The organism is Streptomyces sp. NPDC040610 (genome assembly GCF_055594065.1).
Window position 1 is genome coordinate 1,289,339 of the sequence record NZ_JBVIXA010000001.1, and the last position, 114,819, is coordinate 1,404,157.

Consider the following 114,819-nt stretch of genomic DNA (forward strand, 5'->3'; position numbering starts at 1 on the left):
CAAGACGTACCGCCGACCTCCCACCCGCTGCCGCTGACGAACGTCATGCGCGCGGACGAGGTCCGTCCGTCGCTCACCCCCGAGCAGGCGCTCTCCGGAGCCCCGGCACAGGAGCAGCAGCGTTTCAAGGTGCCGCAGATCCTGGGGGAGGACTAAGAAGTCATGACGGACAGCAACATCATCAAGCTCACCGCGGCCGACATCGCCGCGAAGATCGCCGCCGGTGAACTCACCGCCGTCGAGGTCACCGAGGCCCACCTGGCCCGCATCGAGGCCGTCGACGAGAAGGTGCACGCCTTCCTGCACGTCGACCGCGAGGGCGCGCTCGCGCAGGCCCGCGCCGTGGACGCCAAGCGCGCGCGGGGCGAGAAGCTCGGCCCGCTCGCCGGCGTCCCGATCGCGCTCAAGGACATCTTCACCACCGAGGGCGTTCCGACGACCGTCGGTTCGAAGATCCTCGAAGGCTGGATCCCGCCGTACGACGCCACCGTCACCAAGCGGCTCAAGGCCGCCGACGTCGTCATCCTCGGCAAGACCAACATGGACGAGTTCGCCATGGGGTCCTCGACGGAGAACAGCGCGTACGGGCCGACGGGCAACCCGTGGGACCTCACCCGCATCCCCGGCGGCTCCGGCGGCGGCTCCTCCGCGTCCCTCGCGGCGTACGAGGCCCCGCTCGCCATCGGCACCGACACCGGCGGCTCCATCCGCCAGCCCGCGGCCGTCACCGGCACGGTCGGCGTCAAGCCGACCTACGGCGGCGTCTCCCGCTACGGCATGGTGGCGTTCTCGTCCTCCCTGGACCAGGGCGGCCCCTGCGCCCGCACGGTCCTGGACGCGGCCCTGCTGCACGAGGTCATCGCCGGGCACGACCCGCTGGACTCCACGTCCATCGACGCCCCGGTCCCCGCGGTCGTCGAGGCCGCCCGCAACGGCTCGGTCCAGGGCATGCGCGTCGGCGTCGTGAAGCAGTTCCGCGGCGAGCACTACCAGGCCGGGGTGATGCAGCGCTTCGACGAGTCCGTCGAGCTGCTCAAGTCCCTCGGCGCCGAGGTCGTCGAGCTGGACTGCCCGTCCTTCGACCTGGGCCTGTCGGCGTACTACCTGATCGCGCCGTCCGAGTGCTCCTCGAACCTGGCCCGCTTCGACGCCATGCGCTACGGCCTGCGCGTCGGTGACGACGGCACGAAGTCCGCCGAGGAGGTCACCGCGCTCACCCGCGAGGCCGGCTTCGGCGACGAGGTCAAGCGCCGGGTGATGCTCGGTACGTACGCGCTCAGCTCCGGCTACTACGACGCGTACTACGGCAGCGCCCAGAAGGTCCGCACGCTCATCACGCGCGACTTCGAGAAGGCCTTCGAGCAGGTCGACGTGATCGTCTCGCCGACCACGCCCACCACCGCCTTCCCGATCGGCGAGCGCGCCGACGACCCGATGGCGATGTACCTGGCCGACCTCTGCACCATCCCGACCAACCTGGCGGGCAACGCCGCCATGTCGCTGCCCTGCGGCCTCGCGCCGGAGGACGGTCTGCCCGTCGGACTGCAGATCATCGCCCCCGCCCTGAAGGACGACCGTCTCTACAAGGTGGGCGCAGCCGTCGAGGCCGCCTTCGTGGAAAAGTGGGGCCACCCGCTCCTTGAGGAGGCACCGTCGCTGTGAGCAACAAGTCATCGAGCAAACTGGCCAAGGCCAAGGGCTTCAAGAAGTCCAAGACCGGCACGTATCTGTCCATCGGTACCACCGCGTTCGGCGCGCTCAGCACGCTCAAGCAGGTCAAGAAGGCCCGTGCCGAGCACGACACGCTGGGGCTCGTCGACGCGGTCGTCTCCGCCGCCGCCATCGTCACGGGCATCGCCATCCTGGTGCGTGAGCTGAAGCGCATCGGCGACGACGACGTTCTGCTCGGCTGAGAGGGAAGTTCCAACACCGTGACTGCCACGACCACCCCCGAGCTGGTGTCGTACGAGGACGCGCTCGCGACGTACGACCCGGTCATGGGCCTTGAGGTCCATGTCGAGCTCGGCACGAAGACCAAGATGTTCTGCGGCTGCTCCACGGAGCTGAAGCAGGACGCCAACACGCAGACCTGCCCCACCTGTCTCGGCCTGCCCGGCGCGCTGCCGGTCGTCAACGAGATCGGTGTGGAGTCCGCCATCAAGATCGGCCTCGCGCTGCACTGCGAGATCGCCGAGTGGTGCCGCTTCGCCCGGAAGAACTACTTCTATCCGGACATGCCGAAGAACTTCCAGACCTCCCAGTACGACGAGCCGATCGCCTTCAACGGCTATCTGGACGTCCAGCTGGAGGACGGCGAGGTCTTCCGCGTGGAGATCGAGCGCGCCCACATGGAGGAGGACACCGGCAAGTCGACGCACGTCGGCGGCGCCACCGGCCGTATCCACGGCGCCTCGCACTCCCTGCTCGACTACAACCGCGCGGGCATCCCGCTCATCGAGATCGTCACCAAGCCGATCGAGGGTGCGGGGGAGCGTGCTCCCGAGGTCGCCAAGGCGTACGTCGCCGAGCTGCGCGAGCTCATCAAGGCCCTCGGCGTCTCCGAGGCCCGCATGGAGCAGGGCCAGATGCGCTGCGACGTGAACCTCTCGCTGCGCCCGCACGGCCAGGAGAAGTTCGGCACCCGCTCCGAGACGAAGAACGTCAACTCGCTGCGCTCCGTGGAGCGGGCCGCCCGCTTCGAGATCCAGCGCCACGCCGCCGTCCTCGGCGCGGGCGGGACGATCATCCAGGAGACCCGGCACTTCCACGAGGAAGACGGTTCGACCACGTCGGGCCGGGTGAAGGAAGAGGCGGAGGACTACCGCTACTTCCCGGAGCCCGACCTGGTGCCGGTCGCCCCGTCCCGCGAGTGGGTCGAGGCCCTGCGCGCCGAACTGCCCGAGCTGCCGCTGGCCCAGCGCAACCGGCTGCGCGAGGAGTGGGGCGTCTCCGCCCACGACATGCAGTCGATCCTCAACGCCGGTGCCATCGGCCCGATCGTCGCCACGATCAACGCGGGCGCGGACGCCGTCTCCGCCCGCAAGTGGTGGATGGGCGAGCTGGCCCGCAACGCCAACGAGCAGGGCGTGGACCTCGGTTCGCTGCCGATCACCCCGGAGCACGTGGCGCGGGTCTCCGCGCTCGTCACCGCCGGTGAGCTGAACGACAAGCTGGCCCGCCAGGTCATCGACGGCGTCCTCAAGGGCGAGGGCACGCCCGACGAGGTCGTCGACAAGCGCGGCCTGAAGGTCGTCTCCGACGAGGGCGCGCTGACGGCGGCCGTCGAGGAGGCCATCGCCGGCAACCCGGCCATCGCGGACAAGATCCGCGGCGGCAAGGTGGCGGCGGTCGGCGCCCTCGTCGGCGCGGTCATGAAGGCCACCCGGGGTCAGGCCGACGCGGCCCGCGTCAAGGAGCTGATCCTGCAGCAGTTGGGCGTCGAGGGCTGACGCCGACTCGTTCCCGTTCGCGAAGGGGCGCCGCACCGATCGGGTGCGGCGCCCCTTCGCGTGGCTGCGACGTTCACATCGACTTCGGTCATCGGTCTTCCATGGGCCACCAGGAGTCACTACCGTCCCAGCTCAGCAGACCAATGGATCAAAGGACAACCATTGGGTGTCGACTGGAGGTTGGGCGTGGCAGCGGAGATATCGCGCAGACGGCTGATGGCTGTGGGCGGTGGTGCCCTGGGCGCCGCCACCGTGGGTTCGTTCCTGCCGCCGTCCCTCCAGCAGGCGCTCGCCAAGGAGCCGCCGAAGGGCGGGCTCGGCGCCATCGAGCACGTGGTGATCCTGATGCAGGAGAACCGCTCCTTCGACCACTACTTCGGGACGCTGCGCGGTGTACGCGGCTTCTCCGACCGCAACGCGATCCAACTGCCCGGCGGCAGGAGCGTGTTCGAGCAGCCCGGCCCGCTGCGCTCCGTCCTGCCCTTCCCGGTCCGCGAGGCCGCGGCCGCCCAGCAGAAGGACCTCCAGTACATCGGCGCCCTCGACCACTCCTGGAGCGGCGGCGCCAAGGCCTGGCACGACGGCTGGATGGACGGCTGGATCACGGCCAAGACCGCGGCCACGATGGCGTACTACACGCGCGAGGACATCCCGCTGCACTACGAGCTCGCCGACACCTTCACGGTCTGCGACGCCTACCACTCCTCCATCCACACCTCCACCAGCCCCAACCGCAACCACCTGTGGAGCGGGAAGACGGGCTTCGAGGCGAACGGCAGACGCGCGGTCGAGAACGACGCGTACGACGAGGGCACGCACCCCGGCTACGACTGGGGGACGTACGCGGAGCGCCTGGAGAGGGCCGGGGTCAGCTGGCAGACGTACACCGAGTGGGAGAACTTCACCGACAACCAGATCGAGTTCTTCACCACCTTCAAGGCCATCGCGCGCAAGGTCCTCGCCAAGACCGGCGACACCTTCATGGAGGCGTTCTACGCCAAGGTGCGGGACGCCAAGGACGAGCCGGCGCGGGCCAAGCTGCTCGCCGCGCTCGACGAGGGCGTCAAGACGCTCAGCAAGCGGGAGCGGTCCCTGTTCGAGCGGGGCCTGCGGCGGGTGCCCACCGGCACGCTGGCCGACCGGTTCGCCAAGGACGTGGCGCGCGGCAAGCTGGCCAGGGTGAACTATCTGGTGCCGTCCGCCCTGGACTCCGAGCACCCCTCGGTCTCCTCGCCGGTGCACAGCGCCACCATCGTCTACAAGGTCCTGGACGCCCTTGCCTCGCATCCCGAGGTGTGGCGGCGTACCGCCGTCTTCATCAACTACGACGAGAACGACGGCTTCTTCGACCATGTGCCGCCGCCCGTGCCGGGCGGGGACTCCGCCGAGGAGCGGGAGGAGCGCTGGGAGGGGCGGCCGACCGGGCTCGGGGCGCGGGTGCCGATGCTCGTGGTGTCGCCCTGGACCGTCGGCGGCTACGTCTGCTCCGAGGTCTTCGACCACACTTCCGTCGTGCGCTTCCTGGAGAAGTGGACGGGTGTGCGAGAGCCCAATATCGGCCACTGGCGCCGGAAGGTCACCGGCGATCTCACCAGTGCCTTCGACTTCCACCGCGGCCACCGCCAGCCCGAGGTCGAACAGCCCGGCACCATCCCGGTGTTCAGCGGCCGCTGGCAGCCGAAGCCGCCGGAGAAGCAGTCGATGCCCGTGCAGGAGCCGGGCGCCCGCCGCGCCCGCCCGCTGCCGTACCAGCCGGACGCCGACCTGAAGCGCACCAAGGACGGCACCCTGAAGGTGCGGCTGCGCAACGGCGGGCGGCGCGCCGCGCACTTCGCGCTGTACCCGTACGCGGGCGAGTTCCCCGTTCCGCAGCACCAGGACGTGGCGCACGACGGCTCCTGGATCCTGCCCGAGCAGAGTGACGCGTATCACTTCACCGTCACCGGGCCGAACGGATTCCGTCGCGAATTCGTAGGACAGAGGGAAGGCGTGGCCGCCCTCTCCTCGGCGATCACCCGGCGCGAGATCCACCTCACGCTGGCCAACCGGGGCAAGGGGCACCTCGTCTTCACGGTCAAGCCGATCGGATACGTGGAGGAAGCGGACGTCCGTCGGCGCACCCGCACGGTACGGATCAAGGCAGGAAGCAGTCGCACCATCGCCTGGCAGACGGGCGACGAGCGCGGCTGGTACGACATCGAGGTCACCGCCGAGGGCGACAAGGGCTTCCGGCGGCGCCTGATGGGACACATCGAGAACGGTCGCGCCAGCGTCTCGGGCTGATCCGCGTATCGGGGGTCCCAGCGGGCATCGAGGCCTTCGATGCCCGCTGGGACCCCCCTTGTGATCTTGTGAGTAAGGCCACGAAAGGGACCAAGGATCTCCGAGGGCTGTCAGAGTGTCTGCGCATGGGTCATCTCGCCGCATAAGCGATGATCATGATCCATTTCCCCGCTCATGTCGCTCATGTGTTCTTTACGGGTCACTCCGACGCTTCCCGGCTGCTCCCGCTGAAGATCCAGGAATCACTCAGGGAGCCAGTCCGTGGCAGCACTCGCCCGGTGGTGCGTCCGGCACCGCCTAGTCGCCGTACTGCTCTGGCTCCTCGCACTCGGCGGCACGGCCGCCGCTGCCGCCGCCGTCGGCTCCGCGTACTCGAACAACTACGAAGTGCCCGGCACCGAGTCCGACCGCGCCACCAAGCTCCTCGGCAAGGGCTTCCCCGACCTCGGCGGCGACAGCGACACCGTCGTCTGGCACACCCCCGCGGACCAGAAGGTCCGCTCCGCCGCCGTCGAGCAGACGATGACTGAGACCCTCGACAGGATCGCGGACCTGCCCGGCGTCGCCTCCGTCACCAGCCCGTACGCCGACCGGGGCGCCGCCCAGGTCAGCGCGGACGGCCGCACGGCGTACGCCACCGTCACCTTCCGCGAGCAGATCGACTCCGTCGACCGGGCGCAGGCCCAGGCCGTCGTCGACACCGCCAAGGCCGCCGAGAGCGACGGCCTCGACATCGAACTCGGCGGCGGCGCCATCGGCCTCACCGAGTCCAAGAGCGCCAAGACTGCCGAGATCGTCGGCGTGGCCGTCGCCGCCGTCGTGCTCTTCCTGGCCTTCGGCTCGCTGGCCGCCTCACTGCTCCCCATCGCCACGGCGGTCGTCTCCGTCGGCACGGCGTACGCGGGCATCGTGCTGCTCGGCCACTTCATGACCGTCGCCGACTTCGCGCCGATGCTCGGCACCCTCATCGGGCTCGGCGTCGGCATCGACTACGCCCTGTTCATCGTGACCAGGCACCGCAAGGGCCTCAAACGCGGCCTGCCCGTCGCCGAGGCCGCCGAACGGGCCGTCGCCACCACCGGCCGCGCCGTCGTCTTCGCGGGCGCCACCGTCTGCATCGCCCTGCTCGGCATGCTGATCCTGCGCCTGAGCTTCCTCAACGGCGTCGCCATCGCCGCGTCGCTCACCGTGATCCTGACCGTGGCCGCCTCGGTGACGCTGCTCCCTGCGCTGCTGTCCTTCATCGGCCCCCGCGCCCTCAGCCGCCGCGAGCGGCGCAGGCTGGCCGAGCGCGGGCCCGAGCCGGAGGTGCCGACGGGGCTCGCCGCCCGCTGGTCGGCGTTCGTGGAGCGGCACCCCAAGCTGCTCGGCGGCGTCGCCGTGGCCGTGATCGCGCTGCTCGCCATCCCCACCCTCTCCCTGCACCTGGGCACCTCCGACCAGGGCAACAACCCCTCGTCGGCCACCACCCGGCAGGCCTACGACCTCCTCGCCGACGGCTTCGGCCCCGGCGTGAACGGCCCCCTCACCCTCGTCACCGAGGTCAACGGCGCCGCCGACCGGCTCGCCCTGGACAACCTCGACAGCACGCTGAAGTCCACGCCGGGCGTCGCCTCCGTGAGCCCCGTGACCTACGACGACGGCGGCAGCGCGGCCTTCCTCACCGTCGTGCCGGACTCCGCTCCCCAGTCCCAGCAGACCAGCGACCTGGTCGACCGGCTCCGCTCCGACGTGTTGCCGAGGGCTCAGACCGACACCTCCCTCGACGTGCACGTCGGCGGCGTGACGGCCGGGTACGACGACTTCGCGGAGATCATCGTCGGCAAGCTCCCGCTGTTCGTGGGCGTCGTGATCGGCCTCGGCTGCGTCCTGCTCCTGCTCGCCTTCCGCTCGGTCGGCATCCCGCTCAAGGCCGCCGTGATGAACGTGGCGGCGGTGGCGGCGGCGTTCGGCGTCGTGGTGGCGGTGTTCCAGTGGGGCTGGGGGAGCGAGCTGATGGGCCTCGGCCGGGCCGGGCCGATCGAGCCCTTCCTGCCCGTGATCATGGTCTCGGTCCTCTTCGGCCTCTCCATGGACTACCAGGTGTTCCTGGTCAGCAGGATGTACGAGGAGTGGCTTGAGACCGGCGACAACCGCGTCGCCGTCCGGGTGGGCCTCGCCGAGACCAGCCGCGTGATCAACTCCGCGGCCGTGATCATGATTTCGGTCTTCCTGGCGTTCGTGCTCAGCGGGGACCGGGTGATCGCGATGTTCGGCATCGCGCTCGCCGCGGCCGTCGCGCTCGACGCGTTCGTGCTGCGGACGCTCCTGGTGCCCGCCCTGATGCACATGCTCGGCGGCGCCAACTGGTGGCTGCCCGAGCGCCTCGACCGCTGGCTGCCCCGGATCAGTATTGAGGTGCCCGATTCCCGCGTGCGTGCGACGATCCCCGGACAGCGTGCGACGGAGGACGCTCCGCTCGCGCTGGAGGACGTGACGGCTGAGCGGCACGGGGGCGTGCGGTAGGCGCGCGGGCGTGCCAGGACGGTGAGGAGCGGGATGTTCGCGATATCCGTGGGCGAAGGGGCCGAGCTGCGGCCGATCGAGCCGTGGCAGGCCGAGGAACTGCTCGCCCATGTGGAGCGGGCACGTGAGTACGCGGGCCCCTGGGTCCCGTTCACCGTCAGGGTCACCGACGTGGAGTCGGCGCGGGCCCACCTCCAGCACTTCGCCGAGCGGCAGGCCGCCGACACCGGGCGCTTCTACGGCATCTGGCTCGACGGGACGCTCGTCGGCGGCGTCCTCTTCCGGATCTTCGACACCGCCGTCGAGTCGTGCGAGGTCGGCGTGTGGCTGGAGCCGTCGGCGGCCGGGCGCGGGCTGATCACCAACGCGGCCCGGGTCATCATCGACTGGGCCGTGGACCAGCGCGGCATGCACCGCGTGGAGTGGCTGGTGTCCTCCCTCAACGAACGCAGCAAGAAGGCGGCGCGGCGGCTCGGCTTCGTGTGCGACGGGGTGTTGCGGGAGAGCTTCCCCTGGCAGGGGATCCGGCACGACATGGAGATGTGGTCGGTCCTTGCGCCGGAGTGGCGGGAGGCGCGGGCGGCTCGGGAGGCGGCGGAGGCTGCGGAGGCCCAGGGCTAGGGCGGGGCTCCGGCCGGTGTCGCCGAGGGCTGTGTTGCGGATCGTGGTGGCCGAGCAGGTTGTGTCGGCGATCGCCTGGCAGGAGCAGCCGAAGCGCAGGAGTTGCAGCATTTTGTCGAAGATGAACCGGTCGCTGATGCGCGGGCGGTGGCAGCCCAGCGGATGGTCCGGGTGGTACTCCGGCCGCTCGGGCAGCAGGGACGCCAATTGGTCCCGGAGCGGTTCGGTCAGCCATGATGGCAGCACAGGCACAGGTCTCCCCAATGAGTGATGTGCATCGTGGTCACGGCTCCGGGCAGGAGAACTACTCGCGCTGCTCGGCTCGTAGAGCGACAGCAGACCCTCGACGTCACCGGCCTACAGGTAGTCCATGAACAAGGGCCCCACCTGCTGAGCGTGTCTCGGCACGGCGCCGGGCGATGAGACCGACCTGCTTGTCGCCCCGGTCGGCCGCGGCAAGCAGGTCTGGCTGGGGTGCGTATCAACGCGGGAGGGTCGGGCCTAGGCCTCGCACTGTCACGCGGCGGGGCGTCCCGCGGGTGATCGGGGACGAAGTCGATTTTCAGGCCGCGCAGATGGTCAGGCTGCTGGTGCGAATGTCGTGATTGCGTCGACGAGGTCGGCCGGAGCTTCCAGCGGGATCAGGTGACCCGTGTTCGGAATCACCGTGAAATCGGCTCCGGAGAGGTAGGGCACCAGGTTGTTGACGAGCACGTCGACGGGCTCGACATGGTCGTTCTCCCCGGCGACGACGAGGGCGGGGACGCTGATCATGCGGGTGTGCTCGCAGACGTCCTCCGCGATGCCGCGCAGCGGCCACTCCGTGCGGGCGGCGTCGGTGCCGGCCCGCGAGTCGGCCGCGATCTGCGACTTGATCGATTCAGGCAGCTCGGTCGCGGTGAGGATGTGATCCCGTGCGCCGGCGACGGACTCGTCGGAGTCGTAGGCGTGGGAAAGGCCTTCCCGGTACTCGGGAGTGATCCCTGCGGCGGGCTTCGCCGGACCGGAACCGACGAGGATGATCCCCCGGAGGCCGACGGGCCGGGTCGCCGCGATGAGCTGCGCGACCTTTCCACCCATGGAATGTCCGACGAGGACGTAGTCGGTGACGCCCGCGTCGGCGATCACGGCGAGCGTGTCATCGGCGAGTTGGCGGAGGGTGTAAGGGCCGGCCAGGTTGCTCGAGCGACTCCACCCGCGGAAGTCGACAGTGAGCATGTCGCGTCCCGCCAGGCGGTCGACGACGAGGTCCCAGGTGCGGGCGGATCCACCCCAGTAGTGCAGAAACACCAGGGTCGGTCCGGTCCCCGGCCGGTGGTCATAAGCGGGCAGTAGCGGCTGCTGCGTCGTGTTCATCGTGAATCTCTCGATCAGTGTTCTGGGGCGGTTGTTCTGTGTGTTCATTGAATCTCTGCCGCTGTGCCGGGGCATCGGCATGACTGGTCGCCTAATGGTGGAAACTGGACAGATGACTGTGATCCGGCAGATGACCTACCAGCCCGTCGGGCGCCGTGCCGCCACTGTCGAAACCATGACGTTCGACCGCCTTCGCGAGCTGAACGACGGCGGGACACAGCGTGCCGACTTCCACGTCCTCGCCGTCGTCGATGCCGGGCACGGATCCGTCACCGTGGACTTCCTCCGACACCCGCTCCAGGAGCGGTCCGCGGTGTGGGTCGCTCCTGGAGCTGTGCACCGATGGGATGACATCGCTGGCGTGGCTGGGCACGTCGTGCTGTTCGTGCCGACCGCGCCGGTCACCCACGCCACCCGGGAGCTCGTCGGGTCCCCGGACCTGGTTGCACACTGGAACATTCCCGACGCCGACTGGCCGTTCGTCGACACCGCCCGCAACCATCTCCTCCTCGAAGCATCCGCCCCACCAGGGGATAGCTCGACGGAGCTGCCCGAGATCCTGCTCTCCGCGCTCATCGCCCGGCTCCGGCCCCCGCACGCCGAAGCACGGTCGATCAATCCGGTGTTTAGACTGTTCCGGTCCAGCGTCGAAGCGCACTACCGGGAACATCACGACGCCGGCTACTACGCCCGGACACTGGGATACGCGCCCCGCACCCTCTCAAGAGCGGTGCAGCAGGTCACCGGCCGCAGCGCGAAGGCGTACATCGTCGATCGGATCGTCCTGGAAGCCAAACGGCTCCTCGCACACGACCGCCTCACCGCGGCCGCCTGCGCCAACACGCTCGGCTTCCCCGACGCGTCCAACTTCTCGGTGTTCTTCCGGAAGGCGACAGGCATGCGCCCGGGCGCATGGCAGGCGACGGTGGCCGTCGAGTGAGGGGGTGTACTTAAGAAGGGCACTCAAATCCATGATCACAGAGCGTTGCACCTCCGTGATCGCCAGGGCCCAGTACCCGCCTCGCTGTTTGGGTACCACCGCGCCTATCTGCGCGGACTCTTAAGCGGGTTCTCATAAACGGGCCTTCTCCGTAAGGGAGTTCTCATACTGCGTCCGTACGGTGCCGGGCATGGGAACCAAGGCAGTTGACGAGTCCGCAGAAACCTCTGAGGCCGGGGCCGAGGCGGAGGTCGACCTCAAGAAGGACGAGGGGGCCGACGGCGCCGAGAAGGTGAGCCCGGCGGTCGCTGAGGCCGACGAGGCGGACGGCGGCGCGAAGGGCGAAGGCGGTGCGGCGGACGGGGAGTTCGCCGCCGACGGTGCCGACGACGCCGATGAGGACGACCTGGACGAGGAGTTCGAGGCCGCCGCGGTCGACGCCGCCGCCTCGTCCGCCGGGGTCGGCCAGGGCGCCGGTGCCGTCGTCGCCGCCGCCCTCGGCGTGGTCGGGCTCTCCGGCGGCTGGCTCGGCACCGTCGCGTCCGCGCGCGAGTCGTTGATCGGCCAGCTCAAGACCTCGCAGAGCGCGAGCGTGGCCCAGCAGGTACAGGAGGTCTACGGCGACTCCTGGAAGACCACCGCCCTGGTCGGCGGGCTGTTCGCGCTCGCGGCGCTGGTGGTCGGCGTGGGCGTGCTGCTGCGGCCCGCGTTCGGCGATCCGGCGCGGACGCAGGCGCCGTGGATCAAGTCGGTGGCGTGGGCCGGAGTCGCGCTCGGCGTGATCGGTCTGGTGCTGGCGATCGCGAAGTACACGAACATCCTTCTGGGACTGCCGTCGACGAGTTGACGCACCGCGCGGGAGCGGGCGCGCCGTCGGTCCCTACGCACGTCCGCGAGCGCGGCGCAGCTTCACACCGTGTCGCCAACTCCCGTCTGGCCTCGCCTTTTCCCGTCCGACGAGGACGCGGGGGGCGAGGCCGACGATCTTCGCGAGGGTGAGAACATCGGCCCATGGAAACGGTCGAACTCCTGCTGCACCCCGTACGGATCCGCATCGTCCACGCGATGTACGACGGTCGCACCCGCACAACCACCGAGCTCCGCTCGCTGCTGCCCGACGTCTCCAAGGCCACCCTGTACCGGCACATGAGCCTCCTGGTCGAGGGCGGACTCCTCGTCGTGGCCGACGAGCAGCCGGTGCGCGGCTCCGTGGAGCGCCACTACCGGCTGAACCGGGGCCGCGTGGTGCTCGACCACGAGGCGGCCGCGTCCCTGTCCCTCGACGACTTCCGGCGCGCCTTCGCCGTGGCGACCGCGACCCTCATGGCCGAGTTCAACACGTACCTCGACCGGGGCGACGCCGCCCCCGTCGCCGACCTGGTGGGCTTCCGGCAGTACTCGCTCTGGCTCAGCCCCGACGAACTCGCGGAGATGATCGCCGAGCTGCGCGAGGTGATCGTGGCCAGGGCCGTCAACGAACCCACGCAGCACCGCACCCGCCACCTCCTCAGCCCCATCGTGTTCCCCGCCGAGGGCCCGCCGACCGGGGGCGACACCCCGTCCTAGGCACCCGCCCCGCCCCGGCACCCACCCCGTCCCAGGCACAAGGACCGGCCCCCGCCCCCCCCTGCCCCTAAGCCCTTACCTGCCCTAAGGACCCCCTCAGCCCTGCCCTAAGGCCCCCACCCACCCCAAGATGCGGCACTCTCCCGATGTGCCGCACCCCCCTGGCAGACGAAAGTGGAGTCATCGCCGAAAGCGAAGGCGAAACCCACCGAGCACCACTGACCAGCCAGGGAGCACACCATGTACGAGTACGAACTCCACCAGCAGCGGGCCGCCGAGCTTGCCCGGTCCGCTCGCCACGACCGCCTCGTGCGGGAGGCCCGCAAGGCCGCCCGCGCGGGCCGCCGGGGCCGACGCGGCGACGAAGCCGAGGGGCGGGTGAGCCCCGGGCGCGTGACGGAACGGTTCACGGACCGCTTCACCCGCGCCGCGTGAGGGGCAGGGCGTGCCCGCCCCGCACCCGGAGCCCGGGGTGAACCCCACCCCGGGCACGGCACCCGGGTCAGCCCCGGCCGCACCGGCCGAAGCCGCCCCGGTCCCACCGCACCGGGCCACCCCGGTCCCGTCGCACCAGAGCGCCCCGGTCCCACCGCACCAAGCCGCCCCGGTCGCGCCGTACCAGGTCACCCCGGTTTCGCCCACCGGGAAACGCCCTGCCGCGAAGCCGCAGGTCTGTGCCATGCTCACCGCCATGGAGACCAGGTCCGTCAGCCCGGTGTTCGTCGGCCGGACCGACGAACTGGGCGCCCTAGAAGACGCGCTCGCCCGCGCCGCCGAACCGGCGGCGGGCGAGCCGCAGGCATTGCTGCTCGGCGGTGAGGCGGGCGTCGGCAAGACCAGGCTCCTGGAGGAGTTCGCGGCCGTGGCCTGCGCGCGCGGCGCGGTCGTCGCCGTCGGCGGCTGCGTCGAGATCGGCGCCGACGGACTGCCCTTCGCCCCCTTCTCCACCGCCCTGCGCACCCTGCGCCGCATGCTGCCCGGCCGGTTCGCCGCCGCGGCCGCGGGCCAGGAGGAGGAACTGGCCCGGCTGTTGCCCGAGCTGTGCGACGGCGCCCCGCTGCGCGGCACCCACGGCCCCAACGGCGAAGAGGCCACCGCCAGGCTCTTCGAGCTGACCGCCCGCCTGCTGGAGGCCCTCGCCGACGAACAGACCGTCGTCCTCGTCCTCGAAGACCTGCACTGGGCCGACGCCTCCACCCGCCACCTCCTGTCGTACCTCTTCCGCACGCTGCGCCGCGGCCGCCTCGTCGTCCTCGCCACCTACCGCGCCGACGACATCCACCGCCGCCACCCGCTGCGCCCCCTGCTCGCCGAACTCGACCGGCTGCGCGCGGTCCGCCGCGTCGAGGTGGCCCGCTTCACCCGCGACGAGGTCGGGCGCCAGATGGCCGGGATCCTCGGCGCCGAGCCCGCGCCGAAGCTGGTCGACGACATCTTCGAGCGCTCCGACGGCAACGCCTTCTTCGTCGAGGAACTCGCCGTCGCCTCCCACGGCGGCAGCTGCGCCGCCCTCACCGACTCGCTGCGCGATCTGCTGCTCGTCCGCGTCGAGGACCTGCCCGAGGACGCCCAGCGGGTGGCGCGGATCGTCGCCGAGGGCGGCTCAACCGTCGAGTACGACCTGCTCGCGGAGGTCAGCGGCCTCGGCGAGGACGACCTGATCGACGCCCTGCGCGCCGCCGTCGGCGCCAACATCCTGATCCCCTCGCCCGGCGGCGACGGCTACCGCTTCCGGCACTCCCTGGTCCGCGAGGCCGTCGGCGACGACCTGCTGCCCGGCGAGCGCTCCCGCATCAACCGCCGCTTCGCCACCGCCCTGGAGGCCGACCCCGCGCTCGTCGCCCCCGACCAGCGCACCACCCGCCTCGCCAGCTACTGGTACCACGCCCACGACGCCGCCAAGGCCCTGCCCGCCGTCCTCAACGCCTCCGTCGAGGCCCGCCGCAGACACGCCTACGCCGAGCAACTGCGGCTCCTGGAGCGGGCGATGGACCTGTGGGACGCCGTCCCCGACGACGTCCGCGTGCAACTGCGCCCCGTCGACTACACCGAGGTCTACCCGCCCTGCGGCTGTGACCCCGAGACCACCCCGCTGTGCTATCTGGACCTGATGGCCGAGGCCGCCGTCGCGGGCCGCCTGTGCGGCGAGCGTGAACGCGCCCTGAAGATCACCAAGCGGGCCCTGCGGCGCCTGGACGACGAGCCCGACGCGCTGCGCGCCGCCTGGTTCTGGGTACAGCGCTCCCGGCTCGTGCAGACCCTCGCCCGCGGCGACGGCTGGAAGGAACTCGCCACCGCGCAGGACCTCGTCCGCGGCCTGCCGCCGTCGGTCGTGCACGCCGAGGTGCTCGCCATGGTCGCCGGGTGGTCGATGCTGCACGAGCCGGGCCCGGAGGCCTTCGCCGCCGCCGAACAGGCCGTGGAGTACGCCCGCATGGTCGGCGCCCGCGACATCGAGCTGTCCGCCCGCCTCACCCTCGGCGGACTGATGGTCGACGCGGGCGACGTCGACGCCGGGGTCGCCGAGATGTTCGCGGTGCGCGAGCAGGTCCTCGCCGGCGGCAGCGCCGGACCGATCGGCCGCACCTTCATCAACCTGCCCTCCGTCCTCGAAGGCATCGGCCGCTCCCGCGAGGCCTCCGAGCTCCTCGACGAGGGCATCCGCCTCGCCCAGCGCTACGGCCTCCTGGAGTCCGAGCCCTGGATGTGGGCCAACCAGTCCGAGGCGATGTACGCCCTCGGCCGCTGGACCGAAGCCGTCGACGCCGCCCGCCGCGCGGGCCTCAGCGCCAAGCCGCGCGGCGGCGCCAGCCTGCGCCTGGCCCACCTCGCGCTCGCCCGCGGCGACATCGCCGAGGCCGCCCACCAACTCGCCGAGGCCCGCGCGCACTTCGGCACCCACGACCCGATGCCGCAGAACTCCCTGCCGCTGCACCGCGTCGCCATCGGCGTCGCCGCGGGCGAGGGCCGCCTCCTCGATGCCCGCACCGAACTCGCCCGGGCCGTCGCCGAGGGCTTCCCGCCCGGCACCCAGCGCTACGGCTGGCCGCTGCTCCTCGCCGCCGCCACCGCCGAGGCCGACGCCCGGGGCCTGCCCATCGCCGCCCCCGGCCGCGCCGACACCCTCCACCTCATCCGCACCACCGCCAAGTCCCTGGCCACGACCGCCCCGGTCTGGCAGGCGTACGAACTGTGGGTCCGCGCCGAACTCCTGCGCGCCGAAGGCCGCGCCACCCCCGAGGACTGGCTGGCCGCCCTCACCGCCGTCGGCCCGCTGGAGCGGCCCTACGACCTCGCCCGCGTCCGCCACCGACTCGCCGCCGCCCTGCTCACGACCGGAGCTGGATCCGGGGCGGGAGCCGGTGACGCCGACCGGGACCGCGCCGCCGAACTCCTCCGCCAGGCCGGAGCCGTCGCCGAGCACCTGGGCGCCCGCCCCCTCGCCGAGAGCGTCGACCGCCTCGCCCAGCGCACCCGGCTCTCCCTCACCGGTGCGCCCCCGACCGGGCCCGCCGACCCGGCCGACGCCCTCGGCCTGACCTCCCGCGAACGGGACGTACTGCGCCTGGTCAGCGCCGGCCGCACGAACCGCCAGATCGCCGAGGAGCTGTTCATCTCCCCGAAGACGGCAAGCGTGCACGTCTCCAACATCCTCGGCAAGCTCGGCGTCGCCGGCCGCGGCGAGGCCGCGGCCCTCGCCCACCGCCTTCAGCTCTTCCCCGGCGACGGGCCACTGCTGCCCGACGCCGCGGTGCGCGCCCCTTAGGCGCGCGGATCCCCGCGCCCCTGCCGGGGCGCCCGGCCCGGCTCGTTTCCGGCGGCGTCGCTTACGCTGGGAAGGGCAGGACCACCGTCCGGCCTTGGAGGCGCAGTGTTCAACGTGTTCGAGCAGCTCTTCGCACCAGGGCGCAAGCACACGGACGACGAGAACAAACGCTTGGAGCTGACGCGGGTCGACGTGGACGACGGGGACCCCGGCCGCGGGCCGATAGACCTGTCCTCCGGCAAGGTCGTGGTGCGGGTGCCGCAGCAGGCGCCCGGGGACGAGGCCGGCCGCACGGGCCCCGAGGGCGAGCCCGAGGCCTGACGCCCGGCCCCTGGCCCGGATCCTGTCGGCCGCCGCCCGGCCCCTGGCCCGGGTCCTCTCGGCCGCCGCCCGGCCTCTGGCTCGGACCCTGTCGGCCGCCGCCCTGCTTCACGCGCACCTCACTTCACGCGCACCTCCAGAATCCTGTCGTCCTCCTTCCCCGGAGTCCCCCGGGAGTCCGTCTCGCTGGTCACCAGCCACAGCTTGTCGCCGCCCGCCGCGACCACCGTGCGCAACCGTCCGTACTTCTCCGTGAGGAACGCCTCCGTCTTCGGCTCGCCGGTCACGCCCCGCACCGGGATCCGCCACAGCCGCTCGCCGCGCAGGCCCGCCATCCACACCGAGCCCTTCGCGTAGGCAACGCCGCTCGGTGAGGCCTCGGACGTCTTCCACTGGGCGACGGGCGCGTGGAAGGCGTCGTCGGAGTCGTCCTTGCCCTCGGCCTCCGGCCAGCCGTAGTTGTCGCCCGCCTTGATCTCGTTCAGCTCGTCCCAGGTGTCCTGGCCGAACTCCGAGGCCCACAGGCGCTTGTCCTCGTCCCAGTCCAGGCCCTGGACGTTGCGGTGGCCGTACGAGTACACGGGGGAGCCGTCGAAGGGGTTGCCCGGGGCCGGGTCGCCCTCCGGGGTCAGGCGCAGGATCTTGCCGCCCAGGGACTTCTTGTCCTGCGCCAGGTCCGTCTCGCCGGTCTCGCCCGTGCCCGCGTACAACATCTTGTCCGGGCCGAAGGCGATCCGGCCGCCGTTGTGGATGACGCCCTTCGGGATGTCCTTGAACACCGTGTCGGGGGCGCCCAGTTGCTGGCCGGACGGCTTCTTCTCGTCGTACAGCATGCGGGCGATGCGGTTGTCGGACTCCGTGGTGAAGTAGGCGTACACCTGGTGGTCCGACGCGTACGTCGGGGAGAGGGCGAGGCCCATCAGGCCGCCCTCGCCCGCGGCGGCGACCCCGGGGACCGAGCCGACCTCGGTCTTCTTGCCGCTCTCGCCGTCGATGCGGGTGATCGTGCCCTCGTCGCGCGAGGACACAAGGAGGTCACCGCCCGGCAGCGGGGCCAGGCCCCAGGGGGACTTCAGGCCCGTGGCGAGCGTCTTGGCGACCTCGGCCGAGCCCTTCTCGGGCGGTGCGTCGGAGGCGTCGCCCGACGGCGACGCGCCCGTGTCCGCGGAGCTGGACTCCGCGCTCTTGTCGCCCGAAGGGCCGTCGTCGTCCGACGAGCACCCGGTCGCCAACAGGAGCGCGGCGGCGGCCCATACGGCCGCCGCGGCGGCACGACGAGGATGGTGAGCACTCAGCACGGTCAGGATCCCTTCGACGCGGAGCTTCTACTGTTCATACACCGCAGCCGCCCCGCAGGTTCCCATCCACCGCGCGCCAATTCCGACCGGCTTCCGGCCGGGGCGCGGCCGGGTCGCGATCGGCCCTCGTCACCTCCGCCCCGGCCCCGCGTCCGCCCCGGCCCCCGCGTCCGTCCCGCCCTCCCCGCGCACGCGAACGCGAACGCGCGCCCGGACCAGGACCCTGATCCGGGTCGGCCCCCTCAGTCCCACGACCCCTGCGCCGGAGGCAGCGCCGCAAGCTCCGCCAGGTCCGCGGGCGAAAGGACCACGTCCGCGGCCCCGGCGTTCTCCCGCGCCCAGCGCTCCCGCTTGGCGCCGGGTATCGGGACCACCTGCGGCCCCTGCGCGAGCACCCACGCGAGAGCCACCTGCGCGGGCGTCGCGCCGTGCCGTGCGGCGACCCGGCGCAGCCCCACCACCAGCGGCTGGTTGGCCGCCATCATCTCGGCGGTGAACCGGGGGTGCCGGGCCCGCAGGTCGTCCGGCTCGAAGCCCTGCCCCGGCGTCAGCGTGCCGGTGAGGAAGCCGTTGCCCAGCGGCATCGCCGCGAGCAGCCCCACCCCGCGCGCCGCGCACCACGGCAGCAGCGCCACCAGCGCCTCCGGCGACCACACCGACAGCTCGGCCTGCACCGCCGCCACCGGGAAGACCTGCTGGACGCGCTCCAACTGCCGGATCGTGGCGTCGTGAAGACCCGTGCGCGCCCCCGCTCGGCGGCTCGCCCGCGCGCCCACCGCGCACAGCCCGAGCGCGCGCACCTTCCCGGCCGACACCAGCTCGGCCATCGCGCCCCAGGTCTCCTCGACGGGCACCTCGGGGTCGGCGCGGTGCAGCTGGTACAGGTCGATGGTGTCCGTCTGCAGGCGCCGCAGCGACGCGTCGCAGGCCCGCTTCACATAGCCGGGGCGGCCGTTGGCGACGATGTGCTGCTCGCCGACGAGCAGCCCGCACTTCGTGGACACGAAGGCCTCCGCACGCCGCTCCTTCAGCACCCGGCCGATCAACAGCTCATTGGTGAACGGCCCGTACATGTCCGCCGTGTCGAGGAGCGTCGAACCCACGTCGAGCGCCGCGTGCACGGTGCGCATCGAGGCGTCACCGCGCTGTCGGGAGCTGGTGTAGGCCCAGCTCATCGGCATGCAGCCGAGTCCGACGGCGCCCACCCCGAGCGCCCCCGCGCCGATCGTCCTGCGCTCCACTGGGCCTTACCCTCCCCTGTCCGGTGATCTTCGTCCGGGCGGCCCCCAACGTAACCTCTGCGCCCGGGCACACCGCGTGCGGCCTGTGCGCATTAGCCTCCTGGGCATGACGACCGACGTATGGCTGCCCGTGGCGGCTTCCGAGATCGAAGGCCTGCCCGCCGCCCACGAGGAGGGCTTCACCTACCGATTCTGGGACGGCGGCGGGGACTATCCGGCCGACCCCGCCGACTGTGTCTTCTACGGGGTCCCCTACATGATCGACCCCGCGGTCTGCGCGTGCCCGCTGTCCAGGATGACGTCCCTGCGCGTCGTCCAGACCCTGACCGCGGGCGTCGACCACGTGCTGCCCGCCGTCGAACAGCTCGCTCCGGGTGTTCGGTTGTGCAACGCGCGCGGGGTGCACGAAGCCAGCACCGCCGAGCTCGCCCTGACGCTGACCCTCGCTTCCCTGCGGGGCATCCCGCGTTTTGTGGAGGGACAGCGGGTAGAGGAGTGGCGGCAGGGGTTCAACCCGGCCCTCGCCGACAAGTCCGTCCTCATCGTGGGCTACGGAGCGATCGGTTCGGCGATCGAAGACCGGCTCACGGGCTTTGAGTGTGCGCGGGTGGCGCGCGTTGCGCGCTCCGAGCGTGCCACGGAGCGCGGTCCTGTGCTTCCGCTCTCCGAACTGCCCCGACTGCTGCCCGAAGCCGATGTCGTGATCCTTTCCACGCCGCTCACCGACTCCACGCGCGGCATGGTGAACGCCGATTTCCTCGCGCACATGAAGGACGGCGCGCTCCTGGTGAACGTGGCCCGCGGCCCCGTCGTCGACACCAAGGCACTCCTGGCCGAGCTGGAGAGCGGCCGCCTCACCGCGGCCCTGGACGTCACCGACCCGGAGCCGCTGCCCCCCGGTCACCCCTTGTGGCAGGCCCCCGGCGTGCTCATCAGCCCGCACGTGGGCGGCCCGACATCCGCGTTCCTGCCCCGCGCCAAGCGCCTCCTGGCCGGTCAGTTGAACCGGTACGCGGCCGGGGAGCCGCTCGCCAACGTCGTCCTGACGACCACGTAGCCAAGGGGCGCGGAAGCGGTAGGGAACGTTCCGCGCACGCTCCGCACCCGCCCGCGTGCGCCGCGTGTCCGCATTGACGCTGGCAGTCACGGAGAGTAGAGCGACCCTGTCCCTGAGTGACGAGACTGGTGTATCGTCCCGACTGGGGATGCGCCGTGGACCATTCGGCGCCGGGGATGTGGCAACAGGACTGCGAGGGGGGCGACGGGCGATGTACGGCCTATGGGCGAACGATCCGACGCGGCGGGACCACCGCCGACGACTCTCGCGCACACCGATCCGCAGACGCCGGGACGCCACGCGGCGTCACCACCCGCTGCCGCGCCGCACCGCGCGCCGGATCAGCGACTTCCGCACCGTGAGCCCGCCCTGTCGCGGCCCCGCACCGGGCCCGGTCCATGGCCGTGGCACCCCTGGACGGGGCGCCACCGCGAGGAGCGGGGCGGGCCGGTGAGCGGGCAGTCGGCTTCCGCGACCGTCCTGGAGGGCAGGATCGGGCCGCCCGCGCCGCCGCCCGGAGCGCCGCTCGCCCGGCGTCCGGCCCCCGGCTCCGGACTGCTCTCGCAGGTCGTCCTGCTGCTGGTCTGCGGGGGATACGCGACCGGGTCCGCGCTCGGCTGGGGATCGAACCGCCTGGCGCTCATCATGGGGGACTTCGGGCTCAGCACCGCCGCCGCCATCGCGGCCGTCTCCTGCTTCCGGTACTCCCGCACCCGCCGCAGCCGCTTTCGACCCGCCTGGCTGCTGTTCGCGCTCTCCTCGGCGATGGCGGCCTGTGGCAACGGCGTCTGGGGATGGTACGAGGTCGTTCTCGAGCGCCCCGTGCCCAGCCCGGGCTACGCGGACCTGTTCTTCCTGTGCTTCGCGCCGCCCGCCATCATCGGCCTGCTCGTGCTCGCCAAGCGGCCGGTCACGAAGGCCGGTTGGGTGTGCCTCGCGCTCGACGCCTGGCTCATCGGCGGCTCCCTGCTCACGCTGTCCTGGAGCCTCGCCCTCGCGCACAACGCGCAGTTCGAGGGCCCCAGCGTCGCGCACGCCGCGCTGTCGCTCGCGTATCCGCTCCTGGACATCGCACTCGTCAGCATGGTCCTCGCGCTGCACTTCAGACGGTCGTCGGCGAACCGCACCGCTGTGAACACCGCCATCGGCGCCCTCGCGCTCACGGTGATGTGCGACGCGCTGTTCACCTCGCCGATGCTGCACAACAGCTACCGCTCGGGCCAGCTCCTCGACGCGGGCTGGTTCGCCGGTTCGCTCCTGCTCGCCTACGCACCGTGGGCGGCGTCCGGGCTCACCCGCGGCGACTTCGGGTCCGCCCGCGCCGACGAAAGCCCGGTGCGCGCGGCGTACCGGGGGTACGGCAGGACCCGCTGCCCCGACGGCCGCGCCCCGCGCGCGCACGACGAGCGCCCTGACCGCGACGACCGTCCCGGCGAGCGCCCCGACGGCCGCGTGCGCTACGCCACCACCCGCCCCATCGCCGGATCGCTCGCCGCCCTCACGCCCTACCTGGCCGCGGCCGTCTGCACCCTGGGGATCCTCTACAACGTCCTGAACGGCCGCAGCGTCGACGAGGTCGTGCTGTTCACCGCGGGCACGGTCGTCCTCGCGCTCGTCGTGCGCCAGGGCATCATGCTGCTCGACAACATCACGCTCACCCAGGAACTGGCCCAGAAGGAGAACCACTTCAGGTCCCTGGTCCAGGGGTCGAGCGACGTCATCATGATCGCCGCGCCGAGTGGCATCCTGCGCTACGTCAGCCCGGCCGCCGCCGGGGTCTACGGCCGCGAGGCCGACGACCTCGTGGGCTCCGAACTGGCCACGCTGATCCACCCCGAGGACCTCGGCCGTGTCGTCCACGAAGTGCGCCGCTTCCTCGCCGCCAACCCGGTGGAGGAACCCACCACCCGCATCGAATGCCGCTTCAAGTCCGGCTGCGGCGACTGGCTCAACGTCGAGTCCACCGTCAACCGCCACCACGGCGGCCTCATCTTCAACAGCCGCGACGTCACCGAACGCGTGCGCCTGCAGGCGCAGTTGCAGCACAACGCCGAGCACGATCCACTCACCGACCTGCCCAACCGGGCACTCTTCACCCGCCGGGTCGCCGCCGCGCTCGGCGGTCGCAGAGTCACCGACCGGGGCACCGCAGTCCTCTTCATCGACCTCGACGGATTCAAGGCCGTGAACGACACCATCGGGCACCAGGCGGGCGACGCGCTGCTCGTGCAGGCCGCCCAGCGGCTCCAGGAGGCCGTCCGCGCCTCGGACACCGCGTCCCGGCTCGGCGGGGACGAGTTCGCCGCCCTCATCGTCGGCGACGGCACCCGCGACCACGCCGCCCGCGAGCGGCACATCTTCGAACTGGCCGACCGCCTGAGACTGCGCCTCTCCCAGCCCTACGACATCGACGGCAACGACGTCCGGGTCGCCGCGTCCATCGGCGTGGCCTTCGCCGAACCGGGCGTCGGCGCGGGCGAGTTGCTGCGCAACGCCGACCTCGCGATGTACCGGGCGAAGGCGGCGGGCAAGGGCCGCGTCGAGCTGTACGCACCCCAGATGCAGGCCGACGTGGCCCGCAAGGCCGAGCTGGCCACACGGCTGCGCAGCGCCCTGCACGACGGCGAGTTCGTGCTCCTGCACCAGCCCGTGGTGTCCCTGGAGACCGGCCAGGTCACCTCCGTGGCGGCCCAGGCGCGCTGGCGCTCGGCCCAGGGCATCCTCTTCACGCCCGCCGAGTTCCTGCGCACCGCCGACGGCGGCGACCGCGCCGCCGAGCTGGGCCGCTGGCTCCTGGAGGAAGCCGTCGAGCAGGCCGCCGAGCGCGGCAGGACGGGCCACGCGGTGCCCGTCTGCGTGCGGGTCGGCGCCCGCCGCCTGGTCGACCGCTCCATGCCGCTCGGCTCCATCGAGGCGCTGCTCACCCGGCACGGCCTGCCCTCCGGCGGACTCGTCATCGAGCTGGCCGACAGCGACCCGCGGGTGTCCGTCGACGACCTGGAGCGCCGTCTGGCGTCCCTGCGCCGCCTCGGCGTCCGTATCGCCCTCGACGGGTTCGGCAGCGGCAGCGCGGCGATCACCGCACTGCGGCGGCTCCCCGTCGACGTACTCAAACTGGACCGCGGTCTGGTCGAGGGCGTCGTGGAGTCCGCGCGGCTCCACAAGATCACCTCGGGTCTCCTGCGGATCGCGGGCGACCTCGGTCTGTGCTCCGTCGCCGAGGGCGTCGACCTGCCCGAACAGGTCATCGCCCTGCGCGCGATGGGCTGCACGCACGGGTACGGCATGGCGTTCTCGGGCCCCCTCGACGAGTACCGGCTGCGCCGGGCGCTCGCGGTGGGGGAGTATCCCGTGCCGCACGGCGCCGTGGAGCCGGTGTGCGTGGGCGGCCCGGCCGCCGAGGCCGTGGTCTACGGGGAGGGCGCGCCCGCCTTCAAGGCCGCCTCCGCGGCGTACGGCGACTCGCCTACGCCCTTCGGCGGCCCCACCACACCCTTCGGCGCGGCGGGGGCGGCTCTCGCGGCCGGATCTCCCTCCTATGGGCGCTCACATAATGAGACGCCCGTCCCACCTACTTGACAGGTGTGGCGCGCCAGGGGGAGGGTCAGAGCCATGCGCACCCGAATTCTCGTACTTGGAAAGCGCGTCGGCTGAAGCTGGGACGCACCGGTCCGGACACCGGAGACACCCAGCGACCGCACCCGGCGCGCTCCCCTCGCTTGCCTCACGGCACGAGGGGTTTTTTGTTGCACTGGCACCTGCCAAACCCTGGCAAAAACCCCGCGCCACCCCCGCAGAATCCTCAGCAAAGACCCTCAGCTTCGAGAAGAGAATGCCGATGACCGAGCAGGCCACCGGGGCCCACCATCCGCAGCCCCGGCCCCGATCCTCAGGACCGCAGTCCGTCGCCGTCGAGCACGTCACGGGCGCGCAGTCGCTGATCCGTTCTCTCGAGGAAGTCGGGGCCGACACGGTATTCGGCATTCCCGGAGGTGCCATCCTCCCCGCGTACGACCCGATGATGGACTCCACCCGGGTGCGTCACATCCTGGTCCGCCACGAGCAGGGCGCGGGCCACGCGGCCACCGGGTACGCGCAGGCCACCGGCAAGGTCGGCGTCTGCATGGCGACGTCGGGCCCCGGCGCCACCAACCTGGTCACGCCCATCGCGGACGCCCACATGGACTCCGTCCCGCTGGTCGCGATCACCGGCCAGGTGGCGTCCAAGGCGATCGGCACGGACGCCTTCCAGGAGGCGGACATCGTCGGCATCACGATGCCGATCACCAAGCACAACTTCCTGGTCACCAAGGCCGAGGACATCCCGCGCACCATCGCGGAGGCCTTCCACATCGCCTCCACGGGCCGCCCGGGCCCCGTCCTCGTCGACATTGCCAAGGACGCCCTGCAGGCGCGCACCACGTTCTCCTGGCCGCCCCAGCAGGAGCTGCCCGGCTACCGCCCGGTGACCAAGCCGCACGCCAAGCAGATCCGCGAGGCCGCGAAGCTCATCACCGCCGCCAAGCGCCCCGTCCTCTACGTCGGCGGCGGCGTCATCAAGGCCGGTGCCACCGCCGAGCTGAGGGTCCTCGCCGAACTCACCGGAGCGCCCGTCACCACCACCCTGATGGCGCTCGGCGCGTTCCCCGACAGCCACCCGCTGCACGTGGGAATGCCGGGCATGCACGGTGCGGTCACCGCCGTCACCGCGCTGCAGAAGGCCGACCTGATCGTCGCCCTCGGAGCCCGCTTCGACGACCGCGTCACCGGCAAGCTGGACAGCTTCGCGCCGTACGCGAAGGTCGTGCACGCCGACATCGACCCCGCCGAGATCGGCAAGAACCGCACCGCCGACGTCCCGATCGTCGGTGACGCCCGTGAGGTCATCGCCGACCTGGTGCAGGCCATCCAGGCCGAGCACACGGCAGGACACACCGGCGACTACGCCGCGTGGTGGGCCGACCTCAACCGCTGGCGCGAGACGTACCCGCTCGGCTACGACCACCCGGACAACGGCCAGCTCTCGCCCCAGCAGGTCATCGAGCGCATCGGCCAGCTGGCCCCGGAGGGGACGATCTTCGCCGCGGGCGTCGGCCAGCACCAGATGTGGGCCGCGCACTTCATCCAGTACGAGCAGCCCGCGACCTGGCTCAACTCCGGCGGCGCCGGGACCATGGGCTACGCCGTCCCGGCCGCGATGGGCGCGAAGGCCGGACAGCCCGAGCGCACGGTCTGGGCGATCGACGGCGACGGCTGCTTCCAGATGACCAATCAGGAACTGACCACCTGCGCCCTGAACAACATCCCGGTCAAGGTCGCCATCATCAACAACGGCGCGCTCGGCATGGTCCGCCAGTGGCAGACGCTGTTCTACAACCAGCGCTACTCCAACACCGTGCTGCACAGCGGCCCGGACGCGGACGGCAAGCAGCCGAGCGCGGGCACCCGGGTCCCGGACTTCGTCAAGCTGTCCGAGGCGATGGGCTGCCACGCGATCCGCTGCGAGGACCCGGCCGACCTCGACAAGGTCATCGAAGAGGCCAACTCCATCAACGACCGCCCCGTCGTGATCGACTTCATCGTCCACGAGGACGCCCAGGTGTGGCCGATGGTCGCCGCCGGGACCTCCAACGACGAGGTCATGGCCGCGCGGGGCGTGCGCCCCGACTTCGGCGACAACGAAGACGACTGAGAGCAGCAGGAACCAGGAAGAGGAATCACCGCCATGACCCCCATGTCGAAGCACACGCTCTCGGTCCTCGTCGAGAACACCCCCGGCATCCTGGCCAGGATCGCCGCCCTCTTCTCCCGCCGCGGCTTCAACATCGACTCCCTCGCCGTCGGCGTCACCGAGCACCCCGACATCTCCCGCATCACCATCGTCGTGAATGTCGAGGAACTCCCGCTCGAACAGGTCACCAAGCAGCTCAACAAGCTGGTCAACGTCCTGAAGATCGTCGAACTCGAGCCGGGTGCGGCCGTGCAGCGCGAGCTGGTGCTCGCCAAGGTGCGCGCCGACAACGAGACCCGCTCCCAGATCGTCGAGATCGTCCAGCTGTTCCGCGCCAAGACCGTGGACGTCTCCCCGGAGGCCGTCACCATCGAGGCCACGGGCAGCAGCGACAAGCTGGAGGCCATGCTCAAGATGCTGGAACCCTTCGGCATCAAGGAGCTGGTGCAGTCCGGCACCATCGCGATCGGCCGCGGCTCGCGCTCCATCACCGACCGCAGCCTGCGCGCGCTCGACCGCTCCGCGTAGCGCCCGCCCCCGCGCGCGGGTCACCCTCCCGCGCGCGGGGCGCGGGTCCCGGATAGCGAGACCCGACAACTTCCCTCACCCAGCCCGCCGTACGGTGGGACGCAACACCAGCACACATAGGAGATATCCAGTGGCCGAGCTGTTCTACGACGCCGACGCCGACCTGTCCATCATCCAGGGCCGCAAGGTCGCGGTCATCGGTTACGGCAGCCAGGGTCACGCCCACGCCCTCTCGCTGCGCGACTCCGGTGTGGACGTGCGGGTCGGCCTGCACGAGGGCTCCAAGTCCAAGGCGAAGGCCGAGGAGCAGGGCCTGCGCGTGGTCACGCCCGCCGAGGCCTCCAAGGAGGCCGACGTCATCATGGTCCTGGTGCCGGACCCCATCCAGGCCCAGGTCTACGAGGAGTCCATCAAGGACAACCTCAAGGAGGGCGACGCGCTCTTCTTCGGCCACGGCCTGAACATCCGCTTCGGCTTCATCAAGCCCCCGGCGGGCGTCGACGTCGCCATGGTCGCCCCCAAGGGCCCGGGCCACCTGGTGCGCCGCCAGTACGAGGAGGGCCGCGGCGTCCCGTGCATCGCGGCGGTCGAGCAGGACGCCACCGGCAAGGGCTTCGACCTGGCCCTGTCGTACGCCAAGGGCATCGGCGGCACCCGCGCGGGCGTCATCAAGACGACCTTCACCGAGGAGACCGAGACCGACCTCTTCGGCGAGCAGGCCGTCCTCTGCGGTGGCACGGCCGCGCTGGTCAAGGCCGGCTTCGAGACCCTCGTCGAGGCGGGCTACCAGCCGGAGATCGCCTACTTCGAGTGCCTGCACGAGCTGAAGCTCATCGTCGACCTGATGTACGAGGGCGGCCTGGAGAAGATGCGCTGGTCGGTCTCCGAGACCGCCGAGTGGGGCGACTACGTCACCGGCCCCCGCATCATCACCGACGCCACCAAGGCCGAGATGAAGAAGGTCCTCGCAGAGATCCAGGACGGCACGTTCGCCCAGCAGTGGATGGACGAGTACCACGGCGGCCTGAAGAAGTACAACGAGTACAAGACGCAGGACTCCGAGCACCTCCTGGAGACCACCGGCAAGGAGCTGCGCAAGCTCATGAGCTGGGTCGACGAGGACAAGTAGGACGGGCTTCGGGGCCGGGGCGGTGTGCCCCGGCCCCGACGTTGTCCGTGGCGTCCAGCCACGTCCGGGTGATCCTTCCAGTGAGGCGCATAAGGCCCCCGGACGCGCCACTACACTGCAAACCACATTCGCGTCAGGCCCACAGCGTCGTGCGTCTTCGCGGCTAGCCACCTCCACCGCCTGCGGCCGTCGGGACGGCCGTCCGCATTGGACTAGTGAGGACTCACGTGAGCACTGCTGCCAACGGCAAACCGGTCGTACTCATCGCTGAAGAGCTGTCGCCCGCCACCGTCGACGCCCTGGGCCCGGACTTCGAGATCCGGCACTGCAACGGCGCGGACCGCGCCGAGCTGCTGCCCGCCATCGCCGACGTCGACGCCGTCCTGGTCCGCTCCGCGACCAAGATCGACGCCGAGGCCATCGCCGCCGCCCCCAAGCTGAAGGTCGTCGCCCGCGCGGGCGTCGGCCTGGACAACGTCGACGTCTCCGCCGCCACCAAGGCCGGCGTGATGGTCGTCAACGCCCCGACGTCCAACATCGTCACCGCCGCCGAGCTGGCCTGCGGTCTGCTCGTCGCCACCGCGCGCAATATCCCGCAGGCCAACACCGCCCTGAAGAACGGCGAGTGGAAGCGCTCCAAGTACACGGGCGTGGAGCTGGCCGAGAAGACGCTCGGCGTCGTCGGCCTCGGCCGCATCGGCGCGCTCGTCGCGCAGCGCATGAGCGCCTTCGGCATGAAGGTCGTCGCCTACGACCCGTACGTGCAGCCCGCGCGCGCCGCCCAGATGGGCGTGAAGGTCCTCTCCCTCGACGAGCTCCTCGAAGTCTCCGACTTCATCACCGTGCACCTGCCGAAGACCCCCGAGACCCTCGGCCTCATCGGCGACGACGCGCTGCACAAGGTCAAGCCGTCCGTGCGCATCGTCAACGCCGCGCGCGGCGGCATCGTCGACGAGGAAGCGCTGTACTCCGCCCTCAAGGAGGGCCGCGTCGCGGGCGCCGGTCTCGACGTGTACGCCAAGGAGCCCTGCACCGACTCCCCGCTCTTCGAGCTCGACCAGGTCGTCTGCACCCCGCACCTCGGCGCCTCCACCGACGAGGCCCAGGAGAAGGCGGGCATCTCCGTCGCCAAGTCCGTGCGGCTCGCCCTCGCGGGCGAGTTGGTGCCCGACGCCGTGAACGTCCAGGGCGGTGTCATCGCCGAGGACGTACGCCCCGGGCTTCCCCTCGCCGAGAAGCTCGGCCGGATCTTCACCGCGCTCGCGGGCGAGGTGGCCGCGCGGCTCGACGTCGAGGTGTACGGCGAGATCACCCAGCACGACGTGAAGGTGCTCGAACTCTCCGCCCTCAAGGGCGTGTTCGAGGACGTCGTCGACGAGACCGTGTCGTACGTCAACGCGCCTCTCTTCGCCCAGGAGCGCGGTGTCGAGGTGCGGCTCACCACCTCCTCCGAGTCGCCCGACCACCGCAACGTCGTCACCGTGCGGGGCACGCTCGGCGACGGTGAGGAGATCGCCGTGTCCGGCACGCTCGCCGGGCCCAAGAACCACCAGAAGATCGTGGCCGTCGGCGACTACGACGTCGATCTCGCGCTCGCCGACCACATGGTCGTCCTTCGCTACGCCGACCGGCCCGGTGTCGTCGGCACCGTCGGGCGCGTCCTCGGTGAGGCCGGGATCAACATCGCCGGGATGCAGGTTGCCCGGGCCGATGTCGGGGGGGAGGCGCTTGCCGTTCTCACCGTCGACGACACGGTGCCGCAGCCGGTGCTCGCGGAGCTGGCGGAGGAGATCGGGGCGACTTCGGCGCGGTCCGTGAACCTGGCGGACTAGGGCCCTGCGGGGCTTTCCCCAGTCCCGCCCCTTCCCGAAACCGGGGGTTGCGCCCCCGGGCCCCCGCTATCGGCGCTCCGCGCCTCGTCCTCAATCGCCGGACGGGCTAGATCATGTGCTGCTGTATTTAAGCCCCTCCGGCGTTTGAGGAGCGGGGGTCTGGGGGCAGCGCCAGCACCCCCACCCCCGCCGCACCCAGCAGGATCCCCGCCCCCACCAGCGCCGCTACATGCATGCCGCTGGTGAACGCGGACCGCGCCGCCGCCGTCAGCACCTCCGCCGCCGGCGACGGCACGTGCGCGGCGACCGCGACCGCGCCCCCGAGCGTCTCCCGGGCCTCGTCCGGCGCCCCCGCGGGCATCTCCCCGCGATACACCCCCGTGCCGATCGACCCGAGCACGGCCATCCCGAGCGCCCCGCCGAACTCCTGCCCGGTCTCCAGGAGCGATGCCGCCGCCCCGGCCTTCTCCGGGGGCGCCGCCCCGAGCGCCAGGTCGGTCAGCTGTGAGCCGACGACGACCGCGCCGCAGGCGAGCACGCCCGCCCCGGCGAGCACCGTCCACAGGGCGTCGGTGTCGGCGAGGAACAGCAGCCCGTACCCGCACGCGGCGACCGCGAAGCCGCCCGCGACCACATGCGCCCGGTCGGTGCCGCGCCGCACCAGCGCCGTCGCGACCGGCGCCGCGCAGCCGATGAGGACCGACGGGAGCAGCGCCCACAGGGCCGCCTCCAGCGCGCTCTTGCCGAGCACGGACTGCAGGTACTGCGTCGTGTAGTACGCCGAACCCATCATCGCGAACGAGGAGATGAGGTTCAGGGCGACGGCCGGGCCGAAGCCGCGCGCCCCGCGGAACAGGGCGGGGGAGATCAGCGGCGACGCGGCCGTGCGCTGGCGGCGTACGAAGAGGACGGCGAAGACGAGGCCCACGGCGATCGACACGACGTACTCCGTGTGCGGGCCCTCGGACGGGATCTCCTTGAGGCCGTAGACGACGGGGAGCACCGCCGCCAGGGACAAGGGCACGCTCAGGAGGTCGAAGCGGCCCGGGTGCGGGTCCCTCGACTCCGGGATGAGGACCGGCGCGAGGGCCAGGAGCAGCGCCATCGCGGGCAGGTTCACCAGGAACACCGAGCCCCACCAGAAGAACTCGACGAGCACCCCGCTGAGCACCGAGCCGAGCGCCACCCCGGCGACCAGCACTCCGGACCAGATGCCGATCGCCCGCGCGCGCTGCCCGGGGTCGCGGAACAGCGTCCGCACCAGCGCGAGCGTGGACGGCATCAGCGTGGCGCCGCCGATGCCGAGGACGGCGCGGGCGGCGATGAGGAGTTCGGCGCTGTCGGCGTACGCGGCCGTGAGGGAGGCCGCGCCGAACGCGGCGGCGCCGCACAGCAGGAGCTTGCGGCGGCCCACGCGGTCGCCCAACGAGCCCATGGTCATGAGCAGTCCGGCGAGCACGAAGGCGTACACGTCGAAGATCCACAGCTGTTGGGTGCCGGTCGGCTCCAGATCGGCGTTGATCGCGGGGACCGCGAAGTACAGGACCGAGACGTCCATCGAGACGAGCAGCAGCGGCAGCATCAGGACGGCCAGGGCCGTCCACTCCTTGCGGCCCGCGCGGTCCGGGACGGAGGTGGAGGTCGACGCGGGCGTCCGAGGGGGCCCCTGCGGGGGTGGGTTCGTAGGCATGACGGGGACTGTACGGTCGTATAAAACAACTGTCTAGTACGAGTGTGTAGGACGGATGTATTGGACGGGCGTGTGGGACGATCGTCTGGATCGTGGGTAGAGTTGGTGTATGGGACACCGTGAGGATCTGCTGGAAGGCGCCAAGCGCTGCCTGCTGGAGAAGGGGTTCGTGCGCACCACGGCGCGCGACGTCGTCAAGGAGTCGGGGACGAATCTCGCCTCGATCGGCTACCACTACGGCTCGAAGGACGCGCTTCTCGCGCAGGCCTACATCGCGCTCATCGAGTCCATCGGCGACGCCTTCGACCCGGTGGGCGACGCGAGCGCGGCGCCGGGCGGCTCGCTGGAGCGGTTCCGGGAGGTGTGGGGCAACGTCATCCGTACGTTCCCCGAGGCGCGCGGGGTGTGGTTGCTCAGCCTGGAGTTCGTCACCCATGGCGACCGGCTGCCCGGCGTGCGCGAACTCGTCGCCAAGGCGCAGCGGGAGGGGCGGGCGGGGCTCGCCGCGCTGCTGCTGAATGTGGACGAGGACACGCTGGGCGACGACGTCCTCGACGCGGAGGGGCGGCTCTACACGACGCTGCTCAACGGGCTGATGGTGCAGTGGCTCTTCGACCCGGACTCGGCGACGGACGCGGCGCAGTTGACGGAGGGGCTGCGGCGCGTGATGGAGCGGGCGGGGGCGCCCGGGGTGTCCGGGGTGCCTGGAGTGGACGGCTGATACGGGTTTCCGGCGCGGGCCTCTCGTGTGTCCGGATGTGACAGAAGCCCGTCATTGTGGATGTGCGGGGCGCGGGCGACGATAAGGGCATGCCCCGTTCCCGACGCATCGTCATCGCGGTCTTCCCGGACGTCGACCTTCTCGACGTGACCGGTCCGGCCGAGGTGTTCGCGCTGGCCAACCGGGAGACCGGCGGCCGCGCGGGCTACGACGTGCAGTTGGCGGGGCCGACCGGCGGCGCCGTCACCACGTCGGCGGGGGTGCGGCTGCTGGCCGACCTCTCCTTCGCCGAGGTCGGCGAGGGCGGCGGGCTCGGCGGTGTCATCGACACGCTGCTCGTTCCCGGCGCCGTCGACATGCTCCCCGAAGGTCCGGTCGCCCGGATCGACCAGGACGTCGTGGCGTGGGTGAAGGAGACCGCGCCCGGCGCCCGGCGGGTGGCGTCGGTGTGTGTCGGCGCGCATGTCCTGGCCGCGGCGGGGCTGCTCGACGGGAAGCGGGTGACCACCCACTGGTCGACCGCCGCCCAACTCGCCGCCGAACACCCGGAGGTGACGGTCGACGCCGACCCGATCTTCGTGCGGTCGGGGCGGGTGTGGACCGGGGCGGGGATCAGTGCCTGCATGGATCTGGCGCTCGCCCTGGTCGCCGAGGACCTGGGCGAGAAGGTCGCCCTCACGGTGGCCCGGCAACTGGTGATGTACCTCAAGCGCCAGGGCGGGCAGAGCCAGTTCTCCGTACCGCTGAGCCGGCCGCCCGCGTCCCGGCGGGACATCGAGGAGCTGCGGATGTACATCGCGGAGCACCTCGACGCCGATCTGTCGGCGGCGGCGCTCGCCGGGCGGATGTCCCTCAGCGAACGGCACTTCGCGCGGGTCTTCCGCCAGGAGACCGGCACCGGACCCGCCGCCTACGTCGAGGCCGTCCGCGTGGAGGCCGCCCGCCGAATCCTCGAAAGCACCGACGAGCCGCTGGAGCAGGTCGCCGCCGCCAGCGGGTTCGGCTCCGTGGAGACCCTGCACCGGGCGCTGCGCAAACAGCTCGACACCACCCCCGCGGCCTATCGCCGCCGCTTTCGCACCACGACCTGATCCGCCGGATCCGGCACCACGCACCACCGACCGACACCCGGGCCGCCGGGCACACACGCGAGCCGTGCCGCTTCGCCGTGCCCGGGCGCCCGCCGCGTGCCCCCTTGGACCCGTACGCCCATCGCGTACCCCTGAGAAAGGAACCCCTGCCATGACCGCTGCCACGAAGCCCTCCGCGACCCTCCGCCAGGTGATCGGCCTGGAGGCCGAGCTGCCCCGGCTCGGCGACACCACCCTCGTCCTGATCGACTACCAGAACACGTACACCACCGGCGTGATGGAGCTGGAGGGTGCGAGCGAGGCGCTCGCCGCCGGGGCCAGGCTCCTCGGCGCCGCCCGCGCCGCCGGAATCCCCGTGATCCACATCGTGAACGACGGGGGCGAGGGCACGCCCTACGACATCCGCGCGGAGATCGGCGCGATCTGCGACGAGGTCGCCCCCGTCGACGGGGAGCCCGTCGTGGTCAAGCAGTTCCCCAACTCCTTCCACGAGACCCGGCTCCAGGAAGTCCTCGGCGAACTGGGCGTCGAGGCGGGCGCGGAGCTTGTGCTCGCCGGGTTCATGACGCACATGTGCGTCACCTTCACCGCCCAGGGCGCCTTCAACCTCGGCTACCGGCCCACCGTCGTCGCCGAGGCCACCGCCACCCGCACCCTCGCCGACACCGACGGCACCGCCCTGCCCGCGGCGGCCCTGCACACCGCCGCACTGGCCACGATCGGCGACCTGTTCGGCCGGATCGCGCCCACGGTGGACGACCTGGTCGGCCAGCCGTCCGCTACAGGCGTGACGCCTTGAGGATCATGTGCAGCAGGAGCCGGTCCTCGCCCTCGTCCAGGTCCAGCTTCGTGAGCTGCTCCACGCGCGAGAGCCGGTAGTACAGGGTCTGGCGGTGGATGCCCAGCTCGGCCGCCGCACGCCCCGCCTGGCCCGCGCGGTCGAGGAACACCTCGGCCGTGCGGGCCAGTTCGCGATGGGTGGGGGAGAGCAGTTCACGGGCCACCGCGTCCCGCGCCGCCTCCGGGGGCAGCGCCGTGAGCAGCCGGTACGGCCCGATGTCCGACCAGCGCGCGAGCGGCGCGAACCGCGGTTCGGCGAGCGCCGCCCGCGCCGACGCCGTCGCCTCGCCCCAGGCCGCCGCCAGGTCGTCGAGCCCCCGCCGCGCCCCGGCCACCCCGGCCGCCGCGCCCTGCCCCGCCGACTCCGCGAGCCGCGCGGCCGCCGTGAGCGCGGGCGTCAGGGCGTCCGCCGACCGGAGGCGCACCAGGACCGCGAGCGCCTGGCCGAGGACGCCGGGCGCGGTGGTCCACGGCACCGTGCACAGCGCCGCCGCGCCCGGCACCGTCCGCAGCGCGGGCGCGTCGTCCGGGTCGGCGAGCGGGTCGAGGGCCGGTGCGGTGGCCGCCGGTCCGTTGCCCGAGTGGCGCCGGGAGCCGGGGGAGTGCCAGGGCGCCACGCACACCAGGGCGTGCGGCCCGGCCGCGCGCGGCCCGAGCGCGGTGTGCAGCGCCGCCACCGTCATGTCCCGCTGCCAGCCGCGCTCCGCCGTCAGGGCCGCCCGGAACTCCCGGGTGAGGTCGGCGCCCGCCTGGGTCTCCTCCGCGAGCAGCGCCCCGATCCGCGCGGCCACCTCCATGGCGGCGGTGAGCTGCGTGTCCGTGGGGCCCGGCTCGTCGTCGAGCAGCCAGACGTAGCCCAGGGCGAACCCCCGATGGCGTACCGGGAGGCAGACGCGGCCGCGGTGCACGCCCGCTTCCGGGGTGGGCGGGATCCGGACCGGGCGGGTGGCGCGGGTGATGCCGAAGCTCTCGAACCAGGTGCGGACCTGGGCGGTGGAGCGGCGGGTGAGGATCGAGCGGGTCCTGACCGGGTCGAGGTCGGGGGCGTCGAGGCCGTCGCCGCCGTCGTGGGCGCCGAAGGCGATCAGCTCGAAGTCGCGGTTCTCCAGCGTGGCCGGCGCGCCGAGCAGGGTCGAGATCTCGTCGACCAGTTCCTGGTAGTCGCCTTTCACCCGCTGCCGCCCTTCGCTCGCGCCCGTGCCGTACGAGGCCCGTCCCGAGCCCGTCCGGAATCCATTGTCACGCAGTTCCGCCCGCCCCTCATACATATGTCTGAGATCCAGCCCACGGATGCGTGACAGGTGTCGATGGCCCACGGTCGGAGGGATCCATAAGTTTCACGGTGGTTCTCCGTGTCGTACCGGTTTTGTCGCAAAATTGTCCGTACGGCACTCGCTCGTACTCCCGTGGAGGTGCCCGTGCTGGGTCCCGTGATCCTTGCCGCGTCGCGCAGTGACCAGATGCGCCGTTTCGTGTCGGCGGCGCCGGGCACCAAGCAGGTCGTCGACCGGTTCATCGCCGGTGAGACGGTCGACCAGGTGGTTCCGATCGTCGTCGACGCCGCCGACAAGGGCCTCGAGGTCACCCTGGACGTGGTGGGCGAGGACATCACCACCGTGGAGCAGTCCCACGCCGCGCGCGACGCCTACCTGGAGCTGATCGACCGGCTCAAGGACCTCGGCCTCGGCACGAAGGCCGAGATGTCCGTGAAGCTGTCGATGTTCGGACAAGCGCTTGAGGGTGGCCACGAGCTGGCCCTCGCCAACGTCCGCCCCGTCGTGGAGGCCGCCGCCGCCATCGGCACCACCGTCACGCTCGACGCCGAGGACCACACCACCCTCGACTCGATGTTCGCCATCCACGAGGAGCTGCGGAAGGACTTCCCGCAGACCGGCTGCGTCATCCAGTCGTACCTGTTCCGCACCGAGGACGACGCCCGCCGCCTGGCCGCGAACGGCAGCCGCGTGCGGGTCGTCAAGGGCGCCTACAAGGAGCCCGCCTCCGTCGCGTACCAGGACAAGGCCGAGATCGACAAGGCGTACGTCCGGATCCTGAAGATCCTCATGGAGGGCTCCGGCTACCCCATGATCGGATCCCACGACCCGCGGCTCATCGCCATCACCCAGGAGCTCGCGCGCCGTGCCGGGCGCAAACTGGACGAGTACGAATTCCAGATGCTCTACGGCATCCGCAGCGACGAGCACCTGCGGCTCGCCGCCGAGGGCCACCGGATGCGCGTGTACACCGCCTACGGCACCGACTGGTACGGCTATTTCATGCGCCGTCTCGCGGAGAAGCCGGCGAACCTGCTGTTCTTCGCCCGGTCGGTCCTCACCAAGGGCTGAGCCCGCCCCCGGCCGCCAGATTTCCCCCGCACAAAGGAGTTACGGAACTCATGGACGCTGTGACCCAGGTCCCCGCCCCGGTCAATGAGCCGGTCCACGGCTACGCCCCCGGCTCCCCGGAGCGCGCCCGGCTCGAGACCAAGCTCAAGGAGCTGTCCGAGAACCCGATCGAGCTGCCGATGACGATCGGCGGCGTCAAGCGCCTCGGCGGCGGCGAGCCCTTCCAGGTCGTGCAGCCGCACAACCACAAGGCCGTCATCGGCACCGGCCGCGGCGCCACGCAAGCGGACGCCCAGGACGCGATCGACGCCGCCCTGGCCGCCGCTCCGGCCTGGCGCGCGATGTCCTTCGACGACCGCGCCGCGATCATCCTGCGCGCCGCCGAGCTGCTGTCCACGACGTGGCGCGAGACGCTGGCCGCCTCCACCATGCTCGGCCAGTCCAAGACCGCCCAGCAGGCCGAGATCGACACTCCCTGTGAGCTCGTCGACTTCTGGCGCTTCAACGTGAAGTACGCCCGCGACCTGCTCGCCGAGCAGCCCCCGGCGAACTCCACGGGCGTCTGGAACCGTCTGGACCACCGCCCGCTCGAGGGCTTCGTCTACGCGATCACGCCGTTCAACTTCACGGCCATCGCGGGCAACCTCCCCACCGCCCCGGCCCTGATGGGCAACGTGGTCGTGTGGAAGCCGTCCCCGACGCAGACGCACGCCGCCGTCCTGCTCATGCAGCTCCTGGAGGAGGCGGGCCTGCCCAAGGGCGTCATCAACCTCGTCACCGGCGACGGCATCGCGGTCTCCGAGGTCGCCCTGCACCACCGTGACCTCGCGGGCATCCACTTCACCGGCTCGACGGCGACCTTCCAGCACCTGTGGAAGACGGTCGGCGAGAACATCGCGAAGTACCGCACCTACCCGCGTCTGGTCGGCGAGACCGGCGGCAAGGACTTCGTCGTCGCCCACCCGAGCGCCGACCGCGCCGTCCTGAAGACCGCGCTGACCCGCGGCTCCTTCGAGTTCCAGGGCCAGAAGTGCTCCGCGTCCTCGCGCGCGTACATCCCGGCCTCCATCTGGAACTCGGGCTTCAAGGAGGAGTTCGCGGCCGAGGTCGACGCCATCAAGATGGGTGACGTCACCGACCTGTCGAACTTCATCGGCGCCGTCATCGACGAGCGCTCGTTCGCCAAGAACAAGGCCGCGATCGACCGCGCCAAGGCGGACGACTCCTGCACGATCGTCGCGGGCGGCACCTACGACGACTCCGTCGGCTACTTCGTGCGCCCGACCGTCGTCGAGTGCTCGGACCCGGCCAACGAGGTCTTCACGACCGAGTACTTCGGCCCGTTCCTCGCCGTGCACGTGTACGACGACAGCAAGGCCGACTCGTACGACGACATGCTGGCGCAGATGGAGTCGGTGTCGGACTACGCGCTCACCGGCTCGGTCATCGCCAACGACCGCGCCGCGGCCGCGTACACGATGGAGAAGCTCCGCTACGCCGCGGGCAACTTCTACATCAACGACAAGTCGACCGGCGCCGTCGTCGGCCAGCAGCCCTTCGGCGGCGGCCGCGCCTCCGGCACCAACGACAAGGCCGGCGCCCCGCAGAACCTGCAGCGCTGGACCCTGACCCGCGCCATCAAGGAGACGCTGGTCCCGCCGACCGACTACTCCTACCCGCACATGGGCTGAGGCCCCCGACCGGCGTCGGGCCCCGCCCGCGGCCCGACGCCACCCCGACCCCCGCCCCCGGCCTGGGCCCCACCCCGGCCGGGGGCGGTGACGTATCCGCGTCAGCCCACCCGCCGGGTGAGGAAGTCGTCCATCAGGCCCGCGATCTGCGCCGCGTGCGTCTCCAGGGCGAAGTGGCCCGTCGGCAGCAGATGGATCTCCGCCTCGGGCAGGTCGCGCTGGAAGGCGAGCGCCCCGGCGGGCACGAAGATTTCGTCGTGGCCGCCCCACACGGCGAGCACCGGCACCCGGCTCGCGCGGAAGTACGCCTGGAAGTCCGGGTAGAGGTCGATGTTGCTGCCGTAGTCACCCATCAGGGCGAGCTGGATCTCGTCCTGTCCCTCCCGCGCCATCAGGGCCACGTCGTGCTCCCAGGCGTCCGGGCCGACCGTGCTCGGGTCCGGGACGCCGTGCGTGTACTGCCACTTGATGCCCTCGGGGGAGCGGATCGCGCGGACGGGCCCGGCCGTCTCCTCGCTCGGCGCCGCGATGTACGCGAACACGGGCGCCCACGCCTCCTTGCCGAGCCCCTCCTCGTAGGCGTTGCCGTTCTGCGTGACGATCGCCGAGACCCGGTCCGGGTGGGCGAGCGCGAGGCGCAGGCCGATCGGGGCGCCGTAGTCCTGCACATAGAGCGCGAACCGGGTCAGGCCGATCGCCTCCGTGAACTCGGCGGTGACGAGGGCGAGTTCGGCGAAGGTATACGGGAAGTCCGTGGCGGCGGGCGTCGCCGAGCGGCCGAAGCCGATGTGGTCGGGGGCGATGACGCGGTAGCGCCCGGCGAGGCGCGGGATCAGGTCGCGGAACATGTGCGAGCTGGTCGGGAAGCCGTGCAGGAGCAGCAGGGCGGGGGCGTCGGCGGGGCCCGCCTCGCGGTAGAAGATCTCGTGGCCGCGGACCTCGATGGACCGGTAGTGCACCTGGGTGCTCATCTCTAACCCCTCATCGCTCTTTCAGTGGTTGCCGATGAGGTGATTCGAGCACGCCTCCGGCTAACCAGTCAAGTGTCTTTTACTGGTTAGCCGGAGGTGGGGAGCGCGGAGGCGGGGGCGGCCTGTGCGGCTACACCTCCACGAGGACCTGGTCCAGGGACTTCCGTACGAGGTCGGGGACCTGGCAGTCCGGCGCCGGATAGCCGACGGGGAGCACCGCGAACGCCTTCTCGTTCGCCGGACGGCCGAGCACCTCCGAGAGGAACCGCATCGGACTCGGTGTGTGCACCAGCGCGGCCAGGCCCGACAGATGCAGGGCCGAGAGCAGCATCCCGACGGCGATGCCGACGGACTCGTCCACGTAGTAGTGCTTGTGCTTGGTGCCGTCCTCGCCCAGCCAGTACCGCTGCTGGAAGACGACGATCAGCGCGGGCGCGTCCGTCAGATGCCGCTTCACCTCGTCCGTGCCGAGCGGGCGCAGCGCGGCGAGCCACTCCTCGCCGAGCCGCCCGTCGTAGGAGATGCGCTCCTCGTGCTCGGCGGCCTCGCGGATCCGGCGGCGTATCTCCGGATCCTGTACGAGGACGAACGTCCACGGCTGCTGGTGCGCGCCCGACGGCGCGGTGGCCGCGCAGGCGATCGCGTCCCGCACGGCCTGCGTCGGCACGGGGTCCGACGAGAACTGCCGCACCGTGCGGCGCTCCCGCATGCGGTCCCTCAACTCCGCGGCCTGGCTGAGGGATTCGGCCTCCGGCATGCGGGCCGGGCGGTAGGGGACGGAGCGGTAGGGCTGCCCGTGGATCGGCGTCCAGCGCTCTTCGGGGTGTCCGGTCTCCGGCTTGCTCTGTTCGGTATCAGGCATGAGCCGAGTGTGCCGCGCGGGGGCGGGGGCGGACAGGGGGCGGTGCGGGGTTTCCGGGGGCGGGTGCGGTGCCGGTGGGCCGTCTCCGACGGCTGTCGCCGGTCAGCTCCAGCTCCGTACGATCAGCGAAAGGCCGATCGTGAATCCGGTGCCGAGCAGGGCCAGATACAGGCCGTAGTACCGGCGCAGGCGGTGGGCCAGGAAGCCGAACGCGCCGCACGCCAGGCCCACCGTGAGGGTGCGCGATCCGCGTGCGAGGGCCGACTGGGCCAGCCAGTCCGGGGCCGGTACGTCGGCGTGGCCCGCCCCGGCCGCGTACACCTTGAAGGGGATGCCGTTCCACGGCTGCTCGCGGACGGCCGCCGCCGCGTCGGCCGTCAGCTCCTGGTGTACTTCCGCGCGCATGCGGTCCGTCGTGAGGGGCTGCGGCAACTGGGCGCCGGACGCGGCGAGTTGGAGGGCGAGGGCACCGCCCGCCAGCGTGCCCGCGAGCGCCGCGAGGGACAGCTTCAACGCGCGGCGCGGTACCGCCACGCACACGGTCGCCAGGAGCAGCTCCGGCATCAGCGGCCAGCTCAGGGCCTCCGCGAACGCCCAGGCGAACGCCAGGGGGAGGGCCCAGCGGCTCGCGAGGACGCGGGCGACGCGCTTGCGGACACGGGAGTCCCCTAGCGGTTCGTCGGTCGTACGGCGGTGCAGCGCCGACACCGCCTCGCGGGCCTCCTCCGGGGTCGCCGTCGGCGGGAGCGGGGTGCCGATGCGGACGCGGACCAGGGACGGGCGGAGCTTGCCGTGCTTCGGCAGGAGGCGGTCGGTGCCCGCGATGCCCACGGGGACCACGGGGACGTTCGCCTCCCTCGCCAGGACCAGGGCGCCCTTGTGGAACGCGCCCAGTTCGCCCGCCCGGGCGCGGGTGCCCTCCGGGAACAGGACCACCGCGCGGCCCGCGCGCAGGTCGCCCGTCCGGGCCAGCAGGTCGTCCATGCCGCCGCCCGTGCGGCGTACGGGGAAGCCTCCGGCCAGGCGGGAGCAGATGCGGCTGCGCCAGGGGGAGGCGAACCAGTAGTCCGCCGCCGCCGCGATCGTGGGGGCGTGGGGTGCGTCCAGGGCGGCCAGGAGGGCCGCGGTGTCCGCGTGGGAGGTGTGGTTCGCCACGACCACGCAGCCGCCGCGGGGGAGGTGGCCTCGGCGGGAGACGCCGCCGGTGAGGGTGAGGAGGGTCCACCAGAGGGCTCGGCGCAGGAGCGCTGCGCTGTGCCTTCCCCAGTCCCGCCCCTTCCCGAAACCGGGGCTGCGCCCCTGGACCCCGGGGGTGGGTGTCCCGTGCGGGTGGGACAGCCTCCGCCGAATCGGCGCTGCGCGCCTCGTCCTCAAACGCCGGACGGGCTGAATCTTCGCCGCCCGGTGTGGGCGGGTGCGGGTCGGCGTCGTCACAGGGTCACCGCCATCGTCACCAGGAGGGCCAGGAGCAGGGAGTCCACGCGGTCCAGGAGGCCGCCGAAGCCGGGGAGCCAGGTGCCCGCGTCCTTGACGCCCGCCTCGCGTTTCACCATCGACTCCAGGAGGTCGCCCAGGACGCAGCCGGTCAGGACGGCGAGCCAGAGCAGCGGTGTGAAGGCGCCGACCGCGGCCAGGGCGGCGGCGGTCGCCGCGGCCGAGCCGAGGACGCCCGCCCAGGTCTTGTTGGGGGAGAGGGCGGAGAGGGGGCGGGCCAGGGGGCCGCGGCGGCCCAGGGCCGTGCCGCCGCACCACGCGCCCACGTCGCCGAACGCCACCGCCACGCCCACCGCCACCGCCGTGTCGCCGAGCAGGACCAGGCCGGCCAGGGACACGGGGATCCACAGCAGGCCGAAGACGGTACGGGCGGCGCGGGTGAAGCCGTGGGCCGCGTCGCCCGAGAACAGCGCGGGCAGCGCGCCGACGAGCAGGAGCGCGCCGAAGACCCGTACGTCGAGGGTGTCCGGCGCGGCCCAGGCCGCCGCCGGGAGCAGGACCGCCGCCGCCCACAGCACCGCGCGTTCGCCGGGCGGCAGGGCCGCCATCCGGGCGTACTCGCCGACCGCGACCGCCCCGAGCCCCGCCGCGAGCACGAACGCGCCCGCCGGGCCCGCCCAGAACGCCCCGAGGAACAGCGGCGCCGCCAGCGCCCAGGTCCGCCACCGCCGCCGCAACTCGGCCCGCATCCGCACCCGCGCGGGCAGCGCGGCCACGGCCACACCCCCGACCCCGAGCACCCCCGCCACCACCGGCACGGCCCGCCCGACCCCCTCCCCGACCAGAACCACGAGACTCATCGCGCCCCCAACTCCCCTCGCGCGGCAAGGGCTTCGGGCCGCCCCGGCGCCGTCGGCTGCCCGGACCCTGCCGTCGTCTTCGACAGCCGCGGGGTCTCGGGCGGTCCCGGTGTCACCGGCGTCCCGGGCCGCCCCGCCGTCCTCGGCTGCCGCAGTGCCCCCGGCGTCCCGGGACGCCCCAGTTCTCCTGCCGTCTCTGGCTGCCCCGGCTCTCCGGGCGTCTCCGGGCGCCCCGACACTCCGGGCACCTCCGGCCGCCCCGGCTGCCCGAGCTCCACCCCCCGCCCCAACTCCCCCCACAACCGCACACACCGCGTCCCCGCCGTCACCGCCGAGCCCGCCGCGATCACCGCGAGGACCGGGACCCACCACCCCGACACCGCCGCCACGACCACCAGCGCGCAGCGTTCCGTCTTGCCGACCGGGCCGCCGTTGAGGCGTGGTGCGCCCGCTGACGCGCCCGCGAGGGAGACCCAGGACGGGAGGGTCGCGGTCAGGGCCGCCGTTGCCACCAGCCACAGGGGGGCCAGGGTGAGGAAGCCGGCCAGGACTGCCAAGTCGGCCGCTCTGTCGCCCAGTTCGTTGAGGAGGGCGCCGCGGCGCGTGGTGCGGCCGGTGTCGCGGGCCAGGGCGCCGTCGAGGTTCGCGAACGCCAGGCGGGCCGCGAGCAGGAGGGCCACCGGCAGGGCCGCCAGCGGGGCCGGGAGCCAGGCCAGGGCCGCCCCCGCGCCCGCCGCGCACACCACGCCCGCCGCGGTCAGCGTGTCCGGGGACACCTCGCGGCGGGCCAGCGCGGCGCGCACGCCGGAGAGCTTCCGCGTGTACCAGGGCTTCAGCGCGTACAGGCCGGGGCCGGGCGATCCCGAGGAGCCGGAGGAAGCGTTCATGCAGGTGACTCTGCCGCCGCCGGAGGTCCCGGAAAATCGGGGTGCGTACTCAAATGGGGTCTGAGTACGGTAGGTCCGTGATCACCCCAGCCGACTCCCTTCCCACGGGCGACGCCGTGCTGCGCACGGCCCACACCGCCGACCTCTCCGCCGCCGAACTCCACGCGGCCCGCGCCCTGATGGACCTCGCCTTCGACGGCGACTTCAGCGCCGAGGACTGGGCGCACGGGCTCGGCGGCATGCACGCGCTCGTGCACGACGGAGACGGCACGCTGCTCGCCCACGGCTGTGTCGTCCAGCGGCGCGTCCTGCACAACGGCCGTTCCCTGCGCGTCGGTTACGTGGAGAACGTCGCCGTGCGCCCCGACCGGCAGCGCCAGGGCCTCGGCGGCCAGGTGATGAGCGCCCTGGAGCGGATCGTCGACGGCGGCCACGACCTCGGCGTCCTCTCGCCGTCCGACGAGGGCGAGAAGCTGTACCGCGCGCACGGCTGGGTGACCTGGCCGGGACGCGTCGGCACGCTCGGCCCCGAGGGCCCGGTCTCCATGCCGGACGAGGACCCGCCGATGCTGTGGGGCGCCGACCTCGACCCGGCCCACGAACTGCTCATCGACTGGCGGGACGGGGACGTGTTCTAGGGCCCGGCCCGCCCGTGGGGGGACGGCCGCGCGGTACCGCTACGCGGGCGTCGCGCGGATGATCATCTTGCCCACGTTCTCGCCCCGCAGCATCCCCAGGAACGCCGTCACGATCTGGTCGAAGCCGTCCACGATCGTCTCGTCGAGTCCGATCCGGCCGCTCTGCAGATGCGGCACCACGAAGTCGTACAACTCGTCCTGCAGATGACGGTGGTTGCGCACGTGGAAGCCCTCCATGCGCAGGCTCTTCTCCACGATCTCGGTGAGGTTGCGGGGCGCGGACAGCGGCTCGGGGTCGTTGTACTGCGCGACGGTGCCGATCCGCACGATCCGGCCGAACTCCCGCAGGCCCTCGATCGCCGCCTCCAACTGCTCGCCGCCGACGTTGTCGACGTACACGTCCACACCGTCGGGGGCGGTCTTCGCGAGCAGGTCCACGGCAGGGCCCGCGTGGTAGTCGAAGGCGGCGTCGTAGCCGACCTGCTCCGTCAGATACGCCACCTTCGCGGGGGAGCCCGCGCTGCCGACGATCCGGCCCGCGCCCATGACCCGCGCGAGCCGCCCCGTGGCCGTCCCCACGCCGCCCGCCGCCGCGGAGACGAACAGGTCCTCGCCCGCGCGCAGTTTCGCGATCCGGGTCAGGCCCACGTACGCCGTCAGGCCCGTGCCGCCGAGGATGCTCATGTACGCCGACAGCGGCACCCCGTCGAAGCGCGGCAGGCGCCGGACCTCCTCCGGGGTCACCACCGCGTGGGTGCGCCAGCCCTGCCGGTGGAAGACGATCTCGCCCTCGGCGATGTCCGGCGTCCGGGAGGCGGTCACGCGGCCGATGGTGCGGCCTTCCAGCGGGGCGTTCAGGGTGAACTCGCCGTCCATCATCTCGCGGTGGTAGGGGTCGACGGACCAGTAGAGGTTCTCCACCAGGGCCGTGCCCGGCGCGGGCTCCGGCACCGCGGACTCCACGAACGCGAAGTCATCGGGGGTGGGGAAGCCGTGCGGGCGGGCGATCTGGTGGACGGTGCGGGCGGGGGCGCCGGAGATGCTGTTCATGGAGCCGACCGTAAGCGGGGAATGCGGGGGAGCGGCAGAGGGTTCGGTTCATGGAACGCGCCGAACCATGAGCGCTCCTCATGGGAGGCTCGGTAGAGGGCCCGGACAGGATCAGAGAGACCAGGTGGGAACCAGTGGCCGAGCCCGACCTCGCCCCGCACGAACTGCGGATCATCGTCGCCGTCGAGCGCGCCCGGAGCTTCTCCGGCGCCGCCAGGGACCTCGGCCTCACGCAGTCGGCGGTGTCGCACTCGGTGCGCGGTACGGAGCACAAGCTCGGCGCGGTGCTCTTCGAACGCGGCCGCAAGGGCGCCACGCCCACCCCGGCGGGCGAGCGGGCCGCCGCCCACGCGCGCCGCGTGTTGCGGCTCCTTGAGACCCTCGTCGCCGAGACCCGGGGCGCCGCGCGTGCCGCGAGCACCGCCGACGGCCCCGGGGCGCCCGCCCTCACCGGCCCCCTGCGCATCGCCGCCTTCCGCAGCGCCGCCCTGCACCTGCTGCCGCCCGCCCTCGCGAACCTGCGCGCCCGCCACCCCGGCCTGGAGCCCGAGGTCCGCGTCGTCCGTGAGCTGGGCCGCGGCACCGCGGGCGAGGTCGCCGACGGCCGCGCGGACCTCGGCATCGCGACCATCGGCACCAGCTCGCCGATCCCGCCCGGACTGGTCGGCGGCGTACTCGTCGAGGAGCCCTACTCCTTCGTGCACCCGGCGGGCCACCCCGACCCGCGCTCCCTGCCGCTCGTGGACTGGGCCGAGAACTGCACCTCGTACACCCGCGACTGGTGGGCGGGCCAGGACTGGATCCCGCGGGCGACCACGCAGACCGAGGACGACGGGGCGGTGCTCGCGATGGTGAGCGCCGGGCACGCCATGGCGATCATGCCCGCCCTGTCCCTGACCGGAGCGCCGCCGACGGTGCAGGTCACCGATCTCGGCGCCGACAGGCCGACGCGCTCCGTGGGCTATGTCACCACGCCTGAGCTGGCCGGATCGCTGGCCGTCCGGGCCCTCATCCGGGAGCTCAGGGCGCTTCGGGAGCGCCCGGAAGCGGAAGCGGAGTCGGCCGACCCGGTGAGAGCCGTCTCAGATAGTAGGAAGTCCGAGTAACTGTAGAGACAAGTGGCCGAAGCTGTCTTAGCTTTGTAGGAGCCGAACGTCTCGCTCGATCAAGCGATTGGCGGCTGCGAGCCGGGCCCCGCGCAGGCGAACCCTGCGGCCCACGCTCCCCGGCCTCTCTTGGGGTCTCCCCACACCCATTAGGTAGTGGGGGATGTCTCGTAACCCCCTTCTCCGCGTACGACCGTGCGTACGTGGATCCGCACTCCCGGATGCGATCTAAGGAGTCGATTTCCCATGGCCGAGACGACCGCCCGCCGAGTCCGCCACTCCGTCCGAACCAGCGAGTCCGAGCGCAAGAACGCCGCCGCCGCCCTGCAGCGGGCCCTCGACCGCAGGGACAACGGCGGCGAGACGGGGCACTGAGCCCCGCCCGCCCCTTCTCCGCTGCCGCTGCCCAAAGGGGGCGCGCTACTTACCGCGCCTGATCTCGAAGTGGTCCACGCGCTCGCCGCTCTCCGCGAGCGCCGAGACCGTGAGCTTCGGGTCGGCCCCGGCCGTCACCTCCACCGCGAGGAACGAGAAGCCGGTGTAGCGCACCCGTGACCACTGCACCGTGTCCGGATCGGGCAGGCGCAGCTTGGTCCAGTGGAAGGTGAGGATCGTGCCCTCGTCCTTCTCGTGGCCCTCGTAGCTGTCGTCGACCCCGACCGGGAAGCTGTACAGGTCCTTGCCGGCGCCGCCCGCGGTGACGTACACGATGCCGTCGCGCGTCGGATCGGTCGACGCGCCGACCGGCACCGGCTTGCCGACCTCGCCGCCCTTGATGGCGTCGGTCCGCTCGTAGACGTGGTTGTGGCCGTTGATCACCAGGTCCACCTGGTGCTTGGTGAACAGCGGCAACCACGCGTCGCGCACCCCGCCGTCGGAGCCGTGCGTCGCCGTGGAGTACGTGCAGTGGTGGAAGAACACCACGATGAAGTCGATGTCCTCGTCGGCGCGCAGCTGCCCGAGCCGCTTGTCGAGCCAGGCGGTCTGCTTGCCGTCCGTGTAGCCCTTGTTGGCGGGTATCTCGTACGAGACGTCGTTCGCGTCCAGGGCGACGACGCCGACGTTTCCGTAGCGGAACGAGTAGACGCCCGGCGCGTTCTTCGCGTCGAAGCCGTTCTCGGGCAGCGACCAGCGGGCCGACTGGCCGCCGTAGCCGTTCGGCGAGTACCACGCCTCCATGTCGTGGTTGCCGGTCGTCACCATCCACGGCACGGACTTCGCCACCGACTCGGTCTGCGCGAGGAACTGGTCCCACACGCGCGCGTCGTAGGTGTCGCCCTCCTTGCCGTGGCCCGTGGTGTCCGCGTAGCAGATGTCGCCCGCGTGCAGATGGAACGACGGGTTCTGGCCCAGGATCAACTGGTCGTTGGCCAGCGCCTCGTAGCTCACGCCCTGGTCGCCGAAGGCCGTGAAGACGAACGTCTCCGGCCGCGCGGGCGCCGTGCGGAACGAGCCGAGCGTGGCCATCCGCTCCGGCGACGCCGGGTCGAAGCCGTCGTGGCCGACGCCGTAGTAGTACGTGGTGCCGGGCTTCAGACCGTCGAGCGCCACATGCAGGTAGTACTGCTCGACCTTCGGGAGCTTCTTCGACAGGGACGGCGTGTGCAGGTCGCGCACCTCCGCCTCGATCTTCCGGCTCAGCTCCCAGGGCTTCAGACCGACCCGTACGTAAGGGGACTTGACCGCGAACGGCACCTGCCAGGAGATCCGCATCTGGGTCTTCGGGTCTGCGCCGAAGGCGAGATGGCGGCCGAAGGGCGCGACCAGCTTTCCGTCGACCCGCACCGGACCGCGCGCGGCCGCGAGCGGGGACGTGGCGGTGGGGCGCTCGGCGTACGCGCTGCCCGAGCTGCCCGCGAGCAGGCCGATGCCGCCCGCGACGCCCGCCGTCGCGAAGGAACTGGCGAGCACCTTGCGGCGCGAGAACTTCCCGCGCAGGTACTCGTGCTGCTCCTGCATGCTCAGGCGGCTCGCGAGCTCGTCCGGGAGCCCGACGTTGGGGGTGTCCATGACCAGGGAACTTCCCAGGGGCATCCAACTCAGGCCGGACGTACAGGTGAAGGATGCGTGTCCATGTGGTGGCGCACGCGCGGAAACCGCCGTCCGCCGGCCGTCGGCCGCCAGCCGGGCTGTCCGTATGGCGGACAGGGAATGTCATTGGATGGGACGAGGAGTACGGTGCCGTCATGTCTCGCAGCATCAATCTCGCAGTGATCCCCGGAGATGGGATCGGCCAGGAAGTCGTGGCCCAGGGGCTCAAGGTCCTCAACGCCGTCCTCCCGCAGGATGTGAAGCTGGAGACCAAGGAGTACGACTTCGGGGCCCGCCGCTATCACGCCTCCGGTGAGACCCTCACCGACGCCGACCTCGCGGACCTCAAGAAGCACGACGCGATCCTGCTCGGCGCCATCGGCGACCCCTCGGTCCCCTCCGGCGTCCTGGAGCGCGGCTTCCTGCTCAAGCTCCGCTTCGCCTTCGACCACCACGTGAACCTGCGCCCGTCCCGGCTGCTGCCCGGCGTGGCCACGCCGCTCGCGGGCCAGCCCGAGATCGACTTCGTGGTCGTGCGCGAGGGCACCGAGGGCCCCTACACCGGCAACGGCGGCACCATCCGCAAGGGCACCCCGCACGAGGTCGCCACCGAGGTCTCCGTGAACACGGCCTTCGGCGTCGAGCGCGTCGTCCGGGACGCCTTCGCCCGCGCGCAGGCCCGCCCGCGCAAGAAGCTGACGCTGGTCCACAAGAACAACGTGCTCGCCTTCGCGGGCCACCTGTGGACGAACGTCTTCAACAAGGTGGCCGAGGAGTTCCCCGACGTCACCACCGACTACATCCACGTCGACGCGGCCACGATCTACCTGGTCACCGACCCGGCCCGGTTCGACGTGATCGTCACCGACAACCTCTTCGGCGACATCATCACCGACCTCGCCGCGGCCGTCTCCGGCGGCATCGGCGTCGCCGCCTCCGGCAACATCAACCCGGGCCGCGAGTTCCCCTCGATGTTCGAGCCCGTGCACGGCTCGGCGCCCGACATCGCGGGCCAGGGCAAGGCCGACCCGACCGCCACCGTGCTGTCCGTCGCCCTGCTGCTTCGCCACCTCGGGTACGACAACGAGGCGAACCGCGTCGAGGAGGCCGTCTCCGCCGACCTCGGCGGACGCGGTGACACCACTCGTACCACCGACGAGATCGGCGACGCGCTCGCCGTACGCGTAGCGGGCTGATCCGCCGGCCGCCAGCTCCGTCACAGCAAGCCGCCGGGTCGCACCAGCACCCGGCGGCTTCTCGTTTGCGGCCCCCGGGTGTCACCATCGAACCCAGGGCCGCCCCAGGCCGCCGTTTCGTCCAGGTCGTCCCGCGAGCGATAATCGAACGTGGGGCCGCGAAACGGCGCATGCCCGGACGCCGCGAGGAACGCGCGCGTACGGGTCTCGGCGCGGTCCGTCACACACAAACCGGTGAAGGACACGCAACCATGACGACGCCCACGATCGAGCTCAAGCCCTCCTCGACCCCGGTCTCCGCCAAGGAGCGCGAGGCGGTCCTGGCCAGCCCCGGGTTCGGCCGCCACTTCACCGACCACATGGTGACCATCCGCTGGACGGAGGGCCGCGGCTGGCACGACGGCCAGCTCGTGCCCTACGGCCCGCTCTCCCTGGACCCGGCGACGACCGTCCTGCACTACGCCCAGGAGATCTTCGAGGGCCTGAAGGCCTACCGCCAGCCCGACGGCTCCGTCGCCCTGTTCCGCCCCGAGGCCAACGCCCGGCGCTTCCAGGCCTCCGCCCGCCGCATGGCCATGCCGGAGCTGCCCGTCGAGACCTTCCTCGAGGCCTGCGACGCCCTGGTCCGCCAGGACATCGACTGGGTGCCCGCGCACGGCGGCGAGGAGTCGCTGTACCTGCGCCCGTTCATGATCGCCACGGAGGCCGGGCTCGGCGTGAAGCCCGCCAACGAATACCTCTTCGTCGTCATCGCCTCGCCCGCGGGCGCCTACTTCCCCGGCGGCGTCAAGCCCGTCTCCATCTGGCTCTCCGAGGACCGCGTGCGCGCCGTCCCCGGCGGCATGGGCGACGCCAAGACCGGCGGCAACTACGCCGCGTCCCTGCTCGCCCAGGCCGAGGCCGCCGAGAAGGGCTGCGACCAGGTGGCCTACCTCGACGCCGTCGAGCACAAGTGGGTCGAGGAACTGGGCGGCATGAACCTGTACTTCGTGTACGGCGACAAGATCGTCACCCCGGAGCTGACCGGGTCGCTCCTCGCCGGGATCACCCGGGACTCGCTGCTCTCCGTCGCCCGGGACCTCGGCTACACCTCCGAGGAGGGGCGTGTGTCCATCGATCAGTGGCAGGCCGACACCGCGAACGGGACTCTCACGGAGGTCTTCGCCTGCGGCACCGCCGCCGTCATCACGCCGGTCGGCACGGTCAAGTCCGCCCGCGGCGAGTGGACGCAGGGCGCCGGTAGCCCCGGCGAGGTGACCATGAGGCTGCGGGACGCGCTGCTGGACGTCCAGCGGGGTGTGGCGGCGGACCCGCACGGGTGGATGCACCGGCTCGGCTGAGCCTTTCCCCGATCGTCCGGCCACGGAGGCCGGGTCCGGCAGTCACCTGCCGGACCCGGCCTCCGTGTCGTTCCGGTCCGGTCCGGGGCGCGCGGTGAGCGCCAGGCTCTCCGGTACGGCCGCGCTCGCGCGGCGGAACGCGGCGGCGAGAGCGGCCCGTTCCGGCGCGGGCGAGCCGGTCGTCCACGCGTCCAGGCCGCGGTGCCAGGCGGCCACGAGCAGGTCGACGGCCAGGTGCGCGCGGAGGTGGTCCGGGTCGTCCGGGGTGCCGCCGAGGTCGAAGCGGCGTACGACGATGTCCAGGGCGGCGCGGCCGGTGCGGTCGCAGAACGCGAGGCCGTGCGCGTCCATCGACGGGTTGCGGGCGGCGAGGCGGCGGCTGAGCAGTACGCGGTGCGCCCACTCCTCGCCGGGCATCCGGTCGAGCGTCGCGAGCAGGGTGTCGCGCAGCAGCTCGTGCAGCGGGCCGCCCCCCGGTCGCGCCTGCTCCAACTCCTCCAGGAACGCCGTCCACAGGTCGTGCAGCGGCGCGCAGGCCACGTCCTCCTTGCTGGTGAACGTGCGGAAGAAGGTCCGCTTGGACACCTCCACGGCGTCGCAGAGCTCGTCGAGCGTGACGCCGTCGAAGCCGCGCTCCGTGAACAGCTCCAGGGCGGTGTCGACCAGGGCCTGGCGGGTGCGGAGCTTCTTGCGTTCGCGCAGGGGGAGCTGGGGGGTGGGGCGGGCGGTGTCCATGCGGGGAGTGTAGCTCGGTAGCCAATGCCGCTTGATGGCTTGTGCCACTGAGTGGCACTATTGGGCTGCGCCCCGGCTCGGGGCGACGGCGGTGCCGCGCCTGGCCCTGTCTGCTTTGTGCTGCCCTGCCCTGTCTTGTCCTGCGCCGCCCTGCCGTGCTGTGTCCTGGCCGGGCGCGCTCTGCCTCTCTTGTCGTGCCCCGCTGTGTCGTGCCTGTGAAAGGTGACCTCGTCATGCGTGCTCTTCTCGTCGACCCCACCGCCCCCGCCGGACTCCGCCTCGGCTCCGCTCCCGACCCCGAACCCGGCCCGCACCAGGCGCTCGTCCGGGTCGCCGCGACCTCCCTCAACCACGGCGAGGTCGCGAGCGTCGTGCCCGGTGCCGCGCCCGGTGCCGTCCTCGGCTGGGACGCCGCCGGACACGTCGAGCGGGCCGCCGCCGACGGCTCCGGGCCCCCGGTGGGCACCCCCGTGGTGACCCTCGGCGGCGACGGCGGCTGGGCCGAACTCCGCGCCGTGGACACCCGGTTCATGGGCGTGGTGCCGGACGGGGCCGACCTCGGGGCCATCAGTACGATCCCCGTCGCCGGGGCGAGCGCGCTGCGGGCCCTGCATCGGGTGGGGCCCCTGCTCGGGCGGCGGGTCCTGGTCACCGGGGCCACGGGTGGCGTCGGGCGGTATGCCGTGCAGTTGGCTCGGCGGGGTGGTGCGTACGTCGTCGCCTCGACCGGGGACCCGGGTGCGCGGGGGGAGTTGCTGCGGGGGCTCGGTGCGCATGCCGTCGTGGGTGATCCCGGGGAGGTCGAGGTGCCCCTGGACGGGGTCGTCGATCTCGTGGGTGGGCGTCAATTGGTCGCCGCCTACGAGAAGTTGGCGGCTGGTGGGGTGTTGGTCTCGGTGGGGCACTCGGGTGGGGATGACGAGCACTTCGCGCACGGTGTGCTGTACGGGGACCAGGGGCGGCACGATCGGGCGGTCGTGAGCTTCTTTCTGCTGGGGTGTGAGGGGCTTGGGCGGGATCTGGAGTGGCTGGCCGGGGAGGTGGCCGGGGGGCGGCTTGATGCGGGGGAGGCGTGGCGGGGGGCCTGGGGGGATGTGGGGGTGGCGGTGGAGGCGCTGCGGGGGCGGAGGCTGCATGGCAAGGCCGTATTGACGCTGCGCTGAGCCTTCCCCAACCCCGCCCCTTCCCGGCTGTGTCAATGTACGGCTCCGCCGCGCGGGGGCTGCGCCCCTGGACCCCGGGGGTGGGTGTTCCCCTTCGGGTGGGACGGTCCGCCGCCGAATCGGCGCTTCGCGCCTCGTCCTCAATCGCCGGACGGGCCGGACGGCGCCCATGGCGCGTGCCGGATGGTGCCGGGCTGTTGGTCAGTCTGTGGGTAGGTGGGGCGGGTGGGTGGGGGACAGCCCCTCCGGCGTTTGAGGAGCGGGGTCTGGGGCGGAGCCCCAGGATCGGGAAGGGGCGGGGTTGGGGTACATCGCGTAAGCGGCACCCCCCACCACCCCCGACAGCAGGAAACTGCAGTCCACCCCGCCCGTGAGGGGCAGCAGCGGCCCTTCCCAGGAGGGGAGGGACACCGCGAGGAGCCCGACGCACGCACCCAGGGCCCACGCACCGGTGGCCCCGGGATGCCAGCCGGACCGGTACCAGTAACGCCCGCCCCGGGAGCGGCGGTTGAAGACCTGGAGGGCGTCGGCGTCGTACACCCCGCGACAGCGCACGAAGCCGATGAGGGTGATCACCGCCCAGGGCGTGCCGATGGCGGTGAGGAGGAGGACGAAGGAGGTCATGGCGTCCTGCGCCGCCCAGGCGAAGTGCCCGACGAAGACGCACCCCGCGGCCACCACCGCCACGGTGCACGTGGCCCGCGCCCGCGAGGCCCGCGGCACGATCGCGTCGAGGTCGAGCCCCATGGAGTACAGCATCAGCCCGGCGTTCCCGACGGACCCGGCGGACGCGGCGAGCAGCAGCGGGACGAGGTACCAGCCGGGCGCGGCGGAGACCAGCGGCTCGGCGTAGTCGAGGGCCGCGCCGGCGGCGTACGCGGTGAAGGTGCCGAAGAGCTGGGGGACGAGGAGCCCGGCGGTCAGCCCGAGACAGGTGGCGCGCAGGACGGAGCGGGAGCTGTGCCGGGCGGGTGAGACATAGCGGGTGTAGTCGCCGAGCAGGGTGATGAAGGCGATGGGCCCGGAGAGCCCCGCGGCGACGAGCGCGAGGAGCCACGTCGGCCAGAACGACCCGAGCGCGTACCCGCCCGCGCCGGGCAGCGCCGAGGCGGTGAAGTCGGGGGCGTACGCGAAGACGCCGAGGACGAGCAGGGCGGTCATGCCGACGGCGAGGATGCGGGAGAGCCGCAGCAGAACCCGGTAGCCGTACACCGCCCCGGCCACCGTCGCCGCCGCGAGCAGCGCGTACACCAGGCTGTAGGAGAGGCCGCCCGCGGGCAGGCCGGTCAGGCGGTGCAGGGTGCCGACCACGACGTCGCCGCCGATCCAGATGGTCAGCGCGGTGTAGCCGAGGGACAGGAGCAGTCCGACGACCGAGCCGACGAGGCGGCCGCGGACGCCGAACTGCGCGCCCGACGACGTCGACAGGTTCGTCGCGGTCCGCAGGGACACGAGCGCGAGCGGCGCCGTGAGCGCCGTACCGATCAGCGTGCCCGCCACCACCGCGCTCACCGACTGCCAGAAGCCGAGCCCGAAGGAGACCGGCAGCCAGCCGAAGACGATCACTCCGAGGCAGAGGTTGGAGCCGAGGAGGATCGAGACCACGTCTCGCGGCCCGCTGGTGCGTTCCTCCTCGGGGATGGTGTCGACTCCGCGCTGTTCCACCGGCATGGGCTGCCCCTGACGCTCGCTCGAATCGTTCTTCGGTGTTTGAGTGCCGTTCAATGTGGAGGATGTGCTGCGTCCGAGTCAATGCTTTCGGTCTGGGAGATTGACGTTTAGAGTGTTGTTCTAAGTGGTCGATCCGGAGCGTCCGGGTCCGGACCCGGTGACCCACGGATGCGAGGAGTGGCGGCGTGCGCCTTACCCCCACGGAACGCGACCGGCTGCTGCTCTTCGGCGCCGCCGAGCTGGCCAGGGCCCGCAGAGCGCGCGGCCTCCGGCTCAACGTGCCCGAGGCGACCGCCCTGATCGCCGACACCGTCTGCGAGGCCGCCCGCGACGGGGCCCGGCTCGCCGAGGCCATCGAGCGGGCGCGGTCCGTCCTCGGCCCCGACGACGTGCTGCCCGGCGTCGCGGACGTCGTCACCGAGGTGCACGTGGAGGCCGTCTTCGACGACGGGTCGCGGCTCGCCGTGGTCGCCGACCCGATCGGCGGCGGCTCGCTGGGCCCGGACGCCCCCGGCGCGCTGCGGCCCGCCCCGCCCACACCGGACCGTGAGCCCGTCACCACCCTCACCGTCCACAACACCGCGTCCGTGCCGGTCAGCGTGACCTCGCACTTCCACTTCTTCGAGGCCAACCCGCGCCTGGACTTCGACCGGGCTGCCGCGTATGGGATGCGGCTCGCCGTCCCGGCGGGCTCTTCCTTGCGCTTCGGTCCTGGTGAGCGTGTGGAGGCCGGGCTTGTGCCCATCGGCGGTGCGCGCGTGGCCATCGGCTTCGCGGGTCTTGTCGATGGTCCGCTGGATGCGCCCGGTGCGAAGGAGGAGGCGTTGCGGAGGGCGGCGGCCTGCGGCTATCTCGGAGCGAGCACCCCTGAGGAGGGCGCGTGATGGACCCTTACGAGTACGCCTCCGTGCACGGGCCGCGGGCCGGGGACCGTGTCGTTCTCGGTGATTCCGGGCTTGTGGTGCGGGTGGAGTCCGACGCGCAGGCGGCGGGGGACGAGTTCCTGGCCGGGTTCGGCAAGACCGCCCGTGACGGGCTGCATCTGAAGGCCGCCGCTGTGCGGGAGACCTGCGATGTCGTGATCAGCAATGTGCTGGTCATCGACGCGGTGCTGGGGATCCGGAAGGTGTCGGTCGGGATCCGGGAGGGGCGGATCCACGCGATCGGGCGGGCCGGGAATCCCGACACCCTGGACGGGGTGGACGTGGTCGTCGGCACGGGGACGTCCATCGTGTCCGGTGAGGGGCTGATCGCCACCGCGGGCGCCGTCGACACGCATGTGCATCTGCTGTCGCCGCGGATCATGGAGGCCTCCCTCGCCTCGGGTGTCACGACGGTCATCGGTCAGGAGTTCGGGCCGGTGTGGGGGGTGGGTGTGAACTCGCCGTGGGCGCTGCGGCACGCGTTCGGTGCTTTTGATGCGTGGCCGGTCAACATCGGCTTCCTCGGGCGCGGTTCGTCCTCCGATGCGGCTCCGCTGGTCGAGGCGCTGGCGGAGGGCGGGGCGTGTGGCTTCAAGGTGCATGAGGACATGGGGGCGCACACGCGGGCGTTGGATACGGCGTTGCGGGTGGCGGAGGAGTACGACGTCCAAGTCGCCCTGCACAGCGACGGGTTGAACGAGTGCCTGTCGGTCGAGGACACCCTGAGCGTGCTGGAGGGGCGGACCATCCACGCCTTCCACATCGAGGGGTGCGGCGGCGGGCACGTGCCGAACGTGCTGAAGATGGCGGGCGTGCCGAACGTCATCGGCTCCTCCACCAATCCCACGCTGCCCTTCGGGCGGGACGCTGTCGCTGAGCATTACGGGATGATCGTGTCCGTCCACGATCTGAAGACCGACCTGCCCGGTGACGCGGCGATGGCGCGGGATCGCATCCGGGCCGGGACCATGGGCGCCGAGGACGTGCTGCATGATCTCGGCGCGATCGGGATCACGTCCTCGGACGCGCAGGGGATGGGGCGGGCGGGTGAGACCGTCCGCAGGACCTTCGCGATGGCCGGGAAGATGAAGGCCGAGCTGGGGCCGATGGACGGGGACGGGCCGCACGACGACAACGGACGCGTGCTGCGCTATGTCGCCAAGCTGACCATCAACCCGGCCCTCGCCCACGGCCTCGCGCACGAGGTCGGCTCCATCGAGGTCGGCAAGATGGCCGACATCGTGCTGTGGCGCCCGGAGTTCTTCGGCGCGAAGCCACAGCTCGTGCTGAAGTCCGGCTTCCCCGCCTACGGCGTCGTCGGCGACCCCAACGCCGCCACCGACACCTGCGAACCCCTCGTCCTCGGCCCGCAGTTCGGCGCGTACGGCGCGACCCCCGCCGACATCTCCGTCGCGTTCGTCGCCGGAGCCGCCGTCGACCAGGGCAACGACCTGATGCCCACCCGGCGCCGCCGCGTCGCCGTCCGCGGCACCCGCGGCATCGGCCCCGCCGACCTGCGCCTCAACTCCCGCACCGGCGCCGTCGACGTCGACCAGCGCACCGGCCTGGTGAGCCTCGACGGCGACCCGCTCCGCTCGGCACCCGCCGACTCCGTCTCCCTCAACCGCCTGTACTTCCTGTGAGGACCGCAGCCATGACCTTCCGCATGCCCGCCGAGTGGGAGCCGCACGAGCGCACCTGGATGGCCTGGCCCGGGCCGAACGTGACCTTCGACGACCCCGGGGCGCTCGCGGAGTCCCGCCGCGCCTGGGCCGCGGTGGCCCGCGCCGTGCGCCGCTTCGAGCCGGTCACCGTCGTGTGCGGGCCCGGGCAGTCCACGGACGCCCGGGAACTCCTCGGCCCCGACGTCGAGTTGGTGGAGCGCGACCTGGACGACGCCTGGATGCGGGACATCGGCCCGACCTTCGTCACCGACGGCGCCGGGCGGCTCGGCGCCGTGGACTGGACGTTCAACGGCTGGGGCGCGCAGGAGTGGGCCAGCTGGGAGCACGACGCGAAGATCGCCCGCCATGTCGCGGACCTCGCGGGCGCCGAGACGCACTCCTCGCCGCTGGTCAACGAGGGCGGCGGCATCCACGTCGACGGCGAGGGCACCGTGCTCCTCACCGACACCGTGCAGCTCGGCCCCGAACGCAACCCCGGCTGGACCAGGGAGCGGGTCGAGGCGGAGGTGCACGCCCGCATCGGTACCCGCAAGGCCCTGTGGCTGCCGCGCGGCCTCACCGCCGACTACCCCGGCCACGGCTTCGGCACCCTCGGCCACGTCGACATCGTCGCCGCGTTCGCCGCCCCCGGCGTCGTCCTCGTGCACTCCCAGCAGGACCCGGCCCACCCGGACTTCGAGGTCAGCCGCGAGGTCATCGGCGTACTGCGGGGACAGACGGACGCGCGCGGCCGCACCCTGGAGATCGTCGAGGTGCCCGCGCCGACCGCGCTCGCCGACGACGACGGCTGGGTCGACCACTCGTACATCAACCACTATCTGTGCAACGGCGGCGTCGTCCTGTGCGCCTTCGACGACCCGCACGACGAGCTGGCCGCGGGCATCTTCCGGCGGTTGTTCCCGCGCCGGACCGTGACGCTCGTCGACGCCCGTACGATCTTTGCCGGGGGTGGTGGCATCCACTGCATCACCCAGCAGCAGCCAAGGATCTAGCAGCCGGAGTACCACGTGGCCGAAGCGAGCGCCCCGCGCAGCGCACGCAGGAACGCGCCCCCGCGGGAGGACGTCCTCGCGGCGGCCATGGAGATGATCGCCGACCGCGGCCTGGAACAGCTCACCATGGCCGCGCTCGGCCGCGAGGTCGGCATGAGCAGCGGCCACCTCCTCTACTACTTCGGCTCCAAGGACGAACTGCTCCTGCGCACCCTGGAGTGGAGCGAGGGTCGGCTCGGCGCCGAGCGCGGGCGGCTGCTCGCCCGGCAGGGACCGGCCCGCGCCCGCCTCGACGCGTACGTCGACCTCTACGTCCCCGTCGGGCACCGCGACCCGCACTGGACCCTCTGGCTCGAAGTGTGGAACCGGTCCCTGGACGCGGACGAGAAGGGGCGCGACCGGCAGGCCGCCATCGAGGGCTCCTGGCACCGCGACCTGGTGGCGCTGCTCGCCGAGGGCGTCTCGCGCGGGGAGTTCCGAGCCGTCGACGCCGACCGGTACGCGGCCCGCCTTCGGGCGCTGCTCGACGGCTTCTCCATCCATGTGGCGATCGGCCTGCGCGGCACCGGGAGGGACCAAGTCCTCGCCCACGCAAGGGAGTTCCTGGACGAAACGCTCGCCCCGCAGGGATAGCTGTCTCGCCCACGGACGCGCGAGGGGGCGTCCAGGTTGTACGTACTCCTGCGGATTGCGGGGCGCCGGAGAAAGCGCTTGTATCCCGGTGGGCCCTCGGCGCCGGGCCGGGGGAGGCGCGCCCGGAGGCACCGCGGGCGTGCCGAGGGGATTCCGGGGGGAATCATGCGCAGAGCAGTACGTACCCTGTCCGCGGCCGCGCTCACCACCGCGCTCGCCGCCGTCGCGTTACCGTCGGCCGCGCACGCGGCCGACCCGTCCGCCCCATCAGCCTCGGGGGAGCGGTCCGCGCCCCGCGTGGAGCGCGTCAGCGTCGCCGCCGACGGCACCGAGGCCAACGGCTCCTCGGGCGCCGCCACCGTCACGACGGACGGCGGGCACGTCGCCTTCGGCAGCGCGGCCACCAACCTCACGCCCGACACCTACCCGCGGCCCCAGAGCTCCGCGCACGTCCGCGACCAGGACTCCCGCAAGGTCAGCAGGATCCGGGACAGCCTGACCGCGCCGAGCGTCAGCGACGACGGCCGGTTCGCCACGTACCTCGACTGGGGCTCGCACACCACCAACGCGTTCGTGGTGGACCTGACGACGGGGGAGAAGCGCCGGGTCGACGCCAAGGGCTTCAAGGAGGGCTCCGGCGAGTCCGAGATCAGCGCCGACGGCCGCCACGTCGCGTACGTCCTGCGCCCGCAGCACCCCGCCGACCCGTACCGGATCGAGGTCTACGACTGGGCCACCGACACCCGCGAGGTCGTCAGCGACGGCCCGCCCGACGCCGCCCGCGACATGGTGAACCCGTCCATCAGCGACACCGGCCGCTACGTGGCGTACGAGGACTCCGGCACCCAGCAGGTCTGGGTCCGCGACCGCGGGACCGGCAGCCTCAAGCGCGTCGACGACGGCACCGCCTCCACCCTCGTCGAGATCAGCGGCAACGGCCGCACGGTGGTGCTGAACTCCGCGAACGGCGCCTACGTACGCGATCTGCGCACCGGCAAGGCCAGGCACTTCTCCGGCACCAGGGCCAAGGCCGTCGGCCCCGACGGCCGCCACCTCCTCTACTCCGACGACGCGTCGACGCTGCGCCTGCGCGACCTGCGCACCGGCCGCGTGCACGTCGTCGGCACCGGCACGGCCGTCCCCGGCGCGGTCGGCGCCAAGGGCCGCACCGTCGTCTACACCTCCGCGGAGACCGACGTCGTGCCCGGCGACACCAACGACCTGAACGACGTCTTCAAGTGGACGCGCGGGTGAGCACGGCCCGGCGGGGCGGCGGCGGACGCGCGAGGACGCTGTCGGCCGCCGCCCTCGCCCTCGCCCTGAGCGGCGCCTCACTGACGGCGGCCACCACGGCACACGCCGACCCCGGCCCCCTCGCGCACGCCCACGCCCCCCGCACCGACCGCCTCAGCACCGCCGCCGACGGCGCCCAGCTCGACGGCGGCTCGACGGACGGCGCGATCAGCGGCGACGGGCGGTACGCCGCGTTCGTGACCCGGGCGCCCGCCCTCGGCTGCGACACCTATCTGCACTGCCTGAAACTCAAGGACCTGCGCACGGGCGCCCTGACCGGCATCGACCTCGGCAGCGGCCACCTCTACGGCAACCCGCTGCTCAGCACCGACGGCGGCCGCGTCGCCCTCACCGCCACCAAGCGGTTCGCCACGCCCTACCTGCACGACCGGGCCACGGGCGCCACCACCCGGCTCTGGCCCGCCGACCCGCCCGGCCGCAACGAACTCGGCGCCGTGCGGTCGATCAGCCCCGACGGCACCCGCGTCGCCTACACCCTCGGCAACCGCAACGGCGATCAGAACGCCCGCCTGCTGTACGTCCGCGACACCACCACCGGCACGGACGAGCTGATCTCGGCGCCGGAGGAGGGCGACAAGGGCGGCGCGTCCGTGGCCGACGACGGCACCCGCGTCGCGTACCAGATCGGCGGCTACAGCGAAGGCCCCGACGACCGCGGGGACGTCTTCCTCAAGGAGCCCGCCACCGGCGCCCGCGTCCAGCTCGACACCGGCCTCGGCACCGCCGAGCTGGTCCGGCTCACCCGCGACGGCCGCCGCGTCCTGTTCAACGCGCGCGGCGGCCTGTACGTCCACACCGTGCGCACCGGCGCCACCGAGCGCGTCGCGGACGGCCGCGCCAGGTCCGCCACCGCCGACGGCCGCCACGCCGTCCTCTCCACCGCCGACGGGCTGCGCCTGCTCGACCTGCGCACCGGCCGCGGCACGGACGTCGGCCCGGCGGACGCACGGGCGGGCCACGGCGCGGTGTCCGCCAACGGCCGTGCCGTCGTGTTCGGTTCGGGCGCCACCGACCTGGTGCCCGGCGACACCAACGGCGTGCCGGACGTCTTCGTACGGCACACACGATGACCGGGGAGGCGCGCATGAGGTGCGCGAAAGCCCTGCTGGGCACGGCACTCGCGCTCGCGGTGAGCGGCGCGGCCCTGTCTCCCGCCGCGGCGGACGGGCCGCCGCGGGAGCCGCGCACCGAGCGGGTCAGCACCGGGGGCGACGGGGCGCAGCTCGACGGGCGCTCCCTCGAAGCGGGGATCAGCGCCGACGGCCGGTACGTCGCCTTCGCCACCAAGGCGGAGCGGCTGCGCTGCCACCAGCAGACGTACACCTGCCTCGTCCTGAAGGACCGGGTCACGGGCGAGCTGACCCGGATCCCGAACGACGGCGACTCCTCCTGGGGCACGCCGCTGCTCAGCCGCGACGGCCGCCGCGTCGGCCACACGGCGGGCACCAAGTCCCCGGCGCCCATGCTGTACGACCGGGAGACGGGCCAGAGCGTGAACGTGGGGGCGCCGGGCAACGGCACGGGCCTGCTCCGCGCCGTCTCGCCCGACGGCGGCACGGTCGCGTACACCTCGGGCGACCGCTTCCGCCCGGCCCAGAACCTGCGCGTGCGCGACCTCGCCACCGGAGCCGACGAACTGGTCGGCGGCGACAGCTGGTTCGGGGCCGCGTCCCTGAGCGCCGACGGCGGGCTCCTCGCGTACGTGACCCGGGGCACGGACGGCGCGGACGGCGCGGACCTCTTCGTCCGCGACCGGAGGACCGGGGCGACGACGCGGCTCGACGAGGGCCTCGGCGAGGCGGGGTTCGTCCAGCTCGCCGAGAACGGCCGCAGCGCGCTCTTCGTCGCCGGGGGCCGGACGTACGCGTACGACGTGCGCAAGGGCGCGGCCCGCGAGGTCGCCGACCGGCCCGCCGAGTCCGCGAGCCCCGACGCGCGGCACGCCGTCCTGGCCGAGGGCGCGGACGGCACCGCGCTCACCCTGCTCGACGTCCGCACCGGCAGGCGCACACCCGTCGGCCCCGGCGCCGTCGTGCCCGGAGCCGTCACCGCCAAGGGCCGCGCGGTCGCCTTCACCTCGGCCGCCACCGACCTGGTGCCGGACGACACGAACGGCAGCACGGACATCTTCCTGCGCCACACCCGCTGAACCCACCCACGGGGGACCTTCATGAGCGAGGCGAGCACGGCACGCACGGCCGCGAGAACCGCGGCTTTCCTGACGGCCGCGGTTCTCGCGGCGACGGCCGCAGGACCGGCCCACGCCGCCCCGGATCCCGCCGCGCCCGCGACGGTGCGGGCGAGCGTGGACAGGAACGGCGCCCAGCTCCCCGTGCCGTCGTACGGACAGGACCTGTCCGCCGGGTACGGCGCCAGGCCCACCTTCACCACGGCCGGGCCGGTGTGGGAGGGCGACACCAACGGCCTGGCCGACGTGTACTTCGGCGACTCCGCCATCAGCTCCGGGTACCCGCGCGGCATGGGCAACGGCCCGTCCCGCGGCGGCGCGCCGTGCGTGAACGGCCGGATGACCGCGTTCGTCTCCGAGGCCACGAACATCACGTCCACCCCGGCCCCGGACGCCCGCCCGACGGTCTACGTCCGCAACCGCGCCGTGGGCAAGGTCTCCCGCGCCAGCCAGTCCTTCGAGGGCACGCCCTTCGCGTGGGCGGCCCGGCCCAAGGTGAGCGACGACTGCATGTGGGTGTCGTTCACGGCCGCCCTCGAAGGCCCCGACGGCACCGCGCGGCAGCCGCGCGTGTACCGCTACCGCATCTACGACGGCACGGTCCGCCTCGTCAGCGAGCCGTCGGCGCGGGCCGACCACTCCTCGATCAGCTACGACGGCCGGTACGTGGCGTACGAGTCCGGGGGGAACGTCCACGTACGCGACCTGGACACCGGCACCCTGGAGAAGGCCTCCACCGCCCGGGACGGCGGCCCGGCCAACGGCCGCTCGTCCGGCGCCTCACTGAGCGGCGACGGCCGCCACGTCGCCTTCGACTCGACCGCCTCCAACCTCACGGCGGGCGACCGCAACGGCGGCGTCAACGTCTTCGTGCGCGACCTCGACGCGGGCACGACCCGGCTGGTGCGCGGCGAGTCGCGGCGCGCGACGACCTACGACGCGGCACTCGGCGCGGACGGGGCGCACCTCGCGTACGTCTCGGCGGTTCCGGGCCGGGGGAAGGCCGCGGTGCCCGCCGTGTTCCTGCGCGAACTGGCCACCGGCAAGGCGCAGTTGATCAGCGCGGACGTGGACGGCGGGCGCAACGACCTGTCGGCCCGGCGTCCTTCGGTCAACGACGACGGCAGCGTCGTCGCCTTCGACTCGGTCTCGTCCGACCTGGTGGCGGGGGACACCAACGGGGTCAGGGACGTCTTCGTCCGCACCCTGCCGACCGACCCGGGGGCGAGCACACGATGATGAGCGCCGGAGCGCGTGTTACCGCAGGAGCGGTCGCCGCCGGGGTGCTCGTCGCCCTGATGGGCGCGATCCCCGCGCAGGCGGGGCCGGACGCCGAGGAGGCGGCCGCGACGGAGCGGATCAGTGTGACGCAGGGCGGCGGGCAGCTCGCGGAGGCGTCGTACGACGCGGACATGGGGGCGGGGCGGGTCACCGCCTTCACGGCCGAGGGGCCGGTCTGGGACCGGGACACCAACGGACAGCCGGACGTCTACGAACTCACGGACTCCGGCCCCCGCCCGATCAGCGGCTGGCCGAGCGGGCCCTCCTACGACGGGTCGCCGTGCGCCAGCGGCCGGATGACCGGCTTCGTCTCCGAGTCCACCGACGTGACCCCCACGCCGCTGCCGGACAACCGCCCGATCGCCTACGTCCACAACATCGCCCAGAGCAAGTACTCGTACGTCCAGGGCCATCAAGGCGTGCACTTCACCTCGGCGGGGCAGCCCGCCGTCGACCCCTCCTGCCAGTGGCTCACCTTCACGGCCACGCTGCCGCCCGCCGGTCCCGGTGAGCGGCCGCGGTCGCACATCTACCGCTTCGTGTTCAACGGCGGCACCGTCGACCGGGTCAGCGACGACGCGCCGGGCGCGGGCGCGGCGAGCGACTCGGACGTCAGCTACGACGGCCGGTACGTGGCGTACCGGCAGGGCGGCGACGTCCACGTCCGCGACATGGACACCGGCACCGTCGAGAAGGTCTCCGTGGCGCCGGACGGCGGCGCCGCCGACGGGGCCTCGTCCGTGCCGTCCCTCAGCGCGGACGGGCGCCGCGTGGCCTTCACCTCGCGCGCCTCCAACCTCGTGCCGGGCGACCGGAACGGCGGCGTCAACGTCTTCGTGCGCGACCTCGACACCGACACCACCACCCTGGTCGGGGGTTCCGGCGCGAAGGCCTGGACGGCGGAGCCCTCGCTCAGCGCGGACGGGGCGCACCTCGCATACACCTCGGCGGTGCCGGGCCGGGGGAAGGCCGCGGTGCCCGCCGTGTTCCTGCGCGAACTGGCCACCGGCAAGGCGCAGTTGATCAGCGCGGACGTCGAGGGCGGGCGCAACGACCTGTCGGCCCGGCGTCCTTCGGTCAACGACGACGGCAGCGTCGTGGCCTTCGACTCCGCTTCGCCCGATCTGGTGACAGGAGACACGAACAGGTTGTCGGACGTGTTCCTGCGGACAGTGAAGGACGGACAGTCCGGCTAGCAACCAGAAGTGCCCATGCGGCACTCCCTACAGGCACGGGAACCAAGCACCACGCACCGGAACCCGGCAACAGGCACCAAGCACCAAGCACCAGGCACCAAGCACCAGGCACCAAGCATCAAGCACGAGCACCGAGCACTCATCTCACGGGGGAACCACCCATGCGTCTCACCACCCGCGCGGCGCTCGCCGCCGCGCTCGTCGTCGCCGTCACGGGCGCGGTCCTGCCGGCCGCGGCCGCCGCTGACACCCGCGCCCCCGCTCCCCGCACCGAGCGGGTGAGCGTGGCGGCGAACGGCACCCAGGCCAACGGGCCTTCCGACGCCACGGACATCAGCGCCGACGGCCGCTACGTCGTGTTCACGTCCGAGGCCACCAACCTGGTGCGGGGCGACACCAACGGCACGACCGACATCTACCTGCGCGACCTGAGCACCAAGAAGGTCGAGCGGATCAGTCTCCAGGCCTCCGGGGCGCAGTACACCTCGCACGCCGGCGACCCGTCGATCAGCGCGAACGGCCGGTACGTCACCTACTCCGCGCAGGTGGACCGGGCGGGCGGCCTGTACAGCGGCACGTTCCTGAAGGACCGCAAGACCGGGCGCACCGAGATCGTCAGCCTCTCCGACGACGACAAGCCCGTCTTCGGGGACTACGTGGTCGGCGCCGAGGTCAGCGCCGACGGCCGGTACGTCGCCTTCGTGTCCGCCCTGAAGGACCACGGCGACGGCGGCTACGACGGCATGTGGACGGGCATCTACCTCCGCGACCGCAAGGAGGGCACGACGCGCAGGGTCAGCGAGATCGTCACCGGTCAGCCCACCTGGATCATCGGCGGGATGAGCCTGAGCGCCGACGGCCGTCACGTCGGCTACACCCTGGGCCAGGTCCGTCCCGGCCTCGGCGGCAGGACGTACACGTACGATGCGAACACCGGCACCACCAAGCGCCTCGACCTGTCCGCCACCGGCAAGGACCTCAAGGTCGGGCTGCCCTCGCTCAGCAAGGACGGGCGGTACGCGGCCTTCGAGACCCCCGAGCCGATGCTGTCCGGCGACACCAACGGCAAGAGCGACGTCTACCGCCTCGACACCCGCACCGGCGCCCTCAAGAAGGTCACCAGGAAGGCGGGCGGCGGCCAGACCGATGCCGACTCCCACCGGGCCCGCATCAGCCCCGACGGCCGCCACGTCGCCTTCATCTCCTCGGCGTCGGGCCTCACCGCGGGCGACCGGGCGAAGGGCCCGCTGTACGTACGGGACCTGAAGGACGGCGTGACCCGGCGCGTCAACGTGCCCCGGGGCGGCGGCCAGAGCGAGGACCAGGGCTGGCCCGCCTACGCCCTGAGCGCCGACGCCAAGAGGTTCGCGTTCACCTCGGACGCGGCGAACATGGTCCCGGGCGACACGAACGCGGCGCGCGACGTCTTCGTACGCCGGAACGTGCGCTGACGCGTACACCGTCGGCGCGCCGACCGGCGCGCCGAACCGATCCGGCCAGTCGTGAAGCGGAGCGATCCATGCGCCGGACCGCATAGTGAGACAGCGAGGCGGGTGCCACAGGACTTGTGGCACTCTGCCGGACATGCTCATGTTCGCCATGATTATTGGCAGCAAGCGCGCCGGTCCGCAGTGACCGCCCCGTACACAACACGTACAGAGCGGACACCGTCGTCCTCGACCCGCGCGCAGACCTCTCGCACCCGCGAGGGGTCTTTTCGTTTTCCGGCCCACCCGCAGTCGGCAAACGGGGCGCGAGGGATCATGGAGGTGGTGGAGCCGGTCCTCCCGGTAGACCGACATCCGACACAGGAGCCAGACAGCATGACGGAAACCAGCAAGCCCGACGATTCCTCACCTGTGCCCGACGATTCCTTCCACGTGTTCGACACCACGCTGCGCGACGGCGCGCAGCGCGAGGGCATCAATCTGACCGTCGCGGACAAGCTGACCATCGCCCGGCATCTGGACGACTTCGGCGTGGGCTTCATCGAAGGCGGCTGGCCCGGCGCCAACCCGCGCGACACCGAGTTCTTCGCCCGCGCGCAGGCGGAGATCACCTTCAAGAACGCCCAGCTCGTCGCGTTCGGCGCCACCCGCCGCCCCGGCGCGAAGGCCGCCGAGGACCCGCAGGTCAAGGCGCTGCTCGCGTCCGGCGCCCCGGTCGTGACGCTCGTCGCCAAGGCCCATGACCGGCATGTCGAGCTGGCCCTGCGCACCACGCTCGACGAGAACGTGGAGATGATCCGCGACACCGTCTCGCACCTGCGCGCCGAGGGCCGCCGCGTCTTCGTCGACTGCGAGCACTTCTTCGACGGCTACCGCGCGAACCCCGAGTACGCGAAGGCGGTCGTCCGCGCGGCGGCCGAGGCGGGCGCGGACGTCGTCGTGCTGTGCGACACCAACGGCGGCATGCTCCCCGCCCAGGTCCAGGCCGTCGTGGCCACCGTCGCCGCCGACACCGGCGCCCGGCTCGGCATCCACGCCCAGGACGACACGGGCTGCGCGGTCGCCAACACCCTCGCGGCCGTCGACGCGGGCGCGACGCACGTGCAGTGCACGGCCAACGGCTACGGCGAGCGGGTCGGCAACGCCAATCTGTTCCCGGTCGTCGCCGCCCTGGAGCTGAAGTACGGCAAGCGGGTCCTTCCCGAGGGCGCGCTGCGCGAGACGACCCGGGTCTCGCACGCCATCGCCGAGGTCGTGAACCTCACCCCGTCCACCCACCAGCCCTACGTCGGCGTCTCCGCGTTCGCCCACAAGGCGGGCCTGCACGCCTCCGCGATCAAGGTCGACCCGGACCTGTACCAGCACATCGACCCCGAACTCGTCGGCAACCGCATCCGGATGCTGGTCTCCGACATGGCGGGGCGCGCCTCCATCGAGCTCAAGGGCAAGGAGCTCGGCGTCGACCTCGGCGGCGACCGCGAGCTGATCGGCCGGGTCGTGGACCGCGTCAAGGAGCGCGAACTCGCGGGCTACACCTACGAGGCCGCCGACGCGTCCTTCGAACTGCTCCTTCGCGAGGAGGCCGAGGGCCGCTCCCGGCGCTACTTCCGCACGGAGTCCTGGCGCGCCATCACCGAGGACCGCCCCGACGGCACGCACGCCAACGAGGCCACCGTGAAGGTGTGGGCCAAGGGCGAGCGGATCGTCGCGACGGCGGAGGGCAACGGCCCGGTCAACGCCCTGGACCGGGCGCTGCGCGTGGGCCTGGAGCGGATCTACCCGCAGCTGGCCAAGCTGGAGCTGGTGGACTACAAGGTCCGCATCCTGGAGGGCAAGCACGGCACGTCCTCCACGACCCGGGTGCTGATCTCCACGACCGACGGCGACGGCGAGTGGTCCACGGTCGGCGTCGCGGAGAACGTCATCGCCGCGTCGTGGCAGGCCCTGGAGGACGCGGTCACCTACGGCCTGCTGCGGGCCGGGGTCGAGCCGACCGAGTAGTCCGGCGCGGCCCGACCCGGCCCCGGCACCCCGCCCGGTCGGCGGGGTGCCGTCAGCTCTTCCAGGTGAACGTCGCCGACGTCTTGCCCGGCAGCGAGTAAGTCGCGTGCTGGCCGCCCCAGTTGACGGTGACCGTCCGCGCCGACGCGGAGTCGTTGTAGGCGATCAGGGCCTTCGTGCCGTCGGTGTTCCGCCACGCCACGTTCGGCACGTCCGAACTGGCGGTGGAGGAGACGCGGGCGGCACCGGGCTGCACGAACTTCGTCAGGTGCCCCATCGTGCAGTACTCGACGGTGTAGTCGACCTGCCCGTGCCGCCCGTCGCCGTTGTGCACGGTGATCAGCCCGTCGCAGGTGCCGCAGCCGCCGTTGTGCGGACCGCGGTTCTGGTCCACGGCGAGGGACCACTTCGTCACCGACTTCGCCCAGTTCCGGGTGTAGTCGATGATGTTCATCATGTCCTCGCGCTGCTGATTGCCGATCCAGGTCCCGCCAAGGGGGTACCTTCCTGCTCTTTAAGAGCTTGGGGGAGCTCCGTCTGGAAGGCGTCGAGCTGCGGGTACTTGTTGTGGATCTCGGTCTGCTTCGACACGTTGCCGCCGTAGCCGTGCCAGGCGATGCCGCCGAAGTTGGGGTGCGCGCGCACCGCCGCGTCGTCGACGGTCTGGGCGGCGTACGCGTCGTAGGTGTCCCAGTTCCAGTCGTGCGCGAGGACCTTGGTGGCCAGGCCCGCGCCCGCGAGCTTGGGAAGCAGCTCGTTCTTCGTGAAGTACGCGAGTCCGTTGCCGTTCCAGCTCATCGACGGGTAGCCGTTGCAGCAGGTCGGCTCGTTCTGCGCGGTGACGTAGTCGACGGGCACGCCGTTGTCGCGCCAGGCCTGGAGGTACTTCACGAAGTACTGGGCGTACGTCCCGTAGTACTCCGCCTTCAGCCAGCCGCCGTTGAGCTGCCCGCTGTCCTTCATCCAGGCCGGGGCCGTCCACGGCGACGCCACCGTCGTCAGCCTCGGGTTGAGCTGCTTGGCCTGCTTGGTGAGCGGCAGCACGTCCTGGAGGTCGTGGGCGAGGGAGAAGCGGGCGAGGCCCGGGTCGGTCTGCCCGGCGGGCACGTCGTCGTAGGTGTAGCCGAAGCGGGCGAGGTCGGAGCCGCCCATGGGGTTGCGGAGGTAGGAGAGCCCGATGCCCTCGGTCGGCGAGAACAGCTTGCGCATCGTCTCGTCGCGCTTGGCCTGGGTGAGCGCCCCGCTGCCGTCCATCAGCCAGGCCGCGGTGTCGGTGAAGGAGGCGCCGCCGCCGGTGAAGGTCTGGTAGCGGGTGTTCTCGTCGACGGTGATGTTCGTACCGCCGCCGCCCGTGCCGGGCTGGAAGGCGATCGGGGTCTGCGGCTGCAGGCCCCGGGTGACGTGCCGGCCGCCGCTGTCGTCCGTCGTGGTCAGCCAGATGGAGACCTGCTCGCCCGCCGCCTCGGCGGAGGAGACGCCGAGGCCGGTGAGCCCGGCGGTGGTGAGGAGCCCGGCGGTCAGTAAGCGGGCGAGGCGGCGGGATGTGGAGGGTCTGCGCATGGGACGTTCTCCGCCCTTCGTGGGGTCGGGCCGGGAGCCATGGCGGATGTCATGCCTACGTCATGCCTTAGTTCAAGGCGTGAGTTAACTGCTGCCCCAAGGGCCCGTCAAGACTTCGGGAGCCGAACGCGGTGAGCGCTTTCCGCGCCGAACGGAGGGAACGTTCCGGCCGTGGAGGAGTTAGCGTGAAGTATGAGGCCCACCAGGCAGACGGCGTCGCGGCTGACCCTGATCCTGTCCGGACTGCTCCTGGCCCTCGGCGCCACGCTCACGACGGCGCCCGGAGCCCAGGCCGCGACGGACGTCCAGGCGGTGGCCGACGCCTTGAAGAAGAACCCGGTGTACGTCGACGAGGCCGCCGCCTCGCAGCTCTCCGCCGCCGACGCGGACGCCCTCGCCGACAAGATCAAGAAGGCCGACAAGCCGGTGTTCGTCGCGGTGCTCCCCGCCTCGTTCCCCGGCCGCGACGACCTCTTCCGCGACCTGCGCACCGCCACCGGCGTCACCGGCGTGTACGCCGTCCGCCTCGGCGACCGCTTCGACGCGAAGGCCGACGGCTCCGTGCTCTCGAAGAACGCCGTCGGCAACCTGTCCGCCCTGGTCCAGGGCGAGGACGCGAAGTCCCAGCTCAACGACTTCGTCGACCAGGCCCTTCCGCAGGTGTCGGGCTCGGCCCCCGCGTCCTGGGGCAGCGCGTCGGGCGGCGACGACGGGGTGCCCGTGGGCGCGCTGATCGGCGTCGGCGCGGTGGTGGTCGCGGGCGGCGCGGGCGCCTACGCCCTCGCCCGCCGCAAGCGCCGCGCCCGCGAGGACGAGCAGCGCGCGGCCCTGGACAAGCTGCGCGTCGTCGTCGACGAGGACATCACCGCCTTCGGCGAGGAGCTGGACCGGCTCGACTTCCACCCGGCGGAGGCGGGCGCGGACGACGCCATGCGCGCGGACTACGAACGCTCCCTGGACGCCTATGAGAAGGCCAAGTCGTTCATGGCGTCGGCGGAGCGCCCCGAGCAGGTGCGGGCCGTCACCCAGGCCCTGGAGGACGGCCGGTTCTCGCTGGCCCTGCTCGCCGCCCGGCGGGAGGGCCGCCCCCTGCCCGAGCGCCGGGCCCCCTGCTTCTTCGACCCACGGCACGGGCCCTCCGTGAAGGACGCCGAGTGGACCCCCGACGGGGGCGCGACCCGCGAGGTCCCGGTGTGCGCCGCCGACGCGGTGCGCCTCGCCGACGGCGACGACCCGATGGCACGCACCGTGACCACCGACTCCGGCGAACGACGGCCCTACTGGGAGGCCGGACCCGCCTACGGCCCCTGGGCGGGCGGCTACTTCGGCGGCGGCCTGCTCCCGGGCCTGCTCGTCGGCACGATGCTCGGCTCCATGATGGCGAGCCCCGCGTACGCGGCGAGCTACGGCGCCGGGTACGGGGACTTCGGCGGGGGCGGCTACGAGGGCGGCGACGTGTCCGGCGCGGACTTCTCGTCCGGGGACTTCGGGGGCGGGGACTTCGGCGGTGGGGGCTTCGGTGGGGGCGGGGACTTCGGGGGCGGGTTCTAGGGCGGACCCGTCGGGCGTGCCCCAGGCCGGTGCGAGCCGGTGCCAGCCGGTCCGGGCCGGTCCGAGGGGGGCGCCGCGATGCCACGCCGACCCGCCGGACAGGCCCCTAGGCCCGGGTCGCGCCCGCCGCCACGAGGAGGGCGGCCGTCCCGGGGTGGGGGCCGTGGTGCGCCCAGCGCAGCGGGGACCAGCCCGTGCCGTGGCCCTCGCGGAGGATCGGGTCGGCACCGTGCGCGAGGAGTGCCCGCACGGTCTCGGTGTGCCCCCAGCAGGCGGCCGCGCACAACGGCGTGCCGTCCGCGCCGACGCCGAATCCGAGGCTCTCGGTGTCGGGGGCGGCCCCGGCGGCCAGGAGCAGGCGGACGATCGCGGCTCGACCGCCCACGGACGCCTCGTACAGCGGGGTGACCCCCTCGCGGTCGCGGCGCTCCGGGTCGGCGCCGGCCCGCAGCAGGGACCGCGCGACGGTGGGGGTGTCCTGCCAGATGGCCTCGAAGAGCTGCCGGGAGAGCTTCTTCTGCTGTCGCTGTTTCATCGGGGCCGAGGCTAACGCCGGGTACGTGGCAAAACCACTCATTTCCTCCGGGGCCGCTGTCGGTGCCCGGGCCTACGGTGGCCCCATGTCGAAGCTGAGCCACGGCCGCCTCGGCCACCCCCGCAACTGCGACCAGATCACCGTGCAGGCCGACCAGTTGGCCACCCACCTCAAGGACGCCGACCTGTCGACCCCGGTCCCCTCCTGTCCGGGCTGGACGGTGAACCAACTGGTCCGGCACCTGGGCCACGGCTACCGCTGGGCGGAGACGACGATCCGCACCCGCGCCTCGGCACCGCCCCCGGACACGGAGATGCGCGACCTCACGGCGTACGTCGGCGAGGACCCGGCCGTCCTCGCCCCCTGGCTGCGCGAGAGCGCCGCCGGCCTCGCCGACGCCCTGCGCGCCGCGGGCCCGGACGCCCCGGTGTGGACCCCGCTGCCGGGCGAGACGTCCGGCTTCTTCGCCCGCCGCTTCGCGCACGAGTCCCTGGTCCACCGGGCCGACGCGGCGCTCGCCCTCGGCATCGACTTCACCGTCACGGACGAGGCCGTCGCCGTGGACGCCCTCGACGAGTGGCTGGAGCTCGGCACCCATCCGCTGCAGCTCCGGTTCCACCCGGAGAAGCGCGAACTGCTCGCGCGGGGGAGCACCCTGCGCTTCCGGGCGACGGACGCCACGCCCGCGTCCGGGGCCGACTGGCTGGTCGCCCTCAGGGGCGACGCGCTCGCCTGGCGCCGCACGGACGACGAGCCCGGCGCACCCGACGTGACCGTCACCGGCCCCCTCGCCGAACTCGTCCTCACTCTCTACCGCCGCCGCCCACCCGGGGGCCCCGCCACCGAGGTCACGGGCGACGCGGCCCTCCTCGCCTTCTGGCTGGACCGCAACGGCTTCGGCTGACCACGCGTTCACGGCTTCGACGGACCGGCCATGCCGCGGGCGGCACGCCCTTCCGGCTTGACGCGAGACCCCGTCTAACGAGACGATACGTATCGTCAAGAAGCGGTCGACGTGGCGGCACCCCCTGCCCGCGGCCCCGCACCACCGATTCCGGGAGGCCCCGATGCACCACCCCGCCACCGAGCAGTACGTCGACGCGGCCCCCGGAGTGCGCCTGTGGACCGAGCGCCGCGGCTCGCCCGACGCCCCGCCCCTGCTCCTGGTCATGGGCGCCGCGGCCGCCGGTGTCGGCTGGCCGGAGGAGATGGTGGACGCCCTGGCCGAGCGCCACCACGTGATCCGCTACGACCACCGCGACACGGGCCGCTCGACGACGGCGTACGACGAACATCCCTACCGCATAGTGGACTTGGCGCAGGACGCGGTCGCCGTCCTGGACGCCCTGGAGATCCCGCGGGCGCACGTGGTCGGACTCTCCCTCGGCGGCATGCTGACCCAGCTGGTCCTCGCCGACCACCCGGACCGCGTCCTGAGCGCGACGCTCATGGGCACGTGCGCCCTGAGCACCGATCCTTACGTCGCGCCGGACGGCACGTCCACGCCGGTGGACGAGCTGCCCCCGATCTTCCCCGAGGTCCTCGACATGTGGGCGCGCCCCGTCGAGGACCAGGGCCTCGAGGCCGAGCTGGACCGCCGCGTGGAGCACTGGCGGGTGCTCGGCGGCGATCAACTCCCCTTCGACGAGGGGTACTTCCGCGATCTGGAGCGGCGCGTCGTGGTGCACACGGGCACGTACAAGGCGTCGATGGTGCACGGCCTCGCGGACGACTCGGGGATGCTGCGGACGGCGCAGCTCGCGCGGAACGAGGTCCCGGTCCTGGTGACCGTGGCCCCCGCCGAGCCGGTCTTCCCGCCGCCGCACCCGCAGCACCTCGCCCAGGTCGTGGCCAACGCCCGCCTGGTGGAGATCCCGGGCATGGGCCACGCGCTGCCACCGGCCGTACAGGGCCCGCTGGTGACGGCGATCCTGGAGCACACGTCGGCCGCGGCGGCGCGCCGGGCCGGGTGAGGGCGGGCCGAGGGGGTGGCCACGTCGGGTGCGGGTCGGCTCGGCCGCGCGCCACGCCCCGTGCGGGTCAGCCGACCGGCGGCCTGAGTCCGGGCAGTTCCCACCGGCCCGAGTGGCCGGGCGGCAGCCCCAAGTCCTCCCGCACCGCCGCGTAGTAGCCCTCGCGGGCCGTCCGCTGGCGGTCGAGGAGGTCCTGCCAGGCCTCCGGGTCGTGGGCGCCCGTGCGCAGGAACCGCTCCATCTCGATCACGACGATCACCCACACCCGGGCCCGCTCCACCACCCGCGCCGAGCCGAGCAGGAGCAGCGCCTCGCCCGCCGGGTCGCGCGCGTCGGCGGCCTCGGCGAGGTGCGGCTCGCCCTCCTCGGCGGACAGGGGGTGCGGGTGCGGGTCGTTGCCCTGGTGCGCGGCGATCCGGTAGGTGAGCGTGACGGTCTGCTTCAGCACGCGGGCGTACTCGGTGTAGACCGCGAGGCGCCGCTCTTCCCAGCGGGCCTCGCGCTCGCGCCGGAAACGGACCCGCTCGCCGCGCATCACGGCGACGTACGACCCCATGGCGCCGATCACCACGCCTATGAGGGCGGGCAGTTGGGACAGGAACTCGGACACCGCCGCACGGTACCGCGCCGCCGCGTCCGGCGGCCGGGCGTTACGCGGCGTTCTTGATCGCCGAGATGTCGAAGTTGAGCTTGATCTTGTCGGAGACGAGCACGCCGCCGGTCTCCAGGGCCGCGTTCCAGGTCAGGCCCCACTCCGAGCGCAGGATCTCCGCCTTGCCCTCGAAGCCGACGCGCTCGTTGCCGAACGGGTCCTTCGCGGCGCCGTTGAACTCCAGGTCGATGGTCAGCGGCCTGGTGGTGCCGAGGATCGTGAGGTCGCCGGTGATGCGGTAGTCGTCGCCGCCGAGGGCCTCCGCCTTGGTGGAGCGGAAGGTCATCCGCGGGAACTCGTCGGTCTTGAAGAAGTCGGCGCTCTTCAGGTGGCCGTCGCGGTCCGCGTTGCCGGTGTCGATGCTGTCCATCGTGACGTCGAGGGCGGCCGTGGACGCGGCCGGGTCGGCGCCGTCCAGGTGCAGCGTGCCGCTGAACTCCTTGAAGGAGCCCTTGACGTTGGTGACCATCGCGTGCCGGGCGACGAAGCCGATCGACGTGTGCGCCGGGTCGAGCGTGTACTCACCCGTCAGCGCGCCGAGCTCCGGGGCGGCCTCGGCGGTCGCGGGGGTGGCGTTGTCGTCCTTGCGGCTGAAGATTCCCATGACGTGCTCCTCGGGGGACGGGCCGGGCTCCGGGTCTTCGGGGGGTGCTGAACCACGGCCGTGAGTAGTTGAGTGTTCAACGAGATTGACTGTAACGCTACTCAGTTCAATATTCAACATCAAGCGGAGCGTGTCGAGGCGATTGCGCGTCGAGTGTGAAGAAGTGGGGCCGAATGGCGGAGTTCGCCAGGGGGTGGCGCCGTCGCGGGCCGGGGAGGATGGCGGTTTTGAGACGTTAAGAAGTTGCCATGGCGCCATTGTGGTGCCAGAATGGTGCCATGAATCTCACGCCGTATGTCGATCAACTCCGGCAGGAGCTCGCGGTCGCCGCAGAGGCCGGGGGTGAGGACGCTCGCGCGATCGCCGAGCGTCTGATCGCGCCGCTGGAGTCGGCCACCCGGCTCACCATGCTGAATGTGCTGTCCGCGGCCATGGACGAGATTACCCGAGACCTGGCCCCGGGCTCGGTCGACGTGCGTCTGCGTGGGGGCGATCCGGACTTCGTGGTGACGCCCGCCCCGGCGGGCGAGGGCTTCGACGCGACGCCCATGGACCTGCGCGCCCCCCGGCCCGCCGCCCCGGCCCCCGTGCCCGTGCCCGAGCCGGAGGAGGGCGGCACGGCCCGCATCAACCTCCGGCTGCCGATGCACCTCAAGGCCCAGGCCGAGGAGGCCGCGGCCGCCGAGAGCCTGTCGGTCAACGCCTGGCTGGTCCGCACCGTCGCCGACGCGCTCAAGCAGGGCGACCCGGCCCACCAGCCCACGCCCCGCGGCCCCCAGGGCGCGGGCAACAGCTATACGGGCTGGGCGCGTTAGCGGCTCCGCCCCGCCGGCCCTCCGCCGGTCAGGCCCGCACGACGCGTCCGGACGCAAGGCCGGACGACCCATCAGGATCAGGATGAGGACAGCCCCATGCCAACCTTCGACACCGCCAAGCCCGTCTACGCCTCGGTGATCCTGGAGGTCGGGACAGTGCGGATCACCGCCTCGGACCGCGCCGACACCGTCGTCGACGTGCGCCCCAGCACCGAGTCGCGCCCGGCCGACGTGCGCGCCGCCGAGCGCACCCGGGTCGAGTACGCGAACGGACGGCTCCTGGTGAAGGGTCCCAAGGAGCGCTCGCTCTTCGGCCGGGGCTCGTCCGTCGACGTGGAGATCGCGCTCCCGGAGGGCTCGCACCTGGACGTCACCACGTCCATGGCCGACGTCGGCGCGACCGGGCGGCTCGGGGAGTGCGAGGTGAAGACCTCGGCCGGGGACGTCCGGGTCGAGTGGGTCGGCTCGGCGCGGCTCCACACGGGGTACGGCCAGGTCGTGGTCGACCGCGCGGAAGGTCCCGTCGACGTCACCACCGCGTCCGGCGGGGTCCGGCTCGGCGAGATCGGCGGCGCCGCCGTCATCAAGAACTCCAACGGCCCGACGGAGGTCGGCGAGGTCGTCGGTGACCTGCGCGTGAAGGCGGCCAACGGCACCATCACCGTCGGCCACGCGCTCTCCGACGTCACCATCAGGACGGCCAACGGCGCCGTCGCGGTCGGCGAGGTCGTGCGCGGCGACATCGTCGTGGAGACCGGCATGGGCCGCATCGACGTCGGCGTCCGCGAGGGCACCGCCGCCTGGCTCGATGTCCGCACCAAGGCCGGGACCGTGCGGCAGGCCCTCGGCTCCTCCGAGGGGCCCGGCGACTCCGGCGAGACGGTCCAGGTGCGGGGGCGCACGGGGACCGGGGACATCGTGATCCACCGGGCCTGAGGGGGGTCTGGGCGGGCCTGCATGGGCCTGCGGGGGACGCCGCCCAAGGGCGCGGAGAGCGCTCCGACGGCCCCCGCACGGGCCATGTGCGACCGCCCGCCGGTTGTCGGGCCCCGCCAATTCAGCGAGCTGTCAGCCCGGGCCGCTACCCTTCGCCGGCCGCAAGGGTGCCGCGCGCCCGCGCGGGCCTTCCCGCCGACGTCCTGCGGCGACCGTCACGGGCCGTGACCCGCGACTGCGCAGCGCGTCCGCGGCGGCCCGCTCCAGCTCCGAGTGTGACCTGAGTCTCACTCTCGGCGGTTGTGGAATCCCTACAGCCGAATGGGCCTCTGAGCAGTCACTTCGGCTGCACCCCGGCGCGCTTCTGTTCGGGGGTGCCAGGAAAACGGTCCGGAGACTGTGCAGAGTCGACGGTCCGTTTTCCCTCGTGTCCTTCGTAAGGTCGAGAGCATGACCGTTTTGGACGAAGCTGGATCTTCGGCGGGGGAGCCCACCGACGCGCGGGGCCGAGTGGCCGAGTTGGCCGAGATCCGCGCGCAGGCGCTGGCGGGACCCAGTGAGAAGGCGACCGAGGCGCAGCACGCCAAGGGCAAGCTGACGGCACGGGAGCGGATCGCGCTCCTCCTCGACGAGGGGTCGTTCCAGGAGGTCGAGCAGCTGCGGCGGCACCGGGCCCAGGGCTTCGGCCTGGAGGCCAAGAAGCCGTACACCGACGGTGTCATCACCGGCTGGGGCACGGTCGAGGGCCGCACGGTCTTCGTGTACGCCCACGACTTCCGGATCTTCGGCGGTGCCCTCGGCGAGGCGCACGCCACCAAGATCCACAAGATCATGGACATGGCCATCGCGGCCGGCGCGCCCCTCGTCTCCCTGAACGACGGCGCGGGCGCCCGCATCCAGGAGGGCGTCTCCGCCCTCGCCGGGTACGGCGGCATCTTCCAGCGCAACACCAAGGCCTCGGGTGTCATCCCGCAGATCTCGGTGATGCTCGGCCCGTGCGCGGGCGGCGCGGCCTACAGCCCCGCCCTGACCGACTTCGTGTTCATGGTCCGCGACACCTCGCAGATGTTCATCACCGGACCCGACGTGGTCCGCGCGGTGACCGGCGAGGAGATCTCCCAGAACGGCCTGGGCGGCGCGGACGTGCACGCCGAGACCTCGGGCGTCTGTCACTTCGCGTACGACGACGAGGAGACCTGCCTCGCCGAGGTCCGCTACCTGATCGCGATGCTCCCGCAGAACAACCGCGAGAACCCGCCGGTGGCGCCCTCCGACGACCCCGTCGAGCGCCGCAGCGACGTCCTCCTCGACCTGGTCCCCGCCGACGGCAACCGGCCGTACGACATGACGAAGGTCATCGAGGAACTCGTCGACGACGGCGACTACCTGGAGGTCCACGAGCGCTGGGCGCGCAACATCATCTGCGCCCTCGCCCGCCTCGACGGCCAGGTCGTCGGCATCGTCGCCAACCAGCCGCAGTCCCTCGCGGGCGTCCTGGACATCGAGGCCTCCGAGAAGGCGGCCCGCTTCGTCCAGATGTGCGACGCCTTCAACATCCCGATCGTCACGCTCCTCGACGTCCCCGGCTTCCTGCCCGGCGTCGACCAGGAGCACGGCGGCATCATCCGCCACGGCGCCAAGCTGCTGTACGCGTACTGCAACGCGACCGTGCCCCGGATCTCCCTGATCCTGCGCAAGGCCTACGGCGGCGCGTACATCGTCATGGACAGCCAGTCCATCGGCGCCGACCTGACCTACGCCTGGCCCACCAACGAGATCGCCGTCATGGGCGCCGAGGGCGCGGCCAACGTCATCTTCCGCCGTCAGATCGCCGCCGCCGAGGACCCCGAGGCCATGCGCGCCCGCATGGTCAAGGAGTACAAGGCCGAGCTGATGCACCCGTACTACGCCGCCGAGCGCGGACTCGTCGACGACGTGATCGACCCGGCCGAGACCCGTGCCGTGCTGATCAACTCCCTCGCGATGCTCCGCAACAAGCACGCCGACCTGCCCTCGCGCAAGCACGGCAACCCGCCGCAGTAGCGGCGCACCCCAGACCTTTTCCGTCCGCCGCAGTTCCCACAAGGAGCACACTGCAATGAGCACTCCCGACATCCGTGTCGAGAAGGGCCACGCCGAGCCCGAGGAGGTCGCGGCCCTCACCGCGATCCTGCTCGCCCGCGCCGCCGCGCAGCCCACCGACGCCCCCGTCCACCGCGGCCGCGACAAGGCCGGCTGGCGCCGCCTGGAGCGCACCCCGGGCTTCCGCGCGCCGCACAGCTGGCAGGGCTGAGCGTCCCCGGCGTGAGCGACGGGCCCCGTGCCCTCCCCGGACATCCCCGGGGAGGGCACGGGGCCCGCGCGTGTCTCCGGGGCGCCCCGTGTCTCCAGGGCGCGTTGGTTCTCCCGTTGCTTCTTAAGGGCAGGGGCTAGGGCTCGTTCAGAGGGTGCGGCCGCCCCTCCGGGGTCACGCACCGCCAGATCTCAAGCCCCGTGCGGGACTCCAGGCCGGACGGCAGCACGCACTCCACGACGGTCAGGGCGAGGTGCGGGAGGCCCGCCCGCAGCGGCGCCCAGTCCCGCAGGTCGTAGCCGGTGAGCTCCAGCTCCCGCAGCTGGGTCAGCAGGGCGTCGTCGTCCAGGCCGCGCGGGCGGCCCTTGCCCGCCAGGGTGAGCCGCCGCAGGTGGTCGCAGTCGGCGAGCGGGCCCAGGTCGTAGTCGGCGGGCAGCTCGCCGAGGCGCAGATGCCGCAGCTGCGGCGGCAGGGGCACGTCGGCGAGCGGGGGCAGGTCCCGGAAGCGCAGCGTCAGGATGCTGAGCCGGGTGAACTCCCGCAGCACATCGAGGCGGTGCAGGCGGCCACGCCCCGCCAGGGACAGGATCGCCAGGTCGGGGCGCCCGCCGAGCAGGGACAGGTCGGCCTCGCCGCGCACGGCGGCCAGCCACAGGGCGCGCAGCGGGGGCAGTTCGGCGATCCGGGCCAGGTCCTGAATCGGGTACTCCACGGCGACCCAGCGGATCCGGTCGAGCCCGGTCGCGTACGTCCACTGCCCGGGATGGCTGAGGTGCACGATCAGCTCGCCCAGGGGCAGCTTCGGCAGCACGGTGCGCGCGTACGCGGCGGCGTCGAAGTACTCCCAGGAGTCGAGGAGATGCTGTCCCACGCCGACCCGAACACCCCCCGCGTACCGCTCCAGATGGGTCAGCGCCCCGTCCCCGCCGATCTGCGCCGCCGTCGCGACGGTCGCCGCCGCGGCCGTGTCGCTCAGCCCTGCCAGAGTCTCGGGAAGCAGCCGCAGCAGCGGCGGCCCCACCGCCGCCAGGGACGCCACCTCCGACTTCCGCCGCGGCGGCACCAGGCGCGCCACGGCCTCGTCGAGCCGTACCGCCAGGGTGTCCGGCACCGACGGCATCGTCTCCTGGCAGGAGGCCGCGACGAGGCGCAGCGCCCGCGAATGCCGGGGCTCGCGCTCGGCGCGCTCCAGGACACCGCCCAGTAACTCCTCCTGCTGGGTGCGGTTGGCGTGGCCCGCCGCCATCACCACCGTCTCGCGCCACAGGTCCAGGTGCGCCCGCCCCACCAGATTCCCGATCCGGTCCTCCACGGCCGCCTCGTACGCCGCCAGATACTCCTGGAACGTCCGGTGCACGAAGTCAAGACGGCCCTCGGCGGGGGAGCGGAGCACCCCGGAGCGGTGCAGCAGATGGTCCAGGACGGCGGGCCCGTCGAGGCCGTCCAGATGCCGCATCGCGGCGAGCTTCGCGGTGACGTGGCCCGCGGCCCGCTCCGCGGCGATCTCTGTGCGGCTGTTGTCCGACAGGCGCCAGGCCAGATCGCGCAGCAGGCACAGCTTGTCGGTGAGCGTCAGCGGCACCGGCAGCTCGCTGAGCACGCCCCGGTCGTTGTCGCGCTGCTGCACGAGGACTTCGAGGGTCATGCGGTACAGCTCCATGCGGTTGCGGGGGAGCTGGCCCCGGCGCGCCAGGTGCAGTGCGCAGAGCAGCGCCGCGAGCAGCGGGTTCGTCGCCAGGGACTGCAGGTGCGGGCGGTCCTGGAGGTTGGTCACCAGAGAGCGTTCGTAGCGCGGCAGGTCCTCCTCCGCGCAGGCCAGGCCGGAGCCGTCCCGCACCGCCTGGTGCCACTGGCGGATGAAGGAGGTCAGGTCGGCCGGGGTCATCCGGGCCAGATGCAGCGCGGTGAACTCCTCGGCGCGCAGCCAGTCGCTGCGGGCCGCGGCGGGACGGGACGTCACGACGACGCGGGAGTCCGGATACTGGTGCAGCAGCCCGCGCAGCCACTCCCGCACGCCCCGCCGCTCACCCGCGAGCAGTTCGTCGACGCCGTCCACCAGGAGCAGCACCCGCCCGTCCGCGAACGCCCGGTGCATCCACCCGGCCGGCATCAGCCCCGTCAGCGGCCCCGCCACCCGGTCCAGCATCGCCTCCGGGGCGGGCGGCGGGCTCCCCGCGTACTGCCGCAGCTTGACCAGGACCGGGATCAGGCCGTTCCACCCGGCGAGGTCCCCGGTGAAGGCGCCGCGCGCCGCCGTCACCGCGAGCCACTGCAGGAGCGTCGTCTTGCCGGACCCGGCCTCGCCGCGCAGCAGCACCCGGGGCGCGTCCCGCAGCGCCGCCTCCACCCGCATGCTGGAGGACCGCTCGGCCTCCCGCGGCTCCCAGTCCTGGGCGCCGGACCGCAGTGCGGGACGCGGCCGGTCCCGGCGACGGGACCCGCCGTCCTCCGAAGTGCGCAGGCTGACGTACGCCACCGACAGCTTGGTGCGCGGCGCGCGGTCGGACGGGCCGAGGCCGAACAGCTCGATCTCGTCCAGGGACTTGCTCACCAGGCTCAGGTACTGATTGCGGAACGCCTCGTCCTCGCCGGTGCCCTGCGGCGCGTACAGGGAGCGGGCCGGGAGGCGTTCGAGGATCTTCTGGAGTTCGTCGGCGAGCGAGGTCGACCGGGCGAGGAGGTCGGTGACGGCGCGCTCGGTGAACACCGGCAGCCTGCGCAGCACCCGGACGTAGCAGTCGCAGCACTCGGCGAGCACGATCTCGTGGAACCGGGTCTCCACCTCGGAGAAGCCGTCGGGCACCGGCACCGCCGCGCGCACCCGCCGGGTCAGCTCGGCCGGGTCCGCGTCCGATCCGAGCACGGCCTCGTCGGAGAGGTCGGCGCGGACGAAGGCGTCGGTGACCGCCGTGAGCACCGCCTCGCGGCCGTGGTCCGTGAGCCCGCGGAACTCGTGCTCAAGGAGGGGCTGCACGCGCCCGGCGACGGCGTCCGCGATCTGCTCGAACTGCCGCTCCACACCGCGCCGCGCCCGCAGGCCGGGCACCCGCACCCGGATCAGCTCGCTCATGGACGACTGGGCCTGCTGCTCGCGCTCCCTGGGGGCGAGCCACAGTCGCACCGCCCTCGTCGCCACCGTGCTGCCCAGCCGTACCGCCGCCGCCTCCGCGCTCATGCACGCAATTGTGGGCGAACACACACACCGGCGGGGCCCGTTCCGGTGAGATCCGGCAAACGGGCCCCGCCCGGCGAGGTTTTCGGCGGTGCTACCGCAGGCGGGCCATCAGCGCGTGCTCGACCAGCGTGATCAGAGCGGACTTCGCGTCGGCGCGGTGGCGGGCGTCCGTCGTGATGATCGGGGTGTCCGGGCCGATCTGCAGGGCCTCGCGGACCTCGTCCGGGGTGTACGGCTGGTGGCCGTCGAAGCCGTTGAGGGCGATGACGAACGGCAGCCCGGAGTTCTCGAAGTAGTCGACGGCGGGGAAGCAGTCGGCGAGCCGCCTCGTGTCGACCAGGACGACCGCGCCGATGGCGCCACGGACCAAGTCGTCCCACATGAACCAGAAGCGGTCCTGGCCGGGCGTGCCGAACAGGTACAGGATCAGGTCCTGGTCCAGGGTGATACGACCGAAGTCCATGGCGACGGTGGTCGTCGTCTTGTCCCCGGTGTGGGTGAGGTCGTCGATGCCCGCGGACGCGGACGTCATGACGGCCTCGGTGCGCAGCGGGTTGATCTCAGAGACCGCCCCGACGAACGTGGTCTTGCCCACGCCGAAGCCGCCCGCCACCACGATTTTCGCGCTGGTGGTGGAGCGGGCTGTTGCTCCGCCGCTAGAGCTTGCGAAGTCCACTGAGCACCCTTTCGAGCAGTGTCACGTCTGGCTGGCCGCCGGCGGTCTCGTCGCCGCCGGGCTGATGGATGGCGACAAGTCCGGCCTCCGCCAGGTCGGCGACGAGGATCCGGGCAACGCCGAGGGGGATGGAGAGCAGGGCCGAGATCTCGGCCACTGATTTGATCTCGCGGCACAGGGTGCAGATGCGCTGGTGTTCCGGCAACTGCCCCTGCAGCTGATGCGGTTGTGCGGTGGTGTGGACCAGTGCCTCGATGGCGAGCTGGTACCGGGGCCTGGTGCGGCCGCCCGTCATGGCGTACGGGCGCACCAGAGGGTTGGACGCGGCCGGTGCGGGCGCCGGCTCCGAGGAGCGGCGCTGCGGCTGCACCGGCTGGATCCGGGGTGCGTACGGCTGGTCGTACGGGCTTGCGCCGGGCGCCTGGGGGCCCGGCTGCCGATACTGCGGCTGACGGCGGTGGCTGGGCGCGGAGGGGAAGTTGTACCGGTTCTGCGAACCGTCACCCTGGCCCTGGCCGTGGCCGGAAGGCCAGTTGGCCGAAGACGAACCGTCTGGGGGTGTTGCAGCCACGTACTCCTCCTCCGAAACTGTGCTCGGCACCATCACTGTGGAGCCGCGTCCCGAAACCTTACGACCCCGGGACGCGAATACGCACCGTCTGTCTGTCAGTTGAGCAGGCTCCCCTGAAGCTCCGCGCGCAGGTCCGGAGTGAGGACGGTGCCCGCACGGTCGACGAGAAGTGCCATCTCGTACCCAATGAGACCGATGTCCGCCTCTGGGTGGGCGAGTACGGCAAGGGAGGAACCGTCGGAGATGGACATGATGAAGAGAAATCCTCGCTCCATCTCCACAACGGTCTGGGTCACAGAACCGCCCTCGAAGATCCGGGAGGCCCCGGCCGTGAGGGAGGTCAGGCCCGACGCGACCGCCGCGAGCTGATCGGCTCGGTCGCGCGGGAAACCTTCGGACATCGCCAGAAGGAGTCCGTCGGCGGAGACCACCACGGTGTGGGACACCCCGGGGGTGTTGTCCACGAAGTTGGTGATCAACCAGTTCAGGTTCTGCGCCGCCTGGCTCATCGGGCTCACACTAACGCTCCTGGTTGTAGGTGCTATCAGGGCTGAAGCCCTGGCCATTCGTGTCACTGCCCGCGCTGCGGCCCCGCTGGACGCCGCGGCGCAGGTTGCTCAGCCTGCCCCGTACTTCCTCGGGGTCGCGGGAGACCTGGGGGCCGCCCTGCGGGGTCTGCTCCGCGGTGCCCTCGACCAGGTTGGCCTTGGGCACCCGCCGCGGGAGACCGGACGAGGTGACCCCGCCCGCCTTGGGCTCCCGCAGTTGCTCGGCGCGCTGCCAGCGGTCGTCGTTGGACGAACGCCAGCCGGGGCTCCGCTGCTCGTCCTGCTGGGCCTCGCCCCGCAGGTCACCGTCGTGGCTGTCGCCGCTGCGGCTCTCCGGGTGCTGCGCGGCGGGGGCGGCACCGTTGCCGTTCGCCGCCGTGCTGCCGCGGCGCGGAAGGCCCGCGTCGGTCAGCTCGTGGGCGGCGGACGGAGCCGGCGGCGTCGACGCGGCAGGTCCCGGACGGTCGAAGCCTACGCGCTCCTGCTCGCCCGCGTCAGTCGTCGATGCGGGTTCCGCTTCGGGAGCGTAGCCGTCCTGGTACTCGTCCTGGTAACCGTCGCGCAGCGGCCAGTCGTCCTGGTGGGAACGTTCCGGATAGGTGGCGAACGGCTCCTGGAGACCGCCCGTACGAGCGTCGTGACCGCCCTGGCCGGACTCCGTATAGGCGGCGTCCTGATAGCCGTCCTGGGTCGTGTAGTACGACTCGTCGTACGCCTGCGCACCCTGGTCGTAGCTCTGCCGCGCGTCGTAGCCGGACTGGTCCTGGTCGTATCCGGGCGTCTGCTGCCCGTCGTACGCGGCCCCCGCGGGGTCGTACGCGGCGTGCTGGTCGTCGTACGCCGGGTGCGGCACTGCCCCGTCCGCGTACCCGCCCTGCTGGTCCGGGTAGTCGTAGCCGGACGGCTGCTCGTACGTCTCCTGGCCGTCCTGGACCTCGTCGCGGAACAGCGGGCGCTCGGCGGCGGGCTGGCCCGAGTGGGCCTGCGCCTCCAGTGCGGCGCGGCGTTCCTCACGCATCAACGAGCGGCCCACGGGGTCGAGTTGACCGCCCGCCTCGGCGCCGTCGGCGTGGTAGCGGCTGTCGTCGAAGCCCAGCTCGGCGGCCGTGCGCAGCGGCTCGACCTCGGGGACCTGCTGCTCCGGGATGATCGAGGAGACGGTGAACTCGGAGTCGTGCCCCTGCAGTTCGCCACCGCCACCGTGGGTGATGTTGTCCGGGAGCATGACGAGCGAGGTGGTGCCCGCCTGCTCGCCCGAGGGGCGCAGCTGGACCCGGATGCCGTGCCGGTCGGACAGGCGGCCGACCACGAACAGGCCCATGCGCTGGGAGATCGCGGCGTCCACGGTCGGCGGGTTGGCGAGGCGGTGGTTGATGTCCGCGAAGTCCTCGGCGGTCAGGCCGATGCCCTTGTCGTGGATCTCGACCATCACCCGGCCGTCCGGGAGGCGGGTCGCGGTGACCTTGACCTTGGTCTGCGGCGAGGAGAACGCCGTGGCGTTCTCGAGGAGCTCGGCGAGCAGGTGCACGAGGTCGGTCACGGCCAGGCCGTGGATCTCGGCCTCGGGGACGCCCGACAGCTCGATGCGCTCGTACTGCTCCACCTCGGAGGATGCGGCACGCAGCACGTCGACGAGCGGCACCGGCTGGTCCCAGCGGCGGCCGGGCTCCTCGCCGGAGAGGACCAGGAGGTTCTCGCCGTTGCGGCGCATACGGGTCGCGAGGTGGTCCAGGCGGAAGAGGCTCTCCAGCTGGTCCGGGTCGGCCTCGTTGTTCTCCAGGTCGGTGATGAGGGTCAGCTGGCCCTCGATCAGCGACTGGTTGCGGCGCGACAGGTTGGTGAAGATCGCGTTGATGTTGCCGCGGAGCAGGGCCTGCTCGGAGGCGAGCCGGACGGCCTCGCGGTGCACCTGGTCGAAGGCGCGGGCGACCTCGCCGATCTCGTCCGTGGAGGTGATCGGGATCGGCTGCACGCGGGTGTCGACGCGGCCCGGGTCGGTGCGCGAGAGCTGGTCGACGAGCATCGGCAGGCGCTGCTCGGCGATGCCGAAGGCGGCGGTGCGCAGGCTGCGCATCGAGCGGCTCATCTGGCGGGCCATGAGCCCGGCCAGGATGAAGGCGGCGAGCAGCGCGACCACGACGACGGCGCCGGTGATGAAGGCGTCGGTCTTGGCGTTGTCGGCGATGTCGGACGCCTCGCTCACGGCCTTGTCCGCGAGGTCGGCCTCGATGGCGCGGTAGGCGTCGAACTTCAGGCTGGTGGCGTTCCACAGGGCGGGGGCGGTGACGCCCTTGCCCGCGAGCGCGACGAGCGCGCTCGGCTGGGTGGAGGACAGGCCCGCGATGAGGGCGACGGACTTCTCGCCGCTCGGCATCGGGACGTACTTCTTGCCCTGGGCGCGGGCGGCGGCCGCGGCCTCCTCGGACTGCTTCTCGCCCGCGGCGGTCAGCTTCTTCTTCGCCTCGTCGAGCTTGCGCACGTCCTGGGGCGTGCCACCGCCGGTGTACTCCTGGATGGCGATGTTCTCCAGGTACACGTACGAGGAGAAGGCGATCTTCTGCCGGGACAGGTCGGACTGGGTCGGACCCGGCTTCGTGAGGATGTGGGTGCCGATGGAGCGCTGCAGGGAGAGCGCCGCCTTGGCCAGCGACACCGCGTAGACGGTGCGGCCGTAGGAGGTGATGTTTCCGGTGCCGAGGCCGAGCTCGTTGGCGAACTCCATCAGCGGGTGCTGGATGCCGACGTAGGCCTCTTCGGTCTGGACGCCGGGGAGCTTGCTGGTGTAAGCGGCCTCGCGCAGGCCCTCCAGCTTCGGCTCGACCTTGCGGAAGCCCTCGAGGCGGCGCTCGAGGCCCTCCTTCGACGGCATGTCCTTCGCGGCGTCGTCGAACGCGGCGGCCGCGGCGTCGGTGGCCTTGCGGGCCTTGACCACGGCCGGGCTGTTCTTCTTGCCCTTGAGCAGCGGCGCGGCGGAGACGTCGCGCTCCTCGATGAGGCGGTTGCCGTAGTCGAGGGAGGCGCGCACCAGCCGGGCGGTGGCCTCGGCGTCGCGGGCCTCGTCCCAGGTGTCGATGGCGCCCTTCACCTGGAAGCCGCCCATGACCAGGCCGACCAGCACGGGTATGAGCAGGATCGCGTTCAGGCGGGTCGGCACGCGCCAGTTCCTGGGCGACATCCGACCGCCGGAGGCGGCCCCCGGCTCGTTGCCGGGCGCGTCCGCGGCGGGTGCAGCGGCGCGCGGCGGCGGGGTGAAGTTGCCCCGCGTGTCCCGGTCCGGGGATGCGGGGCTCGTCTTGCTTCGCCTCACTCGACCAACAACCTCTCGGCGGCGGCTCCCGCGCTGGTGCCGCTGTCGTCTCCAAAGGCCCGTGCTACTGGGCAGTTCAGCGCATTCCAGCACGTCAGGCAGTGCTCTTCCAAACAGTAGGAAAGAACAGTTCCGAGTGGTGTAAGCCTCAGATAAATCGGTCATAAAGAGCGAGCCCCGCCAAAAGGCGGGGCCCATGTGAGCACAGCGAGACCAGCCGACCGCGATGTGTGGCGGGGTCGGCGCAATTCTCTGTCGAAACGTTATGAACACGGCAGCCGTCCGTGTCAAAGGACACAGATCGTTCCGTGTGCTCTACGGCAACTTCCGTATGCCCCCGCCTACTTGAGACGTGCCATCAATGCGTGCTCAACCAGTGTGATCAGGCCACTCTTTGCGTCCGCACGGTGCCGGGCATCGGTGGTGATGATGGGTGTGCCCGGTCCGATCTGCAGTGCTTCGCGCACTTCGTCGGGGGTGTAGGGCTGGTGGCCGTCGAAACCGTTGAGGGCGATGACGAACGGCAGGCCCGAGTTCTCGAAGTAGTCCACAGCCGGGAAACAGTCGGCCAGACGCCGGGTGTCGACAAGAACGACGGCACCGATCGCGCCGCGCACCAGGTCGTCCCACATGAACCAGAAGCGGTCCTGACCGGGCGTGCCGAACAGGTACAGGATCAGATCCTGGTCGAGCGTGATGCGGCCGAAATCCATCGCCACCGTCGTGGTGGTCTTGTCACCGGTGTGCGTGAGGTCGTCGATGCCCGCGGACGCGGACGTCATCACGGCCTCGGTACGCAGCGGGTTGATCTCCGACACCGCGCCCACGAACGTGGTCTTGCCGACGCCGAAGCCGCCCGCCACCACGATCTTGGCGGACGTGGTGGACCGGCCGGCACCGGCGTCGGAGCCCGCGAAGCCGCCCCCGTTAGAGCTTGCGAAGTCCACTGAGCACCCTTTCGAGCAGTGTCACGTCGGGCTGGCCGCCGGCGTTCTCGTCGCCGCCGGGCTGGTGGATGGCGACGAGCCCGGCCTCGGCCAGGTCGGCGACGAGGATGCGGGCCACACCGAGCGGCATCGAGAGCAGCGCGGAGACCTCGGCCACCGACTTGACCTCACGGCACAGGTGGCAGATCCGCTGGTGCTCGGGGAGCAGCCCCATCAGCTGGGCCGGGTCGGCCGTGGTGCTCACCAGCGCCTCTATCGCGAGCTGGTAGCGGGGCCGGGTCCGGCCGCCGGTCATCGCGTACGGACGCACCAGCGGCTGGTCGCCCTCGCCGTACCCGGCATGGGCTGCGCCGTACGGGTCGTGAGAGGCGGTGGGCGGGTTCATGGATCCTCCGGGCGGGACAGCAGTTGTCTGCGTTCCGTCTGACAGAGCCGGGTGGGGGCATGACTGGCGGCCGGACGGTGGTCGGTACGTTCGGTCGGCTCGCTCGGACGGTGGGGCGGCCGGGCGAGGGCGGGCGGGCCGTGGGAGGAGGCCTAGTGGAGCAGGCTGCCCTGGAGTTCGGCGCGCAGGTCCGGGGTGAGGACGGTGCCCGCGCGGTCGACGAGGAGGGCCATCTCGTAGCCGACGAGGCCGATGTCGCACTCGGGGTGCGCGAGAACGGCGAGCGACGAACCGTCGGAGACGGACATGATGAACAGGAAGCCGCGCTCCATCTCCACCACGGTCTGCGTGACCGCGCCGCCCTCGAAGATCCGGGAGGCCCCGGCAGTGAGGGAGGTCAGGCCGGAGGCGACGGCCGCGAGCTGGTCGGCGCGGTCGCGCGGAAAGCCCTCGGACATCGCGAGAAGCAGGCCGTCGGCGGAGACCACGACCGTGTGGGACACCCCGGGGGTGTTGTCCACGAAGTTGGTGATCAACCAGTTCAGGTTCTGTGCCGCCTGGCTCATCGGACTCAACTAACGCTCCTGCTGGTGAGTGGGGAAACTGCCGGTCTGGCCGGTACCGGCCTGGCGACCCTGCTGGATGCCCCTACGAAGATTGGTCAGCCGGCCGCGCACGTCGTCGGGCGCACGGGAGACCTGCGGCCCCGCGCCCTCCTGAGCCTGCTGTGCGGTGCCCGCCACGAGGTTCGCCCGTGGCACCCGGCGCGGCAGCCCGGAAGTGGTGACGCCGCCCGCGGAGGGCTGCCGGACGCGCTCGGCCTGGCGGCCCAGTTCGTCGTTCGGCGATGTACGCCAAGCGGTGTTGCTGGTGTTGCCGGTGGTGCTGCTCGTACTGCCGTTGCCCGCGGTCGGAGCCGCGGCCGGGGCCGGGGAGCCGCCGGGACGCTGGGGCAGCGGAGGAGTGCCGAGGCCACCCGCGCGGCCCTGGTCGGGCGCCGGGCGCTGCGGCAGCTGCTGCTCGCGCTGCGGAAGCGGCTGCTGGGCGCCACCGGCGTCGGGACGGCGGACCGGCTCCGGGCGGTGCCCGGGCTCGGAGCCGTTGCCGCGCGGGGCCCCCGGCTGCTGGGAGCGGCGCGGCTGCGGACGCTGCGGGAGCCCCGGGTGGCGCTGCTCGGCCTGACGGTTCTGCTCGGCCTGCTGCTGTGCCTGCTGTGCCTGGGCCTGCTGAGCCTGTGCCTGGCGCTCTTCCTGCGCCTGGCGCTCCTGCTCGGCCTGTTCCTGGGCCTGCTGGGAGAACCAGTTGGTCTCCAGCGTGTCGTACAGCGGCGTACGGCCGTCCAGCGGTCCGGACGCGGGCGGCAGGGCCTCCGGCTCGGACTGCTGCGGGGCCTGCTGCTGGGGAGACTGCTGCTGCGGAGCCTGCGGCAACTGGGCCTGCGGGCGCTGCGGGGCGGGCGGCTGCTGGCCCTGGGGCTGCTGCGGCGCGCCCTGGCGGTCGCCGCGCTGACCCTCGCCCGGACCCTGGCCGCGGCGCGGCGCGGGCGGACGCGGCACGGAGAACTCACCGGTGCCGTGCGGGGTCTGGCCGCCCTGGCCGCCCTGCGGGGCACCCTGGGCGGGGCCGCCGAAGACGTCGGAGCGCATGAACTCGCCGGTGCCCTGCCCGTCCGGGGCCTGGGCGGCGCCGTTCTGGCCCGACGTGCCCGGGGGCGGGCCGTCGAAGTCGGGGCGGTCGAACTGGGCGGTGGAGCCGGGGCCCTGGCGGTCGTCGAGGCCTGCGGGGACCGCGAACTGACCGGTGGACTCGGGCTCCTCGTGGCCGCGGGGGGCGTCGAACGGCTCCCGGGAGACCTGCGGCTGCGCGTTCTCGTCGCTCCAACTGGGCGTACGGGGCTGCGGGTTGCCGCCCGGCAGCTCGGCGCGCGGGGTGTTGCCACGCTGACCGGAGCCCGGCCGGGGCGGCAGCTGCGGCCGACGGCCCTGCTCGCCGCCCGCGTCGTTCGTACGCTGCTGGGGCACCGGGGGCTGCGCCATGCCGGCACCGGGGCGGCTGCCCTGGGAGAAGCCGCTCCGGCCGCCCTGCGGGGCCTGGGGGCTCTGCGGCAGCTGCGGCGCCTGCGGACGCTGGGCGCCGCCGGGGCCGTTCGGCGCCGAAGGACCGGCGAGACCAGCGGGACCGTTCGCACCGGCACCCCCGCCGGGCCCGGACGCACCGGCCCCCGCGAGACCGCCCGGCGCCACCGGGGACCCGGCCGACGGGCCCTGGTTGCCGCCGCGTGCGGGCAGTGCCGCGCGCGGTCCGGGACCGGAGGGCACCTGGCCGCGCTGCGCACTCGCGCCGGGGCCGACCTGGCCACGGGCGCGTGCGGCGCCGCCGAGACCGGCCGCCACGCCACCGCCGCGCCGGGCGGCGGCGGCACCCGCGGCCGCCTGGGCCGCGGCAGGACCGCCGGTCGGGGCGGGCGCGCCCGCCTTGCTCGGGACCTTCTTGCCGCCCTGGGCGACATCGACGGGCAGCATGACCAGCGCGGTCGTACCACCGGAGTCGGAGGGGCGCAGCTGGATGCGGATGCCGTGGCGCTGCGAGAGGCGGCCGACCACGAACAGACCCATGCGGCGGGAGACGGAGACGTCCACGGTGGGCGGCGAGGCGAGCCGCTCGTTGATCGCGGCGAGGTCCTCGGGGGAGAGGCCGATGCCGGTGTCGTGGATCTCGATGAGCACGCGGCCGTCGGGCAGCGCGTGACCGGTCACCTTGACCTTGGTCTGCGGCGAGGAGAACGAGGTGGCGTTCTCGAGCAGCTCGGCGAGCAGGTGCACGAGGTCGTTGACGACGCGTCCGGCGACCTCGGTCGAGGGCACGGCGGACAGCTCGATGCGCTCGTACTGCTCCACCTCGGACGCGGCGGCGCGGAGCACGTCGACGAGGGGCACGGGCCGGGTCCAGCGGCGGCCCGGCTCCTCACCGGCGAGGACGAGGAGGTTCTCGCCGTTACGGCGCATGCGGGTCGCGAGGTGGTCGAGCTTGAACAGCGAGGACAGCTGGTCCGGGTCGGCCTCGCGGGACTCCAGCTCGGAGATGAGCGAGAGCTGGCGCTGGATGAGGCCCTGGGAGCGGCGCGAGAGGTTGGTGAACATCGCGTTGACGTTGCCCCGCAGGAGGGCCTGCTCGGCGGCGAGGCGGACGGCCTCGCGGTGCACGTCGTCGAAGGCCGCGGCCACCTGGCCGATCTCGTCCCGGGAGTGCACACCGACCGACTCCACGGACGTGTCGACGTCCTGCGGGTCGGACTCGGAGAGCTGCTTGACCAGCTCGGGCAGGCGGTCCTGGGCGACCTTGGTGGCGGTGTCCTGGAGCCGGCGCAGCGAGCGGATCATGGACCGGGCCACGACGAAGGCGCCGACGAGCGAGACGCCGAGCACGAGCAGGATGAGCGCACCGTTGAGGATGGCCTGCTGCTCGGACTCGTTCCTGAGCGACCGGGCCTTCTGCTCCATCTCGTCGAGCAGCGTCAGCTCGATCTTCGACATCTCCGAGATCTTGGTGGAGTCGGCGTCCACCCAGTCCTTGTAGGAGCGCTTGCCGCGGAGCTTGATGCCGCCCTCCTGCTCCAGCACGCGCTTGGCGTAGGAGTTGGCGGCCTGGATGGCGGAGTTGCCCTCGCTGATGGGCTTGAGGAGCTTCTCGCGGTCACCGGTGTAGATCCGGTTGAAGGACTGGAGCTCCGAGCCCTCCTTGTCCAGGGCGGAGAAGGCGTAGCGGCGGTCGGTCTCGGAGAGCTTGCCGAACTCGCGGTTGTTCGCGGGCAGCGCGGCCGCGATGATGGCGCGCTGCACGGAGGCGTACTCCTTGGCGGAGGAGAACGCGGACAGCGCACGGGTGCGCTGGATCATGTCCGGGTTGCTGGTCGCCTGCGCCATGTCCTGGGAGAGCTTCAGGAGCTGCTCGATGAGCTGGCTGTAGGCGTCGACCGTCTGCGAGAAGGACTTGTCGTCGGCGTACGCGTTGCGGCGCACCTCGTTGATCTTCTGCAGCTGCCGGGTGATCTGGATGGTGCTCTGGCGGACGCCGAGCAGACCCTTGTCGTTGTCGCTGTCTTCCAGCTGCTGGGTGCCGCGCAGGAAGGTGCGGTAGGCGCGGTCCGTCTTGACCCGGGTGCCCTTGACGGCGAAGTCCGAGTCCTTCGCGCCGTGCGCGAGGGGGCCCGCCGACTGGTCGCGCTCCTCCTGGAGCGCCGCGGCCAGGTCGGTGGCCTGCTTGGTCATGTCGGTCAGCAGCTTCATGTTGTCGAGCTGCTCGATCTCGTCGAGGGACGAGTTGATACGCAGCGCGCCCAGCGAGGTCGCGGCGATGACGGGGAGCGCGAGGAGCGAGACCAGGCGTGTGGAGATGCGCCAGTTGCGCAGGGCTATTCGCGGGCCGGGACCCGGGGGTGTCTTGGATCCCTTCGGCGCTCCGCCCGCGGCCGGGCCGGAACCGCCCGCACCGCCGTCACCGGACTGCACCTGTCCGGGGTTCTGGGCGTGCTGGGCCGAGGAGCCGCGGTCACTTCCGCCGCGCTCCGGCTCCGCCGAAGCATCCCCTCGGCCGCGACCGGCCTGGGGAGACCCCTTGCCATCCCTCTTGAAACGTCCCTGCACTAGCGTCGCAACCTCTGGACCAGGCGTCCTGCCGCGTGGACGGCGGGACGGTGTCGGCGTCTCGGGGCGCCAGGCACCCCTTGGTGGTCGTGAGACCGGCGCTGCTCTCCCCCTTCCCGCCGCCACTCGGCGCTGCGTTGCGCCCCTGTGCGCCGGTTCGATCCCGCGGCGGTCCCGGGAATTCCAGCACAGTGCAGGATCTCCAACAAGGCCCGTGGGTCAGCCCATGAACTCCGTGACACCACGTGATTGGCGCGTTACGAGACGTAGAAAGTGAAGTCGCCCATAACGGACTTTCCCGTACGAGAACGTCGGGTGCGACGGGTGTCCCAGTCTTCATGATCAGGAGCGGAATGAGCGCTTCAGGCGGGCAATGTCCGTTTTCAATGGTTGGACCGCGAGCCGGAATTGACCCTTTTGCCCACTACTAAGTGAGCAAACTCACATGAAGATCATGGCCTCTTCTGGACTTTGGTCGGGAATTGCATGTTTAGCCTGACGCTTTACAGGGATGGCGAAACCGACAACCGGCGTCCACCGAGCGGCGCCCCAACCGACAGGGTCGAAACGGCAGATGAAGTCCACGTTGATGTTCCGCAACATAGCCAACCCGCGCCGCACCACCCTCGCGCACCTCAAGGACGCCGACGAGGTGCAGGCCGCGACGGAGCAGCCGGAACACACCACGGAACTGCCGGCCCAGACGGCCAACCCGAAGCGCACCACCCTCATGGACGTGCCGCAGTAGCCGACCGCCCACCGCCCCGGGTGGCGAGCCGCACGGCGGTGAACAAAGAGGACAGCGGCGAAGCCCCATAGACTCGACGCGTCACACTCCACCCAAACGCAAGGGGCCCCGTTGCGCATCGCCAGGTTCTCCATCGACGGCAATGTCGCCTTCGGCGCGGTCGAGGGCGACGCCCCCGACGAGCTCGTCCTCGACATCATCAAGGGCATCCCGTTCGCCGACTTCGAGCTCTCCGGCACGAAGGTCCCGCTGAACAAGGTCCGCCTGCTCCCGCCGGTCCTGCCCAACAAGATCGTGGGCATCGGCCGCAACTACGCGGACCACGCCCGGGAACTCGGCAACGAGATCCCCGACACCCCGGTCGCCTTCTTCAAGCCGTCCACCTCCGTGTGCGGCCCCGGCGACCCCGTCGAGTACCCCTCGTTCTCGCAGGAAGTGCACTACGAGGCAGAGCTGGCCGTGGTCATCGGCCGGATGTGCCGCGAGGTGCCGCGCGAGCGCGTCGCCGACGTCATCCTCGGCTACACCTGCGCCAACGACGTCACCGCGCGGGACGTGCAGAAGCGCGAGAACCAGTGGTCGCGCGCCAAGGGCTTCGACACCTCCTGCCCGCTCGGCCCCTGGGTGGAGACCGACATCGACCTGGCCCGCGCCGCCGACCTGACCGTGCAGTGCACGGTCAACGGCGAGCAGCGCCAGCTGGGCCGGACCGCGGACATGATCCGTCCCATCGAGGACCTCATCGTCCACATCACCGAGGCCATGACGCTGCTCCCCGGCGACGTCGTCCTCACGGGCACCCCGGCAGGGGTCGGCCCCCTCAACGTCGGCGACGAGGTCGCCGTCACCATCGAAGGCATCGGCACTCTCACCAACAAGGTGATCAAGCGTGGCTAACGCGACAAACGTCCGCGTACGTTTCTGTCCCTCCCCGACCGGCAACCCGCACGTGGGCCTGGTCCGCACCGCCCTGTTCAACTGGGCCTACGCCCGGCACAACGAGGGCACCCTGGTCTTCCGCATCGAGGACACGGACGCCGCCCGCGACTCCGAGGAGTCGTACGAGCAGCTCCTGGACTCCATGCGCTGGCTGGGCTTCGACTGGGACGAGGGCCCCGAGATCGGCGGCCCGCACGCGCCGTACCGGCAGTCGCAGCGCATGGACATCTACCGGGACGTCGCGGCCAAGCTCCTCGACGGCGGCTACGCCTACCCCTGCTACTGCACCACCGAGGAGCTGGACGCCCGCCGCGAGGCCGCCCGCGCCGCCGGAAAGCCCTCCGGGTACGACGGCCACTGCCGCGACCTGAGCGCCGAGCAGAAGCAGGCGTACGAGGCCGAGGGCCGCAGCCACATCGTGCGCTTCCGGATGCCCGACGAGGCCACCACCTTCACCGACCTGGTGCGCGGCGAGATCACCGTCCAGGCCGAGAACGTCACCGACTACGGCATCGTGCGCGCCAACGGCGCCCCGCTGTACACGCTGGTCAACCCGGTCGACGACGCCCTCATGGAGATCACCCACGTCCTGCGCGGCGAGGACCTGCTCTCCTCGACCCCGCGCCAGATCGCGCTCTACAAGGCGCTGATCGAGCTGGGCATCGCCAAGGAGATCCCGACCTTCGGCCACCTCCCGTACGTGATGGGCGAGGGCAACAAGAAGCTCTCCAAGCGCGACCCGCAGGCGTCCCTGAACCTGTACCGCGAGCGCGGCTTCCTGCCCGAGGGCCTGCTGAACTACCTGTCCCTCCTCGGCTGGTCGTTCTCCGCCGACCAGGACGTCTTCACGATCCCCGACATGGTCGCGAAGTTCGACCTCGCGGACGTGAACGCCAACCCGGCCCGCTTCGACCTGAAGAAGGCCGAGGCGATCAACGCCGACCACATCCGCATGCTGGACGTGAAGGCCTTCGCCGAGGCCTGCGCCCCCTGGCTCAAGGCCCCCTTCGCCCCCTGGGCGCCGGACGCCTTCGACCAGGAGAAGTGGGACGCGATCGCCCCGCACGCCCAGACCCGCATCAAGGTCCTCTCCGAGATCACGGACAACGTCGACTTCCTGTTCCTGCCGGAGCCGGTCTTCGACGAGGCGTCCTGGACGAAGGCGATGAAGGAGGGCAGCGACGCCCTGCTCCGCACGGCCCGCGAGAAGCTGGACGCGGCCGACTGGACCTCGGCGGAGTCCCTCAAGGAGGCCGTCCTCGCCGCCGGTGAGGCGCACGGCCTGAAGCTCGGCAAGGCACAGGCCCCGGTCCGCGTCGCCGTCACCGGCCGCACGGTCGGCCTGCCGCTCTTCGAGTCCCTGGAGATCCTGGGCAAGGAGACGGCCCTGGCCCGTGTCGACGCGGCCCTGGCCAAGCTCACCGCGTAACCGCGCGGGTACGTCCCGTACGAAGGGCCCGGAAGCCACCATGGCTCCCGGGCCCTTCACGTACGTTCGGACCATGACGATCAACGCTGTGCCGATCAAAGCCATTGTCTGGGACATCGACGACACGATCTTCGACTACGCGCACGCCGACACCGAGGGCATACGCGCCCACCTCGTCGCCGAGGACCTCCTGGCCGGGTACGGGACCGCCGAGCAGGCCCTCGCGCTGTGGAAGGAGACCACCGAGCGCCACTGGGCCCGCTTCGGGGCCGGTGAGGTCGACTTCGAGACGCAGCGCCGCGACCGGGTGCGCGACTTCGTGGGTGCCGCGCTCGACGACACCGAGGCCGACGCCTGGTTCGCCCGCTACCGCGCGCACTACGAAGCCGCCTGGACCCTCTTCCCGGACACCCTGCCGACCCTGGACGCCCTCGCCGACCGCTACCGGCACGCGGTCCTGTCCAACTCCGCCCACTTCGTGCAGGACCACAAGCTCCGCACCCTCGGCGTGCGCGACCGCTTCGAGGCCGTCCTGTGCGCCGCCGACCTGGGCGTTTCCAAGCCCGCGGCGGAGGCGTTCCACGCCGTGTGCGCGGAGCTCGACCTCGCGCCCGCGGAGATCGCCTACGTCGGCGACCAGCCGGAGATCGACGCCCGCGGCGCCCGCGACGCGGGCCTGCTCGGTATCTGGCTCGACCGCAACGGCTCGGCCCAGGAAGGCCCGTCGGGCATCCACCGCATCGGCGGCCTCGCCGAGCTGCCCGCGCTGTTGCTGGCCGATACCCGTTTTGGAGCGCCGTCCACCTTCGGGTAATGTTCTTCCTGCGCCGCCCGAGAGGGCCGAAAGGTCCGGCCGGGAAGCGCAAGTCAAACAAAGCCCCCGCAGGGGGTTGCGCTTTGATGGCCTATGGTGTAATTGGCAGCACGACGGTTTCTGGTTCCGTTAGTCTAGGTTCGAGTCCTGGTAGGCCAGCTCGCAGAGCTCATCTGCAACCGCGGATCACGATCCGCAAAGCCCCCGTTGTGTAGCGGCCTAGCACGCTGCCCTCTCAAGGCAGTAGCGCCGGTTCGAATCCGGTCGGGGGTACAGATCCTTCCCGTGAGGACAGTTCGGGTCGCACCCGCTGACCTCAATGCAGGATCGCTAGGGCCCCCGTTGTGTAGCGGCCTAGCACGCCGCCCTCTCAAGGCGGTAGCGCCGGTTCGAATCCGGTCGGGGGTACTGTGGTCTGGTTTAGACCACCAGTGGGCTATGGTGTAATTGGCAACACGAAGGTTTCTGGTTCCTTTGTTCTAGGTTCGAGTCCTGGTAGCCCAGCGCAGTATCAGCAGTACGAGCAAGCCCCCGTTGTGTAGCGGCCTAGCACGCCGCCCTCTCAAGGCGGTAGCGCCGGTTCGAATCCGGTCGGGGGTACGCGAACAGGAAGCCCTCCCCGGTCGGGGAGGGCTTCTTCGTGTTCCGTGTGCGGATGCACGACACCCCCAACTCCCGCCCGCCGCTGCGGCGTTGGAGCCGCGGGCCGGAGATGGGGGTGGCTGCGTCAGCTGGTGCGGCGCAGGGCCTCGGAGAGGCGGCCGGCCGCGTCGATGACGGCCTGGGCGTGCATCCGGCCCGGGTGCCGCGTCAGCCGCTCGATCGGTCCGGAGACCGAGACGGCCGCCACCACCCGGTTCGAAGGACCGCGCACCGGCGCCGACACCGACGCCACCCCCGGCTCCCGCTCACCGATCGACTGCGCCCAGCCCCGGCGGCGCACACCCGACAGGGCCGTCGCCGTGAACCGCGCGCCCTGCAGACCCCGGTGCAGCCGCTCCGGCTCCTCCCAGGCCATCAGGATCTGCGCCGACGAACCCGCCTTCATCGTGAGCGTCGAACCGACCGGCACCGTGTCCCGCAGACCCGAGAGGCGCTCGGCGGCGGCCACGCAGATCCGCATGTCGCCCTGGCGGCGATACAGCTGCGCGCTCTCGCCCGTCACGTCCCGCAGATGCGTGAGCACCGGACCGGCCGTCGCGAGCAGCCGGTCCTCGCCCGCCGCCGCGGCCAGCTCGGCCAGGCGCGGGCCCAGAATGAAACGGCCCTGCATGTCTCGCGCCACCATCCGGTGGTGTTCCAGAGCCACGGCCAGACGATGGGCCGTGGGTCGTGCGAGCCCGGTGGCCGCGACCAACCCGGCAAGGGTGGCGGGACCGGACTCCAGGGCGCTCAGGACAAGGGCTGCCTTGTCGAGAACGCCTACGCCGCTAGAGTTGTCCATGCAACGATACTCGCGTCTCACTCTGTGAAACGCAAGTTCAAAAATTCCGGGAACCCGCCACTCTGTAGGAGCGGTCCGCAGACCAACGGATTCGCGGCCGGCGTCCGGCACGCAGTCACGAGGGGTACGGCGTCGGCGAACCGATTCTCTAGTTGGGCCGGCGCACGACGCCGGTCGGAGGGAAAGCGATGGGTAGGACTCTCGCGGAGAAGGTCTGGGACGACCACGTCGTCCGGCGCGCCGAAGGCGAGCCCGACCTCCTCTTCATCGATCTGCACCTGCTGCACGAGGTGACAAGCCCGCAGGCGTTCGACGGCCTCCGGCAGGCCGGGCGCCAGGTGCGGCGCCTCGATCTCACCATCGCCACCGAGGACCACAACACCCCGACCCTCGACATCGACAAGCCCATCGCCGACCCCGTCTCCCGCGCCCAGCTGGAGACGCTGCGCAAGAACTGCGCCGAGTTCGGCGTCCGGCTGCACCCGCTGGGCGACGTCGAGCAGGGCGTTGTCCACGTAGTGGGACCGCAGCTGGGACTGACCCAGCCCGGCACCACGGTGGTCTGCGGCGACTCCCACACCTCCACGCACGGCGCCTTCGGCGCGCTGGCCTTCGGCATCGGCACCTCCCAGGTCGAGCACGTGCTCGCGACCCAGACGCTGCCGCTGGCCCGCCCGAAGACCATGGCCATCACCATCGACGGCGAACTGCCCGACGGCGTCACCGCCAAGGACCTGATCCTCGCCATCATCGCCCGGATCGGCACCGGCGGCGGCCAGGGCTACATCCTGGAGTACCGCGGCGCGGCCATCGAGAAGCTCTCGATGGAGGCCCGCATGACCATCTGCAACATGTCCATCGAGGCCGGCGCCCGCGCGGGCATGATCGCCCCCGACGAGACGACCTTCGCGTACATCAAGGACCGCCCCCACGCCCCGCAGGGCGCCGACTGGGACGAGGCCGTCGCGTACTGGCGGACGCTGCGCACCGACGACGACGCGGTCTTCGACGCCGAGGTCTACATCGACGCCACCGAGCTGTCGCCGTTCGTCACCTGGGGCACCAACCCGGGCCAGGGCCTGCCCCTGTCGGGACACGTCCCCGACCCGGCTTCGTACGAAGACGCTTCGGAGCGGCTCGCCGCCGAAAAGGCCCTGGAGTACATGGGGTTGAGCGCCGGGCAGCGGCTGCGGGACATCAAGGTGGACACCGTCTTCGTAGGCTCCTGCACCAACGGCCGTATCGAAGACCTCCGATCGGCCGCCGCCGTCCTCGACGGGCGCAAAGTCGCCGACGGCGTACGGATGCTGGTCGTGCCCGGCTCGGTGCGGGTCGCCCTGCAGGCCGTCGAGGAGGGCCTCGACAAGGTGTTCACGGCGGCGGGCGCCGAATGGCGGCACGCGGGCTGCTCGATGTGCCTGGGCATGAACCCCGACCAACTCGCCCCCGGCGAGCGCTCCGCGTCCACCTCCAACCGCAACTTCGAGGGCCGCCAGGGCAAGGGCGGACGCACCCATCTGGTGTCGCCGCAGGTCGCCGCCGCCACCGCGGTCACCGGCCACCTGGCCTCGCCCGCCGACCTCGCCGACGCCCCCACGACCGCCGGAGTCTGATCAGCCATGGAAGCCTTCACCACGCACACCGGCCGGGCCGTGCCGCTGCGCCGCAGCAACGTCGACACCGACCAGATCATCCCCGCCCACTGGCTGAAGAAGGTCACCAGGGACGGGTTCGAGGACGGGCTCTTCGAGGCCTGGCGCAAGGACGCCGACTTCGTGCTCAACAAACCGGAGCGACAGGGCGCCACGGTCCTGGTCGCCGGACCCGACTTCGGCACCGGATCCTCCCGCGAGCACGCCGTCTGGGCGCTGCAGAACTACGGCTTCAAGGCCGTCATCTCGGCCCGCTTCGCCGACATCTTCCGTGGGAACTCGCTCAAGAACGGCCTGCTCACGGTGGTTCTGGAGCAGTCGGCCGTGGATGAGCTGTGGGCCCTGACGGAGGCGGACCCGACCGTCGAGATCACCGTCGACCTGCACGAACGCCAAGTCCGCGCCCCCGGCGTCAGCGCCTCCTTCGAGCTGGACGAGAACGCCCGCTGGCGGCTCCTGAACGGTCTGGACGACATCAGCATCACCCTCCAGAACGAGCAGGACATCGCGGTCTACGAGTCCCGCCGCCCCGCGCACAAGCCGCGCACCGTGCAGGCCGCCTGACGCGCGTCCCCCGGGCGGCCCAGCGCACCCGCGCGAGTTGCCCGACGGTGCCCCGGCACCCGATGTACCCCCAATCGTGGACGGTTGGGGGTACATCTGTGTCCGGCCCCCGTATGCCCCCCGATGACCTGAACGGGTGGTCTCAACTGCCTTGATCTGAAGGGCAGAAGAGGCCGGAAATCCACTTGCACCCCAGGGATGCGGTTATCCTCAGATGGGCGCCGGAGGAGGGTAGTTACCCCCTGCGGAGGCGACAACTCGCCCCAGATGGCACAATCGGTGCATGGGACGCGACGACCAACTCGAGCTCTACGGACTCGTGGCGGACCAGTTGAAGGAAGCGCACTCCCGAGTGCGCGCACTGCAAGTCCCGGAGGGCGTACGGATGGCGCTGACCCGGAAGCTGCTGGTCATTACGGCCGCGGCCAAACACGATCTCGCCGATGCGGCAAGGCGTCTGGAGCGGTTGATGGCGTACCTCGACGACGGCGACGAGGGCCGAATCCCTGAAGACGACTGAGCGGCGGGCCTCAACGGGCCTGCCGGGTCGCGACGGGCCTCAACGGGCCTTCGAGGAACTCCTCGAGAGTCCAGGTCGTTGCGGCACAAGGGTGATTAGCCCGTTTCGTGTTTGATTTGCGGTATATATCTGCCTAACGTGCGAAAAAGCCTGGCACATTCGCTCAGGCAATGTCTCCGAAGGGGAAGACGTGAACAAGGCGCAGCTCGTAGAAGCGATTGCCGACAAGGTTGGTGGCCGTCAGCAGGCCGCCGACGCTGTGGACGCGGTTCTGGACGCCATCGTCCGTGCCGTTGTCAGTGGAGACCGAGTTTCGGTCACCGGCTTCGGCTCGTTCGAGAAGGTCGACCGCCCGGCCCGGTACGCCCGCAACCCGCAGACCGGGGAGCGCGTTCGGGTCAAGAAGACCTCGGTGCCCCGCTTCCGCGCGGGCCAGGGCTTCAAGGACCTGGTGAGCGGCTCGAAGAAGCTCCCGAAGAACGACGTGGCGGTCAAGAAGGCGCCCAAGGGCAGCCTTTCGGGCGGCACCAAGACCACCGCCAAGGCGGCCACCAAGAAGGCCACCGCCAAGAAGGCCACGGCCAAGAAGACGACGGCGAAGAAGACCACCGCCGCCAAGAAGGCCACCACCGCCAAGAAGACGGCGACGGCCAAGAAGGCCACGACCGCCAAGAAGGCGGCGAAGACGGCCACGGCCAAGAAGACCACGGCCAAGAAGACGGCCAAGGCCGCCACGGCGAAGAAGACCACCGCCAAGAAGGCAGCCGCCAAGAAGGCGCCCGCCAAGAAGGCCACGGCGAAGAAGGCGCCCGCCAAGAAGTCCACGGCGCGCAAGACCACCGCCAAGAAGGCCACCGCCCGCAAGAAGTAAGGGCAGAGGGCACTCACGCGCCGGGCCGGGCTCCCTGAGGGGAGCCCGGCCCGCGGCGTGTTCGGGGGCCCGGCGGCCCGCTCGCCCCGCTCAGAACGTCTGCAGCGTCACCAGCGTGATCCGGCGCCCCTCGCCCTCTCCGGTCACCTCGATGCGTACGCGCTGGCCGGGCCGGAGCAGCCGCAGGCCGCCGGCGTCGAACGCCGGGGCGTCGAAGGGCACCGGGGTGCCGTCGTCGAGGAGCACGCTGCCGGTGCGGGTGTCGGAGTCGTACGTGTACGCGGTGGCCTGCATGGGGGAAGCGTACTCAGTCCGGGATCAGCAGCCCGGCGGCGGCCGCCGCCGTGTGCGGGCCCACGCCCAGGGCGAGCGCGGCCCGCAGGTCGTCGCCGGTGTCCACGTCCTGGCGTACGGAACCGGCGTACCCGATGTCGTCGACCGCTCCGGCGGTGACCGCGGGCTCCGTGGTCCCGGTGGGCCCGGCGCCGAGTTCCACCGCGCCCGAGTCCCGGTGGCGCGCACGGGACGGCCCGCCGAATTGGGGGTGCAATTCCGTGCCGGGGCCCGCGGTGAGCAGCGTCGTGCCGATTCCCGCGGCGTCCGGGAGAAAAGCGCGGGGGAATGGGGCGGCGGCGTCGAGGACACGGGCCAATTCACGGGGGCGCAGCGCGGGCAGATCGGCGTTGAGGGCCGCCACGGGTGCCTCGGGGCGCCGGGAGCGGACCTGGCGGGCCCCGTGCGCGAGTGCGGCGTTGAGGCCGTCCCCCGGGGCGTCGGGGACGACGTGGGCGCCGAGCGCGGCCAGTTCGCGGCCCGCGCGGACGTCGTCCGTGACGACCACCACATCCCGCACCGACGGGCAGGCCACCGTCGCGGCCACCGTGTCCTGCGCGAACGCGAGGGCGAGGGCGGGCCGCAGGCCGTCCCCGGCGGCGGGCGCGAGACGGCTCTTGGCCCGCTCCAGGGGCTTGAGCGGTATCACCACGGTCCACTGCACGCCCGGCTCCGTCCTTCGCGTGAGCCCATTGTGACCTGCGGGAAGGGGGCGGACGGGAGGTGGGGTGCGGGGGTGGCCGCCGGTGCGGCGGGCCGGTGCCCGGCGCGCACGGGCCAGGCGGGGCGTGACGGGGAGAGGGCGGACGGGTGGGCGTACGGTGTTCTCGACAGGACGGCAGCCCGGGGCGACACTTGTGCGGCCGACCAGGCTCATGGAGGAAGGTGTCCGAGTGTCCCGCCGCAGAATCGGCTTCTGGTACCGCTTGGCGGCGGTCATCGCTAAACCGCCGCTGTTGGTTCTGATCAAGCGGGACTGGCGGGGAATGGAGAACATTCCGGCCGACGGCGGTTTTATCACCGCCGTGAACCACAATTCCCATCTCGACCCGTTCGCGTACGCCCACTTTCAGTACAACACCGGGCGGGTCCCGCGTTTCCTCGCCAAGCACGGGCTCTTCAAGAAGGGCTTCGTCGGGGCGTTCATGCGGGGCACCGGGCAGATCCCGGTCTACCGCGAGACCACCAACGCGCTGAGCGCCTTCCGGGCCGCCATCGAGGCCGTCGAGCGCGGCGAATGCGTGGCGTTCTACCCCGAGGGCACCCTCACCCGCGACCCCGACCTGTGGCCCATGACGGCCAAGACGGGCGTCGCCCGCGTGGCTCTGCAGACCAAGTGCCCGGTCATTCCGGTGGCCCAGTGGGGCGCCAACGAGGTGCTGCCGCCGTACGCGAAGAAGCCCGACGTGCTGCCCCGCAAGACGCACCACGTGCTCGCCGGTGAGCCGGTCGACCTGGCGCGCTTCTACGACAAGGAGATGACCCCGGACCTCCTGAAGGAGGCCACCGAGGCCATCATGGCGGCCATCACCGAGCTCCTGGAGGAGCTGCGCGGCGAGCGGGCCCCGCAGAAGCGTTACGACCCGCGTGAGGTTCGTCTCGCGCAGCGCCGCAAGGCCAAGGAGACCTCCGCCGACGGGAGCTCCGCCGCCAGCGGCCGTACAGAGCAAGGCAGTTCGGAGGAGAGCAAGTGACCCGATCCCTGAAGGCCGCCGTCTTCGGAACCGGCTCGTGGGGGACGGCCTTCGGGATGGTCCTGGCCGACGCCGGCTGCGACGTCACCCTGTGGGCCCGCCGCGCCGAACTCGCCGAGGCGGTCAACTCCACCCACACCAACCCGGACTATCTGCCGGGCGTCGAGCTGCCGCGGAACCTGACCGCCACCACCGACCCGGCCGCCGCCGCGGCCGACGCCGACTTCACCGTGCTGGCCGTGCCCTCGCAGACGCTGCGCGGCAACCTCGCCGCCTGGACCCCGCTGCTCGCCCCCGACACGGTGCTCGTCTCGCTGATGAAGGGCGTCGAGCTGGGCTCCGCCATGCGCATGAGCGAGGTCATCGAGGACGTCACCAAGGCGCCCGCCGAGCGGATCGCCGTCGTCACCGGGCCCAACCTGGCCCGTGAGATCGCCGCCCGCCAGCCCGCCGCGTCCGTGGTCGCCTGCACCGACGAAACGGTCGCCCAGCTCCTCCAGGCCGCCTGCCACACCCCGTACTTCCGGCCGTACACGAACACCGACGTCGTCGGCTGCGAGCTCGGCGGCGCCGTGAAGAACGTCATCGGGCTCGCCGTCGGCATCGCGGACGGCATGGGACTCGGCGACAACACCAAGGGCTCGCTCATCACGCGTGGGCTCGCCGAGACCACCCGGCTCGGCCTCGCGATGGGCGCCGACCCGCTGACGTTCTCGGGGCTCGCGGGCCTCGGCGACCTGGTGGCCACCTGCTCATCGCCGCTCTCGCGCAACCACACCTTCGGCACCAACCTCGGCAAGGGCATGACCCTGCAGGAGACCATCGCGGTCACCAAGCAGACCGCGGAGGGCGTCAAGTCCTGCGAGTCCGTGCTCGATCTGGCCCGCAGGCACGGCGTCGACATGCCGATCACCGAGACGGTCGTCGGCATCGTGCACGAGGGCACGCCGCCGCTGGTCGCCCTCAAGGAGCTGATGTCGCGCAGCGCCAAGCCCGAGCGCCGCTGACCCGCTGCTGACGGGCGGCACACTGACTCCGCCGGGGCCAGCGGGTACGCTCAACGCGATATGAGCAGCGAGAACCTCCCCCAGAGCCCCCGCAAGCCGCGTGTGGCCGTCGTGTTCGGCGGCCGCAGCTCGGAGCACGGCATCTCCGTCGTCACCGCCGGTGCCGTCCTGCGCGCGATCGACCGGACCAAGTACGACGTGCTGCCGATCGGCATCACGACGGACGGGCGCTGGGCGCTGACCGCGGACGACCCCGACCGGATGGCCATCGCCGACCGCAAGGTCCCCAGCGTCGCGGAGCTCGCCGAGTCCGACGGCGGCGGCGTCGTCCTGCCCGTCGACCCGGGCAACCGCGAGGTCGTCTACAGCGAGCCCGGCGCGGTGCCCAAGGCGCTCGGCGAGGTCGACGTGGTCTTCCCGATGCTGCACGGCCCGTACGGGGAGGACGGCACCCTCCAGGGGCTCCTGGAGCTGTCCGGCGTGCCGTACGTGGGCGCGGGTGTGCTCGCCTCGGCCGTCGGCCAGGACAAGGAGTACATGAAGCGGGTCTTCACCTCCTTCGGGCTGCCCGTCGGCCCGTACCTGGTGATCCGCCCCCGCGAGTGGGAGCGCGAGGAGAAGAACGCCCGGCAGCGCATCGCGGACTTCGCGGGCGAGCACGGCTGGCCGCTGTTCATCAAGCCCGCGCGTGCGGGCTCCTCGATCGGCATCACCAAGGTCGACTCCTTCGAAGGCCTCGACGAGGCCATCGCGGAGGCCCGGCGCCACGACCCGAAGATCATCGTGGAGTCGCTGCTGCGCGGCCGCGAGATCGAGTGCGGCGTCCTGGAGTTCGAGGACGGACCGCGCGCCAGCGTGCCCGCCGAGATCCCGCCGGTGCAGGCGCACGACTACTACGACTTCGAGGCGAAGTACATCGACTCGACGCCCGGCCTCGTGCCCGCCCCGCTGACGCCCGAGGAGACCGCCGAGGTGCAGCGGCTCGCGGTCGAGGCCTTCGAGGCGACGTCCTGCGAGGGCCTGGTGCGCGCGGACTTCTTCCTCACCGAGGACGGCCGGTTCGTCATCAACGAGGTCAACACGATGCCGGGCTTCACGCCGATCTCCATGTACCCGCAGATGTGGGAGAAGAGCGGCGTCGGCTACGCGGAGCTGGTGGACCGCCTCATCCAGGCGGCGCTGAACCGCTCCACCGGGCTGCGCTAGCGCCCGGCCGGGCGTGGCTAGGCCACGCCCTTGGGGATCGTCTTCTTGATGGGGGCGGCGAAGTCCGTGAGCGGACCGAGGCCGCCCCCTGTCCGCTCCTTGGGCAGCGTCACCTCCACGTAGGCGAGGCGCAGCGCGGTGGTGAAGACGTAACTGCCGTCGTCGCGCTTCTGCAGGAGCCAGGCCACGCCGTTGACCTTCACCCCGTCCGACTTGGCCACCTCGGGGTCGGACATCTCGGGGGGCCGTTCCACACCGCAGCGCAGTATGATCGCCGGGTCTCCCCACCCGGCGGTCAACTCCGACTTCGGTCCGGGGTCGGTGCGCTCAAGACCGTCGACCTTCTTCGGGAGCTGCGCGCGCAGATCCCGGCAGAGCCCCGCGGCCTTCGCCGCCGGGGACGGAACCACCACCGACGCAGTGTCGTCCGTTGATGAGCAGGCCGTTGACGCGATCAGCGTCGCGCAAGCGGCCACGCCCATGAGACAGCGGCGCCGGAGACGGGGGATGTTCACCGGGCCAGGGTAGACGGGGGCTACAAGTGCACGACCGGGCAGGTCAGGGTTCTGGTGATGCCGTCCACCTGCTGGACCTTGGCAACCACCATGCGGCCGAGTTCGTCGACCGTGTCCGCCTGCGCGCGCACGATGACATCGTAGGGACCGGTCACGTCCTCGGCCTGGATCACTCCCGGGATCTTGCCGATCAGCTCGGCGACGGTCGACGCCTTGCCGACCTCGGTCTGGATCAGGATGTACGCCTGTACCACGGAACCTCCAGGGCGGCCACGAGGATCATGTGGGGAGAAGGGACGCCACGGTACCGCGTCGCCGCTCGCCACGGGGAGACCCGGGGGAGCTGTGGCGCGCACATCGCGGCGGACGGACAACACAGGTTGACGGCTCCGTCGACCGTACCGACGACAGGGACGGCTCGCGACCGCAAGCGGACCGCGGCGACCGTGGCAGAAGGAGCAGCACGCGCATGAAGGGCACCGTCGGCGAGTTGGGCGAGTTCGGGCTCATCAAGGAGCTCACCTCGCGGCTCACCTCCACCCCGGCCGTACGCCTCGGCCCCGGCGACGACGCCGCCGTCGTGGCCGCCCCGGACCGCAGGGTCGTGGCCAGCACCGACATCCTCCTGGAGGGCCGGCACTTCCGCCGCGACTGGTCCACGGCCTACGACGTCGGCCGCAAGGCCGCCGCCCAGAACCTCGCCGACATCGCGGCCATGGGCGCCGTGCCCACGGCGATCCTGCTCGGCCTCGTGGTGCCCGCCGAACTCCCCGCGAGCTGGCCCATCGAGCTCATGGACGGCCTGCGCGACGAGTGCCAGGTCGCGGGCGCGGCCGTGGTCGGCGGCGATGTCGTACGCGGCGACACGATCACCGTCTCGATCACCGCGCTCGGCGACCTGCGCAACCACGAACCCGTCACGCGCGCGGGCGCCCAGCCCGGCGACGCCGTCGCCGTCACCGGCTGGCTCGGCTGGTCCGCCGCCGGGCACGCGGTGCTCTCCCGCGGCTTCCGCTCGCCGCGCGCCTTCGTGGAGGCCCACCGCAGGCCCGAGCCGCCCTACCACGCGGGCCCCGCGGCCGCCGGGCTCGGCGCGACCGCCATGACGGACGTGAGCGACGGCCTGATCGCCGACCTCGGCCACATCGCCGAGGCCAGCAAGGTGCGCATCGACATCCGCTCCGGCGACGTCGACGTGCCCTCGCAGATGAACGACATCGGGCAGGCCGTCGGCGTCGACCCGCTGCAGTGGGTGCTCAACGGCGGCGAGGACCACGCGATCGTGGCGACCTTCCCGTCCGACGTGAAGCTGCCCGCCCGCTGGAAGGTCATCGGCGAGGTCCTGAACCCCTCCGCGCAGCCGCAGGTCACGGTCGACGGCGCGCCCTGGACCAGCAAGGGCTGGGACCACTTCGGGGAGAACGGCGGCGACTCGTGAGCGCGGCGGGCCTACCGCACACGCCCCGTACGTCCCGTACGGCGCCGCCCCGGGTGCTCACCGTCGCGGGCTCCGACTCCGGGGGCGGGGCCGGGATCCAGGCCGACCTGAAGACGATGCTCGCGCTCGGCACGCACGGTATGAGCGTCGTCACGGCCGTCACGGCGCAGAACTCCCTGGGCGTGCAGGGCGCTTGGGAGCTGCCCGTGGAGGCGGTGCGGGCGCAGTACCGCAGCGTCGTCGACGACATCGGCGTCCAGGCCGTCAAGACGGGGATGCTGGCCTCCGCCGAACTGGTCGAGGCGGTCGCCGAGTTGATCTCCGCCACGGACGCCCCCGCCGTCGTCGACCCGGTCGGCGTCTCCAAGCACGGGGACGCGCTGCTCGCCGCCTCCGCGCTCGACTCCGTCCGCACCAAGCTCCTCCCGGTCGCCGCCGTCGCCACCCCCAACCTCGACGAGGTCGCCCAGCTGACCGGCGTGCGCGTCGGGTCCGAGGACGACATGCGGCGCGCCGCCGCGGCCGTCCTGGCGTACGGCCCCGCGTGGGTCGTCATCAAGGGCGGCCATCTCGCCGGGGACGCCGTCGACCTCCTCACGGACGGCTCCGAGGAGCACTGGCTGCGCTCCCCGCGCCACGACAACCGCCACACGCACGGCACCGGGTGCACCCTCGCCAGTGCGATCGCCTCGGAGCTGGCGAAGGGGCGGAGCGTTCCGGAGGCCGTCACGGCCGCCAAGGAGTACGTCACCGGGGCGATCGCCGCCGGGTTCGCGCTCGGCGGCGGGATCGGACCGGTGGATCACGGCTGGCGGTTCGAGGAGGCGTAGTCCGCGGCGGGCTGCCGGGCGTAGTCCTTGAGCGTGAGGTCGCTCGCGGCCCTCTCGGTGAGCTTCTTGAAGAAGCCCGCCAGGAGGCGGGAGCTGAGGATCCGGTACATCCGGTCGCGGCTGCGGATCTTCTTCTCGGTCGCCGGTGCGAGGAAGGGACCCGCGTTGCCCGAGGTCTTCTGGCAGCCCTTCGCGTAGGCGCGGATCTCCGCCTCGTACGCGGCGAAGCCGACCCGGTGGTCGCCCCGCGCGGCCGCGAGCTCGCCGGCCAGGACGTACGCGGAGACCAGCGCGGTGCCCGTCCCGATGCCGCCCATCGTGGCGCCGTACCCGGCGTCGCCGAGAAGGACCACACGGCCCTGGGAGAGCCGGTCGACGTGGATCTGCGCGATGGCGTCGAAGTACAGGTCCCCGGCGCTCTCCAGGCCGTCCAGGGCCCTGGCCGCGTGCGTCCAGCCCAGGCCCGCGAACCGGTCGGCGAGGATCTTCTGCTGCTGCCCGAGGTCGTGCCGGTCGTAGTCGAGCCGCTCGGACTTGAAGACCAGGCCCACCCCGGCCCGCGCCGGGTCGCCGTCGTAGTTGCTGACCATGAGGCTGCGGCCGGGTTCGCTGTAGATGCGGGCGGTGCGGTTAAGGCCGAGGTGGTTGGGGATGCCGAACCCCGCCACGTAGTAGCCGAGGAAGCGCAGGTACCGGGACTCGTCGCCGAAGACCAGACGGCGGGTGTGGGAGTGCAGCCCGTCGGCGCCGACGACGAGGTCGAAGCGGCGGGGAGCGCCGTGGTCGAAGGTCACGTCGACGCCTTCGGAGTCCTCGGTCAGCGAGGCGACGGAGTCTCCGAAGACGTACTCCACGCGGTCCTTGGTCCGCTCGTAAAGGATCTTGGACAGCTCCCCGCGGAAGATCTCCACGTCGCCGCTCATCAGGAACGCGGGCAGATCCACCCGCTCCTGGTCGTCGGCCTCGACGATGGTCTGCCGGCCCATGTGCGTCTGCCTGCGGTGGACCTCGTCCCAGATGCCCATGCGGCGCAGCACCGTGCGGTGCACCTCGCCCCTGAAGTCGACGGCGAAGCCGCCTTCGCGCAGCGCGGGCGCCTTCTCCAGAACGGTGACGCGGGCTCCGTAGCGGGCGAGCCAGAGGGCGAGCGCGGGGCCCGCGACGCTGGCGCCGGAGATCAGGACGTTCAGGTGGGCGAGGCTGTGGGCGGCGGTCCGCGGGGTGCTCGTCGAGGTCGTCATGGGGGCAGCATCGACGCGGCCGCTGACCGTGCGCCTACCGTTCCCTGACCGCCGCCGACCGCAGGCCGCGGCCCTGCTCGAAGGCCTTCTCGTACGCCTCCGGAGAGAGCCGCGCGCGGGTCGCCGCCTCGACGCGTACGACATCGGGGTCACCGGCGATCAAGGTGCCGCGCAGGCCGTGCGCGGCCCCGAGGAACCGGGCGGCCTCCTCGGGGTCCGTGGCGAGGGCCGCCAGCGCCTCGGCGACCTCGGCCAGTTCCCCGGTGTCCGAGGCCAGGACGCGGGCCTGCTCCACCCAGTCGGCGGCCTCCTCCGGGCGGGACTCGGCGAGCGCGGTACGGCCCAGGCCCACGAGGGTCCGCACGCTCTGCCCGAGGCTGAACCAGTTGGCGGCGTACGTCTCCAGAGCCGCCTCGTAGTGCGCACGCGCGCCTGCCGTGTCTCCGGAGAGGCGGGCCACGTCGCCCAGGCCGCGCCGTGCGGTCGCCACCTTGTCGGGGACACCGGCGGCGCGGGCCAGGTCGGCGGCGCGCGTGTAGTGCGCGGCGGCCTCCTCGAAGTCGCCCCGGTGCAGCAGGACCGTGGCGCGCTGGTGCAGCAGGTCGGCGGTCTCCTCGGGGGCCGCGAGGTCGCGTACGTGCGCCAGGCCCTCGTCGAGCAGGGTGAGCGCCCGGTCCCGCTCGCCCCGCCAGTCGGCGAACATCCCCAGCGGATCGAGGCAGTTGGCCATGCCCCAGCGGTCCCCGGTCCGCCGGAAGCCCGCGAGAGCACGGGCGAACGCCGCCCCGGCCGCGTCGGGGCGGCCCGCGAACTGCTCCTGGAAGCCGAGCCCGAGGTCCAGGAGCGCCACCCCCCAGGGGTGGGCGCCGACCTGGGCGCGGACCCGCTCCGTCATGCTGTGGTCGGGGCCGCCCGCCACCGACCACTGCACGATCAGGTGCGGCAGCCTGAGCGGGCCCTCCAGGGCGGCGACGAGACGGTCGGCGCGGGCGATGCGCTCCGGCTCCGCGGGGTCGTCACCGTCGCCCGCGATCGTGTTGATCACGCACAGGGCGTACTCCTCGAAGAGGCCCGGCGGCGGCTCCGTGCCGACGGCGCCGAGGAGGTCGAGGGCTCGCGCCCTGCGCTCCCCGTACAGCCCTCGCAGCCGCCAGAACCAGGAGAGGGCGGCCAGCAGCCGCAGCCCGCCGTGCGGGTCGGTGCGGGTGAGGTGGCGCAGCGCGTCGTCCAGGTTGCCGCGCTCGGCGGCCAGTTTGGCCAGCCACGGCAGTTGGCCGCCGCCGCGCAGCATCGGCTCGGCGTGCTCGGCCAGGCGCAGGAAGTACGCGGCGTGCGCGTCCCGCAGCCGGTCCTCCTCGCCCGCGGCGGCGAGCTGCCGGGCGCAGAACGCGTGGATGGTCCTGAGCATGCCGTAGCGTCCGTCGGCCACGTCGAGGAACGACTTCTCCACGAGCGAGGCGAGCAGGTCCTCCGGGTACGGGATCCCGCAGACCGCCTCCACCGCGTCGAGCGTCGCCCCCGAGGGGAACACCGTCAGCCGGCGGGCGAGGCCGCGCTCCTCGTCGTCGAGCAGCTCCCAGCTCCACTCGACGACCGCGTGCAGGGTGCGGTGCCGGGGCGCCTTCGTGCGGTCGCCGCGCGAGAGCAGCCGGAAGCGGTCGCCGAGCCGCGCGGCCAGCTCGTCCAGGGTCAGGGTGCGAAGCCGGGCCGCGGCCAGCTCGATGGCGAGCGGAAGCCCGTCGAGGGCCGCGCAGATCTCGTCGGTCAGGCGTCGTGCGTGCTCGGCACGGAGGCTCGCCGCGTCGGGTCGCACGGAGGCCGCCCGGTCGGCGAAGAGCCGGGCCGCGGGCTCGGCGGCCAGCGGCGGAACCGGCCACAGGACCTCGCCGGTGATCCCCAGACCCTCCCGGCTCGTGGCCAGGACCCGCACCCCGGGGCAGTCGCCGAGCAGCAGCCCGGTCACCGCGGCCGCCGCGTCGACGAGGTGCTCGCAGTTGTCCAGGACGAGCAGCAGCTCACGCCCGTGGAGCGCGGACAGCAGCCGCTCGGTGGCGTCACCGCCCGGCGCGTGCAGGCCGTCCCGCACGCCGAGCGCGGTCAGGATCGCGTACGGCACCTGGGACCCGTCGGCGAGCGGCGCGAGCTCCACGAAGCAGACGTCCGGCAGCGCGCGGGCGGCCTCGACGGCGAGCCGCGTCTTGCCCGCGCCGCCGGGCCCGATGAGCGTCACCAGGCGGGCGTCGGCGAGGAGCGCACCGATCCGGGCGAGCTCGTCGGCCCGTCCGATGAACCGCGTCACCTGCGCCGGGACGCCCCGCTGCCTGGCCGGTCCCTGCCCCCGCAGCAGCTCCAGGTGGAGCGCGGACAGCTCGGCCGAGGGGTCGGCGCCCAGCGCGTCGGCCAGGGCCCGCCGCACCTCTTCGTAGACCGCGAGCGCCTCCGCGGGCCGCCCGGCCGCGTGCAGCGCCCGCATCAGCTGCCCGTACAGCCGCTCGCTCAGCGGCTGCCCGGAGATCAGTTCCCGCAGTTCCGGTACGAGGTCGGGGCCGCCGCCGACCGCGAGGTCCGCGTCGACACGGTCCTGGACGGCGGCCAGGCGCAGCTCTTCGAGCCGGGTGACGAGGGGAGCGGCGCCCGGCAGTTCGGCGAGGGCGGGGCCCCGCCACAGGCCGAGCGCCTCCCGCAGGAGCGCGGCGGCCCGGCCGTGATCGCCGGAGCCGAGCAGCCGCCGCCCTTCGCGGGCCAGGCGCTCGAAACGGTGGAGGTCGACGTCCTCGGGGGAGACCGTGAGGCGGTAGCCGGTGGGGGTGGCCTCGATGTCCAGGCCCAGGCGCTTGCGCAGCCGGGAGACCTGGGACTGCAGGGCGTTCGCGGCGCCCGCGGGCGGCTCGTCGCCGTAGAGCCCGTCGGTCAGCCGCGCCAGGGGGACCGTGCGGCCCGCGTCCAGGAGCAGCAGCGTGAGCAGTGCGCGGGGGCGCGGTCCGCCGGGGTCCAGGGGAGTGCCGTCGGGGGTGCGGACGTCGAGCGGGCCGAGGATGCCGAAGCGCATCCGTCAGATTCTGGCAGGCACCCCGCACGGGGGCGGCTCGACGGCGGACCCGAGCAGGGCGGACGCGGCGGCGGACCCGAGCAGGGCAGACGAAAAAGCCGGCCCCCCGAAGGGAACCGGCTGATTCAGCAACCAGCTAGGTGGCCGCGCTGGCGTCAGCGCGAGACCTTGCCGGCCTTGATGCACGAGGTGCAGGCGTTGAGGCGCTTCGGCGTCCCGCCGACCACGGCACGCACACGCTGGATGTTCGGGTTCCAGCGACGGGGCGTACGGCGGTGCGAGTGCGAGATGTTGTTGCCGAAGCCCGGCCCCTTGCCGCAGACGTCGCAGTTGGCAGCCACGGGTCACTCCAAAGACTTCAGATGCACTTACGGTTAAACCCGGCATGCCGGGATCAGTGCAATGATCGGAGTGGCGTTGCCAGGAGGAATGGCCCGATGCGTATCGGGCAACCGGAGCAGCATACAACGACTGCTTCGGTACAACGAAACTACCATGTCTCGCCCCCGGCCCCACCCCCAGGACCTCCTCCGGCCCAGGTCTACGCTGCGTCCCACCATCCCGTGAGGCACGACGGAGGCGTCCCGCGACGCTCCTAGGAGGCGACCGTTGCCGCAGAACCTCGACGCTGTCGCAGTCCGCGCATGGAGCGTGCTCGCTCTGGACGCGCTGGGACAGGCCCGCGAGGAGATCGACGCGATCAACGTCTATCCGGTCGCGGACGCGGACACCGGGACCAACCTCTACTTGACGATGGAGTCGGCCTCCCAGGCGGTCGACGCGGTCTTCACCGGCCTCGAACCGGCCCGCCCCGAGCTCACCGAGGTGGTCCGCGCGCTGGCCCACGGCGCGCTGATCGGCGCCCGGGGCAACTCCGGGACGATCCTGGCCCAACTGCTGCGGGGGATGGCCCAGGTTCTTTCGGAGGAGGCGGGCGGGGGCTCGGAGGGGGCGCGTGGGGGTGAGGGGGACGGCGGCGGTGCCTATGAGCCCCATGGGCCCCATGAGTCCCGCGACGAGGACAGGCGAGGCGGCCATGAGCGGCGCCGTGACGCTCATCACGCCGACGCGGCGCGCCTCGCCCTGGCGCTGGAGCGGGCGGCCCAGTCCGCGTACCAGGCGGTGGCCCATCCCGTGGAGGGCACGGTCCTGACGGTCGCGGGGGCGGCGGCGGAGGCCGCCGCCGGGGCCGCGCGGTCGGCGGGCGACTGCGCGGTGGTGGCCCGCGCGGCGTACGACGGCGCCTGCGCGGCGCTGGACGCGACGCCGGGGCAGCTCGCGGTACTCGGTCGTGCGGGGGTCGTGGACGCCGGTGGGCGGGGGCTGGTGGCGGTCCTGGGTGCGTTGGTGGGGGCGCTGTCGGGGGAGACGGTGCGGCCCTGGGTGGTGGGGGGCGGGCTTGCCGCCGGGGTCGGGGCGGAGGCCGGTGGGGCTGTTGCGGGCGGCGGTGCGGAGGCATCCCGGGGGGCTGTCGAGGCGGCCGGAGGGCTCGCCGGTGTCTCCGGGGACACCGCCGATGCGTACGAAGGACCACCCACCGCCCTGCCCGAAGGCCCTGTGGGCGCCGCCGGACGGACCGTCCCCGCACTCACCGAATGCGCCGACCCGGCCCCCGACGGCCCCGGCCCCGCCTTCGAAGTGATCTATCTCCTGGAGGCCGAGGACGCCGCCGTGGCCCGGCTGCGGACCCGGCTCGACGTCCTCGGGGACTCCCTCGTGGTCGTCGGCGGCGACGGTTTGTGGAACGT

At 72.1% G+C, this 114,819-nt stretch carries 96 protein-coding genes, 5 tRNA genes and 2 pseudogenes (2 of these 103 only partly in view); 67 read left to right on the forward strand and 36 right to left on the reverse strand.

Annotation, left to right across the window (positions count from 1 at the left end; all coding sequences use genetic code 11):
- From gatC to ACZ6AA_RS05760, 7 genes are all read left to right on the forward strand, one after another.
- Positions 1-156: the 3' portion of an Asp-tRNA(Asn)/Glu-tRNA(Gln) amidotransferase subunit GatC gene (gatC, locus tag ACZ6AA_RS05730; protein ID WP_010984178.1), read on the forward strand. Its footprint begins 141 nt before the window's first position; only the last 156 of its 297 coding nucleotides appear in the window; its start codon lies off the left edge, out of view; it ends in the stop codon at positions 154-156.
- 6 nt (positions 157-162) lie between these two features.
- Positions 163-1,662, forward strand: a complete 1,500-nt coding sequence (gene gatA / locus ACZ6AA_RS05735; RefSeq protein WP_468452138.1) for an Asp-tRNA(Asn)/Glu-tRNA(Gln) amidotransferase subunit GatA — start codon at positions 163-165, stop codon at positions 1,660-1,662.
- A complete protein-coding gene (locus tag ACZ6AA_RS05740; RefSeq protein WP_468452136.1) occupies positions 1,659-1,913 on the forward strand; it encodes a hypothetical protein in 255 nt (84 codons plus the stop codon). Before gatA ends, ACZ6AA_RS05740 begins: the two co-directional genes overlap by 4 nt.
- Positions 1,914-1,931: 18 nt before the next feature.
- Positions 1,932-3,449, forward strand: a complete 1,518-nt coding sequence (gene gatB, locus ACZ6AA_RS05745) for an Asp-tRNA(Asn)/Glu-tRNA(Gln) amidotransferase subunit GatB (protein ID WP_468452134.1) — start codon at positions 1,932-1,934, stop codon at positions 3,447-3,449.
- A gap of 186 nt (positions 3,450-3,635) precedes the next feature.
- The gene (locus ACZ6AA_RS05750; protein ID WP_471456420.1) at positions 3,636-5,732 is read left to right on the forward strand and encodes a phosphocholine-specific phospholipase C; all 2,097 of its coding nucleotides are present in this window, start codon (positions 3,636-3,638) and stop codon (positions 5,730-5,732) included.
- A gap of 261 nt (positions 5,733-5,993) precedes the next feature.
- Entirely contained in the window at positions 5,994-8,237 is a 2,244-nt protein-coding gene (locus tag ACZ6AA_RS05755; RefSeq protein ID WP_471456422.1) for an MMPL family transporter, read from the forward strand.
- A gap of 33 nt (positions 8,238-8,270) precedes the next feature.
- Positions 8,271-8,858, forward strand: coding sequence for a GNAT family N-acetyltransferase (locus tag ACZ6AA_RS05760; protein WP_468452128.1), 588 nt, complete (start codon positions 8,271-8,273; stop codon positions 8,856-8,858).
- Positions 8,859-8,891: 33 nt separating this feature from the next.
- On the opposite strand, the pseudogene ACZ6AA_RS05765 reads toward ACZ6AA_RS05760, so the two are convergent.
- Both ACZ6AA_RS05765 and ACZ6AA_RS05770 read right to left on the reverse strand, forming a co-directional pair.
- Positions 8,892-9,110: pseudogene (locus tag ACZ6AA_RS05765) on the reverse strand (IS5/IS1182 family transposase); the annotation flags it as partial.
- A 327-nt stretch (positions 9,111-9,437) separates the two neighbouring features.
- Positions 9,438-10,214, reverse strand: a complete 777-nt coding sequence (locus ACZ6AA_RS05770) for an alpha/beta fold hydrolase (protein ID WP_471456424.1) — start codon at positions 10,212-10,214, stop codon at positions 9,438-9,440.
- Between the two features lie 112 nt (positions 10,215-10,326).
- Between ACZ6AA_RS05770 and ACZ6AA_RS05775 the strand changes: the two genes are divergently transcribed.
- From ACZ6AA_RS05775 to ACZ6AA_RS05800, 6 genes are all read left to right on the forward strand, one after another.
- Positions 10,327-11,154, forward strand: coding sequence for a helix-turn-helix domain-containing protein (locus tag ACZ6AA_RS05775; protein WP_144323997.1), 828 nt, complete (start codon positions 10,327-10,329; stop codon positions 11,152-11,154).
- A gap of 190 nt (positions 11,155-11,344) precedes the next feature.
- Positions 11,345-12,001, forward strand: a complete 657-nt coding sequence (locus tag ACZ6AA_RS05780; RefSeq protein ID WP_471456426.1) for a hypothetical protein — start codon at positions 11,345-11,347, stop codon at positions 11,999-12,001.
- Between the two features lie 164 nt (positions 12,002-12,165).
- Complete coding sequence (locus ACZ6AA_RS05785) at positions 12,166-12,720, forward strand: helix-turn-helix domain-containing protein (protein ID WP_468452122.1); 555 nt, start codon at positions 12,166-12,168, stop codon at positions 12,718-12,720.
- Positions 12,721-12,960: 240 nt separating this feature from the next.
- Positions 12,961-13,155 (forward strand): hypothetical protein, encoded by a 195-nt coding sequence (locus ACZ6AA_RS05790; RefSeq protein ID WP_468452120.1) that lies wholly within the window; start codon positions 12,961-12,963, stop codon positions 13,153-13,155.
- Positions 13,156-13,399: 244 nt separating this feature from the next.
- Complete coding sequence (locus ACZ6AA_RS05795) at positions 13,400-16,486, forward strand: helix-turn-helix transcriptional regulator (RefSeq protein WP_468452118.1); 3,087 nt, start codon at positions 13,400-13,402, stop codon at positions 16,484-16,486.
- Positions 16,487-16,591: 105 nt separating this feature from the next.
- A complete protein-coding gene (locus ACZ6AA_RS05800; protein ID WP_468481946.1) occupies positions 16,592-16,807 on the forward strand; it encodes a DUF6191 domain-containing protein in 216 nt (71 codons plus the stop codon).
- Between the two features lie 119 nt (positions 16,808-16,926).
- On the opposite strand, the gene ACZ6AA_RS05805 is transcribed toward ACZ6AA_RS05800, so the two are convergent.
- Both ACZ6AA_RS05805 and ACZ6AA_RS05810 read right to left on the reverse strand, forming a co-directional pair.
- Complete coding sequence (locus ACZ6AA_RS05805) at positions 16,927-18,105, reverse strand: PQQ-dependent sugar dehydrogenase (protein ID WP_468452114.1); 1,179 nt, start codon at positions 18,103-18,105, stop codon at positions 16,927-16,929.
- 242 nt (positions 18,106-18,347) lie between these two features.
- Positions 18,348-19,346, reverse strand: coding sequence for an aldo/keto reductase (locus tag ACZ6AA_RS05810; protein WP_468452112.1), 999 nt, complete (start codon positions 19,344-19,346; stop codon positions 18,348-18,350).
- Positions 19,347-19,452: 106 nt separating this feature from the next.
- Here ACZ6AA_RS05810 and ACZ6AA_RS05815 point away from each other — a divergent pair, with 106 nt between their 5' ends.
- From ACZ6AA_RS05815 to serA, 6 genes are all read left to right on the forward strand, one after another.
- Positions 19,453-20,403 (forward strand): 2-hydroxyacid dehydrogenase, encoded by a 951-nt coding sequence (locus ACZ6AA_RS05815; RefSeq protein WP_471456428.1) that lies wholly within the window; start codon positions 19,453-19,455, stop codon positions 20,401-20,403.
- A gap of 450 nt (positions 20,404-20,853) precedes the next feature.
- Positions 20,854-23,982, forward strand: a complete 3,129-nt coding sequence (locus ACZ6AA_RS05820; RefSeq protein ID WP_468452108.1) for a putative bifunctional diguanylate cyclase/phosphodiesterase — start codon at positions 20,854-20,856, stop codon at positions 23,980-23,982.
- Between the two features lie 253 nt (positions 23,983-24,235).
- On the forward strand, positions 24,236-26,095 hold the full coding sequence (locus tag ACZ6AA_RS05825) for an acetolactate synthase large subunit (protein WP_468452106.1): 1,860 nt from the start codon (positions 24,236-24,238) through the stop codon (positions 26,093-26,095).
- A 42-nt stretch (positions 26,096-26,137) separates the two neighbouring features.
- Complete coding sequence (gene ilvN / locus ACZ6AA_RS05830) at positions 26,138-26,662, forward strand: acetolactate synthase small subunit (protein WP_030358981.1); 525 nt, start codon at positions 26,138-26,140, stop codon at positions 26,660-26,662.
- Positions 26,663-26,792: 130 nt separating this feature from the next.
- Positions 26,793-27,791: a ketol-acid reductoisomerase gene (gene ilvC, locus ACZ6AA_RS05835; protein ID WP_468452104.1), complete on the forward strand. Its 999-nt coding sequence runs from the start codon at positions 26,793-26,795 to the stop codon at positions 27,789-27,791.
- A gap of 227 nt (positions 27,792-28,018) precedes the next feature.
- Positions 28,019-29,623, forward strand: a complete 1,605-nt coding sequence (gene serA / locus ACZ6AA_RS05840) for a phosphoglycerate dehydrogenase (RefSeq protein WP_468452102.1) — start codon at positions 28,019-28,021, stop codon at positions 29,621-29,623.
- A gap of 127 nt (positions 29,624-29,750) precedes the next feature.
- Here serA and ACZ6AA_RS05845 read toward each other — a convergent pair whose 3' ends face one another.
- Positions 29,751-31,313, reverse strand: a complete 1,563-nt coding sequence (locus ACZ6AA_RS05845) for an MFS transporter (protein WP_468452100.1) — start codon at positions 31,311-31,313, stop codon at positions 29,751-29,753.
- 109 nt (positions 31,314-31,422) lie between these two features.
- Between ACZ6AA_RS05845 and ACZ6AA_RS05850 the strand changes: the two genes are divergently transcribed.
- The 3 genes from ACZ6AA_RS05850 to ACZ6AA_RS05860 all read left to right on the forward strand — a co-directional run bounded on the left by ACZ6AA_RS05850 (position 31,423) and on the right by ACZ6AA_RS05860 (position 33,924).
- Complete coding sequence (locus tag ACZ6AA_RS05850; protein WP_468452098.1) at positions 31,423-32,034, forward strand: TetR/AcrR family transcriptional regulator; 612 nt, start codon at positions 31,423-31,425, stop codon at positions 32,032-32,034.
- Between the two features lie 89 nt (positions 32,035-32,123).
- Positions 32,124-33,125 carry a GlxA family transcriptional regulator gene (locus ACZ6AA_RS05855; protein ID WP_468481947.1) on the forward strand — a complete coding sequence of 334 codons (1,002 nt, stop codon included), beginning with the start codon at positions 32,124-32,126 and terminating at the stop codon, positions 33,123-33,125.
- 151 nt (positions 33,126-33,276) lie between these two features.
- Positions 33,277-33,924 carry an isochorismatase family protein gene (locus ACZ6AA_RS05860; RefSeq protein WP_471456431.1) on the forward strand — a complete coding sequence of 216 codons (648 nt, stop codon included), beginning with the start codon at positions 33,277-33,279 and terminating at the stop codon, positions 33,922-33,924.
- On the opposite strand, the gene ACZ6AA_RS05865 is transcribed toward ACZ6AA_RS05860, so the two are convergent.
- The gene (locus ACZ6AA_RS05865; protein WP_471456433.1) at positions 33,905-35,233 is read right to left on the reverse strand and encodes a PucR family transcriptional regulator; all 1,329 of its coding nucleotides are present in this window, start codon (positions 35,231-35,233) and stop codon (positions 33,905-33,907) included. The two genes, ACZ6AA_RS05860 and ACZ6AA_RS05865, sit on opposite strands and share 20 nt — an antisense overlap.
- A gap of 150 nt (positions 35,234-35,383) precedes the next feature.
- Here ACZ6AA_RS05865 and ACZ6AA_RS05870 point away from each other — a divergent pair, with 150 nt between their 5' ends.
- The gene (locus ACZ6AA_RS05870) at positions 35,384-36,310 is read left to right on the forward strand and encodes a proline dehydrogenase family protein (protein ID WP_468452090.1); all 927 of its coding nucleotides are present in this window, start codon (positions 35,384-35,386) and stop codon (positions 36,308-36,310) included.
- A 50-nt stretch (positions 36,311-36,360) separates the two neighbouring features.
- The gene (pruA, locus tag ACZ6AA_RS05875; protein WP_468452088.1) at positions 36,361-38,001 is read left to right on the forward strand and encodes an L-glutamate gamma-semialdehyde dehydrogenase; all 1,641 of its coding nucleotides are present in this window, start codon (positions 36,361-36,363) and stop codon (positions 37,999-38,001) included.
- Between the two features lie 101 nt (positions 38,002-38,102).
- Here the strand turns inward: pruA and ACZ6AA_RS05880 are convergent, their stop codons facing one another.
- The 5 genes from ACZ6AA_RS05880 to ACZ6AA_RS05900 all read right to left on the reverse strand — a co-directional run bounded on the left by ACZ6AA_RS05880 (position 38,103) and on the right by ACZ6AA_RS05900 (position 43,015).
- Complete coding sequence (locus ACZ6AA_RS05880; RefSeq protein ID WP_468452086.1) at positions 38,103-38,972, reverse strand: alpha/beta fold hydrolase; 870 nt, start codon at positions 38,970-38,972, stop codon at positions 38,103-38,105.
- A 130-nt stretch (positions 38,973-39,102) separates the two neighbouring features.
- A complete protein-coding gene (locus ACZ6AA_RS05885; RefSeq protein WP_468452084.1) occupies positions 39,103-39,834 on the reverse strand; it encodes a nitroreductase family protein in 732 nt (243 codons plus the stop codon).
- A gap of 102 nt (positions 39,835-39,936) precedes the next feature.
- On the reverse strand, positions 39,937-41,268 hold the full coding sequence (locus ACZ6AA_RS05890; protein WP_471456436.1) for a lysophospholipid acyltransferase family protein: 1,332 nt from the start codon (positions 41,266-41,268) through the stop codon (positions 39,937-39,939).
- Entirely contained in the window at positions 41,265-42,128 is an 864-nt protein-coding gene (locus ACZ6AA_RS05895) for a phosphatidate cytidylyltransferase (RefSeq protein ID WP_471456438.1), read from the reverse strand. The genes ACZ6AA_RS05890 and ACZ6AA_RS05895 overlap by 4 nt, the downstream gene beginning before the upstream one ends.
- Positions 42,125-43,015: a CDP-alcohol phosphatidyltransferase family protein gene (locus ACZ6AA_RS05900; RefSeq protein WP_471456440.1), complete on the reverse strand. Its 891-nt coding sequence runs from the start codon at positions 43,013-43,015 to the stop codon at positions 42,125-42,127. Before ACZ6AA_RS05900 ends, ACZ6AA_RS05895 begins: the two co-directional genes overlap by 4 nt.
- A 77-nt stretch (positions 43,016-43,092) precedes the next feature.
- Here ACZ6AA_RS05900 and ACZ6AA_RS05905 point away from each other — a divergent pair, with 77 nt between their 5' ends.
- Entirely contained in the window at positions 43,093-43,653 is a 561-nt protein-coding gene (locus ACZ6AA_RS05905; protein ID WP_468452076.1) for a GNAT family N-acetyltransferase, read from the forward strand.
- 39 nt (positions 43,654-43,692) lie between these two features.
- Here the strand turns inward: ACZ6AA_RS05905 and ACZ6AA_RS05910 are convergent, their stop codons facing one another.
- A complete protein-coding gene (locus tag ACZ6AA_RS05910) occupies positions 43,693-44,703 on the reverse strand; it encodes an NADP-dependent oxidoreductase (protein WP_471456442.1) in 1,011 nt (336 codons plus the stop codon).
- A gap of 134 nt (positions 44,704-44,837) precedes the next feature.
- On the opposite strand from ACZ6AA_RS05910, the gene ACZ6AA_RS05915 reads away from it, so the two are divergent.
- Together ACZ6AA_RS05915 and ACZ6AA_RS05920 are read left to right on the forward strand one after the other, a co-directional pair.
- Entirely contained in the window at positions 44,838-45,809 is a 972-nt protein-coding gene (locus ACZ6AA_RS05915) for a LysR family transcriptional regulator (protein ID WP_471456444.1), read from the forward strand.
- A gap of 246 nt (positions 45,810-46,055) precedes the next feature.
- A complete protein-coding gene (locus ACZ6AA_RS05920; protein ID WP_468452070.1) occupies positions 46,056-46,184 on the forward strand; it encodes a hypothetical protein in 129 nt (42 codons plus the stop codon).
- A gap of 45 nt (positions 46,185-46,229) precedes the next feature.
- Here ACZ6AA_RS05920 and ACZ6AA_RS05925 read toward each other — a convergent pair whose 3' ends face one another.
- Positions 46,230-47,819, reverse strand: a complete 1,590-nt coding sequence (locus tag ACZ6AA_RS05925; protein ID WP_471456446.1) for a purple acid phosphatase family protein — start codon at positions 47,817-47,819, stop codon at positions 46,230-46,232.
- Between the two features lie 176 nt (positions 47,820-47,995).
- On the opposite strand from ACZ6AA_RS05925, the gene ACZ6AA_RS05930 reads away from it, so the two are divergent.
- The gene (locus ACZ6AA_RS05930; protein WP_468452066.1) at positions 47,996-49,036 is read left to right on the forward strand and encodes a 3-isopropylmalate dehydrogenase; all 1,041 of its coding nucleotides are present in this window, start codon (positions 47,996-47,998) and stop codon (positions 49,034-49,036) included.
- A 251-nt stretch (positions 49,037-49,287) separates the two neighbouring features.
- Positions 49,288-50,376 (forward strand): branched-chain amino acid aminotransferase, encoded by a 1,089-nt coding sequence (locus ACZ6AA_RS05935; protein ID WP_468452064.1) that lies wholly within the window; start codon positions 49,288-49,290, stop codon positions 50,374-50,376.
- Between the two features lie 42 nt (positions 50,377-50,418).
- Here the strand turns inward: ACZ6AA_RS05935 and ACZ6AA_RS05940 are convergent, their stop codons facing one another.
- Positions 50,419-51,111, reverse strand: a complete 693-nt coding sequence (locus ACZ6AA_RS05940; protein WP_471456448.1) for a TetR/AcrR family transcriptional regulator — start codon at positions 51,109-51,111, stop codon at positions 50,419-50,421.
- A 233-nt stretch (positions 51,112-51,344) separates the two neighbouring features.
- On the opposite strand from ACZ6AA_RS05940, the gene ACZ6AA_RS05945 reads away from it, so the two are divergent.
- Positions 51,345-52,274: a zinc-binding dehydrogenase gene (locus ACZ6AA_RS05945; RefSeq protein ID WP_468481952.1), complete on the forward strand. Its 930-nt coding sequence runs from the start codon at positions 51,345-51,347 to the stop codon at positions 52,272-52,274.
- Positions 52,275-52,475: 201 nt separating this feature from the next.
- Here ACZ6AA_RS05945 and ACZ6AA_RS05950 read toward each other — a convergent pair whose 3' ends face one another.
- Positions 52,476-53,945, reverse strand: coding sequence for a cytosine permease (locus ACZ6AA_RS05950; RefSeq protein ID WP_471456451.1), 1,470 nt, complete (start codon positions 53,943-53,945; stop codon positions 52,476-52,478).
- Between the two features lie 185 nt (positions 53,946-54,130).
- Between ACZ6AA_RS05950 and ureA the strand changes: the two genes are divergently transcribed.
- The 11 genes from ureA to cimA all read left to right on the forward strand — a co-directional run bounded on the left by ureA (position 54,131) and on the right by cimA (position 67,606).
- Complete coding sequence (gene ureA, locus ACZ6AA_RS05955) at positions 54,131-54,829, forward strand: urease subunit gamma (RefSeq protein WP_471456453.1); 699 nt, start codon at positions 54,131-54,133, stop codon at positions 54,827-54,829.
- Entirely contained in the window at positions 54,829-56,511 is a 1,683-nt protein-coding gene (locus ACZ6AA_RS05960) for an urease subunit alpha (protein WP_468452054.1), read from the forward strand. Before ureA ends, ACZ6AA_RS05960 begins: the two co-directional genes overlap by 1 nt.
- Positions 56,512-56,522: 11 nt before the next feature.
- Complete coding sequence (locus ACZ6AA_RS05965) at positions 56,523-57,545, forward strand: agmatine deiminase family protein (protein ID WP_468452052.1); 1,023 nt, start codon at positions 56,523-56,525, stop codon at positions 57,543-57,545.
- Between the two features lie 87 nt (positions 57,546-57,632).
- Positions 57,633-58,178, forward strand: coding sequence for a TetR/AcrR family transcriptional regulator (locus ACZ6AA_RS05970; RefSeq protein WP_468452615.1), 546 nt, complete (start codon positions 57,633-57,635; stop codon positions 58,176-58,178).
- A gap of 165 nt (positions 58,179-58,343) precedes the next feature.
- On the forward strand, positions 58,344-59,432 hold the full coding sequence (locus tag ACZ6AA_RS05975; protein ID WP_468452050.1) for a protein TolB: 1,089 nt from the start codon (positions 58,344-58,346) through the stop codon (positions 59,430-59,432).
- Positions 59,429-60,562 (forward strand): hypothetical protein, encoded by a 1,134-nt coding sequence (locus ACZ6AA_RS05980; protein WP_471456456.1) that lies wholly within the window; start codon positions 59,429-59,431, stop codon positions 60,560-60,562. Before ACZ6AA_RS05975 ends, ACZ6AA_RS05980 begins: the two co-directional genes overlap by 4 nt.
- A gap of 14 nt (positions 60,563-60,576) precedes the next feature.
- Positions 60,577-61,641 (forward strand): hypothetical protein, encoded by a 1,065-nt coding sequence (locus ACZ6AA_RS05985; protein WP_471456458.1) that lies wholly within the window; start codon positions 60,577-60,579, stop codon positions 61,639-61,641.
- A 21-nt stretch (positions 61,642-61,662) separates the two neighbouring features.
- A complete protein-coding gene (locus ACZ6AA_RS05990; protein ID WP_471456460.1) occupies positions 61,663-62,919 on the forward strand; it encodes a TolB family protein in 1,257 nt (418 codons plus the stop codon).
- Positions 62,916-64,157, forward strand: coding sequence for a TolB family protein (locus ACZ6AA_RS05995; protein WP_471456462.1), 1,242 nt, complete (start codon positions 62,916-62,918; stop codon positions 64,155-64,157). The genes ACZ6AA_RS05990 and ACZ6AA_RS05995 overlap by 4 nt, the downstream gene beginning before the upstream one ends.
- Positions 64,158-64,318: 161 nt before the next feature.
- On the forward strand, positions 64,319-65,608 hold the full coding sequence (locus ACZ6AA_RS06000) for a TolB family protein (protein ID WP_471456464.1): 1,290 nt from the start codon (positions 64,319-64,321) through the stop codon (positions 65,606-65,608).
- A gap of 372 nt (positions 65,609-65,980) precedes the next feature.
- Positions 65,981-67,606: a citramalate synthase gene (gene cimA, locus ACZ6AA_RS06005; protein ID WP_468452038.1), complete on the forward strand. Its 1,626-nt coding sequence runs from the start codon at positions 65,981-65,983 to the stop codon at positions 67,604-67,606.
- 61 nt (positions 67,607-67,667) lie between these two features.
- Here cimA and ACZ6AA_RS06010 read toward each other — a convergent pair.
- Positions 67,668-69,166: pseudogene (locus ACZ6AA_RS06010) on the reverse strand (glycoside hydrolase family 30 protein); the annotation flags it as partial.
- A 192-nt stretch (positions 69,167-69,358) separates the two neighbouring features.
- Here ACZ6AA_RS06010 and ACZ6AA_RS06015 point away from each other — a divergent pair.
- Positions 69,359-70,717 carry a hypothetical protein gene (locus tag ACZ6AA_RS06015; protein WP_468452036.1) on the forward strand — a complete coding sequence of 453 codons (1,359 nt, stop codon included), beginning with the start codon at positions 69,359-69,361 and terminating at the stop codon, positions 70,715-70,717.
- Positions 70,718-70,823: 106 nt separating this feature from the next.
- Here ACZ6AA_RS06015 and ACZ6AA_RS06020 read toward each other — a convergent pair whose 3' ends face one another.
- On the reverse strand, positions 70,824-71,252 hold the full coding sequence (locus ACZ6AA_RS06020; RefSeq protein ID WP_471456466.1) for an ankyrin repeat domain-containing protein: 429 nt from the start codon (positions 71,250-71,252) through the stop codon (positions 70,824-70,826).
- Between the two features lie 85 nt (positions 71,253-71,337).
- On the opposite strand from ACZ6AA_RS06020, the gene ACZ6AA_RS06025 reads away from it, so the two are divergent.
- Together ACZ6AA_RS06025 and ACZ6AA_RS06030 are read left to right on the forward strand one after the other, a co-directional pair.
- Positions 71,338-72,156 carry a maleylpyruvate isomerase family mycothiol-dependent enzyme gene (locus ACZ6AA_RS06025; protein WP_471456468.1) on the forward strand — a complete coding sequence of 273 codons (819 nt, stop codon included), beginning with the start codon at positions 71,338-71,340 and terminating at the stop codon, positions 72,154-72,156.
- 163 nt (positions 72,157-72,319) lie between these two features.
- Positions 72,320-73,225, forward strand: coding sequence for an alpha/beta fold hydrolase (locus tag ACZ6AA_RS06030; RefSeq protein ID WP_468452030.1), 906 nt, complete (start codon positions 72,320-72,322; stop codon positions 73,223-73,225).
- Positions 73,226-73,292: 67 nt separating this feature from the next.
- On the opposite strand, the gene ACZ6AA_RS06035 is transcribed toward ACZ6AA_RS06030, so the two are convergent.
- Together ACZ6AA_RS06035 and ACZ6AA_RS06040 are read right to left on the reverse strand one after the other, a co-directional pair.
- Positions 73,293-73,835, reverse strand: a complete 543-nt coding sequence (locus tag ACZ6AA_RS06035) for a hypothetical protein (RefSeq protein WP_468452028.1) — start codon at positions 73,833-73,835, stop codon at positions 73,293-73,295.
- Between the two features lie 40 nt (positions 73,836-73,875).
- Positions 73,876-74,481 carry a YceI family protein gene (locus ACZ6AA_RS06040; RefSeq protein WP_468452026.1) on the reverse strand — a complete coding sequence of 202 codons (606 nt, stop codon included), beginning with the start codon at positions 74,479-74,481 and terminating at the stop codon, positions 73,876-73,878.
- Positions 74,482-74,759: 278 nt separating this feature from the next.
- Between ACZ6AA_RS06040 and ACZ6AA_RS06045 the strand changes: the two genes are divergently transcribed.
- The 4 genes from ACZ6AA_RS06045 to ACZ6AA_RS06060 all read left to right on the forward strand — a co-directional run bounded on the left by ACZ6AA_RS06045 (position 74,760) and on the right by ACZ6AA_RS06060 (position 78,525).
- On the forward strand, positions 74,760-75,296 hold the full coding sequence (locus ACZ6AA_RS06045; RefSeq protein ID WP_468452024.1) for a toxin-antitoxin system HicB family antitoxin: 537 nt from the start codon (positions 74,760-74,762) through the stop codon (positions 75,294-75,296).
- 96 nt (positions 75,297-75,392) lie between these two features.
- Entirely contained in the window at positions 75,393-76,232 is an 840-nt protein-coding gene (locus ACZ6AA_RS06050; protein ID WP_468481958.1) for a DUF4097 family beta strand repeat-containing protein, read from the forward strand.
- Positions 76,233-76,682: 450 nt separating this feature from the next.
- A complete protein-coding gene (locus ACZ6AA_RS06055) occupies positions 76,683-78,275 on the forward strand; it encodes an acyl-CoA carboxylase subunit beta (protein WP_190119839.1) in 1,593 nt (530 codons plus the stop codon).
- Between the two features lie 55 nt (positions 78,276-78,330).
- Positions 78,331-78,525, forward strand: coding sequence for an acyl-CoA carboxylase subunit epsilon (locus ACZ6AA_RS06060; RefSeq protein ID WP_468452020.1), 195 nt, complete (start codon positions 78,331-78,333; stop codon positions 78,523-78,525).
- 136 nt (positions 78,526-78,661) lie between these two features.
- Here ACZ6AA_RS06060 and ACZ6AA_RS06065 read toward each other — a convergent pair whose 3' ends face one another.
- The 9 genes from ACZ6AA_RS06065 to ACZ6AA_RS06105 all read right to left on the reverse strand — a co-directional run bounded on the left by ACZ6AA_RS06065 (position 78,662) and on the right by ACZ6AA_RS06105 (position 92,777).
- Positions 78,662-81,700, reverse strand: coding sequence for an NACHT domain-containing protein (locus ACZ6AA_RS06065; RefSeq protein ID WP_471456471.1), 3,039 nt, complete (start codon positions 81,698-81,700; stop codon positions 78,662-78,664).
- A gap of 91 nt (positions 81,701-81,791) precedes the next feature.
- On the reverse strand, positions 81,792-82,376 hold the full coding sequence (locus ACZ6AA_RS06070; protein ID WP_030361923.1) for a GTP-binding protein: 585 nt from the start codon (positions 82,374-82,376) through the stop codon (positions 81,792-81,794).
- On the reverse strand, positions 82,357-82,980 hold the full coding sequence (locus ACZ6AA_RS06075; protein ID WP_471456473.1) for a DUF742 domain-containing protein: 624 nt from the start codon (positions 82,978-82,980) through the stop codon (positions 82,357-82,359). Before ACZ6AA_RS06075 ends, ACZ6AA_RS06070 begins: the two co-directional genes overlap by 20 nt.
- A gap of 62 nt (positions 82,981-83,042) precedes the next feature.
- Positions 83,043-83,456, reverse strand: a complete 414-nt coding sequence (locus tag ACZ6AA_RS06080; protein WP_030361925.1) for a roadblock/LC7 domain-containing protein — start codon at positions 83,454-83,456, stop codon at positions 83,043-83,045.
- A gap of 10 nt (positions 83,457-83,466) precedes the next feature.
- Entirely contained in the window at positions 83,467-86,802 is a 3,336-nt protein-coding gene (locus ACZ6AA_RS06085) for a nitrate- and nitrite sensing domain-containing protein (RefSeq protein WP_468481961.1), read from the reverse strand.
- A gap of 341 nt (positions 86,803-87,143) precedes the next feature.
- Positions 87,144-87,749, reverse strand: coding sequence for a GTP-binding protein (locus tag ACZ6AA_RS06090; protein ID WP_190119844.1), 606 nt, complete (start codon positions 87,747-87,749; stop codon positions 87,144-87,146).
- Positions 87,730-88,134, reverse strand: coding sequence for a DUF742 domain-containing protein (locus tag ACZ6AA_RS06095; RefSeq protein ID WP_190119845.1), 405 nt, complete (start codon positions 88,132-88,134; stop codon positions 87,730-87,732). Before ACZ6AA_RS06095 ends, ACZ6AA_RS06090 begins: the two co-directional genes overlap by 20 nt.
- Positions 88,135-88,286: 152 nt before the next feature.
- A complete protein-coding gene (locus tag ACZ6AA_RS06100) occupies positions 88,287-88,700 on the reverse strand; it encodes a roadblock/LC7 domain-containing protein (RefSeq protein WP_030361929.1) in 414 nt (137 codons plus the stop codon).
- Positions 88,701-88,709: 9 nt separating this feature from the next.
- Positions 88,710-92,777, reverse strand: a complete 4,068-nt coding sequence (locus tag ACZ6AA_RS06105; protein WP_468452011.1) for a sensor histidine kinase — start codon at positions 92,775-92,777, stop codon at positions 88,710-88,712.
- Positions 92,778-93,351: 574 nt separating this feature from the next.
- On the opposite strand from ACZ6AA_RS06105, the gene ACZ6AA_RS06110 reads away from it, so the two are divergent.
- The 9 genes from ACZ6AA_RS06110 to ACZ6AA_RS06150 all read left to right on the forward strand — a co-directional run bounded on the left by ACZ6AA_RS06110 (position 93,352) and on the right by ACZ6AA_RS06150 (position 97,307).
- Positions 93,352-93,525, forward strand: coding sequence for a hypothetical protein (locus ACZ6AA_RS06110; protein WP_471456476.1), 174 nt, complete (start codon positions 93,352-93,354; stop codon positions 93,523-93,525).
- 111 nt (positions 93,526-93,636) lie between these two features.
- Positions 93,637-94,422, forward strand: coding sequence for a fumarylacetoacetate hydrolase family protein (locus tag ACZ6AA_RS06115; RefSeq protein WP_468452009.1), 786 nt, complete (start codon positions 93,637-93,639; stop codon positions 94,420-94,422).
- A complete protein-coding gene (gene gltX / locus ACZ6AA_RS06120; protein ID WP_468452007.1) occupies positions 94,415-95,893 on the forward strand; it encodes a glutamate--tRNA ligase in 1,479 nt (492 codons plus the stop codon). The genes ACZ6AA_RS06115 and gltX overlap by 8 nt, the downstream gene beginning before the upstream one ends.
- Before the next feature lie 73 nt (positions 95,894-95,966).
- Positions 95,967-96,707 (forward strand): HAD family hydrolase, encoded by a 741-nt coding sequence (locus tag ACZ6AA_RS06125; protein ID WP_468452005.1) that lies wholly within the window; start codon positions 95,967-95,969, stop codon positions 96,705-96,707.
- Positions 96,708-96,794: 87 nt separating this feature from the next.
- Positions 96,795-96,866: transfer RNA gene (locus tag ACZ6AA_RS06130), tRNA-Gln, on the forward strand.
- Positions 96,867-96,907: 41 nt separating this feature from the next.
- Positions 96,908-96,980: transfer RNA gene (locus tag ACZ6AA_RS06135), tRNA-Glu, on the forward strand.
- Positions 96,981-97,042: 62 nt separating this feature from the next.
- Positions 97,043-97,115 (forward strand) — tRNA-Glu (locus tag ACZ6AA_RS06140).
- Positions 97,116-97,139: 24 nt separating this feature from the next.
- Positions 97,140-97,211, forward strand: a tRNA-Gln gene (locus tag ACZ6AA_RS06145).
- Positions 97,212-97,234: 23 nt separating this feature from the next.
- Positions 97,235-97,307 (forward strand) — tRNA-Glu (locus tag ACZ6AA_RS06150).
- Between the two features lie 127 nt (positions 97,308-97,434).
- Here the strand turns inward: ACZ6AA_RS06150 and ndgR are convergent.
- Complete coding sequence (gene ndgR / locus ACZ6AA_RS06155) at positions 97,435-98,151, reverse strand: IclR family transcriptional regulator NdgR (RefSeq protein ID WP_030361934.1); 717 nt, start codon at positions 98,149-98,151, stop codon at positions 97,435-97,437.
- Positions 98,152-98,339: 188 nt separating this feature from the next.
- Between ndgR and leuC the strand changes: the two genes are divergently transcribed.
- From leuC to ACZ6AA_RS06175, 4 genes are all read left to right on the forward strand, one after another.
- Complete coding sequence (leuC, locus tag ACZ6AA_RS06160) at positions 98,340-99,764, forward strand: 3-isopropylmalate dehydratase large subunit (protein ID WP_471456479.1); 1,425 nt, start codon at positions 98,340-98,342, stop codon at positions 99,762-99,764.
- A gap of 6 nt (positions 99,765-99,770) precedes the next feature.
- On the forward strand, positions 99,771-100,367 hold the full coding sequence (gene leuD / locus ACZ6AA_RS06165; protein ID WP_468452001.1) for a 3-isopropylmalate dehydratase small subunit: 597 nt from the start codon (positions 99,771-99,773) through the stop codon (positions 100,365-100,367).
- A 283-nt stretch (positions 100,368-100,650) separates the two neighbouring features.
- A complete protein-coding gene (locus ACZ6AA_RS06170; protein WP_030361937.1) occupies positions 100,651-100,887 on the forward strand; it encodes an SCO5555 family protein in 237 nt (78 codons plus the stop codon).
- A gap of 190 nt (positions 100,888-101,077) precedes the next feature.
- Positions 101,078-101,758 (forward strand): HU family DNA-binding protein, encoded by a 681-nt coding sequence (locus tag ACZ6AA_RS06175; protein ID WP_468451998.1) that lies wholly within the window; start codon positions 101,078-101,080, stop codon positions 101,756-101,758.
- A 90-nt stretch (positions 101,759-101,848) separates the two neighbouring features.
- On the opposite strand, the gene ACZ6AA_RS06180 is transcribed toward ACZ6AA_RS06175, so the two are convergent.
- A complete protein-coding gene (locus ACZ6AA_RS06180) occupies positions 101,849-102,052 on the reverse strand; it encodes a hypothetical protein (protein WP_030361939.1) in 204 nt (67 codons plus the stop codon).
- Between the two features lie 13 nt (positions 102,053-102,065).
- On the reverse strand, positions 102,066-102,755 hold the full coding sequence (gene cofC / locus ACZ6AA_RS06185) for a 2-phospho-L-lactate guanylyltransferase (RefSeq protein WP_471456482.1): 690 nt from the start codon (positions 102,753-102,755) through the stop codon (positions 102,066-102,068).
- A gap of 229 nt (positions 102,756-102,984) precedes the next feature.
- On the opposite strand from cofC, the gene ACZ6AA_RS06190 reads away from it, so the two are divergent.
- Genes ACZ6AA_RS06190 through ACZ6AA_RS06200 form a run of 3 tightly spaced genes read left to right on the forward strand, consistent with a single transcriptional unit; the run spans position 102,985 to position 105,998 of the window.
- Positions 102,985-103,785 (forward strand): lysophospholipid acyltransferase family protein, encoded by an 801-nt coding sequence (locus ACZ6AA_RS06190; protein WP_468451994.1) that lies wholly within the window; start codon positions 102,985-102,987, stop codon positions 103,783-103,785.
- Positions 103,782-104,792, forward strand: a complete 1,011-nt coding sequence (locus tag ACZ6AA_RS06195) for an NAD(P)H-dependent glycerol-3-phosphate dehydrogenase (protein WP_471456484.1) — start codon at positions 103,782-103,784, stop codon at positions 104,790-104,792. The genes ACZ6AA_RS06190 and ACZ6AA_RS06195 overlap by 4 nt, the downstream gene beginning before the upstream one ends.
- A gap of 60 nt (positions 104,793-104,852) precedes the next feature.
- Entirely contained in the window at positions 104,853-105,998 is a 1,146-nt protein-coding gene (locus ACZ6AA_RS06200; RefSeq protein ID WP_468481963.1) for a D-alanine--D-alanine ligase family protein, read from the forward strand.
- A 17-nt stretch (positions 105,999-106,015) separates the two neighbouring features.
- On the opposite strand, the gene ACZ6AA_RS06205 is transcribed toward ACZ6AA_RS06200, so the two are convergent.
- Positions 106,016-106,513 (reverse strand): DUF3515 domain-containing protein, encoded by a 498-nt coding sequence (locus tag ACZ6AA_RS06205; protein WP_468451988.1) that lies wholly within the window; start codon positions 106,511-106,513, stop codon positions 106,016-106,018.
- Positions 106,514-106,533: 20 nt separating this feature from the next.
- Positions 106,534-106,767, reverse strand: a complete 234-nt coding sequence (locus ACZ6AA_RS06210; protein WP_016642988.1) for an Lrp/AsnC family transcriptional regulator — start codon at positions 106,765-106,767, stop codon at positions 106,534-106,536.
- Positions 106,768-106,982: 215 nt separating this feature from the next.
- Here ACZ6AA_RS06210 and ACZ6AA_RS06215 point away from each other — a divergent pair, with 215 nt between their 5' ends.
- Both ACZ6AA_RS06215 and thiD read left to right on the forward strand, forming a co-directional pair.
- Positions 106,983-107,951 carry a thiamine-phosphate kinase gene (locus ACZ6AA_RS06215; protein WP_468451986.1) on the forward strand — a complete coding sequence of 323 codons (969 nt, stop codon included), beginning with the start codon at positions 106,983-106,985 and terminating at the stop codon, positions 107,949-107,951.
- Positions 107,948-108,781: a bifunctional hydroxymethylpyrimidine kinase/phosphomethylpyrimidine kinase gene (gene thiD, locus ACZ6AA_RS06220; RefSeq protein WP_468451984.1), complete on the forward strand. Its 834-nt coding sequence runs from the start codon at positions 107,948-107,950 to the stop codon at positions 108,779-108,781. Before ACZ6AA_RS06215 ends, thiD begins: the two co-directional genes overlap by 4 nt.
- Here thiD and ACZ6AA_RS06225 read toward each other — a convergent pair.
- From ACZ6AA_RS06225 to rpmB, 3 genes are all read right to left on the reverse strand, one after another.
- Complete coding sequence (locus ACZ6AA_RS06225; RefSeq protein WP_471456487.1) at positions 108,754-110,022, reverse strand: FAD-dependent monooxygenase; 1,269 nt, start codon at positions 110,020-110,022, stop codon at positions 108,754-108,756. The genes thiD and ACZ6AA_RS06225 overlap by 28 nt on opposite strands.
- 34 nt (positions 110,023-110,056) lie before the next feature.
- Complete coding sequence (locus ACZ6AA_RS06230) at positions 110,057-113,071, reverse strand: AfsR/SARP family transcriptional regulator (protein ID WP_471456489.1); 3,015 nt, start codon at positions 113,069-113,071, stop codon at positions 110,057-110,059.
- 155 nt (positions 113,072-113,226) lie between these two features.
- Positions 113,227-113,412, reverse strand: coding sequence for a 50S ribosomal protein L28 (rpmB, locus tag ACZ6AA_RS06235; RefSeq protein WP_030195073.1), 186 nt, complete (start codon positions 113,410-113,412; stop codon positions 113,227-113,229).
- Positions 113,413-113,680: 268 nt separating this feature from the next.
- Between rpmB and ACZ6AA_RS06240 the strand changes: the two genes are divergently transcribed.
- Positions 113,681-114,819, forward strand: partial view of a DAK2 domain-containing protein gene (locus ACZ6AA_RS06240; RefSeq protein ID WP_471456491.1) — the 5' portion only. The gene runs 799 nt beyond the window's last position; 1,139 of the gene's 1,938 nt are visible here — the first part of the coding sequence; the start codon lies at positions 113,681-113,683; its stop codon lies off the right edge, out of view.

Bases quoted from the DNA above. Each gene is read 5' to 3' on its own strand.
- gatA (WP_468452138.1), top strand. From the start codon at position 163: ATGACGGACAGCAACATCATCAAGCTCACCGCGGCCGACATCGCCGCG.
- ACZ6AA_RS05760 (WP_468452128.1), top strand. From the start codon at position 8,271: ATGTTCGCGATATCCGTGGGCGAAGGGGCCGAGCTGCGGCCGATCGAG.
- ACZ6AA_RS05770 (WP_471456424.1), bottom strand. From the start codon at position 10,214: ATGAACACGACGCAGCAGCCGCTACTGCCCGCTTATGACCACCGGCCG.
- ACZ6AA_RS05775 (WP_144323997.1), top strand. From the start codon at position 10,327: ATGACTGTGATCCGGCAGATGACCTACCAGCCCGTCGGGCGCCGTGCC.
- ACZ6AA_RS05780 (WP_471456426.1), top strand. From the start codon at position 11,345: ATGGGAACCAAGGCAGTTGACGAGTCCGCAGAAACCTCTGAGGCCGGG.
- ACZ6AA_RS05785 (WP_468452122.1), top strand. From the start codon at position 12,166: ATGGAAACGGTCGAACTCCTGCTGCACCCCGTACGGATCCGCATCGTC.
- ACZ6AA_RS05790 (WP_468452120.1), top strand. From the start codon at position 12,961: ATGTACGAGTACGAACTCCACCAGCAGCGGGCCGCCGAGCTTGCCCGG.
- ACZ6AA_RS05795 (WP_468452118.1), top strand. From the start codon at position 13,400: ATGCTCACCGCCATGGAGACCAGGTCCGTCAGCCCGGTGTTCGTCGGC.
- ACZ6AA_RS05815 (WP_471456428.1), top strand. From the start codon at position 19,453: ATGACGACCGACGTATGGCTGCCCGTGGCGGCTTCCGAGATCGAAGGC.
- ACZ6AA_RS05825 (WP_468452106.1), top strand. From the start codon at position 24,236: ATGCCGATGACCGAGCAGGCCACCGGGGCCCACCATCCGCAGCCCCGG.
- ilvN (WP_030358981.1), top strand. From the start codon at position 26,138: ATGTCGAAGCACACGCTCTCGGTCCTCGTCGAGAACACCCCCGGCATC.
- ACZ6AA_RS05845 (WP_468452100.1), bottom strand. From the start codon at position 31,313: ATGCCTACGAACCCACCCCCGCAGGGGCCCCCTCGGACGCCCGCGTCG.
- ACZ6AA_RS05850 (WP_468452098.1), top strand. From the start codon at position 31,423: ATGGGACACCGTGAGGATCTGCTGGAAGGCGCCAAGCGCTGCCTGCTG.
- ACZ6AA_RS05855 (WP_468481947.1), top strand. From the start codon at position 32,124: ATGCCCCGTTCCCGACGCATCGTCATCGCGGTCTTCCCGGACGTCGAC.
- ACZ6AA_RS05860 (WP_471456431.1), top strand. From the start codon at position 33,277: ATGACCGCTGCCACGAAGCCCTCCGCGACCCTCCGCCAGGTGATCGGC.
- ACZ6AA_RS05865 (WP_471456433.1), bottom strand. From the start codon at position 35,233: ATGTATGAGGGGCGGGCGGAACTGCGTGACAATGGATTCCGGACGGGC.
- pruA (WP_468452088.1), top strand. From the start codon at position 36,361: ATGGACGCTGTGACCCAGGTCCCCGCCCCGGTCAATGAGCCGGTCCAC.
- ACZ6AA_RS05880 (WP_468452086.1), bottom strand. From the start codon at position 38,972: ATGAGCACCCAGGTGCACTACCGGTCCATCGAGGTCCGCGGCCACGAG.
- ACZ6AA_RS05885 (WP_468452084.1), bottom strand. From the start codon at position 39,834: ATGCCTGATACCGAACAGAGCAAGCCGGAGACCGGACACCCCGAAGAG.
- ACZ6AA_RS05895 (WP_471456438.1), bottom strand. From the start codon at position 42,128: ATGAGTCTCGTGGTTCTGGTCGGGGAGGGGGTCGGGCGGGCCGTGCCG.
- ACZ6AA_RS05900 (WP_471456440.1), bottom strand. From the start codon at position 43,015: ATGAACGCTTCCTCCGGCTCCTCGGGATCGCCCGGCCCCGGCCTGTAC.
- ACZ6AA_RS05910 (WP_471456442.1), bottom strand. From the start codon at position 44,703: ATGAACAGCATCTCCGGCGCCCCCGCCCGCACCGTCCACCAGATCGCC.
- ACZ6AA_RS05920 (WP_468452070.1), top strand. From the start codon at position 46,056: ATGGCCGAGACGACCGCCCGCCGAGTCCGCCACTCCGTCCGAACCAGC.
- ACZ6AA_RS05925 (WP_471456446.1), bottom strand. From the start codon at position 47,819: ATGGACACCCCCAACGTCGGGCTCCCGGACGAGCTCGCGAGCCGCCTG.
- ACZ6AA_RS05930 (WP_468452066.1), top strand. From the start codon at position 47,996: ATGTCTCGCAGCATCAATCTCGCAGTGATCCCCGGAGATGGGATCGGC.
- ACZ6AA_RS05935 (WP_468452064.1), top strand. From the start codon at position 49,288: ATGACGACGCCCACGATCGAGCTCAAGCCCTCCTCGACCCCGGTCTCC.
- ACZ6AA_RS05940 (WP_471456448.1), bottom strand. From the start codon at position 51,111: ATGGACACCGCCCGCCCCACCCCCCAGCTCCCCCTGCGCGAACGCAAG.
- ACZ6AA_RS05945 (WP_468481952.1), top strand. From the start codon at position 51,345: ATGCGTGCTCTTCTCGTCGACCCCACCGCCCCCGCCGGACTCCGCCTC.
- ACZ6AA_RS05950 (WP_471456451.1), bottom strand. From the start codon at position 53,945: ATGCCGGTGGAACAGCGCGGAGTCGACACCATCCCCGAGGAGGAACGC.
- ACZ6AA_RS05960 (WP_468452054.1), top strand. From the start codon at position 54,829: ATGGACCCTTACGAGTACGCCTCCGTGCACGGGCCGCGGGCCGGGGAC.
- ACZ6AA_RS05965 (WP_468452052.1), top strand. From the start codon at position 56,523: ATGACCTTCCGCATGCCCGCCGAGTGGGAGCCGCACGAGCGCACCTGG.
- ACZ6AA_RS05970 (WP_468452615.1), top strand. From the start codon at position 57,633: ATGGAGATGATCGCCGACCGCGGCCTGGAACAGCTCACCATGGCCGCG.
- ACZ6AA_RS05975 (WP_468452050.1), top strand. From the start codon at position 58,344: ATGCGCAGAGCAGTACGTACCCTGTCCGCGGCCGCGCTCACCACCGCG.
- ACZ6AA_RS05985 (WP_471456458.1), top strand. From the start codon at position 60,577: ATGAGGTGCGCGAAAGCCCTGCTGGGCACGGCACTCGCGCTCGCGGTG.
- ACZ6AA_RS05990 (WP_471456460.1), top strand. From the start codon at position 61,663: ATGAGCGAGGCGAGCACGGCACGCACGGCCGCGAGAACCGCGGCTTTC.
- ACZ6AA_RS05995 (WP_471456462.1), top strand. From the start codon at position 62,916: ATGATGAGCGCCGGAGCGCGTGTTACCGCAGGAGCGGTCGCCGCCGGG.
- ACZ6AA_RS06000 (WP_471456464.1), top strand. From the start codon at position 64,319: ATGCGTCTCACCACCCGCGCGGCGCTCGCCGCCGCGCTCGTCGTCGCC.
- cimA (WP_468452038.1), top strand. From the start codon at position 65,981: ATGACGGAAACCAGCAAGCCCGACGATTCCTCACCTGTGCCCGACGAT.
- ACZ6AA_RS06015 (WP_468452036.1), top strand. From the start codon at position 69,359: ATGAGGCCCACCAGGCAGACGGCGTCGCGGCTGACCCTGATCCTGTCC.
- ACZ6AA_RS06020 (WP_471456466.1), bottom strand. From the start codon at position 71,252: ATGAAACAGCGACAGCAGAAGAAGCTCTCCCGGCAGCTCTTCGAGGCC.
- ACZ6AA_RS06025 (WP_471456468.1), top strand. From the start codon at position 71,338: ATGTCGAAGCTGAGCCACGGCCGCCTCGGCCACCCCCGCAACTGCGAC.
- ACZ6AA_RS06030 (WP_468452030.1), top strand. From the start codon at position 72,320: ATGCACCACCCCGCCACCGAGCAGTACGTCGACGCGGCCCCCGGAGTG.
- ACZ6AA_RS06040 (WP_468452026.1), bottom strand. From the start codon at position 74,481: ATGGGAATCTTCAGCCGCAAGGACGACAACGCCACCCCCGCGACCGCC.
- ACZ6AA_RS06045 (WP_468452024.1), top strand. From the start codon at position 74,760: ATGAATCTCACGCCGTATGTCGATCAACTCCGGCAGGAGCTCGCGGTC.
- ACZ6AA_RS06050 (WP_468481958.1), top strand. From the start codon at position 75,393: ATGCCAACCTTCGACACCGCCAAGCCCGTCTACGCCTCGGTGATCCTG.
- ACZ6AA_RS06055 (WP_190119839.1), top strand. From the start codon at position 76,683: ATGACCGTTTTGGACGAAGCTGGATCTTCGGCGGGGGAGCCCACCGAC.
- ACZ6AA_RS06060 (WP_468452020.1), top strand. From the start codon at position 78,331: ATGAGCACTCCCGACATCCGTGTCGAGAAGGGCCACGCCGAGCCCGAG.
- ACZ6AA_RS06065 (WP_471456471.1), bottom strand. From the start codon at position 81,700: ATGAGCGCGGAGGCGGCGGCGGTACGGCTGGGCAGCACGGTGGCGACG.
- ACZ6AA_RS06075 (WP_471456473.1), bottom strand. From the start codon at position 82,980: ATGGTGCCGAGCACAGTTTCGGAGGAGGAGTACGTGGCTGCAACACCC.
- ACZ6AA_RS06080 (WP_030361925.1), bottom strand. From the start codon at position 83,456: ATGAGCCAGGCGGCGCAGAACCTGAACTGGTTGATCACCAACTTCGTG.
- ACZ6AA_RS06095 (WP_190119845.1), bottom strand. From the start codon at position 88,134: ATGAACCCGCCCACCGCCTCTCACGACCCGTACGGCGCAGCCCATGCC.
- ACZ6AA_RS06100 (WP_030361929.1), bottom strand. From the start codon at position 88,700: ATGAGCCAGGCGGCACAGAACCTGAACTGGTTGATCACCAACTTCGTG.
- ACZ6AA_RS06110 (WP_471456476.1), top strand. From the start codon at position 93,352: ATGAAGTCCACGTTGATGTTCCGCAACATAGCCAACCCGCGCCGCACC.
- ACZ6AA_RS06125 (WP_468452005.1), top strand. From the start codon at position 95,967: ATGACGATCAACGCTGTGCCGATCAAAGCCATTGTCTGGGACATCGAC.
- ndgR (WP_030361934.1), bottom strand. From the start codon at position 98,151: ATGGACAACTCTAGCGGCGTAGGCGTTCTCGACAAGGCAGCCCTTGTC.
- leuC (WP_471456479.1), top strand. From the start codon at position 98,340: ATGGGTAGGACTCTCGCGGAGAAGGTCTGGGACGACCACGTCGTCCGG.
- leuD (WP_468452001.1), top strand. From the start codon at position 99,771: ATGGAAGCCTTCACCACGCACACCGGCCGGGCCGTGCCGCTGCGCCGC.
- ACZ6AA_RS06170 (WP_030361937.1), top strand. From the start codon at position 100,651: ATGGGACGCGACGACCAACTCGAGCTCTACGGACTCGTGGCGGACCAG.
- ACZ6AA_RS06180 (WP_030361939.1), bottom strand. From the start codon at position 102,052: ATGCAGGCCACCGCGTACACGTACGACTCCGACACCCGCACCGGCAGC.
- ACZ6AA_RS06200 (WP_468481963.1), top strand. From the start codon at position 104,853: ATGAGCAGCGAGAACCTCCCCCAGAGCCCCCGCAAGCCGCGTGTGGCC.
- ACZ6AA_RS06215 (WP_468451986.1), top strand. From the start codon at position 106,983: ATGAAGGGCACCGTCGGCGAGTTGGGCGAGTTCGGGCTCATCAAGGAG.
- ACZ6AA_RS06225 (WP_471456487.1), bottom strand. From the start codon at position 110,022: ATGACGACCTCGACGAGCACCCCGCGGACCGCCGCCCACAGCCTCGCC.
- ACZ6AA_RS06230 (WP_471456489.1), bottom strand. From the start codon at position 113,071: ATGCGCTTCGGCATCCTCGGCCCGCTCGACGTCCGCACCCCCGACGGC.